This window comes from Desulfovibrio piger, assembly GCF_012843875.1.
Taxonomy (GTDB): domain Bacteria; phylum Desulfobacterota; class Desulfovibrionia; order Desulfovibrionales; family Desulfovibrionaceae; genus Desulfovibrio.
Genome location: NZ_JABAFY010000002.1, coordinates 1 through 115,343, shown reverse-complemented (window position 1 = coordinate 115,343; position 115,343 = coordinate 1). Strand labels below are relative to the sequence as shown.

The 115,343-nt window shown below is 64.8% G+C and carries 69 protein-coding genes and 4 pseudogenes (1 of these 73 running past the window's edge); 25 read left to right on the top strand and 48 right to left on the bottom strand.

All coding sequences use genetic code 11. The annotated features are described in order from the left end of the window. The 24 genes and pseudogenes from HF854_RS12625 to HF854_RS00955 all read right to left on the bottom strand — a co-directional run. Positions 1–871, bottom strand: the start of a protein-coding gene (locus HF854_RS12625) for an acyltransferase domain-containing protein (protein WP_346765643.1). The gene continues 1,154 nt to the left of window position 1, outside the view; only the first 871 of its 2,025 coding nucleotides appear in the window; its start codon is at positions 869–871; its stop codon lies off the left edge, out of view. Beyond that, positions 866–1,914: pseudogene (locus HF854_RS12620) on the bottom strand (beta-ketoacyl synthase N-terminal-like domain-containing protein); the annotation flags it as partial. The gene HF854_RS12625 and the pseudogene HF854_RS12620, both read right to left, overlap by 6 nt. Before the next feature lie 96 nt (positions 1,915–2,010). Further along, positions 2,011–3,117 (bottom strand): non-ribosomal peptide synthetase, encoded by a 1,107-nt coding sequence (locus HF854_RS12820; RefSeq protein ID WP_277347612.1) that lies wholly within the window; start codon positions 3,115–3,117, stop codon positions 2,011–2,013. Positions 3,118–3,187: 70 nt separating this feature from the next. Beyond that, positions 3,188–6,757: pseudogene (locus HF854_RS12610) on the bottom strand (SDR family NAD(P)-dependent oxidoreductase); the annotation flags it as partial. A gap of 56 nt (positions 6,758–6,813) precedes the next feature. Then, positions 6,814–7,281 (bottom strand): annotated as a pseudogene (locus HF854_RS12605) (alcohol dehydrogenase catalytic domain-containing protein); the annotation flags it as partial. Between the two features lie 36 nt (positions 7,282–7,317). After that, positions 7,318–12,138, bottom strand: coding sequence for an amino acid adenylation domain-containing protein (locus HF854_RS01055; RefSeq protein WP_277347611.1), 4,821 nt, complete (start codon positions 12,136–12,138; stop codon positions 7,318–7,320). Positions 12,139–12,458: 320 nt separating this feature from the next. Beyond that, positions 12,459–17,156: pseudogene (locus HF854_RS12600) on the bottom strand (beta-ketoacyl synthase N-terminal-like domain-containing protein); the annotation flags it as partial. Between the two features lie 591 nt (positions 17,157–17,747). Continuing rightward, on the bottom strand, positions 17,748–18,305 hold the full coding sequence (locus HF854_RS01035; protein ID WP_006003923.1) for a hypothetical protein: 558 nt from the start codon (positions 18,303–18,305) through the stop codon (positions 17,748–17,750). A gap of 7 nt (positions 18,306–18,312) precedes the next feature. Continuing rightward, the gene (gene queC / locus HF854_RS01030; RefSeq protein WP_168934618.1) at positions 18,313–19,041 is read right to left on the bottom strand and encodes a 7-cyano-7-deazaguanine synthase QueC; all 729 of its coding nucleotides are present in this window, start codon (positions 19,039–19,041) and stop codon (positions 18,313–18,315) included. A 4-nt stretch (positions 19,042–19,045) separates the two neighbouring features. Continuing rightward, positions 19,046–19,747 carry a thermonuclease family protein gene (locus HF854_RS01025; RefSeq protein WP_168934617.1) on the bottom strand — a complete coding sequence of 234 codons (702 nt, stop codon included), beginning with the start codon at positions 19,745–19,747 and terminating at the stop codon, positions 19,046–19,048. 2 nt (positions 19,748–19,749) lie between these two features. After that, a complete protein-coding gene (gene rpoD, locus HF854_RS01020) occupies positions 19,750–21,519 on the bottom strand; it encodes an RNA polymerase sigma factor RpoD (protein WP_006003927.1) in 1,770 nt (589 codons plus the stop codon). Beyond that, positions 21,506–23,233 (bottom strand): DNA primase, encoded by a 1,728-nt coding sequence (dnaG, locus tag HF854_RS01015; RefSeq protein ID WP_168934616.1) that lies wholly within the window; start codon positions 23,231–23,233, stop codon positions 21,506–21,508. The genes rpoD and dnaG overlap by 14 nt, the downstream gene beginning before the upstream one ends. Before the next feature lie 28 nt (positions 23,234–23,261). Then, a complete protein-coding gene (locus HF854_RS01010) occupies positions 23,262–25,643 on the bottom strand; it encodes an endonuclease MutS2 (protein WP_205905990.1) in 2,382 nt (793 codons plus the stop codon). 8 nt (positions 25,644–25,651) lie between these two features. Further along, complete coding sequence (locus tag HF854_RS01005) at positions 25,652–26,107, bottom strand: GatB/YqeY domain-containing protein (protein ID WP_168934615.1); 456 nt, start codon at positions 26,105–26,107, stop codon at positions 25,652–25,654. Positions 26,108–26,197: 90 nt separating this feature from the next. Further along, on the bottom strand, positions 26,198–26,401 hold the full coding sequence (gene rpsU / locus HF854_RS01000) for a 30S ribosomal protein S21 (RefSeq protein WP_040368982.1): 204 nt from the start codon (positions 26,399–26,401) through the stop codon (positions 26,198–26,200). Positions 26,402–26,595: 194 nt separating this feature from the next. Beyond that, positions 26,596–27,000 carry a YbjN domain-containing protein gene (locus HF854_RS00995; RefSeq protein ID WP_168934614.1) on the bottom strand — a complete coding sequence of 135 codons (405 nt, stop codon included), beginning with the start codon at positions 26,998–27,000 and terminating at the stop codon, positions 26,596–26,598. A 127-nt stretch (positions 27,001–27,127) separates the two neighbouring features. Further along, positions 27,128–27,400, bottom strand: coding sequence for an HU family DNA-binding protein (locus tag HF854_RS00990; protein WP_168934613.1), 273 nt, complete (start codon positions 27,398–27,400; stop codon positions 27,128–27,130). Between the two features lie 96 nt (positions 27,401–27,496). Continuing rightward, a complete protein-coding gene (gene rsmA / locus HF854_RS00985) occupies positions 27,497–28,315 on the bottom strand; it encodes a 16S rRNA (adenine(1518)-N(6)/adenine(1519)-N(6))-dimethyltransferase RsmA (protein ID WP_168934612.1) in 819 nt (272 codons plus the stop codon). Further along, positions 28,315–30,348 carry an elongation factor G gene (gene fusA, locus HF854_RS00980; RefSeq protein WP_168934611.1) on the bottom strand — a complete coding sequence of 678 codons (2,034 nt, stop codon included), beginning with the start codon at positions 30,346–30,348 and terminating at the stop codon, positions 28,315–28,317. Before fusA ends, rsmA begins: the two co-directional genes overlap by 1 nt. A gap of 135 nt (positions 30,349–30,483) precedes the next feature. After that, positions 30,484–31,356 carry a hypothetical protein gene (locus HF854_RS00975; protein WP_168934610.1) on the bottom strand — a complete coding sequence of 291 codons (873 nt, stop codon included), beginning with the start codon at positions 31,354–31,356 and terminating at the stop codon, positions 30,484–30,486. 8 nt (positions 31,357–31,364) lie between these two features. After that, entirely contained in the window at positions 31,365–32,231 is an 867-nt protein-coding gene (locus tag HF854_RS00970) for a Rossmann-fold NAD(P)-binding domain-containing protein (protein WP_168934609.1), read from the bottom strand. 930 nt (positions 32,232–33,161) lie between these two features. Then, positions 33,162–33,659 carry a hypothetical protein gene (locus tag HF854_RS00965; RefSeq protein ID WP_168934608.1) on the bottom strand — a complete coding sequence of 166 codons (498 nt, stop codon included), beginning with the start codon at positions 33,657–33,659 and terminating at the stop codon, positions 33,162–33,164. Then, the gene (argH, locus tag HF854_RS00960; RefSeq protein ID WP_168934607.1) at positions 33,656–35,044 is read right to left on the bottom strand and encodes an argininosuccinate lyase; all 1,389 of its coding nucleotides are present in this window, start codon (positions 35,042–35,044) and stop codon (positions 33,656–33,658) included. The genes HF854_RS00965 and argH overlap by 4 nt, the downstream gene beginning before the upstream one ends. Before the next feature lie 160 nt (positions 35,045–35,204). After that, complete coding sequence (locus HF854_RS00955; RefSeq protein WP_168934606.1) at positions 35,205–36,413, bottom strand: argininosuccinate synthase; 1,209 nt, start codon at positions 36,411–36,413, stop codon at positions 35,205–35,207. A gap of 295 nt (positions 36,414–36,708) precedes the next feature. Here HF854_RS00955 and carB point away from each other — a divergent pair, with 295 nt between their 5' ends. The 5 genes from carB (at position 36,709) to tnpA (ending at position 42,973) form a co-directional block, all read left to right on the top strand. Next, on the top strand, positions 36,709–39,951 hold the full coding sequence (gene carB / locus HF854_RS00950; RefSeq protein WP_168934605.1) for a carbamoyl-phosphate synthase large subunit: 3,243 nt from the start codon (positions 36,709–36,711) through the stop codon (positions 39,949–39,951). Positions 39,952–39,954: 3 nt separating this feature from the next. Further along, complete coding sequence (gene carA, locus HF854_RS00945; RefSeq protein WP_006003958.1) at positions 39,955–41,082, top strand: glutamine-hydrolyzing carbamoyl-phosphate synthase small subunit; 1,128 nt, start codon at positions 39,955–39,957, stop codon at positions 41,080–41,082. A gap of 507 nt (positions 41,083–41,589) precedes the next feature. Beyond that, entirely contained in the window at positions 41,590–42,012 is a 423-nt protein-coding gene (locus HF854_RS00940; protein WP_168934604.1) for a hypothetical protein, read from the top strand. 50 nt (positions 42,013–42,062) lie between these two features. Beyond that, a complete protein-coding gene (locus HF854_RS00935) occupies positions 42,063–42,317 on the top strand; it encodes a YMGG-like glycine zipper-containing protein (protein WP_040368933.1) in 255 nt (84 codons plus the stop codon). A gap of 197 nt (positions 42,318–42,514) precedes the next feature. Continuing rightward, complete coding sequence (gene tnpA, locus HF854_RS00930; RefSeq protein WP_168934603.1) at positions 42,515–42,973, top strand: IS200/IS605 family transposase; 459 nt, start codon at positions 42,515–42,517, stop codon at positions 42,971–42,973. Positions 42,974–43,399: 426 nt separating this feature from the next. Here the strand turns inward: tnpA and HF854_RS00925 are convergent, their stop codons facing one another. The 6 genes from HF854_RS00925 to HF854_RS00900 form a co-directional block, all read right to left on the bottom strand. Further along, positions 43,400–43,978 (bottom strand): UbiX family flavin prenyltransferase, encoded by a 579-nt coding sequence (locus HF854_RS00925; RefSeq protein ID WP_168934602.1) that lies wholly within the window; start codon positions 43,976–43,978, stop codon positions 43,400–43,402. A 188-nt stretch (positions 43,979–44,166) separates the two neighbouring features. After that, positions 44,167–45,660: a NiFeSe hydrogenase large subunit HysA gene (gene hysA / locus HF854_RS00920; RefSeq protein ID WP_168934601.1), complete on the bottom strand. Its 1,494-nt coding sequence runs from the start codon at positions 45,658–45,660 to the stop codon at positions 44,167–44,169. Positions 45,661–45,707: 47 nt separating this feature from the next. Further along, on the bottom strand, positions 45,708–46,658 hold the full coding sequence (gene hysB / locus HF854_RS00915; protein ID WP_168934600.1) for a NiFeSe hydrogenase small subunit: 951 nt from the start codon (positions 46,656–46,658) through the stop codon (positions 45,708–45,710). A gap of 171 nt (positions 46,659–46,829) precedes the next feature. Beyond that, a complete protein-coding gene (gene amrB / locus HF854_RS00910; protein WP_168934599.1) occupies positions 46,830–47,699 on the bottom strand; it encodes an AmmeMemoRadiSam system protein B in 870 nt (289 codons plus the stop codon). A gap of 1,232 nt (positions 47,700–48,931) precedes the next feature. Then, positions 48,932–50,194 (bottom strand): dihydroorotase, encoded by a 1,263-nt coding sequence (locus HF854_RS00905; protein WP_168934598.1) that lies wholly within the window; start codon positions 50,192–50,194, stop codon positions 48,932–48,934. Beyond that, a complete protein-coding gene (locus tag HF854_RS00900; protein ID WP_006003985.1) occupies positions 50,195–51,148 on the bottom strand; it encodes an aspartate carbamoyltransferase catalytic subunit in 954 nt (317 codons plus the stop codon). It lies immediately after the preceding gene. A gap of 359 nt (positions 51,149–51,507) precedes the next feature. Between HF854_RS00900 and HF854_RS00895 the strand changes: the two genes are divergently transcribed. The 9 genes from HF854_RS00895 (at position 51,508) to HF854_RS00855 (ending at position 59,781) form a co-directional block, all read left to right on the top strand. Then, on the top strand, positions 51,508–52,305 hold the full coding sequence (locus tag HF854_RS00895) for a sulfite exporter TauE/SafE family protein (protein WP_168934597.1): 798 nt from the start codon (positions 51,508–51,510) through the stop codon (positions 52,303–52,305). Between the two features lie 171 nt (positions 52,306–52,476). Beyond that, entirely contained in the window at positions 52,477–53,340 is an 864-nt protein-coding gene (locus HF854_RS00890; protein ID WP_168934596.1) for a YitT family protein, read from the top strand. Positions 53,341–53,346: 6 nt separating this feature from the next. Continuing rightward, positions 53,347–54,549: an amidohydrolase family protein gene (locus HF854_RS00885; protein ID WP_168934595.1), complete on the top strand. Its 1,203-nt coding sequence runs from the start codon at positions 53,347–53,349 to the stop codon at positions 54,547–54,549. Between the two features lie 95 nt (positions 54,550–54,644). After that, positions 54,645–54,983, top strand: coding sequence for a histidine kinase (locus HF854_RS00880; RefSeq protein WP_168934594.1), 339 nt, complete (start codon positions 54,645–54,647; stop codon positions 54,981–54,983). 194 nt (positions 54,984–55,177) lie between these two features. Then, positions 55,178–56,293, top strand: coding sequence for a branched-chain amino acid ABC transporter substrate-binding protein (locus HF854_RS00875; protein WP_168934593.1), 1,116 nt, complete (start codon positions 55,178–55,180; stop codon positions 56,291–56,293). Between the two features lie 75 nt (positions 56,294–56,368). Continuing rightward, complete coding sequence (locus tag HF854_RS00870; protein WP_006003995.1) at positions 56,369–57,274, top strand: branched-chain amino acid ABC transporter permease; 906 nt, start codon at positions 56,369–56,371, stop codon at positions 57,272–57,274. Further along, the gene (locus HF854_RS00865) at positions 57,271–58,299 is read left to right on the top strand and encodes a branched-chain amino acid ABC transporter permease (RefSeq protein WP_168934592.1); all 1,029 of its coding nucleotides are present in this window, start codon (positions 57,271–57,273) and stop codon (positions 58,297–58,299) included. The genes HF854_RS00870 and HF854_RS00865 overlap by 4 nt, the downstream gene beginning before the upstream one ends. Beyond that, the gene (locus HF854_RS00860; protein ID WP_168934591.1) at positions 58,296–59,069 is read left to right on the top strand and encodes an ABC transporter ATP-binding protein; all 774 of its coding nucleotides are present in this window, start codon (positions 58,296–58,298) and stop codon (positions 59,067–59,069) included. Before HF854_RS00865 ends, HF854_RS00860 begins: the two co-directional genes overlap by 4 nt. A 1-nt stretch (position 59,070) precedes the next feature. Continuing rightward, positions 59,071–59,781 (top strand): ABC transporter ATP-binding protein, encoded by a 711-nt coding sequence (locus tag HF854_RS00855; protein WP_168934590.1) that lies wholly within the window; start codon positions 59,071–59,073, stop codon positions 59,779–59,781. Positions 59,782–60,075: 294 nt separating this feature from the next. Here the strand turns inward: HF854_RS00855 and HF854_RS00850 are convergent, their stop codons facing one another. After that, positions 60,076–61,218 carry an aldo/keto reductase gene (locus tag HF854_RS00850; protein WP_205905989.1) on the bottom strand — a complete coding sequence of 381 codons (1,143 nt, stop codon included), beginning with the start codon at positions 61,216–61,218 and terminating at the stop codon, positions 60,076–60,078. Positions 61,219–61,480: 262 nt separating this feature from the next. Next, positions 61,481–62,755, bottom strand: a complete 1,275-nt coding sequence (locus HF854_RS00845) for a BaiN/RdsA family NAD(P)/FAD-dependent oxidoreductase (RefSeq protein ID WP_168934589.1) — start codon at positions 62,753–62,755, stop codon at positions 61,481–61,483. A 29-nt stretch (positions 62,756–62,784) separates the two neighbouring features. On the opposite strand from HF854_RS00845, the gene HF854_RS00840 reads away from it, so the two are divergent. Continuing rightward, positions 62,785–63,762: a YheT family hydrolase gene (locus HF854_RS00840; RefSeq protein WP_168934588.1), complete on the top strand. Its 978-nt coding sequence runs from the start codon at positions 62,785–62,787 to the stop codon at positions 63,760–63,762. A gap of 611 nt (positions 63,763–64,373) precedes the next feature. Here the strand turns inward: HF854_RS00840 and hrpB are convergent. Beyond that, complete coding sequence (gene hrpB / locus HF854_RS00835) at positions 64,374–66,959, bottom strand: ATP-dependent helicase HrpB (RefSeq protein ID WP_240937621.1); 2,586 nt, start codon at positions 66,957–66,959, stop codon at positions 64,374–64,376. A 102-nt stretch (positions 66,960–67,061) separates the two neighbouring features. Here hrpB and HF854_RS00830 point away from each other — a divergent pair, with 102 nt between their 5' ends. From HF854_RS00830 to bioA, 5 genes are all read left to right on the top strand, one after another. Further along, entirely contained in the window at positions 67,062–68,132 is a 1,071-nt protein-coding gene (locus HF854_RS00830) for a sigma-54 interaction domain-containing protein (protein WP_168934586.1), read from the top strand. 74 nt (positions 68,133–68,206) lie between these two features. Further along, positions 68,207–68,968: a DUF4851 domain-containing protein gene (locus tag HF854_RS00825; RefSeq protein WP_168934585.1), complete on the top strand. Its 762-nt coding sequence runs from the start codon at positions 68,207–68,209 to the stop codon at positions 68,966–68,968. Between the two features lie 146 nt (positions 68,969–69,114). Next, the gene (locus HF854_RS00820; RefSeq protein WP_040368935.1) at positions 69,115–69,513 is read left to right on the top strand and encodes a Ros/MucR family transcriptional regulator; all 399 of its coding nucleotides are present in this window, start codon (positions 69,115–69,117) and stop codon (positions 69,511–69,513) included. 160 nt (positions 69,514–69,673) lie between these two features. Further along, a complete protein-coding gene (gene bioB / locus HF854_RS00815; RefSeq protein WP_168934584.1) occupies positions 69,674–70,621 on the top strand; it encodes a biotin synthase BioB in 948 nt (315 codons plus the stop codon). After that, the gene (gene bioA, locus HF854_RS00810) at positions 70,618–72,744 is read left to right on the top strand and encodes an adenosylmethionine--8-amino-7-oxononanoate transaminase (protein ID WP_168934583.1); all 2,127 of its coding nucleotides are present in this window, start codon (positions 70,618–70,620) and stop codon (positions 72,742–72,744) included. The genes bioB and bioA overlap by 4 nt, the downstream gene beginning before the upstream one ends. A gap of 243 nt (positions 72,745–72,987) precedes the next feature. Here the strand turns inward: bioA and HF854_RS00805 are convergent, their stop codons facing one another. Beyond that, positions 72,988–73,218: a hypothetical protein gene (locus HF854_RS00805; protein ID WP_168934582.1), complete on the bottom strand. Its 231-nt coding sequence runs from the start codon at positions 73,216–73,218 to the stop codon at positions 72,988–72,990. Next, the gene (gene lpdD, locus HF854_RS00800) at positions 73,196–73,693 is read right to left on the bottom strand and encodes a prenylated flavin chaperone LpdD (protein WP_168934581.1); all 498 of its coding nucleotides are present in this window, start codon (positions 73,691–73,693) and stop codon (positions 73,196–73,198) included. The genes HF854_RS00805 and lpdD overlap by 23 nt, the downstream gene beginning before the upstream one ends. 109 nt (positions 73,694–73,802) lie before the next feature. Between lpdD and HF854_RS00795 the strand changes: the two genes are divergently transcribed. The 3 genes from HF854_RS00795 (at position 73,803) to HF854_RS00785 (ending at position 91,141) form a co-directional block, all read left to right on the top strand. Then, positions 73,803–75,578: a formate--tetrahydrofolate ligase gene (locus tag HF854_RS00795; RefSeq protein WP_006004036.1), complete on the top strand. Its 1,776-nt coding sequence runs from the start codon at positions 73,803–73,805 to the stop codon at positions 75,576–75,578. Positions 75,579–76,015: 437 nt separating this feature from the next. Then, on the top strand, positions 76,016–89,938 hold the full coding sequence (locus tag HF854_RS00790) for a VCBS domain-containing protein (protein WP_168934580.1): 13,923 nt from the start codon (positions 76,016–76,018) through the stop codon (positions 89,936–89,938). Positions 89,939–90,004: 66 nt separating this feature from the next. After that, the gene (locus HF854_RS00785; protein WP_168934579.1) at positions 90,005–91,141 is read left to right on the top strand and encodes a glycosyltransferase family protein; all 1,137 of its coding nucleotides are present in this window, start codon (positions 90,005–90,007) and stop codon (positions 91,139–91,141) included. A 376-nt stretch (positions 91,142–91,517) separates the two neighbouring features. Here the strand turns inward: HF854_RS00785 and HF854_RS00780 are convergent, their stop codons facing one another. The 3 genes from HF854_RS00780 to HF854_RS00770 all read right to left on the bottom strand — a co-directional run bounded on the left by HF854_RS00780 (position 91,518) and on the right by HF854_RS00770 (position 95,510). Continuing rightward, positions 91,518–92,972, bottom strand: a complete 1,455-nt coding sequence (locus tag HF854_RS00780) for a sodium:solute symporter family protein (RefSeq protein ID WP_168934578.1) — start codon at positions 92,970–92,972, stop codon at positions 91,518–91,520. Between the two features lie 340 nt (positions 92,973–93,312). Further along, positions 93,313–94,368, bottom strand: coding sequence for an alcohol dehydrogenase (locus HF854_RS00775; RefSeq protein ID WP_168934577.1), 1,056 nt, complete (start codon positions 94,366–94,368; stop codon positions 93,313–93,315). Between the two features lie 125 nt (positions 94,369–94,493). After that, entirely contained in the window at positions 94,494–95,510 is a 1,017-nt protein-coding gene (locus HF854_RS00770; RefSeq protein WP_168934576.1) for an ADP-ribosylglycohydrolase family protein, read from the bottom strand. A 336-nt stretch (positions 95,511–95,846) separates the two neighbouring features. On the opposite strand from HF854_RS00770, the gene HF854_RS00765 reads away from it, so the two are divergent. After that, entirely contained in the window at positions 95,847–97,211 is a 1,365-nt protein-coding gene (locus tag HF854_RS00765; RefSeq protein ID WP_240937620.1) for a 4Fe-4S dicluster domain-containing protein, read from the top strand. Between the two features lie 112 nt (positions 97,212–97,323). On the opposite strand, the gene HF854_RS00760 is transcribed toward HF854_RS00765, so the two are convergent. Both HF854_RS00760 and HF854_RS00755 read right to left on the bottom strand, forming a co-directional pair. Then, positions 97,324–99,342, bottom strand: coding sequence for an alkyl/aryl-sulfatase (locus HF854_RS00760; protein ID WP_168934575.1), 2,019 nt, complete (start codon positions 99,340–99,342; stop codon positions 97,324–97,326). 243 nt (positions 99,343–99,585) lie between these two features. Next, a complete protein-coding gene (locus HF854_RS00755; RefSeq protein WP_168934574.1) occupies positions 99,586–100,578 on the bottom strand; it encodes an asparaginase in 993 nt (330 codons plus the stop codon). Between the two features lie 254 nt (positions 100,579–100,832). On the opposite strand from HF854_RS00755, the gene HF854_RS00750 reads away from it, so the two are divergent. After that, positions 100,833–102,929, top strand: a complete 2,097-nt coding sequence (locus HF854_RS00750; RefSeq protein WP_168934573.1) for a putative bifunctional diguanylate cyclase/phosphodiesterase — start codon at positions 100,833–100,835, stop codon at positions 102,927–102,929. A 172-nt stretch (positions 102,930–103,101) separates the two neighbouring features. On the opposite strand, the gene HF854_RS00745 is transcribed toward HF854_RS00750, so the two are convergent. The 8 genes from HF854_RS00745 to HF854_RS00710 form a co-directional block, all read right to left on the bottom strand. Beyond that, complete coding sequence (locus tag HF854_RS00745) at positions 103,102–105,723, bottom strand: cobyric acid synthase (protein WP_168934572.1); 2,622 nt, start codon at positions 105,721–105,723, stop codon at positions 103,102–103,104. Next, positions 105,713–107,695: a cobyrinic acid a,c-diamide synthase CobB gene (locus HF854_RS00740; RefSeq protein WP_168934571.1), complete on the bottom strand. Its 1,983-nt coding sequence runs from the start codon at positions 107,693–107,695 to the stop codon at positions 105,713–105,715. Before HF854_RS00740 ends, HF854_RS00745 begins: the two co-directional genes overlap by 11 nt. Further along, complete coding sequence (cobM, locus tag HF854_RS00735; RefSeq protein ID WP_168934570.1) at positions 107,695–109,725, bottom strand: precorrin-4 C(11)-methyltransferase; 2,031 nt, start codon at positions 109,723–109,725, stop codon at positions 107,695–107,697. Before cobM ends, HF854_RS00740 begins: the two co-directional genes overlap by 1 nt. A 45-nt stretch (positions 109,726–109,770) precedes the next feature. Continuing rightward, positions 109,771–111,015, bottom strand: a complete 1,245-nt coding sequence (gene cbiD / locus HF854_RS00730) for a cobalt-precorrin-5B (C(1))-methyltransferase CbiD (protein WP_168934569.1) — start codon at positions 111,013–111,015, stop codon at positions 109,771–109,773. Between the two features lie 6 nt (positions 111,016–111,021). Beyond that, on the bottom strand, positions 111,022–111,666 hold the full coding sequence (locus HF854_RS00725) for a precorrin-8X methylmutase (protein WP_168934568.1): 645 nt from the start codon (positions 111,664–111,666) through the stop codon (positions 111,022–111,024). Between the two features lie 401 nt (positions 111,667–112,067). After that, positions 112,068–112,622, bottom strand: coding sequence for a flavodoxin family protein (locus HF854_RS00720; RefSeq protein ID WP_168934567.1), 555 nt, complete (start codon positions 112,620–112,622; stop codon positions 112,068–112,070). Between the two features lie 336 nt (positions 112,623–112,958). Next, entirely contained in the window at positions 112,959–113,591 is a 633-nt protein-coding gene (locus tag HF854_RS00715) for a TetR/AcrR family transcriptional regulator (protein ID WP_239465067.1), read from the bottom strand. 162 nt (positions 113,592–113,753) lie between these two features. Further along, entirely contained in the window at positions 113,754–114,731 is a 978-nt protein-coding gene (locus HF854_RS00710) for a DUF1848 domain-containing protein (protein ID WP_168934565.1), read from the bottom strand. Positions 114,732–115,343: the final 612 nt, after the last annotated feature.

The window sequence follows — 115,343 nt, the reverse complement described above, 5'->3', positions numbered from 1 at the left end:
CCCGTGCGGCCACAAGACGTGCGGCATCCTCCAGGCTGAACACGCCTGCCAGGGTCGCGGCCACATATTCACCGATGCTGTGCCCGGCAGCGGCCAGAGGCTGGATACCGAAGGACTGCCACATCCGGGCAAGGGCATATTCCAGACTGAACAGGGCCGGCTGGGTGAAGGCGGTGTTGTCGAGCAGCGCGGCCTTGTCGGCGTCCCACATGACGCGCAGCAGGGGCTCGGGCAGCAGAGGGTCGAAAAGGCGGGCGCAGCGGTCGAGCTCCGCACGGAAGCACGGCTGCGCCTGGTAGAGTTCCTTCCCCATGCCCGAACGTTGCGCCCCCTGACCGGTGAAGAGGAAAACGGGCCTGTGTTCGTCGCCCGTGTTCGTGGCGGTCCACTCCCCGTGCGTCATCGCCGCGTCAAGGCCGGAGCGCAGTTCTTCCAGGCTCTCGCCTACCACGGCGAGACGGACGGCGTGATGTTCCCGGCCTTCCTGTGTGGTATGGCAGAAGTCGGCCAGATCGAGACCGTCGGCATCCTGCCCGGCCAGGAATTCCCCATAGCGTCCTGCCAGTTCCTTCAGGGCCTTTTCGCTCCTGGCGGAGACCACCATCAGAGGGTTGGCGACAGCCCCCGCACTGCGGGAGCTTTCCCGCTGCGGCGCTTCCTCGAGGATCAGGTGGGCATTGGTCCCGCCCACACCGAAAGAGCTGACGGCGGCGCGCCGGGGGGAGAAGCCCTGCGGCCAGTCGATGGCCGTCTTGTTGACGAAGAAGGGGGTGGACGCGAAATCGATACGGGGGTTGGGGCTGTTGAAGTGGCAGGTAGGGGCAATCCGGGCGTGTTTGATGGAAAGGATGGCCTTGATGAGGCTGGCCACCCCCGCCGCCACTTCCAGATGGCCGACGTTGCTCTTGACCGATCCCAGAGCGCAATAACCGCGTGCGGGGTTGTTGCGGGAGTAGATGCGGTTCAGGGCCTCGACCTCCAGCGGGTCACCGAGATAGGTGCCGGTACCGTGCCCTTCCACATAGGCGATGGTGGCGGGATCGACGCCGCTGACGCCCAGGGCCTCGGCGATGACTTCGCTCTGGCCTTCGAGGCTGGGCGCGGAATAGGCGACCTTGGAATTGCCGTCGTTGTTGATGGCCGTCCCCAGGATGACCGCGTGGATGTCGTCGCGGTCGCGCAGGGCGTCTTCCAGGCGTTTGAGCAGCACGACGCCCACGCCGTTGCCCGAGACGATGCCTTCCGCCTGGGCGTCATAGGGGCGGCAATGCCCGTCAGGCGAAAAGATCATGCCTTCCTGGTAAAAATGGCCGTGCTCCTGCGGGATGTCGATGCCGCTGGCGCCGGCAAGGGCCATGTCGCACTCGCCGTTGAGCAGGCTCTGGCAGGCCAGATGCACGCTGACGAGGGAAGTGGAGCAGGCGCATTGCAGGTTGAAGGCCGGGCCCCGCAGGTTGAGCTTGTAGGAGACGCGGGTGCACAGATGGTCGCGGTCCGTACCGATATGGCCCTGCATGAAGCGCGCTGTGCCGTAGTCCGCTAGGTCGGCGCACATATAGTTGACGTAGTAGGTGCTCAGGCGCGTGCCGCCGAAGACGGCGACGGCGCCGGGATAGGTATAGGGATTGTAACCGGCATCCTCCAGGGCGTGCCAGAGGTCTGCAGGAACTGGCATTGCTGGGGGTCGATGCAGATGGCTTCTGTCGGGGTGTAGCCGAAGAAGGCGGCATCGAACAGTTCCGCATCTTCCATGATGCCCGCGGCCCTGACATAGGTGGGGTCGGCTATGGTCTCCGGATGGATGCCTGCCCCGCGCAATTCGTCGTCCGTGAAAAAGGTGATGGACTCGGTCCCGCTGACGAGGTTTTTCCAGAATTGCCGGGTATCATTGGCACCGGGGAACCGGCAGTCCATGCCGATGACGGCGATGGCGTTCTCCGGGACCTTGTTCGTTTGTGGATGCATGGCATGCCTCGTGCGCATGGCGCTTTTGAAGGGTTGGTGAAAGGATCAGCGTCCGGTCCGTTGCCTGGAGCGGGTGCGCATGCGCCGTTCGGCCCGGTCCATGCCGCGGTCGAAGGCGGAGGCGCTCCCGCCGCCTTCCGGCGCGGATATCTCTTGCGCGGTCGTGCGCGGCGTCCTGTTGTCCAGCCAGGCTGCCAGTGCACGGATGCTGGTGTGCTCGAGCAGGGTCATGAGCGGGATATCCGTGCCCAGGCGTTCTCCGAGGGCGGCCTGTACGGCGACAAGATCAAGGGAACTCAGGCCCATTTCAAAGAAGCGGCTGTCGATGCTCATGTCGTCGCAGCCCAGGACATGCGCGATGGCTCCGGCCACCAGCCGTTCCGTCTCAGATCCGGGCTGTGCCCCCTTCATCCGGGGGAGTTCCTGGTCGGGGTCGAGTACGAGGCTCTTCCTGTCGACTTTGCCGGAGCTGGTCAGGGGAAGGCTTTCCCGCATCAGGATCATGCCGGGGACCAGGAAGGAGGGCAGACGCTCCGCCAGCCATTGCTGGAGCTCTTCCGGCGCCGGAGACGTGCCGGGCCGGCAGGCCACGAAAGCGGCCAGCACCTGGCCCGCCTGCCTGCCCCTGACCGTCAGGGCGGCGGCCTGTTCCACGAAAGGATGCTCCATGAGGGTGTTCTCCACCTCGCCCAGCTCGACCCGGTAACCGTTGATCTTGACCTGATTGTCCTGACGGCCGAGGAATTCGATATTGCCGTCGGGCATGTAGCAGCCCAGGTCACCGGTGGCGTAGAGGTCTTCCCCTGTGCCGGGGTGGCGTATGAAGCGTTCGGCCGTGCGTTCGGGATCCTTGAGGTACCCGTCGGCAAGACCGTCACCGGCGATGTGCAATTCGCCGGGGACCCAGTCCGGGCAGTCGCTGCCGTGGCGGTCGAGGATGAAGAACCTCTGGTTGGCCAGCGGTTTGCCGTAAGGGATGCTCTTCCATTGCGGCAGGACGTCTTCCACGGGGAAGAAATTGGACCAGATGGAAGCTTCCGTGGCGCCGCCGAGGCTGAAGAGCCGCAGCTCCGGCCAGAAGGCCCTGATGCGTCCGGGCAGGCCCAGGGGGATCCAGTCCCCGCTGAGCAGGGCGCAGCGCAAGGGCGGCAGGGCAGCGGGATGATGCTCCAGATGGGCGGCAAGGATCTGGAGGAAGGGGGGGGACGCTGTTCCAGATGCTCACCTGATGCCGGTGCATCAGCTCCAGCCAGTGGGCCGCTTCCAGACGTCTGGCGGGATCCGGCAGGACCAGGGCCCCGCCCGCGCCGAACAGGCCGAACATGTCCCAGACGGACAGGTCGAAGGTGAAGCGCGAAAGGGCAAGGACCCTGTCCGAAGACCGCAGCCCGGTCAGTTCGTTGACGGCCCTGATGGTGTTGACGGCGCGTTCGTGGCGGATCATGACCCCCTTGGGAGCGCCCGTGGAGCCCGAAGTGTGGATGACGTAGGCCAGCGCGTCAGGACGGCTGACGCATCTTTCGAAATCAAATTCGGAATTCAATTTCAATAAATCCTCATCCATGACCATGACGGGCAGGCCCGCGGGCCAGGGCAGGGACGCATGGCGGCGCTGCACCAGGACGGCCCCGGCCCCGGAATATTCGAGCAGATGCTTGAGGCGGGCAGGGGGGACAGCGGCATCCACGGGCATGTAGGCGTCTCCGGCACTGCTCACGGCCAGGGCCGCGACCGCTTCTTCCCAGCCGCCGTTGCTGACGACGGCCACAAGGCTGCCCTGGCCGCAGCCCCGGGCCATGAGCCTGCCGCAAAGGGCCTCGGCAGCCCTGCCCAGATCCCGGTAGCTCAGGCAAAGATCGCCGTCCGCCAGGGCCAGGGCCCCGGGGGCATCTCGCAGGGAACGGGCAAAAAGGCTGTCCAGCGTCCCGCGGCCCGCATGGGGGAACTCCCGGGTCGTGGCGTTGGCCGTGCGGCGGCGTCCCAGCTGTTCCTGCGGCAGCAGGGGCAACTGGGTCTGGTGCCAGATCCTGTCGTCCCGGGCCAGCATCCGGAGCAGGCGACAATAGGCGGAAAACATGCTGTCCACGAGCCCTTCGGGGAAGAGTTCGTCCACGGCATCCCAGTTGAACTCAAGGCAGTCGTCCACCTCGCGGACCTGATGGTCGATCCAGACCTGCGGCGTCTGCGTGATGTTGTAGACCATGCGCCCGAACGTGCGCAGGGCCGGATGGGTGCCGTGCTCGTCGCCGAAGCCGATGGTACTGGTGAAGACGATGGGGATGATGTCGGCGCTGGAACGGCCCGTGCATCTGCTCCATTCGCGGATGACCTCCACGCCGGAAAAGGTGCTGTGATCCATGTCGGCCCACAGCTGGGCCTGCAGGGCCCGTGCGCGCCGGAGGAAGGATGCCGTGCCGTCGAAAGAGCAGGCAAGCAGGCTCACGGACGTGAAGTCGCCCACGATCTCCCCGACTTCAGGATGCAGGGGCAGCCGGTTGAAAAGCGTGACATTGAGAGTGAACTCGTCCCGGCTGCTCCAGCGGGCCAGCACCTCGGCATAGCAGGCCAGCAGCAGGCCGGAGACCGTCAGCTCGTGCGCGGCGGCCTTTTGGCGCAGGTCCGCCCAGGTCTTCCGGTCGAGCTGCGCCGCATGGCGGACGAAGCGCGGGCGCTCCACCTGCGCGGGCGGGACGGCCAGGGGCAGGTCCGGCGCGGGCGGCAGGGCGGCGACACGCTCCAGCCAGTATTCTTTGTCCTTCCGGTAGCGCGGGCTCTTCCTGAAGGCTTCCAGTGCCAGCACATAGTCCCGGAACGAAAGGTCCAGGGGGGCCGGTTCCCGTTCAGGATACCGGTAGAGGCTTTCGAGCCCGTTCATCATCAGGTTCATGCTGTGCAGGTCGGCTACCAGCAGGTCCAGGCTGATGTGCAGGCGGATGGAACCGCCCGGCATCCGGGTGGCGGCCACACGGAACAGGGGCCATTCCTTCGCGGAGAGCACTTCATGACCCATGCGTTCCCGGCATTCCAGCACCATTTGTTCGGCAGCCCCGGCATCCAGGCCCGTCGCGTCCTGTACCGTGACGGTGAAGGGCGGCACCTCGGGCAGGATGCGTTGCCGTCCGTCCTCCATGATGACGCAGCGCAGCATGTCGTGATGCCGGATCAGCCTGTTCCAGCAGGCCTCCCAGCGGGGAAGGTCCAGATCATCCGTTTCCAGCTCGAGATAGACGTGGCAGGAGACATTGCCCAGCACGAGGGCGCCTGTCCGGCCCACCCAGTAGGCCTGTTGCATGTCCATGAGCGGGAAGGGCTCATGACGGGCGGCGCTGTCGGGAAGGATGACGGGCAGGTCCCCGTCCTGAGCCCTTTTCCCGGCGTCGAGCAGGGAGGCGATCCGGGAGGCCAGGGCATCGATGGTAGGCTCCTTGAACAGCAGGCTGCGATCCACCCGGATGCGGAACTGCTTTTCCAGCGACTGGAACAGGTCCAGGGCCAGCAGGCTGTCCACGCCCAGCTCGATAAGGTTGGCATCGCCGGGCAGGCTCGCGGCGTCGGTCCGCAGGATGGTCGCCACCTTGGCACGGACGGCCCGCATAACGGCATCCCGGCTGTCCCGGCCCGCGCTGTCCGCTTTGGGCGATACGGAGGCTTCGCGGTCGTCCGCTGTGGCGGGGCAGAGCGATCGCAGCAGGGGCGGCAAACGGTCGCTGTCGTAGCCTGCGGCATAGCGGGGCCAGTCCATATGCAGCACGGCGGCCCTGCACTCGTCGCGGGAGAGGAGGCGTTCCATGACGGCAAAGCCTTCCTCGGGCGCAACGGTATGGATGCCTAAACGGGAAAGGGTGCGGAGGTCGGCCTGACGTGCGGCCATGCCGGCATCACGGAAGGCGCCCCAGTTGATGCTGAGGGCGGGCAGGCCCAGATGGCGGCGGTACAGCGCGAGCTCGTCAAGGAAGGCATTGGCCGCCGCGTAGTTGCCCATGCCCATGGGGCCGAGGAAGGAGGCCGTGGAGGAGAACAGGACGAAGGCTTCCAGCTGGTGGTCCAGCGAGATCCGGTGCAGGTTCCAGGCACCCTCCGCCTTGGGGGCGAGGACCCGTTTGAAGCGCGACGCATCGAGGCGGAGGAGCCTGTCGTCATCCAGCGTCCTGGCCAGGTGCCAGATGCGCTTCAGAGGCGGCATGCCTTTCAGGGCGGAGTCCACGGCATGTCGCAGGGCGCTGCTGTCGGACACGTCGGCCAGGGCCAGACGGACAGTGCAGCCCTGTTGCCGCAGGTCTTCCAGCAGGGCCGCTTCCTCCGCCGCAGGCTGGCGGCGGGCCAGCAACAGCAGGTGACGGCAGCCCCGGCGTACGCGGTCGGCGCACAGGCGCAGGGCTATCCCGCCCAGGCCGCCGCTCACCAGTTCCGTGCCGGAGCATGCGGGATGCCCGGTTTGGACGGCGGCGGGCCAGCGCAGGATGATCTTGCCCGTGTGGCGCGCCTGCATCATGTGCCGGAAAGCAGCGTCATGGCGGTCGGCGGCAAAGACCGTGACCGGCAGCAGGGCCAGCTCTCCCCGGGCGCACCCCTGCATGGCACGCCGGAAGATCCCGGCCATCAGGTCGGGCCGGTCGCGTCCCAGCTCCACCAGATCCAAAGGACGGTAGCGCATGAGGCCGCGTTCGGTCCGGTAGTCGCCCGCCTGGCGCAGACCGCTCTTGCCCAGCTCCACGAAGCAGCCATTGTCCGCCACCAGCGTGAAGGAGGCTTCCTGCGTCTCGCCGGCCAGGGAGTTGAGGATGATGTCCACCCCCTGCCGCCGGTGGCGTCCAGGACTTCCTGGGCGAAGGCGGTGGAACGGGAATCCATGACCAGTTCCGCCCCGAGCGATCGGACCAGCTCCCGCTTGGCCGGGGTGCCTGCCGTGGCGAAGATGCGGGCACCGGCCCTGCGGCACACTGCCATGGTGGCGAGTCCCACGCCGCCGGAGGCCGCGTGGATGAGGACGGTCTGTCCGGCGCGGATGCCGGCAAGCTCCTCAAGTCCGTAGCAGGCCGTGATGTAGGCGACGGGCAGCGCGGCGGCCTGTTCGAACGAGATGTCCGCGGGCAGGGGGCAGGTCATGGCGGCAGGCAGGGTGATGTGGGTCCGCAGGCAACCATAGGCGCTGACCGCCACGCGATCCCCTACCTGGATGCCGGAGACGCCGTCACCCACAGCGGTGACGATACCGGCCCCGTCACTGCCCACGGCGGTCTCTTCGCCGGGGTAGATGCCCATGACCATCATGACGTCACGGAAGTTGAGGCTTGAGGCCGCAAGGGCCACTTCCACCTCGCCCGCTTCCGGGGAGCGGCGTTCCAGCGGCTGCTAGCGCAGGTTGTCGAGACCGGGACCTTCCATGACGAGGGCCCGGGGGCCTGTCGCTCCGTCGTCCCGGCCGTCGTCCGCCCTTACAAGGCGGGGCAGGAGGCGGCGGCCGTCACGCAAGGCCTGACGGTCTTCCCCGTCTTCGCAGGCAAGGGCCCGGAACAGGGTATCGTCGGCCTCCGGGTGCTGAAGATCCATGAGGCGCACGCGCAGGGCGGGATGCTCCATGCACACTACCGGGCCGAGGCCCCAGACGAGGGACTGGCCGGGCAACGGCCGTTCATGGGCGCCGGCCGCAATATCGGGGCCGAAAGTCCCGCTTGTGAGGATCACGAGATCGAGGCGGGCCTCCATGTCCCGTGCCCGCGCCTGCCGGACGATCTCCAGCAGGGGCAGCACGCTGCGGTCATAGGTCCCGTCAGGATCAGTCATGCCCGGGACGCCCAGGGGCCAGGCATCCACCACATGCAGGCGGCCCTGTCCGTCAGCAAGGGCATCCAGAGCCGCAGGAAGGCCGTCCCGTTCCGCATGGGAAAGGACGCGGCAGTGGCAGCCGTCAGATTCCAGGCGCGCCGCAAGTGCCTCGGCCAGGGGGCCGGGATCTGCCAGTACGAGCCAGCGCCCGTCCAGCCGGGCCCGGCCGGGGAGCTGTTCCCCCTCGATCCAGCGGACAGCGTAACGGGCGGCCTCCGGGGAACCGGCCTCTTCCTCGACGCTTTCAGGCGGCAGGGCACTCATGCGCAGGCCTTCCATGCGACCGACGGCTTCGCCGTTGCCGTCGAAAAGGCTGACGTCCAGCAGGAACGTGCCCGTATCGCCGGGATCCCCGGCCGGGCTTTCCCGCAGCTCCAGCATGACCTGCACATCAGCGGGGCACTGTTCCGGCAGGTCCAGATGCCGGCAACCCGCCGGGACGAAGATCCTGTCCGTATCCCTGTCCTGCTGGGGGATGCAGGAGAGCACACCCTGCAGGCAGGCGTCCAGCAGGGCGGGATCCCAGCCCCAACCGTCGTTGGAGTTGCCGGAGGAGACACGGGTCCTGGCCCTGCCCCGGCCGCTGCGGATCTCCCGCAACAGGCGGAAAGAAGGCCCGTACGAGACGCCAAGACCCTGCATGGCGGCATAATAGGCCGCTATGTCCTCGGTCATGTCCTCGTCGCTTGCCGGTGCCGCCGCAGGCATGGAGCATACCGGGCCTTCGATGCCGGCTCGCGCGGTCCTGTGCCAGGCCCCGGGCGCTTCGGGGGCGGTAGAGGTGAAGAGCTCCATGACGCCCCGTTCCCTGTCGCCTTCCAGGATGAGCTGGAAAAAGACGTCCCGGTCCCCGTCCAGCGGCAGGGGGTGAAGCAGGGCCACATGACCGAGACCGCAGTCCGCGCCGTATTCCCGGGCGGCGGCCGCGCGCAGGAGCTCGAGGAGCAGGCTGCCCGGGGCGATGCTCCTGCCCGCTACCCGGTGTTCCCGCATGCGTTCCAGTTCCTTGCCGCCAAGGCGGCCCCCGTAAAGGATCTTTCCTTCCGCAGTTGTGAAGCGTTCGCGCCATACGGGATGGGAGACGGCTTCACGGCCGGTGCCATCCGTGCCGGTGCTGTCTTCTTCAGGCCAGAAGCGGCGGCGCTGGAAGGGAGTCAGGGGAAGCCGGACGCGACGGGCGCCCAGGCGCAGGGCTTTTTCCTGGAGGGCGTCCAATGCCTTGTCGTCACCGGCCATGCAGGCCAGGGCCACCCGCTGGAGTCCGTCATCCATGAGGTCGCCGGGCACGTCCTGTGCCTCCGTATGTCCGGAAAGCAGCATCCCCTCGGGCATCCCGCCCCGGGCAAAGGCGTGCAAAGCCTCCCGGAGCGCGCCGGTCGAGGTGGCGCGGACGGCCAGCCGGACCTTGTCCCGGCTGCGTGAGGCCCTGGCCGTGAAGCAGATGTCGGCAAGGGAGGCGGACGGGGCCTCCAGCGCTTGGGCCATGCGTCCGGCAAGGGCACGCAGCATGGTCCCGGTGCGCGACGAAAGGACGAAAAGATCCGGCGTGCCGTCAGGCAGGTGGCGGGAATTCACCGGCTCTTCAGGAGCCTGCATGATGACGGCATGGGCGTTGGACCCGCCGATGCCGAAGGAGCTGATCCCGGCGGCGCGTGGTCTTTCCGCATCCTTCCAGTCCGCAAGGGCCGTGTTGATGTAGAAAGGGCTGGCGTCGAGGTCCAGGGCCGGATTGGCTTCAGGGGCATCGGCCATGCGGACGAGGGCGTTTTCCAGCGGATGATAATAATAGCAGCCGCCATCCAGCTCCCGGATCCTGCCGGGCCTGACCAGGACATAGACCTGTACGGCATAGGTCCAGCCCGCGGAGCCGTAACGGTGCCTGACCACCGGCCACTGGGGGATGTCCAGGCCGCGCAGGCAGCCCAGCAATCTTTCGAACGCTTCCCGTTCCATGGGGGCTTCGGTGAAGCGGCGCGACGAGATGCGGCGGGAGAACAGGGACAGGCTGGTGGCCTCGTCCTCCGTGGCGAGACCGATGCGGGGCAGGCTGTCGAGGTCCTTGCGGAGGTTGTGCCCCGCCTGTTTGTAGGCCAGGCGTTCCACGTCATCCACAAGGGTGATGCCGGCGTCCCTCATGCTCCGGTACCGGGCTTCGCGGGCTTCCGGGCTTTCATCGGACGGTGCCGGCATGACTGCCTGCGGTGCGGGAGACACGAAGCCGGCGAGCCTGTCGCCCTTGTCGCTCCTGAGGGCGATGACGGCGGCATTGCCCACGCCGGGGAGGGCGTTCAGGGCCCGTTCCACCTCGCCCAGCTCGATGCGGAAACCGTTGATCTTGACCTGGCTGTCTTTGCGGCCGAGGAATTCCAAAGTGCCGTCAGGCCAGTAGCGACCCAGGTCTCCCGTGCGGTACAGGGCCTGCCCGCTGCGGGGATGGCGGAAAAAGGCCGCGGCCGTTTTGGAGGGATCGTTGAGGTAGCCGCGGGCCAGGCCCGCCCCGGTGATGTACAGGTCACCGGCCACAAGATCCGGGCAGGGGTACAGGTCCTGGTCGAGGACAAGATATCCCTGGTTGGCCAGCGGACGGCCGTAGGGGATGCTGTGCCATTCTGCCGGGATACGGTCCACGATCTGGATGTTGGACCAGATGGCGGCTTCGGTGGCCCCTCCGAGGGCGGCAACGGTCATGTCCGGCCACAGTGCGTGCACGCGGTCCGGCATGGCAAGGGGGATCCAGTCGCCACTGAGCAGGGCCAGGCGCAGTCGTTCCGGCCTGTCTTCGGGGTGGTCGTCCAGATAGTCGAGCAGCAGCTGCATGAGCGAAGGGGTGCTGTTCCAGACGGTCACGCCCTGTTCCCGCATCAGGCGGCACCAGGCCGCGGGATCCCTCTCCTGTCCGGGAGCGGGGATGACGACGGCGCCGCCCGCTGCCGTGACGCCGAAAAGGTCGAACACGGAAAGGTCGAAGGACAGGCTGGCAAGGGCGATGACGCGGTCACGGGGCCCGAGGCCCAGACGCTGCCCCAGGTCCGCCAGGGTATTGTGGGCTGCGGCATGGCTGACCATCACCCCCTTGGGCAGGCCTGTGGAGCCGGAGGTATAGATGACATAGGCCAAGCCCTCCGGCGATACGTCCGTATCCGGAAGGGGCGCCGCGGCCGGGGCCGCTTGTTCCGGGAAGGCGCGGAGGACGGGGACGGCCTCGCTGCCGCAGGCTTCGGCCCTGGCTTCCAGGCCGGGCTGCACGAAGCAGAAGCGGACACCGGCATCCTTGAACATGTAGGCGATGCGCTTGTCCGGCAGGGAGGGGGACACGGGCAGATAGGCGCCCCCGGCCCGCAGGATGCCCATGACGGCCACGACCTGTTCCCAGCCCTTTTCCATCATGACGGCCACGATCTCGCCGGGACGCAGGCCCCGCGAACGCAGCCCGTTCCCCAGCAGGCGGGAGATGGGTTCGGCCTCGGCCCGGGACAGGCTGACGCCTTCGCCGATGACGGCGGCAGGGGCTCCATCCCGGGAGGCGTGGTCCAGGAAGGGGGCGAACAGCGTACGCGGCGGGATGGCCGCTTCTGTGGCATTGGCCGCATGGCGGACGTCTGCCTGTGATGCGGGCAGACGGTGCAGGGGCACAGGCTGCTGCCAGAGAGCGGCATCCTCGCACAGGGCCGTGAGGAAGTCGCCGTAGACGGTGAACATGGCATCGAGCATCCCCGAGGGGAACAGGTCTTCCACCGCATCCCAGGTATAGACGAGCTGGCCCCGGTATTCGCAGACCTGATGGTCCAGCCATACCTGCGGCGTCTGGGAGACGGCATAGGCCAGCTTCGCTCCCAGGCCGTCGGCCGCGGCGAACGGATCGTCACCGCTGAGGGGCAGGGCGCTGGTGAAGACGACAGCGGAGCGGGAGGACGTCATGTCCTCGCCGTGATCCTTTGCCAGTTCCCGCAGAACGTCCACGGCGGAGAAACGGCTGTGTCCCATGTCCCGGATCAGCTGCCTGCCGAGAGCCGTTGCGTGCTCCAGGAAGGTGGCGCCTTTTTCCCTTTGGACTTCGAGCAGCAGCAGGCGGGTGAAGTCCCCCACCACGGCCCCCATTTCCTCATGCCGGTACCGGCGGTCGAAGGTCGTGAGCATGAGGCAGAAGTGCGGTTGCGCCGTCCAGCGGGAAAGGACGAGGCTGAAGGCCGCCAGCAGCAGGCCGGAGGGCGTGAGCCCCTGTGCGCGCCCCATTTCCTTGAGGCGGGCCCAGCGTGCGGCATCCAGCATCGCCGTGCGACGATGGAAGCGGGGGGTGCCGAGGCTTTGCGGCGTCTGTGCCAGAGGCAGCTCGGGACCTGCGGGCAGGAAGGGCAGGCGCTGCAGCCAGTACTCCCTGTCCGCCTGCCAGGCGTGATGACGCAGCGCAGCATGTCATGCCGCCTGACGAGGGCATCCAGGGCTTTTTCCAGCCGGGGGACGTCCAGTCCCGTGAAGTCCGCTTCCACATAATTGCTGCAACTGACGCCACCCAGCGTCATGCTGCCGTCCCGTCCGATCCAGTAGGCGTGCTGCACGTCCGTCAGGGGGAAGGGCAGGTGCCTGTCTTCGGGACGGGCAACGATGTCCGTCATCTCCTGAGGGGCGGGAGCGGTCTGTCCCTGCAGGCACAGACGTTCCCGCAAGGCGGCCAGGGTGGCAGTTTCCATGAGCAGGGCCGGAGGCAGCGTCATGCCGAGGCGTCTGCTCAGGCGTTGCGCCAGCTCCATGAACAGCAGGGAATCGAAACCGGCCCTGACCAGGGGCGTCTCAGGGGAGAGGGAGACGTTTTCGGGCAGGCGCAGGACGGCGCGGGCCTCATGGGAAAGCAGCGCCAGGAGCTCCGCATCGTCAAGACGGTCCGCACGCGCAGTCTCCTGCATGACGCACGATACGTCGGGGATCTCCAGCGGGGCGGGAGAGCGGCGTGCGGGCAGGGCGGCAGGGGCGCCGGTCATGTCCGTGCCGCCGAACCAGAAGCGCTCGCGTGCAAAAGGATAGGTCGGCAACGGTATGCGCCGGGCAGCACTGCCCGCATGGACGGCAGCCCAGCGCACGTTTGTACCGCGTGTCCAGCAGCAGGCCAGCACCGCGGCCACATGCTGCGGCGTCGCAGCGGCATCGGGAGCGAAGGCGGGGAGCAGCAGCGGCGTGTCTGCGGTATTGCCGTCGGGAAGGTCGCCGGGACGCATGGCCAGGATGTCGGCGGATGGGGCAAGGCGCCGGGCCTGGGCGATGGCATGGGCTTCTTCCGGGGCTCCGGTCGTGGGGGCATATGCCTGCCAGAAGGCGGGATCGCGGGCTTCTGCGGCGGAGATGAGCCTGCTGCGGCCCAGATCGAACAGGGGGATGGAGACGGTCCCGGCTTCCGAGGCGCGGACCTTGAACTGCGGGATGGGGGCTCCATCACCTTCAAGGGCCCGGTACAGGGCAAGGCCGTCTTCCGGGTCGAGATGGCCTGCAAGGCAGGCCGCCACAGATACCGTCGCCGGTGTGCAGAGGATGGCCGCAGGTTCACCGAGCATACGGCGCCAGGCTTCGGCCGTGGCCATAAGAGCCAGGAACGCCCTTGCCTGTCCATCCGTCTCCGTCCCGGAGGGCAGCTGCTCCAGCAGTGCGGTGCGGACGGAGGCCAGCGGCGGGACATCCGGGAGGGAAGCGTCGGGGCAGCCCGCCATGCTGTCGAGGAAGAAGACCACCGGACGGTGCGGCGCGCTGTCCGGCACATGGCCCATGAAGGGAACGGGCATCCCCGAGGCGAGCTGTTCCAGCCCCCGGACGATATCCGGGCCCGCGAGGGCCGCACGGCAGGGCAGGGAGGCCCGGCCGGTGCCGCAGGTCAGGCAGGCATCGGCCATCTCCCGTTCCGGCGCCCGGGCAAGGTGTTCCCTGTAGTCTGCCGCCAGCTCCCGCAGCTGGCCTTCCGATGCGGCCGCCAGCGGCAAGACGGGGAGAGGTCCGGGGAGCGTGCCGGAAGGCGCGTCTGTCAGGGGAGCTTCTTCGAGGATGACATGGACATTGGTCCCGCCAAAGCCGAACGAGCTGACACCGGCCCGGCGGGGACGTCCCGGGGTCCGGGGCCACGGGGTGGTGGCGACGGGGATGGCGGCCGGGATGCCGTCTGTCCTGATTTCGGGATTGAGGCGTTTCAGGTGCAGGTGCGGCGGGATGGCCGCGGCCTGCAGGGCAATGAGGACGCGGCAGACCCCGGCAAGACCGGCGGCAGCCTCAAGGTGGCCGACGTTCGTCTTGATGGAGGAGACCAGCAGGGGGCGATCGGCCTCCCTGCTGCCGCTGTAGACATCGCTGATGGCGCCGAATTCGATGGGGTCGCCCAGGGGCGTGCCGGTGCCGTGGGCTTCGATGCCGTCGATGTCCGCGGCCGTAAGCCCGGCGTTATGGAGAGCTTCGCGCAGCAGGCGGGCCTGGGCCCGGCGGCTGGGGGCCGTAAGGCCGTTGCTCCGGCCGTCCTGGTTGACTGCCGAACCGCGGACGATGCCCAGGATGGGGTCCTGGTCGTTCAGGGCCCTTTCCAGCGTTTTAAGAACGAGCACTACGCAGCCTTCGGCGCGGACATAGCCGTCGGCGTCGGCGGAAAAGGTCTTGCAGCGGCCGTCCGGGGCCATGAGATGGGCGTCGGTGAAGATATCCTGTCCTTCGCTTCCGGCCAGGATATTGACGCCGCAGGCAAGAGCGGTCTCGCATTCGCCGTCCCGCAGGCTGCGGCAGGCCAGGTGCAGGGCCAGCAGCGAGGACGAGCAGGCGCTGTCTACGGCCATGCTCGGGCCTTCGAGCCCGTAGAAATAGGAAAGGCGGTTGGCCGCGATGCTGTGGGCGTTTCCCGTCCCCACATAGGCGTTGAGGCTCTGGCCGCACTGGAGACGGCGGTTCTCGTAATCGGAAGAGCTGATGCCCGTGAAGACGCCTGTGCGGCTGCGGCGCAAGCTGTCCGGCGCGATCCCGGCCCGCTCCAGGGCCTGCCAGGAGACTTCCAGCAGCAGGCGCTGCTGGGGATCGATCTCCACGGCTTCGCGGGGAGAGATACCGAACAGAGCGGCATCGAAAGCGCTGATGTTGTCCAGAAAACCGCCCCAGACAGCCCTGTCCCCGTCTTCAGGAGCGGCCGTACCATCCCGGTGGGCGGGGTCGCGCCGGGTGATGGCATCCTTGCCGCCGAAGAGCAGTGCCTCCAGAGCCTCGGGGCTGTCGGCGCCCGGCAGACGGCAGGCCATGCCGATGATGGCCACCGCCTGTTGTCCGGCGCAGTGCGCGGGCAACGGGGCTTCATCGGAAAGGTCCCCGGCCATGAACGACGCCAGCGAGGCGATGTCGGCATGGTCATAGAACAGGGTCGTGGGCAGAGGACGGCCGCAGGCCTGCTGCAATTCCCCGGTCAGGGCCACGGCCGTGGCCGATCCCATGCCCAGGGAGCTGAACGGCGTGTGCAGGCCCACGCTGTCCGGGGAAAGCCCCAGGCGCGCGGAAAGGCCGTCACGCAACCAGTTTTGCCAGGCCTCGCGGGAGGCGAGGCCATCCTGCTCCTGCGGGGGACGAGTCCAGGCGGGGGCCCCGGCGCGGGGCTCTTCCCGCCATTCCGCCAGTACGGGCAGTTCGCCGTGAAGGTAAAGATGGCGGCACAGGGACTGCTGGATCTTGCCGCTGGTGGTCTTGGGCACGCCATGCCGTTTGCAGAGGACGACGGCGCAGGGGGAGATGTCGAATTCTTCGGAAAGGCTGCGCCGGATGGCCGCCAGCGTCGCCTCGTGGGCTGTCGCGGGCAGGCGGGTCTCGAAGACCATGACCAGCCGTTCGCCGGCATCGCTGTCGATGCCGAAGGCGGCAGCGCCATTCTGCTCCAGCCCCGGCACGTTCTGCAGGACGCATTCCTCAAGGTCCTGCGGGAAAAAATTGCGGCCGTTGAGGATGATCATTTCTTTGCATCTCCCGGAGACGAAAAGATGCCCCCCGGACATGAAGCCCATGTCACCTGTCCGCAGGAAGGGCCCTTCGCCGGATCCGGCCAGCACGGCATGCAGGACGGTCTTCGTGGCTTCGGGCTGTTCCCAGTATCCCGGAGAAACGCACGTCCCCCTGATCCAGATCTCGCCCAGCTCCTTTTCTTCGACCTCCCGGCATGTCTGGGGATCGACGATGCGCACGTCGTTGTTACGCCCGGCCGTGCCGCAGGAAAGCAGCGGCATGGCATCGGCGTGCTGCTCCTGCAGGAAGCGTATGCGGCCTGCGGCATATTCCTGCTTGTCGAGAAAAACGGCAAAATCGCCGTCATTTTTCCAGCAGCCTGTGGTGAACAGCGTGTTCTCCGCAAGGCCGTAGCAAGGATAGAAACTGGCAGGATCGAGACCGGCGGAACTGAAACGCTCCAGGAAACGGCGGATGGTCTTCAGGCGGATGGGCTCGGAGCCGCAGTAGCAGACGGAAAGCGAACTGAGATCCAGCTCCCGGAGCCGATCCTCCGGGATGCGGTCGCAGCAAAGGTCGTAGGCAAAGTTGGGGCCGCCCGTCAGCTGGGCGCGATAGTGGGTGACGGCGCGCAGCCAGCAGAGAGGTTGGCGCAGGAAGGCCATGGGAGGCATGGTGACGCACAGGCAGCCCAGATGGAGCGGCGTCAGGATGCCGCCCACGAGGCCCATGTCGTGGAAGGGGGGCAGCCAGCTGACGGTGGGAATATTTTCCCGGAGCCGCATGTGCCCGGCGATGCTGTCCAGATTGGCCATGATGTTGCCGTGAGTGATGATGACTCCTTTGGGGCTGCTGGTGGAGCCGGAGGTATATTGCAGCCATCCGGGCGTATGCGCAGTCAAAGGAAGTTCCTGCCAGAACCGGGACAGGGTATCGTCGGTCTCATCAAGGCAGATGATCCGTATGCTGTCGGCAAAATGGACGCGTTCGGCCAGTTCTTCCACCGCCTTGCACAGACGTGCGGAAGTGATGAAGACGCGTGAGCCGGAGTCTTCCACAATGCGGGCCAGACGATTGAATGTGCGGGCCATGCGGGCCAGACCTGGAGGTGTCATGGGAACGGCGATGGCCCGCGCGTACAGGCAGCCGAAAAAGGCCGCGATGAATTCCAGGCCCGGCGGCAGCATCAGCAGGACGGGACGGCCGTCGCCCTGACCTGTGGCCTGGATGGCCGCGGCAATGGCACGCGCCCGCATGTCGAGGCGGCTGTACGAGCAGAGCTCGGCATTTTCCGCTTTTCCGTCGGGAAGAAAACTGAGCGCCGGAGAGTCGGGGTGGCTCAGGGCTTTTTTACGGATGCCGTCGATGATGGAGACGAAGGCATCATCTCCGGTCTTGCATGTCGTACCGGGACACTGCGTCGCCATGTTCCCTCCTTTTCTGGGTGGGCCAGAGCAAAGGGCATCCCGTGGGCACGGCGGACAGACCGGTAGCGGATAAGCGCACGAAGGAGCGGGGCCGTTATGCCGGGGGGTGTTTGTTCTGGCAAAGTGCCCTGGAGCGTTCAGCTGGAAGCTGGCACCGGGCATACAGGACAGCAGGGAGTTCCGCAGAAAGGAGCAAAGGAGGATCTTCTGGATATGATGCCGGGGAGAATCATGGAGGCCAGGCCGGTGAGGGACACGGGGAGGCGTTTGCCGCGGGGCAGGCTGGATGCGGCGGAGAGCGAGCGGGAGGCAGGGTAGTGCATGGCAATGGGGTCTGGCTGAGGGTGTGGGAGGTTTCTTGATAAAACATATTGAAAAAGAATTTCAAAGTCAATAAAGAAAACGTAATTCTTCAAAAAAAATTATATTTTCGTAAAAAAGTCGTTCCTCCTCGTGTAAACGAAGGCACGACATGCTGAAAATCATCGGGGGGCTTGCTGGTGGTACGGCGGGATTCGCCGGGAGCAGACAGGGACAAAAAAAGCCTGTCCCCAAGGACAGGCTTTTTTACGTGCAATGTGTGTGTCGCAGCTAATCCGCCGCGATCTCGTACTGGTCCAGTTTGTCCCAGATGGCGGTGATGACCAGGGCCATGACCGCGGCCAGACGGGCCTGGATCTTCTTCAGGATCTCGGGCGTGATGCGGCTGTCCTCGTCATAGCCCAGGCGGCGGCAGAAGAGCACGGGGCACTGGTGTTGCTTTTCCTGCGCCAGCAAGGGCATGTAGGCGGCAAAGGGGCCGTCCACGAAGGCATTGAGGCTGTCCTCGGAGACAGGCACGGCCTGGGTATGCAGGCTGGCGCCTTCGGCTTTGGCCGTGGCGGCCAGCAGTTCGCCGGTGCGGCGCAGATAGCCCACCAGCACGCTATTGGGCGCGTGCTGCATGAGCCCGGCCGTGACCGTGGCGTGGACGAAGGCCCGCCACTCGGCGCAGAAGTCGGGCAGGGCGCCGGGCTCCGTCAGGCAGGCTTCGGGGATCTCCGCACCGAAAGCCAGATTGACGATATGCTCGCGCTTGCTGTTGAGCTCAAAGAGGATGCAGGCGGCATCCATGCCCTGGGCGGCGGTCAGTTGTTTCTTGGCTGCCATGACGGCCTCACTTCTGGTGATAGCGGGAAAGATAGACCTCATAGCCGTGGGCGCGCAGCTTGCAGGCCGGGCACTGGCCGCAGCCGTAGCCCCAGGGATAGCGCTCGCCGCGCGTGCCCTCGTAGCAGGTATGGCTCTGCTCAAGGATGCAGTCCACCAGCGGCATGCCGCCCAGATCTTCGGCCAGGCGCCAGGTATTGGCCTTGTCCAGCCACATGAGCGGCGTATGCAGCACGAAATGGCTGTCCATGCCGGTATTGAGGGCCACCTGCATGGCCTTGATGCTGTCGTCGCGGCAGTCCGGGTAACCGGAGGAGTCGCTCTCGCACACGCCCAGCACCAGATGGCGGATGTTTTTGCCGTAGGCCCAGGCTGCGGCGTGCATGATGAACAGCAGGTTGCGGCCCGGCACGAAAGTGTTGGGGATGCCTTCGCCTTCCTGCTCGATGGGCATGTCCGAGGTCAGGGCCGTGTCGGCCAGCTGGCGGAACAGGCTGATGTCCAGCAGGGTGTCGGGCCCCAGACGGTCCTGCCATTCCGGCTTGAGGGCCGCGATGGCGCTGCGGACCTTGCCGCGGCATTCCAGTTCCACGGAGTGGCGCTGGCCGTAATCGAAGCCCAGCGTATGGACGCGGGCAAAGCGGGAAAGGGCCCAGGCAAGGCAGGTGGCCGAATCCTGGCCGCCGGAAAAGATGACCAGGGCCTGCTGGTCGGAAAGAGGAGGCTGATGGGACATGATCTTATTTTTCCTCCGGCCAGAAGGGGCAGACTCGGGCCGGGGCATAACCGGCCATGAAGGCATCCATGAGGGTGCCGAAATGGATGCGGTTGCGGGGCTTCATCTTCTGGGCGTCAGGGCAGTCGGCAGGGAAGAAGCGCAGGGAATTGCGGTTGCCGGTGTAATTCTTCAGGGCTTCGGGGCGGGAGAGCACCTCGGCCCACATGCCGCGCCGTTCCTTGATGGCTTCGGCCTGCAGGCCCAGCAGCCAGTCCTGGTACTCCTTGTCCAGCCCCTTGTGGGGATAGAAGAAGGCCGCGCCTTCACGCACCATGATGCCGTTGAGCGAGCGACCGTCCTTGAGGCGCACGTCCGCGACGATGCGGCCGTACTTGTCCTTGCCTTCCTTGTCCACGGCAAAGAACCGGACCTCCTGGCCGCGGGCCAGACGGGTGAGCAGTTCCCGCGCTTCGCGGGCGTAGAACTGGGGCTTGCCCTTGCGGGGCTTGAGCTCCGGCGTGTCGATGCCGGCCATGCGCACGCGGCTGCGGTTGGTCAGCTGCATGGTGTCGCCGTCCAGACAGGAGGCCACCGAGGTCTTGCCCCGGACGGCGATCTGTTCCAGATGGGGCAGAGCGTCCGTCTGTGCGCGGCCCGTGCCGGGGAGGGCCCCGGCCACGAGCACGCAGCACAGGAAAAGGATCAGGCAGAGGCTACGCAGCATGACTAGTTTTCGTAGTAGGAACGCAGGGGCTGGCTGCGCACGGGATGACGCAGCTTGCGCAGGGCCTTGGCCTCGATCTGGCGGATGCGTTCACGGGTGACGTTGAAGAGCTTGCCCACTTCTTCCAGGGTATGGTCGCTCTTTTCGGCGATACCGAAACGCTTGCGCAGCACCTGTTCCTCGCGGGGCGTCAGATCGGCCAGCACGGCCGCCAGCTGTTCGGACAGCTTGGTATTGATGACTTCCTCGGCGGGGGCCACGGCCTTCTTGTCCTCGATGAAATCGCCCAGGCTGGAATCTTCCTCGTCGCCGATGGGCGTTTCCAGCGAGATGGGTTCCTTGGCGATCTTGAGCACTTTCTTGACCTTTTCCACCGGGTATTCCATGCGCTCGGCGATCTCTTCGGGCGTGGGATCACGGCCCAGCTCCTGCACCAGGTAACGCGAGGTGCGGATGAGCTTGTTGATGGTCTCGATCATGTGCACCGGGATACGGATGGTGCGGGCCTGGTCCGCGATGGCGCGGGTGATGGCCTGACGGATCCACCAGGTGGCGTAGGTGGAGAACTTGTAACCGCGCTGGTACTCGAACTTGTCCACGGCCTTCATGAGGCCGATGTTGCCTTCCTGGATGAGGTCCAGGAACTGGAGACCGCGGTTGGTGTACTTTTTGGCGATGGAGACCACCAGACGCAGGTTGGAGCGGATGAGCTCCTGCTTGGCGCGCATGGCGGCGGTGTTGCCGCGCTTGATGCGCCACAGCACTTCTTCCAGGTCGTTGACGTTGTGGCAGCACTTTTCCTGCAGACGGCTCAGGATCTCGATCTTGCCGATGATCATTTCCTTGAAGGAGAAGAGCTCGTCCACGCTGAGCTTGAGGTCGCGGGCGGCATCATTGGGATTGATGGTGCGCTGCTCAAGGCCGGTGAACATCTCCTGGATCTCGGCCTGGGTACGCCCGGTGGACAGGATGTAGGCCGAAAGGTCGCGCTGGCAGTTGTGCATCTGGCGCACGTAGTCCTCGACCGTTTCGATGATGCGGTCGATGAGGGTCTTTTCCAGCTTGATGTCGCGCAGGCGGGTGACGATCTCTTCCTTGTAGCTGATGATCTCCTTCTGGATGGCGGTCACCTTGCGGTCAAGGGTGTTGCAGTCGTCCAGCTTCTTGTAGATCTTGCGCTTTTTCTTGAAGATCTGCTTGATCTCGTCCAGCAGCAGGATGACGCGGGAGCGCTGGTTGAGCTCGTCTTCGCTGGGATCGTCTTCTTCGATGGTCTTGACCACGTCCTTGAGCTTGATGCGGTTCTGGCGCAGGTCCTCGCCCACGTTGATGAGCTCTTCCACGGCCACGGGCACTTCCACCAGGGCGTAGAGCACGTCCTGCTCGCCCATCTCGATCTTTTTGGCGATGACCACTTCACCGTCGCGATCCAGCAGGGGCACGGCGCCCATCTCGCGCAGGTACATGCGCACCGGGTCGGTGCTGCGCGAGGAATAGTCGGCGGATTCTTCGTCTTCGGCCAGCTCCAGGGAGCCGTCCATGGCGTCGTCGTCGGTTTCGGTGGGCGTGGCGGAGATTTTTTTGCCGTCCTTTTCGGAATCGACGATGGCGATCTCCAGCTGCTCAAAGATGCCGATGATCTCCTCGAACTGCTCGGGAGTGTTCATCTCCACGGGAAGGGCTTTGTTGACCTCGTCGAAGGTCAGGTAGCCCATGCCCTTGCCCTTGGCGATGAGGCTTTGAATTTGCTGGATATCTTTAAGATTGCTCATGTCCCTGCTCCAAGGTTTCCTGCAGTGCGCGAAGATATTCCAAATCAGCGGCAAAGTCGCCGGTGCCGGTGTTCTGCCGCAGGGCGGCCGTCACGGACTGGCGCTGGGTTGCCGCATAATAGGCATCAAGATCATGGCGCAGGGCTTCCAGCTCCCTGTCGCCGTCATCACGGGGGGCCGCTTCGGCGCCCCGGCAGAAGGACCAGAAATTCTTTTCGCGCTGGTCCAGATGGTAGGGGGCCTCGTCAGAGCCCCATTCTTCGATCTTGTCCCACAACTGACGGGCGATGTCCGACTGCAGGGCCAGGTCAGCGCCCAGATCCCGCAGATCGTCCAGTCGGTCGGGGTAGCGGACCGCATACATCATGATCTGGCGGTCCCGCATGTTCTGTCGCGCCCGGCTGGGGCGCGTGGTCTGTCCGTCAGGGCCGGGACGTCTGCTGTCGGCCAGTCCCTGACGCAATTCCGCCTCGGAAAGCTGCAGGTGGGTGGCCAGCCGTGACACATAGGGGCTGACCAGCTCCGGCACTTCCACATGGCGCAAAAAATTCTTGGCCCATTCCACGGTCTCGCGCGGGGCCAGGGCGCGCAGCACGTCCAGACAAAAACGCAGCCCGTCCGGCGCCTGGGCCTGCAGGGCCTCGAAGGCCTCCACGCCCTGCGTGCGCAGCAGGCTGTCGATGTCCTCGCCTTCGGGCATCAGGACAACGGTGCAGGCCAGACCGCGGGTGAGCAGCATCTCGCAGGAACGCAGGGCGGCCTTGCGGCCGGCGCGGTCCCCGTCGAACAACAGGGTGAGCTGCGAGGTGAAGCCCGAAAGACGTTTGATCTGGTCCGGGGTCAGGGCGGTGCCCAGCACGCCCACGGCATTGTCGTAGCCGAACTGGTGCAGGGTCAGCACGTCCATGTAGCCCTCGGTCAAAAGGGCCCGTCCCTTTACAGTAATGCCTTTTCTGGCCTGGGCAAGACCGTAAAGATGTTCTCCTTTCTTATAGATGGGCGTATCGGAACTGTTGATGTACTTGGCTTCGTCCTCGTCCGCGATGATGCGCCCGCCAAAGGCGATGACTTGGTTGGAAAGGTTTTTGATGGGAAAGATGAGACGGCCCCGAAAGCGGTCATAGACCGAGCCCCGGTCCGAGCGTCCCACCAGTCCGGCCTCGGCGGCCAGGCGCATGTCGTAGCCCGCGCGCTGCAGGGCCAGGTCCAGCGAATGCCAGTCACGCCGCGCCCAGCCCAGACCGAAACGCTCCACGACATCCGGGCTCAGGCCGCGCCGCTGTATGTAGGCCCGGCACTCCTCGGCTTCCGGGCTTTTGAGGGCCGCGGCAAAATGGGCCGCCGCCAGCTCGTACATGCGCAGCATGGTCTGGCGGGAAGAACGCCGCTGCCGGTCTTCTTCCTGCCGTTTTTTGTCAACGGGCCCGCGATCCAGCGTGATGCCGGCCTCGGCGGCCAGCTGCTCCAGGGTCTCGCGGAAATCCAGGCCGTTGATGCGGCCGTAGAAATCGAAGATGTCCCCGGACGCCTGGCAGCCGAAACAGTAGAACAGGCCCTGTTCCTCGTTGACCGAGAAACTGGGCTTGGTCTCCTGATGGAAGGGGCAGGGCGCCACCCAGCGCGGCCCGTTACGCTTGAGATCCACGTAACGGCGCACGATATCCGTGATGTTGAGCCGCTCCTTGATGGCGCGGATGGCATCTCTGGACTGCATGAGGCCCTCGCCGGACTGCCCGGCTGTGCTAGCGCAGGTTGACGATGGTCATGCCATCGCCGCCGCGATCCTCCGGAGCGGTGGCAAAACGGGCCACGGCCGGGAAGGAGCGCAGAAAATCATGGATCTGGCGACGCAGGGCGCCGGTGCCGCGACCGTGCACGATCTCCACTTCACTGAAGCCGGAAAGCAGGGCCTTGTCCAGGAAGCGTTCCACTTCGGCCTGGGCCTGGTCGGCACGCATGCCGCGCAGGTCGAGGCGCAGGGCGGGCGCATCGTCGTTGGCGATGGCGGCCTTGACCGGGGAGACGCGCTGCGGCGCACGGGGGGCCGCAGCCTGGGCGGACTGGCCGCTCTGGCGCACGTCCTTCATGGCGGCCCACAGGCTCACGCCGTTGAGGTCCACGCGCACGCGCTTGCGGCGTTCGTCCACGTCGGTCACCACGCCGCGCTTGTTGAACACGGTATGGAAGACCTGCTGGCCGGGCGCGAAATGTTCGATCTGCGGCAGCACCGAGGTCTCTTCCTGCACCACGGGCGCGGCCAGATCGGCACGCAGGCGCGACATCTCTTTCAGGGCCTGCTTGTGGGTGGCGCGGCCTTCCTTCCAGGCGCGCATGAGCTCGCCGGCCTTGGCGCGCACTTCGTCATGCAGGCGCAGGCGTTCCTTCTCGGTCTTCTCACGCATGATCTGGGTGTCGCGGCGGGCCTTTTCCTGCTCCTGACGCAGGCGGGTGATCTCCTGTTCGCGCTCGGCGGCCAGGGCATTGAGGCGGCCCAGCAGGGCGCTGGTGTCCTGCCCGTCCTGCAGGAGATAATGCTCCGCACGGCGCAGGATGCTTTCCGGCAGGCCATGCTCGCGGGCCACGTCCAGGGCCTGGCTGGCGCCCACCTGGTCGTAGGCCAGCTTGAAAAGGGGCTTCTTGCTCTGCGGGTCGAAGAGCACCGAAGCGGCCCGCGCGCCTTCGCGCGACAGGGCGTAGGTCTTGAGGGCCGGGAAGTGGGTGGCGGCCAGCACGAAGGTCTGCTTGTCCAGCAGGCCGTCCAGCACGCCCTGGGCCAGGGCCGCGCCCTGGGCGGGGTCGGTACCGGCGCCGAATTCGTCCAGCAGCACGAGGCCGGTGCTGTCCAGATGCTTCCAGGCCTTGGCCAGATGCTGGATCTGGGCCGTGAAGGTGGAAACGTTGTCTTCCAGGCTCTGCTCGTCACCGATGAAGGCATCCACACGGCCGAACCAGGGCAGATGCGAACCGGCGGCCGCGGGCACGGGCAGGCCGCTCAGGGTCATGGCCACGCACAGGCCCAGGGTCTTGAGGCAGACGGTCTTGCCGCCGGCGTTGCCGCCGGTGATGATGAGGGCCCGTTCGCCGGGACGCAGCACGATGTCCAGCGGGCGCACCTGCTGCAGGCCGCCGCTCTTGCCGCGTTCGTCCTTGCGCTGGCGCAGGCTGACCAGGGCCAGCAGGGGATGGCGGGTCTCCAGCAGGCAGACGCCTTCCTCCACGGGCGAGAGCGGCACGCAGCGGCCGTCGTATTCGGCGGCCAGGCGGCGCTTGGCCTGCAAAACGTCCAGCTGGGCCAGCAGTTCCAGGGCGGCACGCGCCCCGGGCAGTTCGGCCAGCAGCAGGCTGCGCAGATAGGCCAGCACCTTGTGCTCTTCCTCGCGCTCCTCGCGCTTCAGCTCCTGGAGGCGGTTGTTGATCTCCACCAGGAACATGGGCTCGAAATAGCAAGTCTCGCCGGTCTGGGACCAGTCATGGATGATGCCCTGCATGCGGCCCTTGAAGTTGGCCTTGAGGGGCAGCACATAGCGGTCCGAGGACAGGGTCATGAACTCGTCCTGCAGCCAGGCCAGCATATTGTACTGCATGGCGTAGTCCTTGACCCGGCGCATGCAGTTCTGGTGCAGGCGGCGCAGTTCGCTGCGCACCTGGAAGAGTTCGGGCGAGCTCTCGTCGCGGATCAGGCCGTCATCGGAGATGCAGCGCAGCAGGGCCGCCGTGAGCTGCACGGGCAGCGGCGTTTCCTGGGCCAGGGCCAGCAGGTGCGGCCACTGGTCCTCGGCTTCGGGCAGGGCGATGGAGGCATGGGCGGCCTTGGCCAGCCGCAGCATCTCGCGCAGGGCCCAGAAGGCATCGGTATCGGGCTGCAGGCCGGGCTTTTCGGCCACCCGCAGGAAGGCGCCCACATCGGGGAAGGACCCCAGGGCAAAGCCGCCCTCGCCCATGGGACGGGCGGCCCAGACGGCGGATTCGTCATACAGGCGCGCCGCGTGGGTGACGGCGGCGGCGTCTTCCAGCGGACGCAGCTCAAGAGCACGCTCGCGGCCGGCCGGGGAAAGGCACAGGCTGGCGAGGTGCTCCGTGATCTGCGGGAATTCGAGCGCGTGGAGAGTGCGGCTGTGGATCATGGATGCTCTTAGGCGGTCAGGCGGGCCTTGACGGCGGCGGAAAGGGCCTTGCCGTCCACACGGCCCTTGTGGGTGGCCATGATGGCGGAGATGACCTTGCCCATCTCGCGGGGCGAGGTGGCGCCCACTTCGGCGATGGTGGCATCGATGAGGGCGGTCAGTTCTTCTTCGGTCAGGGGCTTGGGCAGATAGCTCTGGATGACGGCCAGTTCGGCGGCTTCCTTGTCGGCCAGATCCTGACGGCCGGCGGAGGTGTACTGCTCGATGGAGTCCTGACGCTGCTTGCCTTCCTTGATGATGAGGTCGAGCATCTCGGCATCGTCCAGGGTGCCGCCGGGACGGCACAGGTCCACCAGACGGTTCTTGACGGCGGTCTTGAGCAGGCGCAGGACGGTCAGACGCACGGCGTCCTTGGCCTTGTAGGCCTGGACGTAATCTTTTTCGATAGTTTCAAACAGGCTCATGGCGTTGGGATGGGTAGGGGGTGAAAAGAGGAACTGCGGAAGACCACGAGGGCCTTCCGCAGTTCAAAGGTGACGTGCAAGGCCTGAGAACTAGGCCATGTTCATCTTTCTGATTTTCTTCATCAGGCGCTTACGGGCAGCAGCCTTCTTCTTCTTGCGCATCACGCTGGGCTTTTCGTAGTGCTGGCGCTTTTTCATTTCGGACAGCACACCGGCCTTTTCCACCTGCTTCTTGAAGCGGCGCAGCGCGATATCGAAGTTGTAATCGTCTTCGTTCAGAAACACTCCGGGCACGAATATCACCCCCTCCTGCGAGAGCTCCGGCCAGGCCGGGCAATGACGCGGGCGTCATTCGACCTTGTTTGCAAGGTCAAGGACAGTCTTGTAGTCCTGATGCCCAAAAAAGGCAAGCATTTTTTTACAGGACACATAAAGGAGAGGGCAGCGGGCGCGGGCCCCTGCCGGAAGGTGCCGAAAGGACGGAAAGGCTACTCGGCGTCGGAGTCGTCTTCTTCGCAGGCGCCAAAGACGCTTTCCTGCATGTCCAGCAGCAGCTCCACATAGCGGCGCAGGTTGCTGCGGAAGAGTTCCGGCGTGGCCAGGCCTTCCACACAGAAGCGGATCTCGAAGCATTCGTCTTCGATCTCGCCGATGTAGGCCTTGGCGATCCGGTATTCGCGGGAGGCTTCGGAAGCGGCGCTGTAGAAGAGCTCCAGCTGATCCATGTCGTCCACTTCGAAGGCGCAGACCAGAGAGAAGAAGTCCTTGTCTTCCTCGTCGAGGATGAGGGAAAGGGAGATCTCGCCCGCGAGGAAGGAGATGTCGCCGTCTTCGTCGATCTCAGGCTGGAAGCCTTCTTCAGCCAGGGCATCGAAACAGAATTTCTTGTCCATTGGGGGTGATCCTTTTCCCGGCGTGGCCGGGGTCGGGGCTTGGCGGTCCTGGGGACCATGAGGAGGCGGCGGAGAAAAGATAAAACAGGCGGGGCCTGTTTTATCTTTTCCGGAAAATGGGGGTCGGCTAGTCGAGGGCGTCCTTGAGCATCTTGCCGGGACGGAATTTCACCATCTTGCAGGCGGGGATGGTCAGGGTCTCGCCGGTACGGGGGTTGCGGCCCTGGCGTTCCTTGCGGGTCTCCACCACGAAGGTGCCGAAACCGGTCAGGGTCAGCTTGTCGTCCTTGGCCAGGGATTCTTCCACAGAAGCCAGGAAGGCATTGAGCGCGCGTTCAGCAGCGGCTTTGGTCAGATTGGCCTTGGCGGCAATCTTTTCAACCAGGTCAGCCTTGGTCATTGGGATATCCTCCTCATCTCGTCAGTGATACGCCATGTCCGCCGCGGGGCGGATCCCCTCTGGCGTGTTGTTTTTGTAAAACTACCTGTCAGGCAATCAGTTTTTCAAGGGGTTGTCAAGCAAGGAAGCCCCGAAACGGCTGATATGCTGAAAGTCCGCCACAGTGAGCTGTTCCGGCCGCAGGGTGGGCGTGATGCCGGCCTGCTCGATGGCCGCGGACAGCCACGGGGCCAGCGGGCAGCGGCGGGCGATGCTGCCCAGCTGCTTGCGGCGCTGCTGGAAACAGACCTTGATGACCAGGGCCAGCAGATCCGGGCGCTCCGGGCGCTGGTCCAGGGGCAGGGGCTCGAAGGAGAGCACGGCGGAATCCACCTTGGGCGGCGGGCTGAAGGCGCCGGGGCCCACGATGAACTCCATGCGCGGCCGGGCAAAACTCTGCACCCAGACCGACAGGGCCCCGTAATGGCCGTTGCCCGGCCCGGCGGCCAGGCGCTGGCCCACTTCCTTCTGGACCATGAAGGCCGCCCGCACCAGGCCCGTGGCGCGGGAGAACAGGTCCCACATCATGGGCGAGGCCACGTTGTAGGGCAGGTTGCCGATGATCTTCCACGGATTGTCGGGCGTGATGCGGCTCCAGTCGAAGCGCAGGGCGTCCGTCAGCACGGCCTGGGTACGCGCCGCGCCCAGGCGCTGGCGCTCGGCGGCCCAGTGGCTGTCCTTTTCCAGCAGCACCAGCCGGGCATGGGGCTGGGCCTCGATGGCGCGGGTCAGGGCGCCGGGGCCGGGGCCGATCTCGATGACGTTGTCCGTGTCCTTGGGCAGCAGCAGGGAGGCGATGCGGTTGCAGATGCTCTCATGCCGCAAGAAGTGCTGGCCCAGACTTTTTTGGGCCTTGGGTTGGGTGCTTTCGTTCATCAGGGCAGGTCGAAGCGGTCAAAGGTGAGTACGAGCCCGGCCCGGCCCTGGGTGGCCGAGCGCAGGGAGGTCGAAAAACCGAAAAGTTTGCGCAGGGGCGCCAGCCCGCGCACATGCTTGAGCCCGGAGCGGTCCTCCAGGTCTTCCACACGTCCGCCGGCCGTGCCGAACAGGCTGATGGCCGCGCCCAGGAATTCGTCGGGCACGCTGATCTCCACCTTCATGAGCGGTTCCAGCGCCACGGGCGATGCCGCGGCCAGGGCCTCGCGCAGGGCCATGCCCGCGGCCATGTGGCAGCCGGGCACGGTGGTCTGGCCCTCGCGCCGTTCCACGGCGGTCAGGGTCACTTCCACGTCCTCCACGGGATAGCCGGTCAGGGCACCGCTCTGCAAGGCATCGCGCACGCCTTCCAGGGCGGCGTCCAGCAGGGGCTTGGGCAGCAGCTTGCGTGCTTCGGCCTCGTCGGCGGGCAAAAAGTCGCCCACCAATACGCGGTTGCCCGTGCCGCGCGGCAGGGGACGCACATGCAGTTCCACATGGCCGAAGTGGTGCTCCTTGCCCAGCTCGCGGTCGAATTCGCCCTGGCCGTCGGCCTCCTTGCGTACGGTCTCGCGCAGGATGACCTGCGGATGTCCGGCCCGGGGCGAGATGCCGTATTCGCGGGACATGCGTTCCAGCAGCACGTCCAGATGCAGTTCGCCCATGCCGGAGACCATGCGGCAGGCCGTTTCCTCGTCCATGCGCACTTCCAGCGTGGGGTCTTCGGCGGCGTAGCGTTCCAGGGCCTCGTCCAGCACCTTGCCTTCGTCGGCATTGCGCGGCTCCAGGGCCAGGGTGATGACCGGCGCGTAGGAGTCGATGGCTTCCAGGGCCAGCAGGCGGCTCTTGTGGCAATAGGTCTCGCCGGTGTGCGCGCCGCGCAGGCCCACGAGGGTCACGATCTCGCCGGTGGAGGCGCTTTCCAGCTGCTCGCGGCGGTCGGCATGCATGCGGTAGATGCGGCTGATGCGGTCCTCGGTCTTGCCGGCGGTATTGGTCAGGGCGTCGCCCTCGTGCAGGCTGCCTGCGTAGACGCGGGCAAAAGCCAGCTTGCGGCCGTTCTCCATGAGCACCTTGAAGATCAGCACCACGGCGGGCGCGGCGGCATCGGGAGGCACGGGCACCTCGTTGCCCTCGCTGTCGCGGCCCACGGGCGCGGGCACGTCCAGCGGCGAAGGCAGCAGGTCGCAGACGGCATCCAGCACGGGCTGTACGCCGCTGTTGCGCAGGGCGGAGCCGCAGAACACCGGGGTCACGGCCCGGCTCAGGGTGGCCCGGCGCAGGGCGGCGCGCACGTCGTCCAGGCTGTATTCCCCGCCCAGATACAGGTCGAGGAAGGGCTCGTCGGCCTCGGCCAGATGCTCCAGCAGGCTTTCCCGCCAGGGCTCGGCCACGGCGGCTTCCGCATCGCTCCAGGGGCGGCGGGTCACGGTGCGGCCCTGGTCGGCCTGGTCGAAGTCCAGATGCTCGCGGGCCAGCAGGTCCAGCACGCCGTCGAAAGCCTCGCCCTCTCCGTTGGGGATGGTCAGGGGCAGGGGATTGGCGCCCAGACGTTTTTTCATGCCTTCCAGCACATTGGCGAAATCAGCGCCCATCCGGTCCATCTTGTTGATGAAGGCGATCTTGGGCACGCCAAAGCTCTCCGACTGCCGCCAGACCGTCTCGGACTGCGGTTCCACACCGGCCACGCCGCAGAACACGCCCACCGCACCGTCCAGCACGCGCAGGGAGCGCTCCACCTCGATGGTGAAGTCCACATGGCCGGGCGTGTCGATGAGGTTGATGGTGTGCTCGTTCCACTGGCAGGTGGTGCAGGCCGACATGATGGTGATGCCGCGCTCCTGCTCCTCGGGCATGTAGTCCATGGTGGCGGTGCCGTCATGGACTTCCCCCAGGCGGTGGATCTTGCGGCTGTAGTAGAGCATGCGCTCCGAGAGCGTGGTCTTGCCCGCGTCGATGTGGGCGATGATGCCGATATTGCGGATGTTTTTCATGGCAGTCTCGTCAACGTATGGGCCGGGAAGTCCCGGCAGGATGGCGAAAGTATGCGCTTTCCCGCCGTTGCGCGCAAGCGGCGGGGCTGGTGGCGGCGGTGGCGCCGCGGTCATCGTCTGTCCTGCCCGGGTGGTTTACAGCAGGCTGAAGGCCCGGCGACGGCAGCGGAAAAAGTCCGGCGTCAGGCCCGGGTGCAGCCAGAAGGCTTCGCAGCCGGGCGTGAGCAGCAGCTCCACCGGAGCCCCTTCGCCCTCCATGGCCAGGCGGGCGGCCTCGTCCTCCTCCAGCACGGCGGCGGGCAGGCAGGGACCGGGCAAAGGTCCGCCGTCCAGTACGGTTTGGGCGGCCTCGCCATGCAGGGCCTGTGCCGTACAGTCCGGGCCGTGGGCAAAGGCCAGCAGCTCTGCGTCCACGGCAGTGTCCTGCGGCAGCAGGAACAGGGGCAGGGCATCTTCGCGCCAGATGCGTCCCGGCAGGGCGTCCCCGTCCAGACCGTGCAGCAGGACCACGCGGCACTGGGGCAGTTCGCCCGTCAAGCGCGTAAAATCGGCAGCCGGAAGGGCAAAGGCATCTTCCACACCGGCCAGCTCCAGGGTCACCAGCACTTCGGGCGTGGGCTCACCGCCAAGACAGAAAGCCCCTGTCAGCGGGACACCGGCCAGGATGGCGGGCATGAGGGCCGCCGCCAGACGGGCGGGCGAACGCAGCGAGGCCGGGAAGGCCACCAGGGCAAAGGGCGCCGGGCCGTCCGTAGCCGTCCGGCGGAATCCCCGGCGGGGGAAGCGCTCGTCCCGGCAGGTCCGGCTGTCCATCTCTCCGGCGTGGGCCTGATGCAGGGCCAGCGCGGCCTTGATGGCGGCACGCAGATGTGCGGGCGTGTCCTCGTAAGCTGCGGCGCGCGGTTCGTCAGGTACCCGGAAGGCTTCCAGCCACTGGGGCCAGGCCGGGCCGCTGTCCTCTTCCGCGAAGATATCCTCACAACCGGTGGGCATGCAGATGCTGTCCATGAGGGCTCCTACAGGCTGTCACAGGCCAGGGCGTACAGGCGGGCCTCCATGAGGCGGCGGGCCGCCAGCCGTTCCGGCCAGAAGGCCGCGGCACGACGCAGGGCGGTATCCGAAGCCCGGTCGGCAGGCGCAAGGCCGTGCCAGGAGAGCACGGCGGCGTCCTCGGCGGCCAGGGCCAGCAGCTCGTCCGTCAGGGGCCAGCCGCTGGTCAGGGGCGCGGCAGCGCATTGTTCCGGACCGTGGCCCATGTATACGGCGTGGGCGTTCTCCAGCACCAGTTCGGGGTCGCGGCTCAAAAAGATCTTGGCGCCTGCGCGCAGGGCCATATCCAGCAGGGAGTGATCGGGTTCGCCCCATTCGGGCAGGGCCATGAACAGTTCGAAGGGCGCGTAGATGGCGGCCGTGATCAGATCGCAGGCCAGGCCGTACTGGGCACCGCCCAGCCAGGAGATGCGCAGGCTCTCCCAGTCCCCGTGCCGGGCGGCCAGCAGGGCAAGGTCGGCCAGGGCCTGGCCCGGCGCGCCCTTGTCGTTGCCCGCATTGACCACCGCTCCCGGCAGACCGGCGGCCAGACAGTCCAGAGCGCCGCCCTTGAGGCCGGCGGTCAGGCAGAGCCCGGCATGGGCGTAAAGCGGGGCCTGAAGGTCACAGGAGGCCATGTCCTGGGCCCAGAGCGCGGGCGGCAGCATGTCCACGTCCATGCCCAGCTGACGGGCCGCGGCCGTGGCGGCCAGCACGTCCTGCGTGTCGGCGCCGTCAGCGGCCAGCAGCAGGGCCGTCTTGCCGGTCAGGGGGGCGGGCTGGCCCTCCATCTGCATCAGTTGCCAGAAGGTGGACTGTCCCAGGTCACGGATACGCAAGATCTGCCGGGCCATGATAACTCCTTGTGCTGTACTTGAAGGCGGCGAAAGGGTGGGACGAGGGGGAAGAGGGAAACCTTTTGGAAAAGGTTTCCCTCTTCCCCCTCGAGCTCCCCCATCACCCTTGCCAAAACTTTTTATTCAGGTCCATGCGACTGTATCGCAGCGCCCCGGGCAGCCATCCCGCTCCGGTCCCCCGGTGCTGTGGTAGGTGCACGGTGGAAGGGCGTGCGGCCCTGCCGTGTCGTCATGTCCGTGTCGGCTATGCATCGTGTTCCGGCCAAACAGCGCAAAGCTCTTTCCGGAAGGCTGCGGGCAACAGACTCGGAGCGGGCACGGGGCGGCGGAAGCGGGACAAGGGCTCGGGCCAGCCTTTCCGGCTTCCGGGGCATGACGGGCAGCCGCCCGGCACAGCGAACAGTCTGGACAAATCCTGCGCTATGGTCTGCCACAAATCAAGGAAATTTCTTTTTTTCTGGGCAGGGGCCTGTGGGCGGCGCCGGCATCCTTCATGGGCGAAGGGCGGTACGGGCGCATTTCCGCACAGCGGCAAGAACCCGATGGGCTGGTTCGGAGAGCGGGAGAAAAAAAGTCGTGGAGAGGGAAGAGGCCGGGCTGTAACGGTTGGGCGGTATGGATCCGTAGACAGGCAGGGATGCCGCACCGGGCCGTGGCGCAAAAGGCTTCTGTCTTGCCTGACCTGCCCGGAAGGACCATACCGGAAGAGGGAGCCCCGGCCGTGTACAGCACCAACGCTTCACAGCGTCTCGGCATATCCCTGGCCGACGGATCACTGCATGCTTGCAACAATTCAGGACCGTGCCGTCGTTTGCAGAAAAATTTGTCCTGATAAAGCGCGCTGGGAGGGAGAGGGAGTTTGAGGGAGGGGGGACCTTCTCGCGCTGGCAGAAGGTCCCCCTCCCTCAATAAAACAGCCTTTTCTGCTCAGGGCCGGGGGCATTCGCGCCAGCGGGCATTGAGCAGGAAGTGAGCGTCGGTCTGGACGCCGGGATCCTTCATGGCCTTGGCGGCAAAGGCACCCCAGGGCAGGGTGGCGCAGTCTTTGGCGGCGCTGCGGGCGATATGCATGAGCTTGCCCTCGCGCTTGTGCTGGTCGAACAGGAGCACGGCGGCCACACAGGCGGCATCGAAGCGGCCCATGTCCAGCGATTTGTCGATCAGGGCCGCCAGACGGGCGTCCTTGCTGTCATGGGTGGCAAAACCCGTGGAAGCGTTGGTGATGGATTCACGCAGCAACTTGCCTTCGGGGTCGGCTTCCAGGTCGATGTGGTAGGTCTGGGCCACGGCCACGAGACCGGGCTCCAGCGGCGGCACCTCGGGCTTGCCCAGGTTGCGCCACAACCAGGTGCCCAGCACGGCTACGCCCATGACGGCGCAGAAGAGCAGGGGCACCTTCCAGCCGGTGGCTTTTTGCTGGCTCATGCGCGCTCCTGCAGCCAGCTGCGCAGCTGCTCGATCTGGCGGGCCACGGAACGGGGGCCGGTACCGGCGGGCGTCTCGCGGCGGCGCACGGCGGCGGCGTAATCCAGCACCGCATAGACGTCATCGGCGATGCGGGCGTCCAGCTGCTGGAGTTCGGCCAGCGAAAGGTCTTCCAGTCCCTTGCCCTGCTTTTCGGCCAGGGCCACGGCATGGCCCGTGACGTGATGGGCCTCGCGGAAGGGCAGGCCCTTGCCCACCAGATAGTCGGCCAGTTCCGTGGCGTTGAGGAAGCCGCGGGCGCAGGCGGCGCGCATGCGGTCGGTGCGGAAGGTCAGTTCTTCCAGCATGCCGGCCATGAGCATCAGGGAAGCATCCACGGTGCGGTCGGCATCGAGGAAGCCTTCCTTGTCTTCCTGCAGGTCGCGGTTGTAGGTCATGGGCAGGCCCTTCATGATGGTCAGCATGCCCATGAGCGAGCCGTAGACACGGCCGGTCTTGCCGCGCATGAGTTCGGCCACGTCGGGGTTTTTCTTCTGGGGCATGATGGACGAGCCCGTGGAGTAGCCGTCGGAGAGCTGCACGAAGCCGAAGGCCGGGTTGGCCCAGATGATGAGCTCTTCACACAGGCGGGACAGGTGGGCCATGATGCAGGAGCCGGCGAACAGGGCCTCCAGCACGAAATCTCGGTCGGAGACGGCGTCCATGGAGTTGCCGTAGATGCCGTCGAAGCCCACTTCGTCGGCCACGCTCTGCGGATCGAGGGGATAGGTGGTGCCGGCCAGGGCGGCGGAGCCCAGCGGGGAGATGCGCACGCGCTTGAGCACGTCGTCCAGGCGCATGCAGTCGCGGCGGAACATCCAGGCGTAGGCCAGCAGATGGTGGGCCAGGCTCACGGGCTGGGCGGGCTGCATGTGGGTGCAGCCGGGCAGGATGTCGTCCTGATGGCCGTCGGCGCAGGACACCAGGGTGGCGCACAAATGGGCGGCGCGCTGCTGCCAGGCCGTCAGGCGGTCGGCCACGAACAGGCGGAAGGTCAGGCCCACCTGGTCGTTGCGGCTGCGGCCGGTGTGCAGCTTTTTGCCCACGTCGCCGATGATCTCGGTGAGGCGGGCCTCGATGTTCATGTGCACGTCTTCCAGCGCCGGTTTCCAGACAAAGGCGCCGGATTCGATCTCCTGCTTCACGGCATCGAGACCGTTGACGATCTGTTCGGCCTCGTCGGGCGTGATGACGCCCTGACGGCCCAGCATGCGGGCATGGGCCTGGGAACCGCGGATGTCCTGGGCATAGAGGGCGCGGTCATAGGTCTGGGAATCGGTATAGGCGGCCACGGCTTCTCTGGGGCCTTCGGCGAAGCGGCCGCCCCAGCTCTGATTGGTGCTCATGGAAAGATCTCTCTGCCCCGGGAGGGGCCGGTGTATGCGCTGCGGCGCGCGATGACAGGGGGCCGGAAACGGCGGCGCCCCGTGCGGGATGCGGACGGGGCGGCCTTCCGGATGGAAAAAAACGGGGCGGACGGGTCTCCCCGTCCGCCGTGAGGAAGACTTACTTGCCCAGCTTGTTCTGGACCGCGGCGTACATGCCGAGGCGCAGGCAGTTGAGGCGGATGAAGCCGGCAGCGTCCTTGTGGTCGTAGTTGCCGCCTTCGAAGGTGGCCAGGTCTTCGGAGAACAGGGAGAAGGGAGAGGTACGGGCCAGGGGCCACACGCCGCCCTTGTACAGCTTGGCGCGCACGGTACCGGTGACGGTCTCCTGGGACTTGTCCATGAAGGCCTGCATGGCTTCGCGTTCGGGCGAGAACCAGTAGCCGTTGTACACGGCGTGGGAGTAGGGCACGGCCAGCATGTCACGCAGCTGCAGCAGTTCGCGGTCCATGCACAGGCCTTCCAGGTCGCGGTGCAGGGCGTAGAGCAGGGTGCCGGCGGGGTTTTCGTACACGCCGCGGCACTTCATGCCCACGTAGCGGTTCTCCACCATGTCGTCACGGCCGATGCCGTGCTTGCCGGCCAGTTCGGCCAGGGTCTTGATGATGGTGTAGGGCGACATCTTTTCGCCGTTGACGGCCACGGGGTTGCCGTGCTCGAAGCTCACTTCGATGATCTCGGGCTCGTTGGGGGCCTGTTCCACGGGCACGCAGCGCTCGTGGCAGGACTCGTGGGGAGCGTTGCCCGGATCTTCCAGCTCGCTGCCTTCGAAGCTGGTGTGCATCATGTTGGCGTCCATGCTGTAGCGCTTGGCTTCCTTGGAGATCGGGATGCCGTGCTTTTCAGCAAAGGCGTTGAGGGCCGTACGGGACATCAGGTCCCATTCGCGCCAGGGGGCGATGACCTTCAGGTCGGGGGCCAGGGCCTTGGCGGCGAACTCGAAGCGCACCTGGTCGTTGCCCTTGCCGGTGGCGCCGTGGGCGATGGCGTCAGCGCCTTCCTTGCGGGCGATGTCCACCAGGGCCTTGGTGATGATGGGGCGGGCGATGGAGGTGCCCAGCATGTAGCGGTTCTCGTACCGGGCGGCGCCGCGCATCATGGGGAAGACGAAGTCGCGGGCCATTTCTTCACGCAGGTCCACAACGTAGGCCTTGGAAGCGCCGGTCTTGTAAGCCTTGGCTTCCACACCGCTCAGGTCTTCGGGCTGGCCCAGATCGGCAGTGACGGTGATGACTTCGCACTTGTAGGTTTCGATCAGCCACTTGAGGATGACGGAGGTGTCCAGGCCGCCGGAGTAGGCGAGCACAACTTTCTTGATGTCTTTGTTCATCGTAAGGCCTCGTAAAAAAGATTGAGAGGGAAGCAGTATTCTCCAAAAGCCCGTCCTTGGCAAGTGCGAAAGGGGGCAAAAGGCCCGCAGGCGCACGCTTTGGCCCTGGCCGTGCCCTTGGCCGGACATCCTGCCGGGAAGGGCAGGCAGCATCTTGACGAAGGCAGCGCAAGCGGATAGAAAAAAACGTTTTAACCGGATGTCTTCCGTGCAATGCGCCATGGGGCGGCAGGGGAGGCACCCGGAGGGGCAGGGCCGCACCCCTGCGATTTTCCCAACCATACAGGAACATCCAATGCCCAAACGCACGGATCTACACAAAATTCTGGTTATCGGCGCAGGTCCCATCGTCATCGGCCAGGGCTGTGAATTCGACTATTCCGGCTCCCAGGCCGTGAAGGCCCTCAAGGAAGAAGGCTACGAGGTGGTGCTGGTCAATTCCAACCCGGCCACCATCATGACCGACCCCCACATGGCCGACGCCACCTATATCGAACCCATCGAGCAGCAGACCCTGGCGGCCATCATCCGCAAGGAACGCCCCGATGCCCTGCTGCCTACCCTTGGCGGACAGACGGCGCTCAACGCCGCTCTTGGTCTGGCCAAGAGCGGCGTTTTGGCGGAGTGCGGCGTTGAGCTCATCGGTGCGCGTGCCGAAGTCATCGAAAAGGCCGAAAGCCGCGAACTGTTCCGGCAGGCCATGGAGAACATCGGCCTCAAAGTGCCTGCCAGCGGCATTGCCCACAACATGGATGAAGTGCGCGCCCTGGGCGACGTGCTGCCCTTCCCGCTGATCATCCGCCCGGCCTTCACCCTGGGCGGCACCGGCGGCGGCATCGCCTACAACATGGCCGACCTGGAAGAAGTGGCCGGTCACGGCCTTTCCGCCAGCCCCGTGTCCGAAGTCATGATCGAGCAGAGCGTGCTGGGCTGGAAAGAGTTCGAGATGGAAGTCATGCGCGACAAGAATGACAACTGCGTCATCGTCTGCTCCATCGAGAACGTGGACGCCATGGGCGTGCACACCGGCGACTCCATCACCGTGGCCCCGGCCCAGACCCTGACCGACGCCGAATACCAGATGATGCGCGACGCTTCCTTCGCCATCATGCGCGAGATCGGCGTGGAGACCGGCGGCAGTAACGTGCAGTTCGGCATCAATCCCGCCAACGGCGAGATGGTGGTCATCGAGATGAACCCGCGCGTGTCGCGTTCCTCGGCCCTGGCCTCCAAGGCCACGGGCTTCCCCATCGCCAAGCTGGCCGCCAAGCTGGCCATCGGCTACACCCTGGACGAACTGCGCAACGACATCACCCGCGAGACCGCGGCCAGCTTCGAGCCGGCCATCGACTACTGCGTGGTCAAGATCCCGCGCTTCACCTTTGAAAAATTCCCCGGTGCCAAGGACGAGCTGACCACCTCCATGAAGAGCGTGGGCGAAGCCATGAGTATCGGCCGCACCTTCAAGGAAGCCCTGCAGAAAGGCCTGCGCTCCATGGAGATCGGCGCCTCCGGCCTGGGCTTCAACTTCCGTCGCGAGCTGCCGCCCCTGCCCGAGATCATGGCCGGTCTGCGCAAGCCCCATTCGCGCCGCATCTTCACCCTGCGCCAGGCCCTGCTGGCCGGCGTGAGCGTGGAAGACATCCACGAGGCTTCCGGCATCGATCCCTGGTTCATCCGCCAGATGCGCGACATCGTGGACATGGAGACCCGCATCCGCGACTTCGGTCTGGCCAACGACATGACGCCCCTGAATCCCGAGCTGCCGGAGATCCTGCGCGAAGCCAAGGAATACGGCTTCTCCGACCGTCAGCTCTCCGAGATGTGGAAGCGTCCCGAGACCGACATCCGCCGTCTGCGCAAGGAAATGGGCATCGTGCCCACCTTCTACCTGGTGGATACCTGCGCCGCGGAATTCGAAGCCTACACGCCCTATTACTACTCCACCTATGAAAAGGGTGACGAAGTGCAGACCAAGGACTGCCGCAAGGTGCTGATCCTTGGCGGCGGCCCCAACCGTATCGGCCAGGGCATCGAGTTCGACTACTGCTGCTGCCATGCCTCCTTCGCCCTGCGCGACGCGGGCATCATGGCCATCATGGTCAACTCCAACCCCGAGACCGTGTCCACGGACTACGACACCTCCGACCGCCTGTACTTCGAGCCCCTGACCTTTGAAGATGTGATGAACATCGTGGAAAAGGAAAAGCCCGAAGGCGTCATCGTGCAGTTCGGCGGCCAGACCCCGCTGAACCTGGCCGTGCCGCTGATGCGCGCCGGTGTGCCGATCCTGGGCACCTCGCCCGATGCCATCGACCGCGCCGAAGACCGCGAACGCTTCCAGGCCCTCATCGAAAAGCTGGGCCTGCTCCAGCCGCCGAACGGTACCGCCATGGACCTGGATCAGGCGCTGGAAGTGGCCGAGCGCATCACCTATCCCGTGGTGGTGCGTCCCAGCTACGTGCTGGGCGGCCGCGCCATGGCCGTGGTCTATGACAAGGAAGAGCTGGTGGATTACTTCCGCGAACAGGTGCCCGAAAAGCCCGAGCATCCCATCCTCATCGACAAGTTCCTGGAACATGCCGTGGAAGTGGACGTGGACGCCCTGTCCGACGGCAAGGAAGTCTATGTGGCCGGCATCATGGAACACATCGAAGAAGCCGGCATCCACTCCGGTGACTCGGCCTGCGTGCTGCCTTCCTTCTCGCTCTCCTATGACCATGTGGCCCTCATCGCCGCCCAGGCCGAAGCCCTGGCCCGCGAGCTCAAGGTCGTGGGCCTGATGAACATCCAGTTCGCCATCAAGGGCGACGATCTGTACATCCTTGAAGTGAACCCGCGTGCCTCGCGCACCGCGCCCTTCGTCTCCAAGGCCACCGGCGTGCCGCTGCCTTACATGGCCACCCAGGTCATGCTGGGCAAGACCCTGGACGAGCTGGATCCCTGGAGCATGCGCCGCGGCGGCTTCACCTGCGTCAAGGAAGCCGTGCTTCCCTTCCAGCGCTTCCCCGGCGTGGACATCATCCTCGGACCCGAGATGCACTCCACCGGCGAAGTCATGGGCATGGGCAGCGACTTCCCCGAAGCCTACTACAAGAGCCAGCTGGCCTCCGGTCAGGATCTGCCGCAGGGCGGCAATGTCTTCATCTCGGTCAATGACCGCGACAAGCCCATCCTGCCCGAAGTGGCGGCCATGTTCGCCGACCTGGGCTTCCACCTGCTGGCCACGCGCGGCACGGCCCGCTACCTGCGCGAGCGCGGCCTGGAAGTGGAAGAAGTGCTCAAGGTCTACGAAGGCCGTCCCAATATCGTGGACCGCATGATCAACGGCGACGTGGCCCTGGTCATCAATACGGCCTCGGGCAAGAACACGGCCCGCGACTCCAAGTCCATCCGTCACACGGCCGTGAGCTACGGCGTGCCTTACTGCACCACCGTGGCCGGTGCCAAGGCCTCGGCCATCGCCATCGGCAAGCGCCGCGAAGACACGCATGTGGAAAGCCTGCAGGAATACTACGCGCGGGAAGCGCGGGGGTAAGATATGAAAGCATTACTGGTACTTGAAGACGGTTTCTGCCTTCAGGGCAAATCCTTTACCGGCGATTTCGAAACCGGTGGGGAAGTGATTTTCAATACAGGCATGACCGGCTATCAGGAAGTGCTCACCGACCCCTCCTATTACGGGCAGATGGTGTGCATGACCTATCCGCTCATCGGCAACTACGGCATCACCGCCGAAGACATGGAATCCGGCCGCGTGCACATGCGCGCCCTGCTGGTCAAGGAATGCTGCAAGGAGCCCTCCAACTGGCGCTCCAAGGAATCCCTGCCGGACTTCCTCAAGCGCTGGAACGTGCCCGGCATGGAAGGCCTGGACACCCGCGCCCTGACGCGCCACCTGCGCATCAACGGCGCCATGCGCGGCATCATCTCCACCCGTGACCTGGATGTGGAGAGCCTGCGCGCCAAGGCCTGCGCCCTGCCCAGCATGGAAGGCCAGAACCTGGTGCCCTTCGTGGCCGCCCAGAAGCCTTACATCCTCACGGCCGACGGCCCCAAGGACGCCCAGTTCGACGCCAACGGCGCCTATGCCTGGCAGGGCACGGGCATCCCGCTGCTGGTCTATGACTTCGGCGTGAAATGGAACATCCTGCGCCTGCTGGCCGAAGTGGGCTTCGAGCCCCTGGCCGTGCCGCCTTCCTTCACGCCGGACCAGGCCCGCGCCAGCGGCGCCAAGGGCGTGTTCCTGTCCAACGGCCCCGGCGACCCCGCCACCCTGAAGGACGAGATCGCCATCATCCGCGAACTGGTGAAGGAATTCCCCGTGACCGGCATCTGCCTGGGCCATCAGCTCATCGGCCACGCCCTGGGCGGCACCACGGCCAAGCTGAAGTTCGGCCACCACGGCTGCAACCATCCGGTCAAGGATCTGGGCACGGGCCGCATCGAGATCTCGTCCCAGAACCACGGCTTCCATGTGGTGCTGGACGGCCTGGACGATGTGGAAGCCACCCACATCAACCTCAACGACCAGACCCTGGAAGGCCTGCGCCACAAGACCCTGCCCATCATGAGCGTGCAGTATCATCCCGAAGCGGCCGCCGGTCCCCACGACGGGCGTTACCTCTTCGAACGCTTCCATGAGATGATGAAGGCCGCTCTGGCTTAAGATCTGGCGGGATTTTTGAGGGGGGACCCCCTCGCCTAGCGCGAGAGGGGTTCCCCCCTCAAACTCCCCCCTCCCCAGCGCGCTTTATCAGGTATCTGTTTACAGGGCTCTTCCCGTTCGGAAGGGCCCTGTTTTTTTATGCTGCGGAGGAGCAGGGACAGGGCGTTGGCAACACGCAGGGATGCCCTGTGAACAGAAGAGCGAAGACCGGGCGTGCTACAGGAATGCTTTCCCAAAGGGCTATTGATGCAGGGCTGATGTGGGGCCAGCGCTCAGGCCGTACAAGAGGGATGCGTTGCCGTCAAAGGACGGACATCTGGGGAGGGTGAAGGAAAACTACTGCGATACCGGGCACTGACGTTTCGCTCACGCTCTTGGTGCCAAGGTTCCGGCACAGGCTTGCCATCACCTGCGCACTTGGGCTATCGTCGTGATATCGGTCCGAATCTGCTGCAGGCAGGTCGGCCTTCAACTGTCCGCAAGGGCAACAGACCAAAGGAGTCTGGAGTGAAAAAAGCCATCATGAGCCTTTGTCTGGCTGCGGCGCTTGTGTTCGGGGCTGCCGGCGTTCAGGCGGCAGATCAGGACAAGGGCAACAATCCCGTGCTGCAATTCACGGGCAGCGTGTGGCAGAAGAGCAGCCTGGACAACAAGCTGAGTTTCCTGTTCGGCATGGATACCGCCATCGCCACGGAATACTTCGTCAACAGCCGGGAAGCTGAACTGGCCGCCAAGAACGGCAAGATGCCTGTGTCCAACCTGTCCAAGTTCGAAAAGGGCTGGATGAAGGCGTTCAAGGACGTGAAGCGCACCACCATCGTGGAAGAAGTGGATGCCTGGTATGCGGCTCACCCTGACAGACTGGACCGTCCTGTCCTGGGTGTGCTGTGGTTTGAACTCGTCGAGCCGCGTCTTGCGGCCGCTCAATAACGGATCGTCCCTCACGAACTGATACGCTGCTGCGTATTGTGGAGACTTCTATGAAAAAACTGTTTGCGATCATCTTGATGGCCGCCTTTATGGCGACGGGCGTCGCCTGCACCAATATGTCCCCCACCCAGCAGGGCGTGGCCAGCGGTGCCGCGCTGGGTACGCTGGGTGGTGCCGGCGTGGCCGCCATTTCCGGTGGTTCCGTGGGCTGGGGCGCTCTGGCTGGTGCCGGTATGGGTGCTCTGGCCGGTGGTATCGTAGGCAACCAGCAGGAAAAGAGCCGTTACCACCATCGCGGCTGGTAAACCCGCTTTTTTTGCTTTGTGACAGCGACCGCTCCCTTTGGGGAGCGGTTTTTTTGTATAAAAAGAAAACCTCCCGCTAGGCGGGAGGTTCAAAAAAGCTTAAAGCTATGAGTATGTTATAAAGCTCCTTTTGATTTGCTAACATTGGATTGCGGTCTGGCAACTGCATCTATGAAGCAAATCAAAAGGAGGTCATGATGAGTGACATCAAAAGCTTAGCTCATACCAAGTGGAACTGCAAATATCATATAGTATTTGCCCCTAAGTACCGGAGGCAGGTTTTCTATGGTGAGAAAAAACGTGCCATAGGCGAGATTTTACGCAGACTGTGCGAATGGAAAGGAATAAATATTATCGAGGCGGAATGCCGTCCTGACCATATCCATATGCTGGTTGAGATTCCTCCTAAAATGAGTGTCTCAGGATTTATGGGATATTTGAAAGGTAAAAGTAGCCTGATGATATATGATCAATTTGGTGATTTAAAATTCAAGTACCGCAATCGCGAATTTTGGTGCCGTGGATATTATGTGGATACGGCAGGTAAAAATGCGATGAAAATCCGTGATTACATACGAAGACAATTAGATGAGGATAAATTGGGAGCGCAGTTGAGCCTTCCGTGTCCCGGTAGCCCGTTTACGGGCCGCAAGTAACAGAAATGCAAATGTCAGACCGCCATGCGCCTGTTAGGGCGCGGCTGGTAAAAGAGCCTTACAGGCGCATATGAAGAACCACCGGCTTTGCCGGTGGGTCACTTTTTTATGGCCTTTATCCTGTTGCATTCCACGGTGCGAAAGGGAAAACCATCCGCCATGCGGATGGCCTTGATCCCCGGGGCATCATTTTTCTGCATCTCCGGCAGAAGCCCCTCCTGTTCCTCGTGCGTTTCCATACGAAAGATGCCGGATGGACCTTCCCCGTATTTCCGGGGGACAGGGGCGTCGGGCACGGTCTGTCGCGTTACTTCATCCTGCCATAGACCAGGGCAAAAGTTTTGGGGAGGGGATGGGGGAGTTTGAGGGGGAAGGGGAGGGCTTTTTCCAAAAAGTCCTCCCCTTCCCCCTCATCACATATTTGCTTCAGCTCCTCTCATCCGAAGGGCCCTGCCAGCGGCGGCACAACTGGTGGGACAGCCCCAGCTGATCGAAGATGCGGCCGCAGAACTGGCCCATGAGCCCTTCGAGGGTATCCTCCCCGCTGTAGAAGGCGGGCATGAAGGGCATGATGACGGCTCCGGCCTCACTGGCCCAGAGCATGTTGCGCAGATGGATGCGGCTCAGGGGGCTTTCCCGGGGGACGAGGATCAGGGGGCGGCGTTCTTTGAGGGTCACGTCGGCGGCGCGGTGCAGCAGGTTGGTTCCGGCACCGGTGGCGATGCTGGCCAGGCTGCTCATGGAGCAGGGGCAGACCACCATGCCGTCGTGCTGCCAGGAGCCGCTGGCCGGGGCGGCTCCCAGACAGGCCGCATCATGGCTGACGTCGGCCAGGGCATGCAGGGTGGACGGGGCAAGGCCGCATTCCGCTTCCAGCACGGCATGGGCTCCGGGCGAAAGGATGAGGTGGCTTTCCACGTCGGGCAGGGCAGCCAGATGGCGCAGCAGACACAGGGCCAGGGGCATGCCGCTGGCACCGCTGACGCCTACGATGATTCGTTTCATAAAAGCTCCTTGGCCGTACCCTCCCCGGAGGAGGGCCTCTGCCGCCGGCAGCGGAAGGGGTGCCCTTTGGCAGGATGGCATGAAAGCGGGAGCGGGGACGGAAAACTGAGGATACGGTGGGAGAGAGGAAAAGAAAAGTCCCCCCTGCCACACGGACAGGGGGGACAAAGCGACAAATCGCGCGGAACCTAGCCCAGGTTCACGATGGATTCTTCGCCGGTCTCAGCGTGCAGCACGTGCACGGCACAGCCCAGTCACGGGTCGAAGGCGCGGATGGTGCGCCCAACATTGACGGGGTTGTTGATGTCCGGGACCTGCACACCGATGAGGGCTTCTTCCAGAGGACCACGGCGGCCCTTGTCGTCGCGGGGCGAGCAGTTCCACAGAGTGGCGGAGATGATCTGGTAGCTGTCGATCTTCTGGTCCTTCACACGGATGTAGTGGACCAGAGAACCACGGGGCGCTTCGGTGCAGCCGTAGCCTTCGGCGCTCTGCGGGATCTCGAAGGGGGTGAAGGTCTCGCCGTCGGGCTTGACTTCCTTCAGCCAGCCTTCCACAGCATTGGCGATGAGCAGGGCTTCTTCGGCGCGGGCCACGTGACGGCCCATGATGGAGAAGACCTTGTCCCAGCCCAGGTCGCGGATGGTGCGGGCTTCGATGCCGAACTTTTCCTTCAGCATCTTCACGCCCACTTCGGACAGCGGCGCGTTGGCCACCCACATGCGGGCGGCGGGGCCCACTTCGATGACTTCGCCGTCGTAGCGGGGAGCCTTGACGAAGGAGTAGGCGTCCTTCTTGTCCAGGTTGGGGTTGGTCTCGGCGCCGGCAGCACCCTTGCCGGTGGTGGCGTCGTCGTACCAGGCGTACTTGAGGTCTTCGGTGATCTTCTTGGGATCGAATTCCACGTCACGGCCATTGAGGAAGATACCGGCCTTGAGCAGGTGGGTCTTGCCGTCGTCGGTCATGGGGAACACGCCGAAGCAGGAGCAGCCGTGCACGCCCTGGCCCTGTTCGAACAGGTCCTTGTACACGGAGCCCACGATGTAGGTGATGGGCAGGTATTTTTCGACGATGAACTGGCGCACCTTCTTGAAGCGGGCCGCGTATTCCAGCAGGGCTTCCTTGGTGGGCATTTCAGTGGCACCGCCAGGCACGATGCCCTGCACATGGGGCATGCGGCCGCCGAAGAGGGCGACCATCTCGTGGGCGATGCGACGCACTTCCAGGGCTTCCAGGTACTGGTCCACGCCCACCTTGTTGGCTTCGGGGGGCAGGCGCAGGTCGGGCTGGGCGAAACGCGGCACGAAGGGCGCGGTATCGGGGCCGGCCACGAAGTCCAGAGCGGCCAGATGGTAGAAGTGCAGGATGTGCGACTGCAGGTAGTTGGCGCCCAGGATCAGGTTACGGGTGATGCGGCCGTTGCCGGTCACCTTGATGTTGAAGGCGCTTTCCTGCGCCAGGGCGGAAGCCATGGCATGGGAGGTGGGGCACACGCCGCAGATGCGCTGCACGATCTGGGTGGAGTCACGCGGGTCGCGTCCTTTCAAAATCTGTTCAAAACCGCGGAACATCCCACCGGTGAGGTGGGCGTCCACAACCTTGCCGTTCTCCACCACCACTTGGGCCTTGAGATGGCCCTCGATTCTGGTGACGGGATCGATGGCGATAGTGGCCTTGGCCATAAAGCTCTCCTTTGAACGTCAGAAAAAATGGAAAAGCCGGGCCGCTTCTAGTTGCTGTAGAAGGGGCTCTGTCCGTCGGGGAACGAGGGCTCGGTGCAGCCGATGCAGATGGCGTTGGCCACGCACCAGTTGACGCCGTTCCATTTACGTTCAAACGAGTCGCAGTACGCACCGGGGCCCTTGCAGCCCAGGTCGTAGCGGCAGCCGTCCTTCTCGGTGAAGGTGGCGGAGAACTTGCCTTCGTCGTACTTGCCCAGATAGGGGCAGTTCTCGTGCACGTTGCGACCGTAGAAAGGCAGCGGGCGGCCTTCGCTGTCCAGCAGGGAGACCACTTCGGCCAGACCGGCTTCCAGGCCCTTTTCCTTGATCTTCTGGAGGGCCAGGGCGATGGTGCCCACGATCCAGTCAGGCTGGGGCGGGCAGCCGGGGATGTTGACCACGGGGGTCTTGATGCCGGCCTGCTTGAGCATGGCACCGGTACCCATGGCTTCGGTCACGGAACCCTTGGCAGCGGGGATGCCGCCGTAGGCAGCGCAGGTACCCAGGGCCAGCACGGCGGCGGCATCGGGAGCCAGCTTTTTGACCAGGTCGGCCATGGTGATCTCGGTGTGGCCCTCTTCGGCCACCACGCAGTAGCGACCATCCTTGGCCAGCGGGATGGAACCTTCGATGGCCAGGAAGAACTTGCCCTTGAAGTTCTTGGCAATGTTCAGCATGTGGGTGTAGGCGTCGTGGCCTTCACCGCCCATGACGGTAGGATGGTACTCGAGGCTGATGATCTTCAGCAGCACATCAGCGATGGAGGGGTTGACGTTGTTCAGCAGCGACACTGAACAACCGGTACAGCCCTGTCCCTGCAGCCAGATGACAGGGGGGCGCTCGCCAGTCAACGTGCCGGCCAGGGCTTCGCGAACCGCAGGATGGAACATCTGCGCAACGCCGAAACCCGCCACTGTGCCGGTGCACAGTTTGACGAAATCACGCCTGTTGAGACTCATGCATGCCTCCTCATGTTGGCGTAGTGAAAAAAAACGGCAGTCGGGTTATGCCAAACGACATAAGTAATATGGATGTACCAAGGCCGGAAGATTGTGTCAACGTAACAATCCGAAGAAACAGGCTTAGGACAAGGGATTCCGAGCTTTTTGCTTGTTTTTTTGACGGGTCTTTCAGCAGCTGAAGATACGCAGTCCGGCGTAGCCCACGACGTGTCCCGTATCGTGCGAAACAGCGGCGGACGTTTCGTGCATGACCAGGGTTGCGCGCACTGCCGCATCGGGCGCCCAGGCGTGCAGGGCATAGAATGCCAGAGCCAGCGGCGCGGCCCCGCACATGCTGATGCCCTCCCGGGCCACGGTGGCCAGCAGGGCGTCGGCATCGCCTTTGAGGGCGGCGTCCAGGGCCAGGTCGTCCTTGCGCAGGGTGGTCCGCTGGTCTTCGTAGTGGTTCATGTCCGAGCTGACCAGCAGCAGGGGGCGCCGGCCGTCGCGGCTCCGGCAGCGCTCCAGGACCCGGGCCAGGCGCTGTCCGGCCGTGCGCAGTACAGGGGCCTGGCCGGTGCCCACACAAACAGGCACCACATGCAGGGGCGCATCGCCCGCGCAGACCTGGAGGAAGGGCAGCAGGACCTCGATGCTGTGTTCCCGCACATGTCCCATGACATCAGCGCTGAAATCCTCGTCGGCCTCGCAGAGCAGGCGGGCCATCTCACCGTCCACGGGCACGGGGCCCAGCGGGGTCTGCCAGGCACCGGCGGGCCAGACGGACAGAGGCGTGCCCAGGCCGGTATGATTGGGGCAAAGCAGGAAGACCGTGCGCGGCAGGCGCACATGGGCCAGAGTGGCGCCGATGACCCGGCCGCTGTAGACGTGCCCGGCATGGGGGAGCATGAGGCCCGCCAGATGGGCCGCATCCCCGGCGGCAAGGGCCGAAGCGGGCAGGGCCGCCCCCTGTTTCAGGAACGACTCCACTTCGGCGCGCAGGTCGGCCGGGACATCAGTATAAAAACGGCCTGCGACAGCGGGCTGACGAAGATGCATGGCGGTATCCTCCCGAAAAAGATCTTGAACTGGAAGGAGCATAGCGCCGGCGGCGGACAAAGACCAGCAAGACCGGAGCAGCTTTCCCGGCGGAAAAGGGCAGGGGAGGGAAGATGGCGGCGAAGGCAGGGGAGGGCCTGCAAGGCTGTGTCAGCTGCTTTCCCCAAAAGGACTTTTCGCCTCAGGAATGTAGGCGCGCCTCGTCCATCAGGCTTTGGCGATGCAGGCATTGAGCGGGCATAAGAAAGGCACCTTTGCATCTCAAAGGTGCCTTTCCGCATCATTTGTATTGCATGGAAGTTTTCGTTTCCCTGCGACTTGTTCCTGAAAAGGGAATCACAGGCCCATCAGACAGGCCATTGGCATGGCATCAATAAGGGTATCCCCATATGTCCTGGCAATAGGGCGCAGGATAAAAGAGAGGTGAGCAAGGTCCGGAGCAACATTCCTTTGGCAAGCCTGGTCGGCAGCGTCAGCAGTTTGTTATAAGAGCAGCCGTGAGCCACAACATGCTCAGACAAACATGCGCAAGCAGCAATGCACGTTTGAGAGAGCATCGGCACACACAAAGCCATATTCCAGACAAGAACCAAACGATCAGACAGGCAAGGTGAAGCAAGTAAAGACTTTCCGAGGCATAGTACCACAGTCGAGCCACGGGCCCTTCACCGCCCCACAAGCAAGCGTATTTCTCCGGTGCGGTTTTGACGTCCCAGACTTCACTCACCCATACTATGGTCATGAAGCCACAAAACAGCAGCCATATAAATTCCCATGAAAAAATCTTTATGGATGCTAACTTATTGTTCATTGTGATTTTTTAAGGAGATATATGTTCACGATATGTAGTTTTACGATGGTCTTTAAAAGGCTTGCCGGCTGCTTTCATGGCATAGGTGGGAACGATACACGCACAAGCTCCAGGGATATCTTCGCTCATGATAAGCCCGGGAACAGGAGGCATACGATAACCGACGTTTGGGGGATTAGTTTCGTCCTGTCCTGAGTCCTGAGCAGGGGACAGCCCTGTGCGTCATCGGGGAGGGGATGGGCCACGCCTCGTGCTGCCCGAAAGCAGGAGCAGGCCGTGACCGTTGCGACAGGGCATCTGCGGGCATCGACAGCAGCGCTACGGGGAGCCCTTCCTCCGATCCGAAAAAAAAAGTGCCATGCCCGTCGGCACGGACACCGTTCGGGCATGGCACAAAGTTACAAGGGCTTTTCCCTGTTTTTTAGAACAGCTGCACGCCGCCCAGCCAGTGATGGCGGACGCGGCCCTGCATCTCCCGGCCCAGGAAGGGAGTGTTGTAGCTCTTGGAGTACAGGGTCTCGCGGCTGACGGTCCACTTTTCTTCGGGATCGAAGAGGAAGAAGTCGGCCGGATCGCCGGGCTCGAAGCGGTTGAGGGGCAGATTGAAGATCTCGGCCGGGCGCACGCTCCAGAGGCGGTGCAGGTCGGCCTCGCTGATGACACCCTCGCGCACCAGCTGCCATGTCAGGGTCAGGGCCAGATCCATGCCGGTGAAGCCGCAGGGGGCCTCGTCCAGGGTACGCTCCTTTTCATGGGCGGCGTGGGGGGCGTGGTCGGTGGCCAGGATGTCGATGGTGCCGTCCTTGATGGCCCGGCGCAGGGCCTCGCGGTCTTCGGGGCGGCGCAGCGGCGGGCTGACCTTGGCGTTGGTGTTGTAGCCGTCCAGCGCGGATTCATCCAGCGTCAGGTAGTGGGGGCAGGTCTCGGCCGTGACCTTGACGCCGCGGGCCTTGCCCCAGGCGATGATGTCCACGGTCAGGGCGCTGGAGACGTGGGCGATGTGCACGGGCAGGTTCAGGTATTCGGCCAGCATGATGTCGCGGGCGGCCTGCACGGCCTCGCCCACCGGGGGCTGGCCCTTGACGCCCAGGCTGCCGCTGAGGGGACCTTCGTTCATGACCCAGCCGCGGGCCAGGGTGCTGTCCTCGCAGTGATCGATGAAGGTCAGGCCCAGGTCGGCGCCGTATTCCATGACGCGGCGCAGCAGTTCGGTGCCGGGCATGGGACGGCCGTCGTTGGAGATGGCCACGCAACCGGCGTCCTTGAGCTCCTGCAGGGGGGCCATCTCTTCACCGGCCAGGCCCACGGTGGCGGCGGCGATGGGGCAGAGGCGCGGACCGTGGGGATGGGTCTGGGCGGCGCGGTCCAGCATGAAACGGGTGACGCTGGCGTTGTCGTTGACGGGCTTGGTGTTGGCCATGCACATGACCGAACCGAAACCGCCGCGGGCGGCGGCCTCCAGGCCGGTGTTGATGTCTTCCTTGTATTCGAAGCCGGGCTCGCGCAGGTGGACGTGGGCGTCCACCATGCTGGGCATGAGGATCAGGCCGCGGGCGTCCACGATCTGGCTGCCTTCGGGCGCGGCGTGATGGCCGGCGGGGGTCATGGTCACGATCTTGCCGTCCCGCACCAGCAGGTCAACGGGGGCGTCCAGGTGACGGGCGTTCTTGATGCACAGGGTCATTTAGCAACCTCCATCGTTACGGGTGGCCAGCAGGTAGAGGACGGCCATGCGGGTGGCCACACCGGACGCCACCTGATCGAGGACCAGGCTGCGCGGGTCGTCGGCCACGTCGTTGGAAATCTCCAGCCCGCGGTTCATGGGGCCGGGATGCAGGACCTTCACGCCGGGGTGGGTGAGTTCCAGATGACGTTCGGTCAGGCAGAAGCGGCGGGAATATTCGGCCAGGTCGGGCAGCAGGCCTGCCTGCTGGCGTTCCAGCTGCAGGCGCAGGCACATGACGGCGTCGGTGTCGCGCACGGCCTGGTTGAGGTCGCCGTACACGTCCACGGGCCAGGATTCCACACCGGCGGGCAGCAGGGTGCGCGGCGCGCACAGGCGCACCTTGGCGCCCAGCATGGTGAGCAGGTGCACGTTGGAGCGGGCCACGCGGCTGTGGGCGATGTCGCCCAGGATGAGCACCTGTTTACCGGCAAAGGCATCGCCCCAGACCTGCCGCAGGGCGAAGCTGTCCAGCAGGGCCTGGGTGGGATGGGCATGCCAGCCGTCACCGCCGTTGACGATGCCGCAGGAGACACGCTCGGCCAGGAACTGGGCCGCGCCGCTGCTGGGATGACGGATGACGATGACGTCAGGCCCCATGGCCTGCAGGGTCAGGGCCGTGTCCTTGAGGCTCTCGCCCTTGTTGAGGCTGGAACCGGACTTGGCCAGGGAGTAGGTGTCGGCGGAAAGGCGCTTGCCGGCCACATCGAAAGACGTCTTGGTGCGGGTGCTGTTCTCCACGAAGAAGAGCACCACGGTCTTGCCCTTGAGGGTAGGCACCTTTTTGACGGGTCTCAGGTTGATTTCCTGGAAACTGGCGGCCACGTTCAGCAGGTGACGCACGTCCTGTGCGTCGAGCTGGGTGACGTCCAGCAGGTCTTTGTGCGGCCAGCGGTACGTAGTATCTGTAGTCATGGCGTCGTGGGGTTGCAGGATTAAAAAAAAGCCCGCTCAACGGCGGGACAAAAGAAAAACCGGGCAGAACCCCTGCGAACGGCGTTCACAGGGCGCAGATCACCGCGGTACGTTGCCAGACATTTCATGGGGGCAAACCTAGACGCTGCCGGGCGCTTTGTAAAGCAAAAAGTCAGTTGACGCTTTGGGGTGCTTTGTCTACTTTCTTGAGGTATTGCGCCGGACCAGCGGCAGGTGTCCGGTGCCTGTCCCGGGGGCGTGACGGGGCCCGTGGCCCCACGCCTTTTTGTTTTTTCTGCCGTTTCGTACCGCGATCGCGCCTCCGGGCACGACCTGCGCTGCCATGGAGGAAGGTCGTCATGCTCGTTTCAATCCTTGTCTATTTGTGCTGCGGCGCCGTGGCCGGTGTGCTTGCCGGTCTGCTGGGCGTGGGCGGCGGTATCGTCATCGTGCCCATGATGGTGGCGGTCTTTCCCAGTCAGGGCATCCCGGCCGAATATGTGCAGCAGATAGCCCTGGGCACCTCGCTGGCCAGCATCATGATCACGTCCATCTCCAGCAGCCGGGCCCATCACAAACGCGGTGCCGTCCACTGGGACATCTTTCGCAACATCACGCCCGGCATCCTGCTGGGCACCTTCCTGGGCGGTCTGGTGGCCACCCACATGCCGACCCTGTTCCTGAAGGTCTTCTTCATCTGCTTCCTGGGCTTCGTGTCCCTGCAGATGCTGTCCAACTACCGTCCCCCGGCCAGTCGTGAGATGCCCGGCGCCCTGGGCACCGCCGGTGTGGGCGGCGTCATCGGCCTCATCTCCAGTTTCGTGGGCATCGGCGGCGGGACGCTCTCCGTGCCGTTCATGAGCTTCTGCAACGTGCCCCTGCATCACGCCGTGGGCACCTCGGCCGCCATCGGCTTCCCCATCGCCGTGGCCGGTACGCTGGGCTATATCGTGGGCGGCTGGAATGCCCCCGGCCTGCCCGCCGGCTGTGTGGGCTTCGTGAACCTGATGGCCTTTTTCGGCATCGCTGCCGCCAGCTTCATGACGGCCCCCATCGGTGCCAGGCTTTCCCACTCCCTGCCCACGGCCAAGCTCAAGAAGGGCTTTGCCGTCTTCCTCATCATCGTGGCCCTGCGCATGCTGGTGGGCCTGTTCTAGGATCATCCCCGGGCGGACCGGGACCGTCACCGTTTCGGGGCCTCGCGTCCCTGCCGAGGCCGTCGTGCTCTTTTGCGGAGCGCGGCGGCCTTGGACGGAACGGGCCTGTCCGTCCCTGTTTCAAGGCTGGCACGCGGCCTTCCACCGTAACCATTTCGAATCGGGAGACCCATGAAGCTGAAAACATACAATAACAGGCTCGCTGAGTCCGTCTGGTGGAACCTGCTCTGGCTGACCATCGGCGCCTTTTTCGTCACCGTATGCGTCAAGAGCGTCGTGGCTTCGCACGCCATGCTGGCTGGCGGTGTCCTGGGCATGGCCCTGCTGGTGTTCTACAATACCGGCCTGCTGACGCCCCTGATCTGGTATCTGGTGCTCTCCATCCCCATCTGGGTCTGGGGCTGGTTCTTCGTGGGGCGCCGCTTCTTGCTCTATACGGCCTACGGCACCATCTGTACTACCATCTTCGGCATGTTCGTGGACTTCCAGATCCCCATCAACAACGAGGTCTACGCCGCCGTGGTGGCCGGGGTGCTGCACGGCACCGGCGTGGGCATGATGCTGCGCACCCTCGGCAGCGGCGGCGGTACGGACATCATCGCCGTGGCCCTGAAACAGCGCTGGAACATCCCCATCGGGCAGTTCAGCTTTGCGGTCAACATCTGCATCTTCCTGGTGGGCGCGTTCAGCCTGTCGCTGGACATCATCATCGCGTCCACCATCATGATGTTCATCTCGGCCAATACGCTGGAGTATGTGGTGGGTCTGTTCAACCACCGCAAGCTGGTGATGATCATTTCCGAGAAGGGCGAGGAGGTCAGCGAGGCCATCCTGGCCAGCGAGCGCTTCGGCGTGACCCTGATCCGGGGCAAGGGCGCCTATTCCGGCGGCGACAGGGAGATCCTGCTCACCGTCACCAACAACGTGGCCCTCAAGCGTCTGGAGAACCTGGTCTTCATGGTGGACCCCAAGGCTCTGTTCGTGGTGGAGAACACCTTTTACGTGTCCGGCGGACAATTCTCGCGCCGGAATTGATGCCCTATGCTGCAAGAACATGACGACCGGCTCCGCATCATCCGCGCCCGGACCATCCTGGATATGCTCGGGGAGCGCCCCGCCACGGGCCGCGACCTTTTCCGCCCCCTCAAGGGCCTGGACAATGCGGCGCTGCTGGTACGCGGCGGCCGCGTCCTGGACGTGCTGCCCTGGAAGAGCGTGCGCGTGCCTGTCGGGACCCCGGTGACGGACATGGGCGACGTGACCCTGATGCCCGGCAGCATCAACGCCCACTGCCATCTGCAATTGTCGCATACGGCGGGCCGGACGTTGTTCGGCGCGGGCTTCACGGCCTGGCTGCGCAGCCTCATCGCCCTCTTGCGCGAAGAGCATGACGGCACGGCCCTGATCGGGGCCTGCCGGGACATGGCCGCGGCGGGCACGGCCCATGTGGGCGATTATGCCGGGGACGGCCTGCTGGCGGTGGATGCCGCCGTGCGGGCGGAAGGCATGGGCGTGACCCATTTTTGCGAGTGGTTCGGCGGTCAGGCCCCCTTCATCGACGACGGGCGTCCCTGGCCGCCGCGCTGCCGTGCCCTGCTGGAAGGCCGGCCGGAAATGGCCGGGCGCTGTGCTCCGGCCGGGCACGCCCTGTATTCCACGGATGCCCGCGTGTTGCAGGATGCGCGGCAGTGGTGTCGGCTGAAGGGGCGTCCCTTCGCCCTGCATCTGGCGGAATCCGAGGAGGAGACGCGCCTGCTGCTTGACGGCGAGGGCCCCCTGTGGGACTGCTACCGGGGCATGGTGCTGCCGGAAGACTGGGCCGTGCCGCATCTGCGGCCTGTGGCCTATGCCCGGCGTCTCGATCTGCTGGGTCCGGGCACGCTGGCCGTGCACGGCGTGCAGCTGGAGCCCGCCGAAGTGACGGCCCTGGCCGCTAGCGGCAGCGCCCTGTGCCTGTGCCCCCGTTCCAACGAATATCTGGCCGTGGGCACGGCGCCCGTGGCCGCGCTGCTGGAGTCCGGCCTGCTGTGCTGTCTGGGCACGGACGGCCTCAGCTCCAACACGGATCTGGATGTGCGTCAGGAAGCTGTTTTTTTGCGCGAAAGGCTGGACGTTGTCCCGCAGGCCCTGATACGGTGCCTCACTGTGAACGGGGCCGCCGCACTGGGCCTTGCCGGATACGGGCGTCTCGAACCCGGGAGCAGGGCCGTTTTCAGTGTGCTGCCTGAAAGCCTCTCCATCTGATCCCATGCTATTTCGGCCGGTATGTCTCCGGCCTTCCACGACAGTTGTCCTTCATATTCACCGAATCATCAGAACGAGCAATAACGGGAAAGGTTATGAGCGAAGCAATCCTTGACTGGAAGGAAGCCATGGCGCGCGTGGATACCACGCGCGGGCTCTATGTGAAGCTGCTGCGAAACTTCATCGAGACGGAACGGGACACCCCCGTCAGGGTCTCGGTAGCGCTGAAGAACGGTCAGCAGGAAGAAGCCCGCGCCATGGTCCATGCCACGCGTGAAGCTGCCGCCGAACTGGGCGGCAAGGCGCTGGCGGCGGTCGCGCTGGAGCTTGAGATGGCCATCAAGGCCGGTGCGGACACCACGGTGGCCCTGCACCGTTTCGACAGCATCACCACGGATACCCTGGTGGCCATGGCCACGGTGGCCGCACAATAAACAGATGTTTTTCCGCCCGTCCCCCGCATCCCTGATGCCGGGAAGGGCAAAAAAGTCCTTTTTTTTCCATCGTTGCAACTGTCGTGGAAGGCCCTTTCCGCCCCGGACGGGGAAAGAGGAAAGGGCTTTTTCTTTTGTACGTTTTGGGATATGCTGTCCGCTTGCAACAACTCGTACCTTTGGGAGAGTACCTTATGAAAAAGCTCGGGCTTTTGCTGGGAGTGGTAGCCTTGCTTGTGCCTTCGCTGGTTCTGGCGGGCGACATCAAGATCGGTCTGATGTGTCCGTTGACGGGCAAATGGGCCTCCGAAGGGCAGGACATGAAAAATATCGTGAGCCTGCTCGTGGATGAAACCAATGCCAAGGGCGGCATCAACGGCAGCAAGATGGAACTGGTGGTGGAAGACGACGCCGGTGACCCGCGCACCGCTGCCCTGGCGGCCCAGAAGCTGGCTTCCGCCGGTGTGGTGGCCGTCATCGGCACCTACGGCTCCGCCGTGACCGAAGCCACCCAGAACATCCTGGCCGAATCCGAGCTGGTGCAGATCGGTACCGGCTCCACCAGCGTGCGCCTGACCGAAAAGGGCCTGCCGCTCTTCTTCCGCACCTGTCCGCGTGACGACGCCCAGGGCAAGGCCGCTGCCGCCGCCATCATCAAGGCCGGTTACAAGAAGGTGGCCCTGCTGCACGACAACTCCTCCTATGCCAAGGGCCTGGCCGAAGAAAGCCAGGCGGCCCTGGAAAAAGCCGGTGTGAAGATCATCTTCTACGATGCCCTGACCCCCGGCGAACGTGACTACACCGCCATCCTGACCAAGCTGAAGGCCGCCAACCCCGACCTGATCTTCTTCACCGGCTACTACCCCGAAACGGGCATGCTGCTGCGCCAGAAGAAGGAAATGGGCTGGGATGTGCCCATGATGGGCGGTGACGCCGCCAACCATCAGGACCTGGTCAAGATCGCCGGTCCCGAAGCCGCTGCCGGTTACGTCTTCGTGAGCCCGCCGCTGCCGCAGGACATGGATACCGACGAGGCCAAGAACTTCCTGAAGGCCTTCAAGGACCGTTACAAGACCGTGCCCGTCTCCGTGTGGGCCGTGCTGGCCGGTGACGCCTACAAGGTGCTCGAGGCCGCCATCGCCAAGGGCAACGACGATCCCGAAAAGATCGCCGAATGGCTCAAGCAGCTCAAGGAGCTGCCCACCCTGTCCGGCAAGATGGGCTTTGACGAAAAGGGCGACCGTGTGGGTGATTTCTACCGCATCTACAAGGTGAACAACGCAGGCAAGTTCGAGCTCCAGGCTCGATAGAAAAGTCATCCGAAGCGGGGCGGCGGGCAGTGAACGCCGCCCCGCAAACTGCGCCGTGGGGCGCATGACCGAGACATGGAACAGTTTTTTCAACAACTTTTGAACGGCCTTGCCGTGGGCGGCATCTACGCGCTGGTGGCCCTGGGCTACACCATGGTCTATGGCGTGCTCAAGCTCATCAACTTCGCGCATGGCGACCTGTTCACCATCGGCGCCTATCTGGGCCTGACCCTGCTGGTGAGCTGCAACCTGGCGGGCGTGCTGCCGCCGGTGGTGGCCGTGCTGGCGGTCTTCATCATGGTGGGCATCATGGTGGCCATCATCGGCTGCCTGCTGGAGCGCGCCGCCTATCGCCCCCTGCGCAAGGCCGGGCGCCTTTCGGCCGTGGTGTCCGCCCTGGGCGCTTCCATCTTTTTCCAGAACGCCGTCATGCTGGTCTACGGCGCGCGCTTCTACGTTTATCCCGACTGGCTGCGACCGGACTTCACCGTTGACCTCTTCGGCATCGCCGTCCCCGGCGTGCGCCTGATGGTCATCGCGGCCAGCGTTATCCTGATGCTGGCCCTGTGGGCCTTCATCCAGCGCACCCGTATCGGCGCGGCCGTGCGTGCCGTGGCCATCGACCAGGGCGCTGCCCGCCTCATGGGCATCAACGTGGACCGCATCATCTCCCTGGTCTTCTTCATCGGTCCCGGCCTGGGCGGCGCAGCCGGCCTCATGGTGGGCATCTACTACGGCCAGATCGACTTCACCATGGGCTGGTCCTACGGCCTCAAGGCCTTCACCGCCGCCATCCTGGGCGGTATCGGCAACATCCCCGGCGCCATGATCGGCGGCCTGCTGCTGGGCGTCATCGAAGCCCTGGCCGCCGGCTACATCGCCATCGCCTGGAAGGATGCCATCGCCTTCACGGTGCTGATCCTCATCCTGATCATCCGTCCCACGGGCATCCTGGGCGAAAGGACGGCCGACAAGCTATGAACCGCACCATCGTCATCGTCGCGCTGGCGGCGGCCCTGCTGGTCCTGCCGCTGTTCACCAATCCCTACTGGACGGACGTGTGCGTCAGCATCGGCCTGTATGCCCTGCTGGCCCTTTCGCTCAACGTCATCCTGGGACAGGCCGGCATCTTCCACATGGGGCATGCCGCCTTCTTCGCCGTAGGGGCGTACAGCACGGCCATCCTGAACACCATGTACCACTGGCCCATCTTCCTGACCATGCCGGTGGCAGGCTGTGCGGCGGCCCTGTTCGCCCTGGTGGTGGCGCGGCCCATCATCCACCTGCGTGGTGACTATCTGCTCATCGTGACCATCGGTATCGTGGAGATCGTGCGCATCGCGCTCATCAATGACGTGGGCGGTCTGACCGGCGGTTCCAACGGCATCTTCGGCATCAGCCGTCCCGTGTTCTTCGGTTTCCGCATCTTCAAGCCCCTGCATTTCTATTATCTGGTCTGGGGCATGGTGGGCGTCAGCCTGCTGCTGTTCTACGGCCTGTGGCGTTCGCGCATCGGCCGCGCCCTCAACTGCATCAAGGAAGATGACGTGGCCGCCGAAGGCTGCGGCATCAACGTGACCCACTACAAGCTCATGGCCTTCGTGCTGGGCGCGTTCTGGGCCGGTATGGCCGGCACCCTCTATGCCGCCAAGATGACCACCATCGCGCCGGAATCCTTCAACTTCATGGAATCCGTCATCATCTTCGCCGTGGTCATCCTTTCGGGCGGCAGCCAGCTGGGCGTGCTGGTGAGCGCCTTCCTGTTCATCGGCCTGCCCGAGCTGCTGCGCGAGTTCTCCGGTGCGCGCATGCTCATCTTCGGCCTGGCCATGATGCTGATGATGATCTGGCGTCCCCAGGGCCTCATGCCGCCCAGGAGCCGCCGTTACGGCGTGGCGGCGCTGCTGGAGGCCATCAAGGCCCGTGCCTGTGCCGCCGCTGAGGGCAACGCGGTCCGCCTGGCGGACGATGCCCGCACTGCCGAGAAGGAAGGGGGCCGCGCATGAGCCTGCTGCAACTGCATGAGATCAGCAAGATCTTCGGTGGCCTGATCGCCATCAACGAGCTGTCCTTCTCGGTGGAGCAGGGCAGCGTGGTGGGCCTCATCGGTCCCAACGGGGCGGGCAAGACCACGGTCTTCAACTGCATCACGGGCAACTACAAGCCCGAACACGGCCGCATCACCTTCGGCGGCCAGGACATCACCGGCAAGCGCCCGCACAATATCGTGGAGATGGGCATTGCCCGCACCTTCCAGAGCATCCGTCTGTTCGGCAAGCTGCCCGCGCTGGAGAACGTGCTGGCGGGCCGTCACTGCCGCCTGAAGTCCGGCTTTTTGTCCTCCATGCTGCACACGCCCTGGCAGCGCCGCGAGGAAAAGGCCGCTGTGGAACGCTGCATGGAAGAACTGGAGTTCGTGGGCCTGGCCGATCATTACGCCGAGGCCGCCAGCAGTCTTTCCTACGGCAACCAGCGCCTGCTGGAGATCGCCCGCGCCCTGGCCTCCGACCCCCGGCTGCTGATCCTGGACGAGCCCGCCGGCGGCATGAACGACCAGGAGACCGTGGCCCTGGTGGATACCATCGCGGCCATCCGTGACCGTGGCATCACCGTGCTGCTCATCGAGCACGACATGCGCCTGGTCATGCAGATCTGTGAACACCTTGTGGTGCTGGAAAACGGCACCCTCATCGCCCAGGGCACGCCCGACCATGTCCGCAACCATCCTGCGGTCATCGAGGCCTATCTGGGTTCCGACGATTCCGAGACGTGGTAATATGGCACTGCTGACGCTATCCAACATACATGTCCGTTACGGCAGCGTGGAAGTGCTGCACGGTATCGACCTGCACGTGGACGAAGGGGAGATCGTGACCATCCTGGGCGCCAACGGCGCGGGCAAGAGCACGACCCTGCTGTCCATCAGCGGTCTTGTGCGGCCCTGCGAAGGGGAGATCATCTTTGACGGCAAGCCCCTGCTCAAATACCCCAGCCACGAAGTGGTGAACCTGGGCATCGCCCAGTCGCCCGAAGGCCGCCGGGTCTTCGGCACCATGAGCGTGCTGGAGAATCTGCGCCTGGGGGCCTTCTGCATCCGCGACAAGGAACGCAGCGAGCGGACCCTGGAGTGGATCTTCGAGCTGTTCCCGCGTCTGTTCGAGCGCAAGCAGCAGCTGGCGGGCACGCTTTCGGGCGGCGAGCAGCAGATGCTGGCCATCGGTCGCGCCCTCATGGCCGAGCCGCGCCTGCTCCTGCTGGACGAACCCTCGCTGGGCCTGGCGCCGCTTTTGGTGCGTTCCATCTTCGAGACCGTGCGCGCCATCAACCAGAAGGGCGTCACCGTGCTGCTGGTGGAGCAGAACGCCCGCGCGGCCCTCAAGCTGGCCTCGCGCGGCTATGTGCTGGAAGTGGGCAACGTGGCCATGGAGGACACGGCCGCCAATCTGCTGGCCGACGCCAGCGTGCGCGAAGCCTATCTGGGCGGCTAACCGTCTGCCCGACACATGCGATAAAAAAGAGCCCCTGCCTGATGCGGGGGCTCTTTTGCGTTATGGGCTCAGCGGTGGCGGAAGCCGTACAGCAGGAGCAGGAAAGAACATGCTCCTGGCGGTTCAGTTGGCGGACAGTTGGGTGCCAGGATGACAGCGGCCGTGCGGCAGAAGGGCGTCCCGCACGGTACCAATGATCCGCGCGCTGGACGAGCCTGCCTGCCCCGTGTGCTTGCTTATTGTTCCTCCCGCTCTGCCATGCAGGTCCGCCGCAACGGGAACATCCCTCCGGCTTTACTTGTCGATCTGGCTTTCCGTAAAGGCGTCCGCACGATGCCCCATGAGGGTGATCCCGCCGTATTCCCGTTCGAATTCTTCCAGCTCCTCAGGCGTCAGGCTCACGGCGGCACCGCCGAGAAAGTCGTCGAGATGGGCCGGATTGGTCGTGCCGGGGATGGGAGCGATCCAGGGGGCCTGGGCCAGGAGCCAGGCGATGGCGAACTGGGACATGGTGCACTGCTTGCGCTCGGCCCAGCTACGGATCAGGCGGGGCAGGGGCATGTTGTGCTTCAGGGCTTCCGGGGTGAACTGCGGCAGGGTGGACAGGCGCCCTGTGGTAAAGCGGCTGTTCTCGTCGATGGCGCCGGTCAGGAAGCCCCGTCCCAGAGGGCAGTAAGGGACAAGGCCGATGCCCAGTTCCCGCAGGGTGGGGAAGATCTTGGTCTCCGGTTCGCGCCACAGAAGGGAGTATTCGCTCTGCACGGCGCTGACGGTCTGGACGGCATGGGCCCGCCGGATGGAGGCCGCGCTGGCCTCGGACAGACCGAAGTGAAGGACCTTGCCTTCCCGGATGAGGTCTTTCACCGTTCCGGCCACGTCTTCCATGGGGACCTTGGGGTCCACACGATGCTGGTAGAGCAGGTCGATGCGGTCGGTGCGCAGGCGCCGCAGGGAACCTTCCACGGCCCGCCGGATGTGGTCGGGACGGCTGTTGAGGGCCGTAGGCCGGCCTTCTTCGACGCCAAAGCCGAATTTGGTGGCGATGATGACCTTGTCGCGCACCGGGGCCAGGGCTTCGCCGACCCATTCCTCACTGGTGTAGGGGCCGTAGACCTCGGCCGTATCGAAAAAGGTCACGCCGCTGTCGTATGCCCGCCGGATCAGGGCGATCATGTCCTTTTTGGCATAGGTGCCGCCATAGTAGCCTACCATGGGCAGACAGCCGAGGCCGATGGCAGAGACCTGCAAGGAGCCGAGACGGCGTTGCGGCAGGGAGCGGGGCTGCTGCCTGTTTTTTGTGGCGGATGGGGAGGACAGTGCCGCGGCATGGGCCATGCCGTGCAGGGAGGAGGACAGAAGGGCGGCCGCTCCGACGGCCAGGCCACCGGCAAGGAAGCGGCGGCGGGCAAGCTGGTTTTCTCTCGTGATCGTATTCATGATGTACCTCCGTCAGCATCTGGCTGTGATCCCTGTATAGGCAGGGCACACGAAGGAAGAAAGAAACGATCTTTGCAATTAGTTGCCTGTTTTTGGCGATGCCGGCAGATCCGGCCGGATGCGGCAAGATGCTGTCATTCCACCATCTCCGTTCGTCGGCGATAAGGAGCCCATCCCGCCAAAGAAAGGTTTTACGGCATGGGGCGCAGAAAAAGGGGCGCTTTTTCCAAAGCGCCCCTTCCCCCATAAAAATGGAAGATGCCTATTTGCCCGCGAACAGGGCCAGCGCCCGCCCGGCGGCCATGCCGCTGGCCCAGGCCCAGTGCAGGTTGTAGCCGCCCAGCAGGCCGGTGACATCCAGCAGCTCGCCCACGATCCAGAGGTTTTCCCGCACCGTGCTTTGCAGGCTGTAGGGATCCACCTGCCGGGTGTCCACACCGCCGCGGCAGGCCTCGGCTTTTTTCAGCCCGGCCAGACCGGCGGGGACGGTGCGGAAATCATGGATGCGGGCACAGATCTGCTGCCGGGCGGCGCGGGAAAGTTCGGCTATCTTGCGGCCCGCAGTCTCCGGCGACAGCAGGGCGTCCACCAGACGCTGGGGCAGCAGGCGGCGCAGCAGTCCGCGCGGGGTCTGCTTGCCCTGGCCGGGGCCGTCCAGCAGGGCGGCCAGATCGCTGCCGGGCAAAAAGTCCAGGGCAACCTCCTGTCCCGGCCGCCAGAACAGGGAGGCCTTGAGGCTGGCCGGGCCGCTGATGCCGTCGTGGGTGAAGAGCAGGTCGTCCTGCCAGACGGGATCCGCGGCCAGCGAAGGGGAAAGCCCGGCCTGCGGCAGGCCGATGCGCACCGGCAGGCTGATGCCCGCCAGATTGTCGTCCAGCCAGCCGGGGGCCATGCGGAAAGGGGCCAGCGCCGGAGCATGCTCCACAAGGCGGTGCCCCAGTGCCTGGGCCAGCCGGAACCCGCTGCCCGTGGCTCCGCACTGCGGCCAGGCGGGACTGCCCAGGGCCAGCACCAGACGGCGGCAGCGCCAGAGGCCCTGCGAGCTGCCGACCTCGAAGCCCGCACCATCGGGCAGGGGCACCACGTCATGCACGTCGGTCTGGCAGTGGAGGGCACAGCCCTGACGGCGGCAATCCTGCACCAGGGCATCCAGCAAACGTTTGGCCGGGACAGTCAGGAACAGCTGGCCGTGGGCGCGTTCTTCCACGGGCAGGCCCCAGCCGTGCACCAGGCGCTCCATGTCCTGCGGGGTGAAGGCATCCAGTGCGGGCTCGCAGAAGGCGGGATCGGCGCAGGCATAGTGATGGGCCGCCAGACGGCGGTTGGTGAAGTTGGCCTTGCCGCCGCCGCTGATGCACAGCTTGCGGCCGGGGGAGGGGGCACGTTCCAGCAGGACCACGTCCAGGCCGTGGGCCGAGGCTTCGCGGGCGCACATAAGGCCCGCCGCACCTGCCCCCAGGATGAGGACGTCCGTTTTCCGGGGAGCGGCGTTTGACAGGGCCTTTCTGACAGGTCTAGGATGAAAGTTTGCTTGCATCCCACCGTTCTTACACGAGGCCTGCCGTCATGCCAATACTGCCCAGCCGCTACCGCGCGCCGCTCTGGCTGCGCAATGCCCATGTCAACACCATCTGGTCCGCCAAATGCCGCCGTCTGGACTTTCCCGATGCGGCACAGGCCGCCCGCTGCCGAAGGGTACGTCTGGATACGCCGGACGGGGATTTTCTGGATGTGGATGTCTACACGCCCCCGCCGGGCCTGCCGGAACGCGGGGTGGCCATTCTGTCGCACGGTCTGGAAGGCCATAGCCGCCGCCGGTACATCCTGGGACTGGCGCGCGTGCTGCTGGAAGAAGGTTTCCGGGTGCTGGCCTGGAACATGCGCGGCTGCTCCGGCGAACCCAACCGGACCGACCGCCTGTACCATATGGGCGTGACGGTCGATCTGGCCACGGTAGTGCGTTACGCCGAGCAGTGGGATATGCCCATCCTGCTGGCCGGGTTCAGCATGGGCGGCAACCAGACCTGCATGTATCTGGCCAGGGAGCAGGTCTCGCCGCTGGTGCGTGCGGCGGCGGTCGTCTCCGTGCCCTGCGATCTGGTGGGCGCGGCCAAAGTCATGGACGGGCCCGGCTGCCGCATCTATTTGCGCTATTTCCTGCGGACCATGTGTCCCAAGGTTCGTGAAAAAGCGGCCCGGTTCCCCAATTACCCTTCGGTGGAGGGTATCGAGAAGTTCCGTACCTTCGCGGAATTCGACGGCCGCTTCACCGCGCCCCTCTACGGCTATGCCAGCGCCCAGGATTACTGGCGCGAGAACAGCTCGCTGCCCTGGCTGCCGTCCATCCAGACACCGCTCTATATGCTGCTGGCCAAGGACGACCCCTTCTGCTCGCCCTCCTGCTATCCCGTGGCCATGGCGGCCAAAAGCGGGACCCTGCATCTGGAAGTGGCCCCGCACGGCGGGCATGTGGGCTTTGCCCAGCCCGGCAGGGACTATTACAGCGAAGAACGCATACGCGATTTCGTACGCTCACTGTGGTGAGTCGAGGGAGTGGATAGATGGTTTTGAGGGGGAAGGGCCCTTTTTCTGGCGGAAAAAAGGGCCCTTCCCCCTCAAACTCCCCCATCCCCCAAAAACCGCTCGTATGGTCTTTTGACAGTGACGCGTGATGCGGCGGGCAGCCTTTGCTGCCGGTCCCCCGATGTATGGGGAGATGGACGCGGGGAGATCCTTTGAAAGGATGCTTGCGTCAGAGGCGGTGTAGCCGGAGTATGGCCGGGGGAAAGCTGGAAGTTGCCCGGGAAGAGTGGATGAGCTGGGCTCTTTGTATTTTGCCGTACTTTTGGCGGAGCCTTCGTTTTTTCCCTGCAGTGGGGCAGGACGCGTTTTCAAGTAAATATTTTACCGGACGCGCGGAGGCGTGCTCGAGGCCATACGATCAGCCGTTTTTTTGCACCGTAGGCGGCTTGCGGCCCTAGCTTTTTTATTGTCGTTTTTGTGGTGTGCCGGGGGACTGTGAGCGAAGGGAGACCGTTGCTCATCCGCAGCCTCCATCTTCCTGAACAAAGCGCGTTTGGGGAAGGGGTGGGGCTTGGGGAGGGGGAACCCCTTTGTGCGCCAGCCAAAGGGGTTCCCCCTCCCCAAAAAACGACCTATTTGCCTCGGGCCAGCTGGCGGTTGGTGCGGGCCGTGGCCTGGGCGGCCAGCGGGTCATCGGGCCAGGGATGGCGCGGATAGCGGCCGCGCATCTCGGCACGCACCTGCGGGTAGCCGTTGCGCCAGAAGTGGCCGAGGTCACGCGTGATCTGCAGGGGGCGCCCGGCGGGCGAGAGCAGATACAGGGTCAGCGGCACGCGCCCGTCGGCGATATGGGGCGTATCCTCGCAGCCGAAGAATTCCTGCAGCTTGGCGGCCACGAAGGGCCCGCCTTCGACATCATACACGATGGGATGGGATCTGCCGGAAGGGGCCTGCCATTGTGCGGGGGCCAGCTGTTCGAGTCGTCGCGGCAGTGGGTAGGGCAGCAGACAGCGCAGGGCATCGGCCAGCCGGGCAGCGGAGAGCTGGCGCAGGTCGGTGCAGGTGCCCAGATGGGGCGCCAGCCAGTTTTCCAGCTCGTCCAGCAGCCAGGTATCGGAGAGGTCGGGCCAGGGATCGCCCCATGTCTGGTGCAGCAGGCGCACACGGGCCAGCCATTGGCGCGCGGGCTCGTCCCAGGGCAGAACACGCAGCCCCTGGTCGCGGATGAAGGCACACAGGGCCAGGGCGCAGGCGTCGCCATCGGGACGGGGCAGCGGGGCATCGTCCAGCAGCAGGGCCCCCAGACGGCGACGGCGGCGGGCACTGACCTGGCCTTCCGGACTGACGTTCAGGTCTTCGCTTTCGGTGATCTCTGACCGGAAAAGTTTTTCCAGCACGTCCTGCTCCAGCGCTGCGGCCAGACGGATGCGGCCGCGCGTGCCTGCATCCACGGCAGCCACGGCCAGCATGTCCTGCCGGGCCAGACTGTCCGTCAGGGGCAGGACGGCAGCCTTGCCGTTGCGCATGAGGTACTGGGCCATGCCGTTGTTCTCGCCGCTGCGCAGGGCCACCCGCTCGGGATAGGCCAGGGCCACGACCTCGCCCAGATGGGGCAGCTGTTGCCGTGCCGTGCGCAGCAGGGAAGCCCCGGAGGCATCGGAACCGTTGCCGGTGGGGATGTCCGCCAGTCGTGCCATACGTTCCGCCCACTGGCGCAGACGGCGGAAAGTTCCGTGCTCGTCGCCGGGCGCGCAGAAGCGGTCCAGGCGCAGCGCCAGCGAGGCGTCCGCTAGCGGCAGGGGATCGCGCTCATCCAGCAGGGAAGCCACACAGGCGGCCAGAGCGCCGTATCCGTGTTCCCGGGCGCGTAGCAGCAGGCAGGCCAGCCGGGGCGGCAGGGGCAGCTTTACCAGCTGCCGGCCCAAGGGCGTAGGCAGCAGTTCTTCCGTGCCGGGCTCGATGGCTCCCAGTCCGGCCAGCTGTTCCCGGGCCACGGCCAGATGGGCCTTGGGAGGCAAGTCCAGCCAGAGCAGGTCTTCGGGCCTGCGTGTGCCCCAGACGGCCAGTTGCAGGCAGAACGGCGCAAGGTCCGCATCCAGGATCTCCGGCCGCTGTTGGGGGCGGAAGCCGTGCTCTTCGGCCTGCTGCCACAGGCGGCAGCAGATGCCGGGCTCCAGACGCCCGGCGCGACCGGCCCGCTGCCGGGCCCCGGCCAGCGAGACGCGCACGGTCTCCAGGCGGGAAAGGCCGCTGGCCGGATCGAAACGGCTCTCGCGGGAAAGGCCCGCATCCACCACCAGACGGATGCCTTCGATGGTCAGGGAGGTCTCGGCGATGGCCGTGGCCAGGACGACCTTGCGCTCGCCTGCGGCCGCCGGGGCGATGGCCGCATCCTGTTCCTGCGGACTCAGCATCCCGTAAAGAGGGTAGAGGCGGGTATCGGCGGGCAGGCGTCCTTCCAGCAGCTCGGCCACACGGCGGATCTCGCCCGTTCCGGGCAGGAAGGCCAGCAGGCTGCCGGATTCCTGACGCATGAGGGCCGCGATGACATCGGCCATGTACGGCCACAGGGCCTGGGGGCCGCTGTGGGCCGCGGCGGGCGGCAGCGGCAGATAGCGCTCCTCCACGGGGAACTGGCGGCCCTCGCAGGCGATGACCGGCGCATCCTCCAGCAGGGCGGCCACCTTGTGGCTGTCCAGCGTGGCGGACATGACCAGCAGGCGCAGGTCGGGCCGGAGCACGGCCCGGCTCTCCAGACAGAGGGCCAGCCCCATGTCGGCATGCAGGGAACGCTCGTGGAATTCGTCGAAGATGACGCAGCCTACGCCGGAGAGCTCGGGATCGGCCAGGAGGCGGCGGGTCAGCACCCCTTCGGTGATGATCTCCAGCCGGGTCCGGGCCGAGACGGCGCTTTCCTGCCGCATGCGGTAGCCCACGGTCTGGCCCACGTCCTCGCCCAGCAGGCGGGCGGCGTAACGCGCCAGGGCCCGGGCAGCCACCCGGCGCGGCTCCAGCAGCAGGATCTTTCTGCCCTCCAGCCAGGGGGCCTCCAGCAGCCACAGGGGCACGCGGCTGCTTTTCCCGGCGCCGGGAGGGGCGCTCAGGACGGCATTGCCGTGTTCCAGGGCGCCGGCAAGTTCCGCACGGACGGCATCCACAGGAGCGGAAGGAAGATCGGGGCAACGGTAAGGCCGGGCAGCGGCGGAGGAATCTTTCATGACGGTCGCGCGGAAGGGAAGATGCATCCCTGTTTTTTTACTGGAAATTGATGGCCTGTCAGTGTATTGACAGTGTAAAGGCCATGAACGTGGAGAATATGCATGGAGCTCAAGAGCAACGGAATCATCGGGCAAAGCGCCAGCCTGGCCGGTGTGTTCAAGATCCTGGGCAAAGTGGCGCCCACGGACAGCACTGTGCTTGTAACCGGGGAATCGGGAACAGGCAAGGAATTGCTGGTGCGGGCCCTGCATGCTGCCAGCCCCAGGGCTGACAGACCCTTCGTGCCCGTCAACTGCGGCGCCATCCCCCGTGATCTTCTGGAAAGCGAACTTTTCGGCCATGAAAAGGGAGCCTTCACGCACGCCCTGCGTTCCCGCCCCGGCCGTTTCGAACTGGCGGACGGGGGCACCATCTTCCTGGACGAGATAGGCGAGATGGAGCCCGGCCTGCAGGTCAAGATCCTGCGCGTGCTGCAGGAAAAGGAAATAGAACGCGTGGGCGGCACGGGCTGCCGCAAGGTGGACGTGCGCATCGTGGCGGCCACCAACCGGGATTTGGAAGCCGCCGTGGCCGCGGGCACCTTCCGCGAAGATCTTTATTACCGTCTCAACGTCATCCCCATCCATCTGCCGCCCCTGCGCGAACGGGGGCAGGACGTCCTGCTGCTGGCCCGGCATTTCCTGGGCCGCTTCTGCCGCAAGAAGGAAAGGCCCCCGCTGGAGCTTTCGCCCGTCGTGCAGCGCGTCCTTCTGGCCTATGCCTGGCCTGGCAATGTCCGTGAACTGGAAAACGTCATGGAGCGCCTGAGCGTGCTGGTCGACGGGCATGTCGTGGCCCCGGAGGATCTGCCGGCGCGTCTGCTCCAGAGCGTGGGGGATATTGCCTTGTTGCCGGAAGTGGAGGAATATGCCCCTGAGGCTGACGTCCTTTCCGGTGCCGGGAACGGGGAGCCCGCTGCGGCTGCCTCCAGCCCTTCCTCTGGTTTCGTCTGGCCGGATCTCCAGACTCTGGAGGCCCGGGGGATGGGACTGAAAGAATTCCTGGATGCCGTGGAGATGCACCTGATCGAAGAGGCCCTGCAGCGGACCGACGGAGTGAAGAACCAGGCTGCGGAGCTTTTGGGCATCAAGCGGACGACCCTCATCGAAAAGTTGAAGAAAAAAGGCCTGTAGCCGGAACGCCCGGCGGCTTTTGACTGCGGGCATGCCCGCAGGTTTGCCTGCCCTTGCGGCAGGAGGAGGCTATCATGAACATGAAAATGGCAAGTATCCTTTGTCTGGTCATCATGCTGGCCGGCTGTGTGGCCGGGCAGCAGCGCGGTCTGGTGGGCGATACCTATGTTTCGTTTTCCCAGCCCGCCCTTGCTCTCAAAGCCCGTGACCTGCCCCTGATGGGCAGCATGACGGGTGCCTCGCGCCTGACCAGTTCCGGCGCCATGGGCGGGCTTTTGGTGGATAGCTGGGTCACGGTCTACGGCAAGGGCGACGGCGCGTCGCCTCTGGCCATCGTGGCTCACGGCGAAGTCCCCAACGGCTGGTACTGGGACGGCATCATGCGCCATCCGTTCAGCATCAATGAAGGGGTGGAGACCATCGGCGGCGTGGGCTTCCAGGCCTGCACCTATGTCACCAGCGAAAAGCGTGACGCCTTCCTGCCCCTGGAAGACCCCGAGGGGGCCCGCATCCTCGCGCAGGACGGCCAGCCGCCCCGTCGCTGGCTGGCGCGCATGTTCGCCAACCGCTTCAATTTCGACAGTGACAAGATCGTACTGGAATACCGTGAGCCCCTGCCCGAGGACATCACCTCCATCACGGCCCTGCCTCTGGGGCGCGCCGACTATATCGCCGCATTCGAGCAGCGTGCCCGTGAAACCTTCATGGTCGAGACCGCGGCTGTCCCTGCTGCAGGCATCATGCCGCAGCGCAACATCGGCGCATTGCAGTGGCGTTACATGGATGAAACGTTCTGGGGAACGGTCTCTCCCTATGACCGTATGGACTGGCGTTAACCCATCCTGGCGAAAAATATACGATTTTGCGTTTCGTCTTTGTTGACGAAACGCTGTCGTCTATTGTACCCAGTAAAAGTTGTTGAAATTGGCGCAACGAGGGGAATGCAATTCCACTGTTGCAGGCTATACGCATGAGGTACACCATGGATGATTATTTGAAAGAAGCACTGGAAATTGCCAGGGCGCAGGCCAGCGTGCGCGTCATGTCGGAAGAAGAAATCACTTCGTTTATCCAGAAAGTGGCTGCCGGTATCCGTACCGTCGCCGAGGGCGAAATGCCTGTGGAGCTGGATTCCGCCGACATGCAGCAGGATGCCCGCAAGTCCATCAAGGAAAAGTCTGTAACGTGTCTTGAATGCGGCAAGACTTTCAAGATCCTCACCAAGCGCCATCTGGCCATGCACGGCATGGATGCCGCGGCCTATCGCGAAAAGTGGGGCTTCAAGAAAGATACGCCTCTGGTGTGCAAGGCGCTGCAGCGCGAGCGTCGCCGCAAAATGAAAGACATGAAGCTGTGGGAAAAGCGTCGCAAGGCCCAATAGCACAAACACCCGCCGCCCGGCGGGTTTTTTCTTTTACCGGAAGGGCATATGCTGCCTTGGTACAGCATATGCCTTCCGGGGGAGCATGACGCTCCCACCTCTCCGGACAGGCATCGACTCTGTCCCCTTCGTCCCAAGCATTCCCCCAAGGATCCATCGCATGAACCATCCTGTTTTTCCCGTACCCGCCACACCCGCTGAAGCGGTCCGTCTTCTTGATGCGCCGCTGGAGGCCCTGCTGGACAGCGCCGCTGCCCTGCGCGAGCGGCATCACGGCAAGCGCATCAGTCTGTGCGCCATCATCAACGCCCGCAGCGGCGATTGCGGCATGGACTGCCGTTTCTGTTCCCAGAGCAGCCACAACCACACGCCCATCGCCCATTTCCCCTTTCTGGAGGCCGCCGAACTGCGTGAACGCATCCTACGGCTGGCTGCCTGGCCCGTGCGCCGTATCGGCATCGTGACCAGCGGAGGGGCCCTGGAAGAGCAGGAACTGCATTGCCTGCTGGCTGTGGTGCGTGACCTGCCGGAAGACGTGCGTCGCCGGGTCTGCACCTCGCTGGGGAGGTTGCCGGAAAAACATCTGCGCGAACTGGAACAGGCCGGTGTGCGCCGCTACCATCATAATCTGGAGACATCGCGTGCCTATTATCCCCGCATCTGTTCCACACAGCTCTGGGACCAGCGTCGGGATACGGTGCTGCGTGCGCAGGCAACGGGCCTTTCGGTCTGCGCCGGCGGGCTGTTCGGCCTGGGCGAGAGCTGGGAGGACAGGATGGACTTTGCCTTCAGCCTCCGGGAGCTGGGCGTGCGCCATGTGCCCATGAATTTCCTGCATCCCCATCCGCAGACGCCGCTGGCCGCACAGCCCCTGCTGGAACCGGAGGAGGCCCTGCGCATCATCGCCCTGTTCCGGCACATCCTGCCCGAAGCCAGCCTGCGCATCTGCGGCGGGCGGCCCGAGACCTTGCGGGAGCGCCAGGGCGACATGTTCCGGGCCGGGGCCGATGCTCTGATGACCGGTGACTACCTGACCACGCAGGGCATGGGCGTGGAAGAGGACATCCGCATGATCGAAGCCGCGGGGCTGGAGGTGGCACGTCCATGAGTGCTGGAAAGATGACAGCGGGTCGCCCCGGCGACAGGGGCCCCGTACAGGGATTTTTCGTGACCGGCACCGGGACGGACGTGGGCAAGACCGCGTTCACGGCGGCCTTGCTGCGGGCCCTGCGTGGCCGGGGCGTGGCGGCCCAGGCCCTCAAGCCCGTCCAGACCGGTGTGCGGCCGGAGCAGCTGGCGACCTCCGCTCTGGCCGACGGCGTGGCCTACGCGCGTGCCGTGGCCGACCTGCCGCCCTTGCCCCCGGCGCCTGCGGCGACCCTGCACTGTTTCCGTCTGCCCGCCTCGCCGCATTTGGCGGCAGGGGAAGAAGGGCAGCGCCTGACGGTGGCCGGGCTGGCCGAGGATGTCCGGGCCCACTGGCAGGAGACGGAGACCTCCCTGCTGCTGGTGGAAGGTGCGGGCGGCATGGCTGTCCCCATCAATGAGGAAGAAGACACGCTGGATTTCATGGCGGCCCTGGATTTGCCTGTCCTGCTGGTGGGCAGTAACTGCCTGGGCGCGCTCAACCATGTGTTGCTCTCCCTGCAGGTCCTGCGCCTGAAGGGACTGCGCCCGGCGGCGGTGGTCCTGATGGCGCCGGAAGAGCCGGAAGGACTGAGCGTCGGGGAACGGCATGACCGGGAACGGGTGCTGGCCGACAATCCTGAATTCTTGCGTCGCCGTCTGGCGGCCTGGGGCGAGGATGCGCCGGTGGTCGTCCTGCCCCGTGTGGCCCGGCTGGATGCGGCGGGCTGGCAGGAGCTGGCCGATGCCTGCGCCGTGCTGCTGCCTGCGCTGTCCCGGCATGTGCCCTCCCTGACAGGGCGGCAGGCACCAGCGGGCGAGGAAGAGCCCCTGCCGCTGCGGGACAGGCGCATCCTCTGGCATCCGTACACGTCCGTGGTGGATCCTTTGCCGGTCTTCGCGGCCGCGCGCAGCCACCACAACCGCATCGTGCTGGACGACGGCCGGGAGCTGGTGGACGGCATGTCCTCGTGGTGGACGGCCATCCACGGCTACAACCATCCGCGTCTGGTGGCTGCGGCCCAGCGGCAGGCCGGGAGGATGCCGCATGTGATGTTCGGCGGTCTGACCCATGCGCCTGCCGTGGAGCTGGGCGAACGCCTTCTGACCATGCTGCCGCAGGGCCTGGCGCGTGTCTTTCTGGCGGATTCCGGCTCCGTGTCGGTGGAAGTGGCCTTGAAGATGGCCCTGCAATACCAGCAGGGCATCGGCCAGAAGCAGCGCACCTGCTTCCTCACGCCCCGGGGCGGTTATCACGGCGATACCACCGGCGCCATGTCGGTGTGCGATCCCGTGACCGGAATGCATTGCCTGTTCACGCATATGCTGCCGCGCCAGATCTTCATGGAACGGCCTTCCTGCCGTTTCGACCAGCCTTTCGATCCGGCCAGCCTGGATGACGCCCGCCGCATTTTCGCGGAGCAGGGCGAGCGCATCGCGGCGGTCATCCTTGAGCCGCTGGTGCAGGGCGCGGGCGGCATGTGGTTCTATCATCCCGACTATCTGCGCGGCATGGCCCGCCTGTGCCGTGAGCACGGGGCCCTGCTGGTCTTCGACGAGATCGCCACGGGCTTTGGCCGTACCGGGACGCTGTTCGCCGCGGAGAGGGCCGGTGTCTGCCCGGACATCCTGTGCTGCGGCAAGGCCCTGACCGGCGGCGTCATGACGCTGGCCGCCACGGCCTGCACGGAAGAAGTGGCCCAGGGCATCTGCCGGGACGGCATGGTCTTCATGCACGGGCCCACGTTCATGGGCAACGCCCTGGCCTGTGCCGTGGCCTGCGCCAGCCTGGACATCCTGGCTGAAGGGCGTTGGCAGGAGCAGGTGGCCATGCTGGAAACGGCCCTGACAGCGGGCCTGGCTCCCTGCCGGGAACTGCCGCAGGTGGAAGACGTGCGTGTGCTGGGCAGCATCGGCGTGGTGGAGACCACCCGGCCGGTGAACATGGCCGCCATGCAGGACTTTTTCGTGCGGCGGGGCGTCTGGATACGGCCCTTCAACCGTTTGGTCTATGTGATGCCGCCCTATGTGAGCCCCCGCGAGGACGTGGAGCGCCTCTGCGCGGCCATGCACGATGTGCTGTCCCTGCCCGGCATGCTGGCGTAGGGCAGGGGAGTTCTTGCGAAAACATATCCTGATGATGGCAAAGGCCCCGTCTGCCGATGGCAGGCGGGGCCTTTGCGGAATGACGCGTGGGGAAAGGGCCTGAGGGACGAGGGCCCCATCTCGTGTGCCGGCAATAGGCTCAAGGGGCCGTAGGGGCCGGGCCGTTGCGCCACAGGGAACTGCGGGCATCAAGAGCCGCGCGCCCGAGGAAGGCTCTCCTTCCCTCAAAAAATATTTTTCCCGTTACTTTTTTTCACCTTCGGGGGCGGCCCCCGCACCGGCCAGCAGGCCTATCTGGCCGCGGAAGATGACCTTGGTGGCCGTCTCGTCGGCCAGTTCGGCCACGTCCATGAATTTTTCCAGCAGCTCCAGCAGATAGTAGCGGTCGTTTTCGCAGCCGTCCTTGAAATCGGTCTCCAGCTCGCCGGAGCGCATATAGTTCTCGAATTCTTCAAGATCTTTCACTGTCAGCATGGTCGTTCTCCTGTAGCCTCCGGAGACGGCGCAGGCCGCAGGCTCCCAGCATGCGGGCCAGGGCCAGTACCGTGTCGATCTCCTCGCGGCTGATATGGTCATAGTGGATGCCCGCGCTGACACATACCGTGGCCTTCAGCGCACGGCAATAGTCCCGCGCCAGCGGCAGGGCGGCCTTGTCGTCGTGGTGCCCTGTACGGCGCAGGACATGCAGGCGCACGCCATCTTCCGTCCCGGAAGAGGCGGTGTCGGACATGACGCCCGGTCGTGACCTGCCCCCGGCGGTGTGGGCGGACATGGCTTCCGGGACCTCCGGGGGCAGGGCGTTTGCGGGTTCGGCCAGGATCACGGCACCGATATGGGCATCACCGCCGGTCAGCAGCAATTGCCAGTCCTGCCCGGCGGGCAACAGGCGCAGTTCCAGGGCCAGCCGGCCGTGCGTGCAGCGCAAAAGAAAGGGCTGGGATCTTTCCATCCGCAAAGCATGCTGCAGATGGCATGCAAAGGCAAGCCGGAGGCAGGCATTTGCTTGACCCAAAGCCCTGTAAAAGGATAAGTAACAGGCAAACAAAAAAGGAGAAGCCATGGCTCTTGATCCCACCAAGCACCCTGACTGGCAGATCGCCCAGGATGCCGAAAAATCTATGAAAACTGTGGAAACCCTGGCTGCCGAGCTGGGGCTTGAGAAGGACGAGCTGCTGCCTTACGGCCACTACATGGGCAAGATCGAGCAACAGGCGGTGCTGCGCCGTCTGGCTGACAGGCCCAATGGCAAATATGTGGACGTGACCGCCATCACGCCGACCCCGCTGGGCGAAGGCAAGTCCACCACTACCATCGGTCTGGTGCAGGGCCTCTCCAAGCGTGGTGTCAAAACCACGGCGGCCATCCGCCAGCCTTCGGGCGGCCCCACCATGGGCATGAAGGGCTCCGCTGCGGGCGGCGGTCTGGCCCAGTGCATCCCGCTGACCCCGTATTCCCTGAATTTCACCGGCGACATCCACGCCATCACCTCGGCCCACAACCTGGCCATGGTGGCCCTGACCTCGCGCATGCAGCACGAGCGCAACTATGACGACGAAAAGCTGGAACGCCTGTCCGGCATGCGCCGCCTCAACATCGACCCCACCCGCGTGGGCATGGGCTGGGCTATGGACTTCTGCTGTCAGGCCCTGCGCAACGTCATCATCGGCATCGAAGGCGACGGCCGCCGCAACGACGGTTTCATGATGCGTTCGCGCTTCGACATCACGGCCGCCTCGGAGATCATGTCCATCATGTCCCTTGCCCGCGACCTGCCCGACCTGCGCAAGCGTCTGTCGCGCGTGGTGCTGGCTTTTGACCGCGCCGGCAATCCCGTGACCACCGCCGACCTGGAAGTGGACGGCGCCATGATGGCCTGGCTGCTGGAAGCCAGCAAACCCAACCTGATCCAGACCATCGAAGGCCAGCCCGTGCTGGTGCACGCCGGTCCCTTCGGCAACATCGCCCTGGGCCAGAGCTCCATCATCGCCGACCGCGTGGCCCTCAAGCTCAGCGACATCCATGTGACGGAATCCGGCTTCGGTTCCGAGATCGGTTACGAAAAGTTCTGGAACGTCAAGTGTCACATGAGTGGCCTCAAGCCCGATGCCGCCGTCATCGTGGCCACGGTGCGCGCCCTCAAGAACCACGGCGGCGCCCAGCCGCCCATGCCCGGCCGTCCGCTGCCCGAACCCTACACCCGCGAAGACGTGGGCCTGGTGGAAGCCGGCTGCGTGAACCTGCTGCGCCACATCGGCATCGTGCGCCGTTCCGGCGTGTCGCCCGTGGTCTGCATCAACGCCTTTGCCACCGACAGCAAGAACGAGATCGCCGCCATCCGCCGCATCTGTGAAGAAGCCGGTGCGCGCGTGGCCCTGTCCGAGCATTGGCTCAAGGGCGGCGACGGTGCCCTGGAACTGGCCGATGCCGTCATGGACGCCTGCAACGAGCCCAACAACTTCGCTCCCCTGTACGACTGGTCCATGCCCTTCGAGCAGCGCATCGAGACCATCGCCAAGGAAGTCTACGGCGCCGACGGCGTGGAATTCTCCTCGCTGGCCAAGCAGCGCATCAAGGAACTGCAGGCCCGTCCCGACGCCGAAGAACTGGGCATCTGCATGGTCAAGACCCAGTACTCCCTGTCCGACAATCCCGCCCTCAAGGGTGCGCCCACGGGCTGGCGCCTGCATGTGCGCGACTGCCTGTTCTACGGCGGTGCGGGCCTGGTGGTGCCGGTGGCCGGCGACATCAGCCTCATGCCCGGTACGGGTTCGCGTCCTGCCTTCCGCAATGTGGACGTGGATCTGGAATCCGGCCAGGTGACCGGCCTGTTCTAGGCCTTTTCTGACGGCATAACGCTGTGATACGGGGAGACCTTCCTGCCCTCGGGGCCGGGAGGTCTCCTTTTTCATGCCATGCACCGGCGGAGGGGCGGGAGCCGACAGCCCTGCGGACGATCCGTGCCGTCAGGCGGCGGATATTGACATCTTTATCGGAAAAATAGTATTTATTTCATCTGGCCGTCATTGATGGATGGCCGCAGCGTTCCTGCCTGATTCCAGGGATTTGCGTCACCGTGTTCCTTACCGGGGCAACGTATGTGCAATCATCTGGCGTGGCAGGATTTTTTTATGCCTTCCCCCTGTCTGACGCCGGACGCTCCCCGAGCGTGCCTTGCAAAGCCGAGCCCTGTTCCGAGCCCTTTCGGTACGGGGCTTTTGACGTTTTCATATTTTTTTGACAGATCACACGATTTTTTATCCGGGGGTCCCTCATGGCTGATATCCGTCTTGCCAAGCCTGCTGCTGGTACCACACAGACCGTCCCCAGCGCTCCTGACGGGCGCTTCATCTTCGATTTTCCTGCGGATGCGGCGACGCTGACCCGCAATGGCGACGATCTTGTCCTGAGCTTTGAAGATGGGTCTTCCATCCAGTTGCAGGGCTTCTACACCACGTACTCCAAGGAAGAGATGCCCTCCTTCCAGGTGGATGGTGTGGAGATCAGCGGGCAGGATTTCTTCGCGGCCCTTGGCGAAGACCTGATGCCCGCCGCCGGTCCTGCCGCCAGCAGCAGCGCCTCGCGCGGCGGCCGCTATAACGAATACGGCGGCAGCGACCTGCTGGACGGCATCGATCATCTGGGACGCCTGGACATCGGTTTTGACGATGGCGTGGAGTGGGCCGATGACAAGGTCGGCGGCTGGACGCACCAGAACCTCGATCCCGAGATCAGCGGCATCATCGCTGTGGACGGTAACGACATGACCCTGGTGGAATCCGGTGTGGAGACCGACGGGAGCCAGGAGATCCAGGGCAATCTCTTCACCCCCGGTGTGCCTGTCGTCGTGGGGCAGGTGATGGCCAGCGATCCTGACGGTGGGCGGCTGTCCTACAGCTTTGCCGACGGCAGCAACCGCATCGTCACCGAGTATGGCGTCATCACCATCAATGCCGGCACCGGTGTCATCACCTATACCCTGAACAACGATGACCCCGATGCCGACAGCCTAGCCCTGGGCGAGACCGTGCGGCAGGACTTCACCGTGCGTGTGGAGGACGGGCAGGGCGACAAGGCCGAGGCCTCGTTCTCCGTGACCATCAAGGGGACCAACGACCAGCCTGAGGTCACGCTGGATGCGGATTCCGAGCTGGGGCTCATCGAGGGCGGCGTGGGGCGTACCGATGACGGTCTGGTGGTGACTGCTCCGGGTACGGAGGAAGAGAACCAGGCCTACGACGGCTCGCACGCTGATGACAAGGGCACGCAGCAGCTGGAAGGCAAGGTGACCGGCGCGGACGTGGACGCCGGGCACAAGCTGTGGTTCGGTGCCGTGGCCGGTGACAAGAGCCAGGACGGCAGCTGGGAAGGGGCGCAGAGCCCTGACGCAGACATCTTTCTGGGCAAGGATGCCACGGATGGCGACGTGGAGAGCAGCAAGCCCGTGGAAGGGAGCTTCGGCCATCTGCAGCTGAACAGCGACGGTACCTGGACCTATACCCTGAAGGGCGAGGGAGAAGCCGTGCAGGGGACGGCCAGCCTAGACGGCGAGACCTTCGACATCGATTCCATCGATGCCCTGCCGGAAGGCGCCACCATCACGGATACCTTCACCATCTATGTGAAGGACGAGCACGGTGCCTGGAACCTGGAGACCGTGACCATCACCATCACCGGCAGCAATGACAAGCCGTCGCTGACCGTGGGCGCCCCGGAGGGCCTTTTGTATGAGTCCGGTGTGGGCCGGGATACGACGACGTCCGATCACAGCCCCGTCGACAAGCCCGGGCAGCCTGAAGAGAACAGCCCCTACGACAATGCTGCCGAAAGGACCGCTTCGGTCACGGGCAGCATCAACGCTGCGGACGTGGATCATGGCGACATCCTGCATTTTGCCGTGGCGGACGGTAGCGGCGTGACGACGCCTGAAGGACTGGGGCTGACCACGGGCAGCCAGACCAGCGTCACGGCCCAGGGCCATTACGGTCAGCTGGTCGTGACGGAAACGGCCAACGGCACGGCCTCCTATACCTACACGCTGAACGGGAACAGCGACGGCACGCCGCTGACCTTCCCCGTCACGGTGAACGGGAAGACCTACGCCAGTCTGGAAGAGCTCAAGCAGGGCCTGGACTGGGACTTCGACGGCCAGCCGACGCTGGACAACCTGCCGGAAGGCGCCACGGTCTCGGAAAGCTTCACCATCTTCGTACAGGACGACAAGGGCACCTGGCAGCAGCAGGAGGTCTCGTTCACCATCACCGGCACCAATGACCAGCCTGAGGTCACGCTGGATGCGGATTCCGAGCTGAAGCTGACCGAGAGCGGCGTGGGCCGCATAGACAGCGACACGGTCGTGGATGCCCCCGGTACCGAAGAGGAGAACAGGGAGTACAACGGCTCCCATTATGATCCCGGCAGGAACGAGCAGCATCTGGAAGGCAAAGTCACCGGCGCGGACGTGGATGCCGGGCACAAGCTGTGGTTCGGCGTCGTGGCCGGTGACAAGAGCCAGGACGGCGGCTGGGAAGGGGCGCAGAGCCCTGACGCGGGCATCTTTCTGGGCAAGGATGCCACGGACGGTGACGTGGAGAGCAGCGCTCCCGTGGAGGGGGACTTCGGCCATTTGGTCCTGAACAACGACGGCAGCTGGATCTATACCCTGAAGGGCGAAGGCGAAGCTGTGCAGGGGACGGCCAGCCTAGACGGCGAGACCTTCGACATCGATTCCATCGATGCCCTGCCGGAAGGCGCCACCATCACGGATACCTTCACCATCTATGTGAAGGACGAGCACGGTGCCTGGAACCTGGAGACCGTGACCATCACCATCACCGGCAGCAATGACAAGCCGTCGCTGACCGTGGGCGCCCCGGAGGGCCTTTTGTATGAGTCCGGTGTGGGCCGGGATACGACGACGTCCGATCACAGCCCCGTCGACAAGCCCGGGCAGCCTGAAGAGAACAGCCCCTACGACAATGCTGCCGAAAGGACCGCTTCGGTCACGGGCAGCATCGACGCCGCGGACGTGGATCATGGCGACATCCTGCATTTTGCCGTGGCGGACGGTAGCGGCGTGACGACGCCTGAAGGACTGGGGCTGACCACGGGCAGCCAGACCAGCGTCACGGCCCAGGGCCATTACGGTCAGCTGGTCGTGACGGAAACGGCCAACGGCACGGCCTCCTATACCTACACGCTGAACGGGAACAGCGACGGCACGCCGCTGACCTTCCCCGTCACGGTGAACGGGAAGACCTACGCCAGTCTGGAAGAGCTCAAGCAGGGCCTGGACTGGGACTTCGACGGCCAGCCGACGCTGGACAACCTGCCGGAAGGCGCCACGGTCTCGGAAAGCTTCACCATCTTCGTACAGGACGACAAGGGCGCCTGGCAGCAGCAGGAGGTCTCGTTCACCATCACCGGCACCAATGACCAGCCTGAGGTCACGCTGGATGCGGATTCCGAGCTGAAGCTGACCGAGAGCGGCGTGGGCCGCATAGACAGCGACACGGTCGTGGATGCCCCCGGTACCGAAGAGGAGAACAGGGAGTACAACGGCTCCCATTATGATCCCGGCAGGAACGAGCAGCATCTGGAAGGCAAAGTCACCGGCGCGGACGTGGATGCCGGGCACAAGCTGTGGTTCGGCGCCGTGGCCGGTGACAAGAGCCAGGACGGCGGCTGGGAAGGGGCGCAGAGCCCTGACGCGGGCATCTTTCTGGGCAAGGATGCCACGGACGATGACGTGGAGAGCAGCGCTCCCGTGGAAGGGAGCTTCGGCCATCTGGTCCTGAACAGCGACGGCACCTGGACCTATACCCTGAAGGGCGAGAGCGAAGCCGTGCAGGGGACGGCCAGCCTTGACGGCGAGACCTTCGACATCTCCTCCATCAATGCCCTGCCGGAAGGGGCCACCATCACGGATACCTTCACCATCTATGTGAAGGATGAGCACGGCGCCTGGAATCTGGAGACCGTGACCATCACCATTACGGGCAGCAATGACAAGCCGTCGTTGGAGATCCGGGATGGCAACGGACAGATCCTCATGGACGGTGCGGTGCTCGAGACCATAGAGAGCGACCCCGCTGATGCCGATGACGCCACGAGCTGGCCCCAGCTTTCCGGATCGTTCGATATCCGGGACGTCGATGCCGATGCGGGCAGTGACCAGACCATTCTTATTGCCGGCGGTACTCATACGGATGGAGACGTGGAGCATGCGACCTCTCCTGCCGCAGGGCATGAGCCGCAGCCGGGGCATATCGGCTCTGAAGGCGGCACCCAGGCCATTTTCACGACCGACTACGGTACTCTGACCGTCAATCCTGACGGCAGCTGGACCTATGTGGTCAACAGCGGGAGCGAGCTCGTCCAGCAGCTCGATCCCGAGCACCCCCATTTCGAGACCTTTGAGATCACCGTGGTGGATGAGCATGGTGCTTACGACACCAGGGAGATCGTCATCAAGGTGGAAGGCTCGAGCGCGTTCCCTGTCATCACGGACAAGGATGATCTCGTCTTCAAGGAAGAAGGCGTCTACCATGACGGCAGTGACGGCAATACGCCGACAGAGGCGGGGGATGTCGTCGACGGGCAGGGCAATGTCATCCCCGGCCATCACCAGACAGAGAGCCTTTCTGGCCGGGTCGATGCCACGGACATTGACCTTGGCGACCAGGGGAATCTCTCCTTCCGTGTGGATGCCGCGGATGCCCAGCTGAAAACGGGCGGTACGCCTGCCGTGACCCAGCCGGAGGCGCCCAAGCTGGTCTCCACTTCGCCGAACGGCGATACCGTCTATGAATCCGGCTACGGTACGCTGACCTTCCATGCAGACGGTACCTATACCTATAAGCTCAAGTCCGGCGCTTTTGATGCGGACGGCAATGCCGTCAACAAGCTGGCCCAGGGCGAGGTGCTGACCGAGACCTTTACCGTCACGGTCAAGGATACCTTCGGCAAGGAAGTTTCCACCGACATCACCATCACCATCCACGGGACCAACGACAAGCCCCGTCTGGAGCTGGGTGACGGTTCTGATGGCGGCGCGCTGCACGTCACGGAAAGCGGCGTGGGCCGTCATGATGACGGTGCCGTGGTCGATGGGCCGGATGACGAGCTCGTTGACGCGCCCAGCAAGGACGGGACGGCTGCTGACGAGATCGGCAGGTATGACGGTGCGCTCACGGACAGCGACAAGGCCACGGGCAAGGATGCCGACCACGGCGCGGAACTCGTCTACGGTGTGGAGGCCGGCAAGGCCGAATCCCCTGATGGCGTCGACTTCACCACTGACGGCGGCGATGTCTCCGTCCGGGGGCAGTACGGCAGCCTGACCATCGGAGCGGACGGCAGCTATTCCTACACGCTGGACGAGAGCAGCGATTTTACGGCCGGTGACGGGACGCAGTACGACAGGCTCGACTACCTCAATGAAGGCGAGACGCTGACGGAGACCTTCACCATCTTCGTCAGGGACGAGCATGGCGCCTGGGCCAGCAAGGAAGTGACGGTCACGGTGACCGGCACCAATGACCGGCCGACGCTGGACGTCCTTGACGGCAAAAAGTTCTTCGATGCCTCCGGCAAGGAAATAGCGGTGGCGGACGACCGCCTGCATGCCTACGGCACGGCCGATAGTGCGGCCGATGCCGTGGTCAGGCTCTCCGGCCGTGTGCAGGCCTCGGATGACGACCGGGAAAACGGCGCGGGGCAGGAAACCACGGACGGAGACAACCACGGATTGCAGTTCTCCTTGCAGGGTACGGGCTATGATCCGGCGCTGACCTCCTCCTCGGTGTGGAAGGACTCCAGCGGCCATGATCCGAGGACCGGCCCTGTGGAGGTCTCCCGGAGTGGTGACGGCGGGTACGTTGCCACCACGGAGTACGGGACCCTGACCCTGGACCAGTACGGGAACTATACCTATGAGCTCCACAAGGGCGATGATGACGTCACGGCACTGGGCAAGGGCGAGAGCGTGACCGAGACCTTTGTGGTCCGCGTCGTGGACGACAGGGGGGCCTGGTCGGAAAAGACCATCACCATCACCATCGAAGGCACGGACGACAAGCCTGTGCTCTCGGACGATACGGAATCTGTGCTGGATGTATACGAAATGGGCGTCTGGGGTGACCAGTCGGGGGCGCACAGGCCGGACGATAATTTCACAGGCGGTCCTACCGGTTCCCAGACCGTGACGGTCTCCTTCGAGAAGCAGGATGCCAATGATAGGCACAGCCTGGTCATTGCCGGCAGCGGCCTGCCTGCCAATGCTTCACTGACAGTAACGGATGGTGGGATGCCCGTGGAGGGCGCCATATACAGCATCGTCGCCGGTGCCAATGGCATCTACACGCTGACGGCCATCATCCCCGGAGTCAATGAAGGCAAGTCCATCATGCTGGGCACGCTCAGGCTGGAACAGAACGGGACGGATAGCGACCTGACCTATACTTTCGTACCGACCCCGTCGGGGCTGAACGGTCTGCCGCAGGACATGGATCTGAGCATCAATATCCCGCTCAAGGTCAAGGACCAGAACGGCAACCTTTCCGAGGGTGAACATACGGCCACCATCAATATCCACGGTACCAACGACCGTCCGACCATCAAGGTCACGGGACGGGCGCCCGAGGACGTCTATGCTGACGGTGTGGGCCGCGAGGAAAACGGGATCGCGGTCGCGACGCCAGACAAGACGGAGCTCAATCCCGAAGAAAATGTGCCCTATAAGTCCAGGCCCGTGGAAGGGCAGCTTACGGCCAGCGATGTCGATGCCGGGGATACGACTTTCTCCTATTTCGTGGACAAGGTGGGCGGGATAAGCAATCCGGCACTGACGGCCACGGTGGGGGATGGCAGAACTACGGTGACCCTTTCCCTCAACGGGGTGGCCGTAGCCGAACTGACGCTCGATCCTGCGACGGGAAAGTATTCCTTGAGCCGGCTGGATACGGATGAAGCCCGGGCGGCACTGGCGCCGTATGGCGAGGATGTGAAGTTCGACTTTACGGTCTACTTCAATGTCCGTGACGAGCATGGCTCCACGGCGCAGACGTCGGCTTCGCAGAAGTTTTCCATCCACGGTACCAATGATGCGCCGGAGATCAAGGACGCCTCGGACCTGGGCCTGGATGAGGGCATGGTTTCTGTTGCCGGGCAGGTCAGCGCCGAAGATACCGACGCGGGGCACAAGCTCACCTACGGCCTGCTGTCGGATCCTGATTTTGGGAGCCTGAACGGGGCTGATCCCGAAAGCGTCTACATGACGACGTCGCTCAGCAATGAGTTCGGCACCCTCAAGATCGATCCCGCCACCGGCAAGTATACCTTCTATCTGGATGCGGAAAGCGAAGCGGTCATCAGCCTGCCGGAAGGAGAGGAAAAAGAGCTGACCTTCCATGTGGCCGTGCGTGACGACAAGGGCGCCTGGGACGTGAAGGATATCACCGTCACCATCACCGGCAAGGACACGGCCACGGTCTTCACCGGTGACGCGGCGGCCGTGGTCTCTGTGGTGGAAGCTGGCGTCGTGCCCGACATGCATCCCGGGACGGAGAACCAATCCGAGGACGGGAGTCCTGTCGCGTCTGGCAAGCTGGAAGCCAAGGAATATGACACGGATGCGGACGGTACGCCGCATAAGGTAGAATTCTCCATCAACAAGACGGAGAGTGGGCAGGAATCCGAACTCTCTGACTTTAGTAGTCTAGGGCCCAAGATCCAGGATGCCATCAGCCAGCAGTTCCCGGGTGAACCCTGGGGCGATGATGCTGATATCCAGATCATGCATGGACAGTACGGCACGCTCTACCTCAACACGGCGACCGGTCAGTATTTCTACCAGCTGAGCAACAACAGTGACGCGACCAATGCCCTGAAGCAGGGAGAGATCCGGTATGACGATTTCTCCATCCATGCCCAGGGGACAGGAAAGGGCGATGCTCAGGGGGCAGACCAGCCGCTGAAGGTCGCCGTCAAGGGCAGCAACGATGCCCCGAAAGTGACGGGCGTCACGCTGGATGAGGGGCAGACAGGGCTGGAAGTCTCAGATGACGGTTTCACAGTCACAGGCATCGTGGAGGACGGTGGCATCAAGACCGTCACGGGCCAGATAGGCGCTACGGACGTGGACAGCCCTGACGGCAGTGCGGCAGACGAGGGAAGCGTCCTCAAGTACCTGATCAAGGTCACGGGTGAAGATGGCTCCGTGCGCTACGTGGGCGCGCAATCCGCCGAATCCCCTGATGGCGGCGAATACGGCTATCTGAAGCTGAACGAGAAGACCGGTGAATACACCTTTGTCTTCAACAACAAGGCCGCGCAGCATCTGGGGGCGGGCGATATCGGTGAAGCCTCGTTCACCGTGGTGGTGCTTGATGAATACAATGCCATCTCGGAAGAAAAGGAACTGACCTTCGAGATCACGGGGAAGGATGATGTTCCCCGTATCTCCGGCAGCGCAGCGTCCATCACGGAGGATACCGGAATCTCCGTCAACATCCAGCCGGTCACGATCACGGACCCTGATGCCGGGGAGGAACAGCATATCACGAGCATCGTTTCCCCGGGCGGGGAGTCTGTTGACCTGACAACAGGCGACGGTCCTTGGAAGATCGAGGGTGGGTACGGGACCCTGACCGTCACACGCAATGAAGACGGCAGCCTGTCCTACACCTATCAGCTGACCGAAGAAGGCCGTAACGAGCTGCAGTCTCTGAACGAGGACGGCGCCCATACGTCCGTGAAGGAGAACTTTACGGTCATGGGAAATTCCGGCGGACAGAGCGTCACAGGTGGCATCACCGTCACCATTAACGGGATGAACGATGCGCCGACGCTGGAGCTGAAGGGGCCTGACGGGCAGATCGTTTCGGAAGAAGATCCTGTCGAGGTCAAGGACTGGAACCCTGTGAAGGGCACGGCCGTCGGTCATGACGTGGACGATGTCGAGGGGGATCTGCGCTACAGCGTGGATGATGCTGATTCGGCTACTGCGGCCCAGGACGGTCTGCAGACCATCAAGGGAAAATTCGGCTACCTGACCATCGATGCCGAGACCGGCGAGTACACCTATGTGGTGGACCCGTTCAGTGAGGAATACAAAAAGCTTCCGATCGGGAAGCAGGGCAACGAATCCTTCACCATCACGGTGACGGACCCGTATGGCGCGACCGGCACGAAGGAGATCGTCTTTGATGTGACTAAGGTGGAAGGCGGCACGGGCCCCGGCTCGATAGAGCTCCAGCTCCAGAAACCGGGAGATTCGACGGATGTCACAGAAGACGGTGGCAGCCACGAGGTCATCCTGCCGCCGTCCGTGGCAAGTGGCTTCACGGAGCTGAAGGATAGCGATGGCAAGCCCGTGAAGGTCGATGCCGATGACATCTGGCTGGTGGACAACAAGGGGCAGTCCGGCATCGTGGACGGCGACATGACCCATGTGGTCCAGACCGAATACGGCTCGCTGATCCTGGAAAAGGGCGACGATGGCCAGTGGGGCTACCGTTTCGTGCTCAACAACAGCAGCGATATCGTCCAGAGCCTGGACAAAGGCGATAGCATCGAGAAGACCTTCTATGTTTCGGTGGGCACGAACCCGGTCCCCATCCATGTGACCATCACAGGCATCAATGACCAGCCGGTCATCGAGTCGGTCGGGCATCTGAGCATCGAAGATACGGGCGGGATCGTGACCGGCAGGGTCACGACCACGGACCCCGATGCCGGCGATGTGGGCAGCCAGGAAGCCGGGGAAGGCAGCGGGCAGACCCTTTTCTATGCGGTCTCGGCCGTGGAGGGATCAGGCATCACCCTGACTCCCACGGGTGGTCAGGCACAGGGTGCCCCCGGCACCTATACGCTCATCAAGGATGGTACCGACTGGGGCGAGTTCATGCTGAACAAGGACGGCAGCTACTCCTTCAAGCCCAATGCCGAAGCTGAAAAGCTGCTGGCCGGAGAGAATGCGAACTTTAACCTGACCATTACTGTGGACGACGGCAGTGATGCTCCCAACAGCAGCACGAAGGAAAATCTCCACATCACCATCACGGGTACCAACGAAGCCCCTGTGATCAGTGGCGGTGAGCTCACGCTTGAGGCCACGGAAGATACCGCCATCACGGTCGGGGACAAGCTCGGCGTTTCGGACGACCGCGTAAATGAAGGCAATCTGAGTTATTCCGTGGCTGCCGGTGGGGGCGCAGCAAGCAGCAACGCTAGCAATATGGCTGCCGGACAGTACGGTACCCTCTTCATCAATGCGGACGGTACCTACAGCTATCAGCTCAACAACCAGTTGAAGGAGGTACAGCAGCTGGGAGGAGGAGACGATGAGGAGCCGTTAACGGAGACCTTCACCATCTTCGTCAAGGACCAGGATGGTGCGGAAGTGGCAAAGACCATTACCGTCACCATCAACGGTACCAACGACGCTCCTGTGCTGTCGCTGGACAAGCCGGTGCTGACCATCAAGGAAGGTACGGACGCGCCTGTCACGGGCAACGCCTCGGCCACGGATGTGGATAAGGACGATACGCTGAGCTATGGCCTGAAGGAGGGGACGCTTTCGGAAGAAACGGGCGAATATGCCTACGAGACCGACTACGGCACCTTCTATATCAACAAAGAAACCGGTGCCTACCGTTTCAAGCTGAATAATACTCTCGACGCGGTAAAGAACCTGCGTCCTACGGATGTGGTTGATGCCAAGGTCACCGTGGTGGTGGATGACGGCCACGGCGGCGTCACCGAAAAGGAACTCACGGTCCACATCAAGGGCAGCGACAGCGTGCCGGAGATAACCGACGAGGGGAGCCTGGCGATCGATGTGGCGGAAGAGCCGGGCTCCGAGAGTGAGGGCAAAATTCAGGCCGACGGCTGGGATCGCGGCCCGGACGGGACTCATGACGATCCTCTGCATTATGCGGCACAAGGCGCCCAGCCTGTGACCATCGACGGCCAGGTCTGGCAGATGGTCACAGGAAAGTACGGTACCCTGTACCTTGATCCCAAGACCGGCAAGTACAGGTATGAGCTGACAGAGGACATGAACTATCTGGCGGATGGTGAGACCGTGACCGAGAGCTTCGGCAAGATCACCATTGCCGACAGTACCGGCAACAAGATCACCGAAACCATCACCGTCACCATCAAGGGCAGCAATGATGCCCCCGAGATCGCGGTCTCGCAGCCTTCCGGTGCCCTGGCCGGGACCGTGACCATCACGGACGTGGATACCACGGATACCCACGACGTGACCTTCACCGGGCTGTATGGCAGTGAGGAAGGTGCGGGCGCTGAGGGCGGCGGTCTTCTGAAGGTGGATCTGGAGACGCTGAAGGATACGCCGGATGGCACAAAGACGCTGGATGTCTTTAACGCGGCAGGTGAAAAGATCGGCGAGCTGACTCTGACTTACAGCAAGGGTGGAGGCGCAGAGGATCAGCTCAAGTACGAGTTCAAGCCTGCCCCGGACTACGTGAACGGCTTGGAGGTCGGTAAACCGGAGGACATCAGCTTCGGCATCACGGTGTCGGACAATAACGGCGGCACGGTCACGACCGGGGACTTGCAGTTCACCGTCACCAACGAGAACGACGCGCCGGTCATCATGGAGGCGACGGATCCGTCAGCAGCGGGAAATAACAACAGTGGCAAACTGAAGTTCTCGGACGCCGACGAACTGGATACCCAGCACAGCGTGACCTTCACCGGGCTGCAGGATGCGGGCGGTAATGCCCTGGCGGTGGAGAGCGTGGAAGGCCTGACGGAAGACAAGGTTGTTGACGTCTACAAGGACGGCCTGCAGATCGGCACGCTGACCCTGCGCTATGAGGACGGCGAACTGACCTACACGCTTTCGACCGAAAACTTTGAAAACAACCTGCCCGTGGGTGACAGTACGATCGACTTCACCATCACGGTGTCGGACAAGAGCGGCGACACGGACACGACCGACGGGAATTTGCAGTTCACCGTCACCAACGATAACGACGCGCCTGTCATCGACGAGGATCTGTCACAGGACCCGGCGGCAGGCAACACGGGCACGCTGGTGTTCACGGACGCCGACGTCAAGGATACGCACAGCGTGAGCTTTGAGGGGCTGTCTGTGGATGAGGACGGTACTCCTCTGACGGTGGATCTGGACAGCCTGCCGGAAGAGCCCATTACCGTCTATCAGGATGGCCAGAAGGTCGGCGAGCTGATCCTGACCTACAGCAAGGAAGAAGACGGAACCGGTACGTTCACGTACGCCTTCGATCCTGATAAAAATTACCTGAACAGCTTGCCCGTGGGCGAAAACAAGCTCGACTTCGGCATCACGGTGTCGGACAAGAACGGTAGGGAGGACACGACCGGAGACTTGCAGTTCACCGTCACCAACGAGAACGATGCACCGGCCATCACGGAAGAACCGTCAAGTGGCAGCAACACGGGTACTCTGGTGTTCTCGGATGCGGACGTCCGGGATACGCACAGCGTGACCTTTGAGGGGCTGTATGCCAGCGAATCCGGCAAGGAAGGCGACTCCCTGAAGGTGGACAACGTGGAAGGCCTGACGGACGGCGCGACGACGCTGGACGTCTACAACGAGAGCGGCCAGAAGATCGGTACCCTGAAACTGGCCTATACCGAGGGAGACGGTGCCGGTACGGAACACACGCTGACCTATACCTTCACGCCTGATACGGAGTACAGCAACTCGCTGGATCGTGACTCGTCCGTCTCGCTGGATTTCGACCTGAAGATCCACGACGATACGGAAGACAGCAATACGGTCAAGGGCAGCGTCACCATCGAGAGTACCAATCAGGCTCCTGTCATTGGTGCGCCTGTAGATGGTGGGAGCAACACCGGCACCGTGGCCATCACGGACAGCGATCCCGACGACAGCCTGACCGTGTACATCAAGGATGCTGAGGGCACTCCCGTCATTATCGCGGCGGGCGAGGAGCCTGTGACGGTCGATGACGTCAGCTACACCTACACCGACGGTACGCTGCGCTATGAGGTGCTGCCGGAGCGGACCGATGACCTGGCCCCCGGTAAGGAGAGCACGGTTGAAATCACCGTGTTCGTGGATGACGGTCACGGGAAGGTGGAACAGACGGTCAGTCTGCCGGTCACCAGCACGGCCCCGACGGAGGGCGGTGAAGGTGAGGGCCCAACGGAGGGCGAGACCGTCATCGTGCCGGATGACGGGGATCAGGCAAGCCTGAAGGCCTATGGCCAACGCCAGCGCCTGGCTGCGGAAGAAGCCGGTCTTTTGACGGCGGCGGCCTCCTTCGTTGCCGGCATCACGCCGGAATCGGCCGATCCGGAGACATTCCTTCAGGACACTGTCCCGGCACAGGAGAACGGCCCCGAAGCTCTTGTGGCGGAAGAGGTCCCGCTGCCGCAGGACGAGACCGTGCTGCAGGAGGAAATGACGGATCTGCCGGATGCGGATGTGCCGGTATCGGAGACGCCGCTTGCCGATGACCTGCTTGCGGAGCCCCTGCTGTTCGCCGGGCTGGAAAACGCGGATGAAATGCCGGAGTCCGTGGAGATGCTGCGGTTCGAAACGACCGAGGATATGCTCCCGGCAGAGGATGCCGATCCTGCTACGGCTGCGACGCCTCCCGCCTTCAGCGGAGAGGATGCCGGGGACGGTGGGCTGCTCCTGCCCGAAGGTGTGGAAGGCCTTTTCGGCACGGACGGGAACGACTACCTGCGCGGCGGCGAGGGCAGTGATGCCATCTTCGGCGGTGCCGGAAACGACATCATCGTCTACGACCAGCAGGATTATCTGGTCAGCGGCGGCAGCGGCATCGACTTCATGGTCTCTGACGATACGAGCCTGACGCTGGACGGGCTGCTGAGCAATACCAGCAGCGACAAGCCTCTCGTCAGCGGCATCGAGGTGCTGCTGAAGGGCGAGGATGCCCTGAGCCTGACCAGCATCAATGATCTGGCCGACAGGTACGGCATCACGCTGGGGGTCAACGAGGCCGGAGAAGAGACACTCCAGCTGGATGACCGCTGGACGAAGCAGGATGATGGCAGCTATGATTTCAACGGCGGGGCCGAAGCCGATGGCGGCCTGACGCTGGAAACCAGTCTGACACCGGTGGAGACCGGCGATCCGGCCAGCGAGGCCGTACAGCAGCAGGTCTTTACCCTGGAACACAGCAACGGTTAACCTTGCATACACGGCGGGGCGGTCTGAAGGCCGTCCCGCCTTTTGGCAGCATCCGCGGGAGCTTCCATGCGCATCCTGTTCGTCAACCACACCTTCCCGGGGGATCTGGGCCCGTTGCTGGCAGCTTTTGCCGCGCAGCCGGGGCATGAGATCCTTTTTGCCTCCTGCCGGGGCAGACGGGATTTCAGTGTGCCCGGGGTGCGGCATGTGGTCCTTTCCCCCTCCCGCTCCCGGCGTCTTGCGGGGGACGGGGCGGGCACGTCTCTGGACAGGGCCGTGGAGATGGGACGACAGGCCCTGCAGGCCTTCCGTCTGCTGCGGCAAAGCGGTTTTGTGCCGGATATGGTGCTGCTTTCTTCCGCACTGGAGCAGGGGCTGTTCCTCAGGGATGCCTTTCCTGATGCCTTTGTGGCCTGCTTTGCGGAAAGCTTGCCGTCCGACGGGCTTGCCGGGGACGGTAAAGGGCTTGTCCGCCACTTGCTGCAATGCCGCCAGATGCAGCAGAGCAATCTGGTCATCAGGCTGACGGCAGAAGCGGAAAACCGCGATCAGGAACAGCGGGGCGTCGTGAGCTTGCCGTATCCTGTAGATACGGACTATTTTTCTCCCCTCACTCCAAACGGGGCATCCGGCCCGCAAGCCGGGACCCGGATTCTGTGCGCTGCCCGGGATGCGGCGGATGTCTGGCAGATGCTGCGCCTGGCGGAAGTCCTGCTGGCCCAGTGCCCGGGTTGTCGTCTGGTGCTGCTGTGTGAAAGCGCGACAGGGCGGGAATCACTGGCGGAGCTTGGCCTTTCCCTGCCGACCGGGATCGAGATCCCGGAGCGCCTCTCCCTGCAGGCCTATCGGGATCTGCTCCGCACGGCGGCCGTCATCACGGCCCCGGCGGCAGCGTGCCTTTCCGCGCCGGTGCTGCTGGAAGCCATGAGCTGCGGCGTGGTGCCGGTACTGGCGGGCGATGCGCCGCACTGGCCCCTGTTGCAGGAGGGCGGGGGAGGCCTCTGGTGCGGGGCGGCGGATCTGGTCCCCACACTGGCGGGCATACTGGCGCAACCGCACCAGCTGGCGGAGTTGTCCCTTGCCGCCCGCCGGACCGTGGAGCGGCATTTCCGGCGGCAGGATGTCATCCCCGGGCAGCTGGCCTTGCTGCATCAGGCACGGGCCGCGTGGCTGCGAAAAAAGCAGGGCGGTACGACGGCCTGAGGCGGCGACGCGCAAGGCTGACGGCCGGCAGGAGACAGTCATTTTTTTGCCCGCTCTCCCGGAAGGGATACGACGACCGCAGAGACGATCATCACGGATCGTGACAGATATAAAAAGACCGGCGCCCATGCTGCGGGCCACCGGTCTTTTTTGTGTTTTCAGGGGCAGGCCATCATGCGGAGGGCCTGCCTTTTATGGGCGTTTTTTTAAGGGGCTGTCCGTACCCCATGCCTTTTGGGAGGCGATCCCGGAAAAGATTCTTGCTGGTGCCTGTCCGGCAGGAGGCTTGCCCGCCCCCGTCATATCCGTTCCGGCGACTTCTTGCCAAAGGCCCGCTTCAGCGGACGCCGTGGGCCCTCCCCCGTGTTTCAAAAAGCTACATCCCGGGCTTCATGCCCGCGGGCCAGAACGAGGAATTCCGGCGGCCTTCGCCGTCCAGGGCCCAACCGAGCCCCCAGCCGGCCAGCGAGAAGGCAAAGCCCACGAAGAAGGGCGGCAGCGCGGCCAGCGAAGGCCAGGGCATGGGCAGGATGGCGAACTGCGGGTGCGTCATGAGGTACCAGAGCATGCAGCTCACGAAGCCCGCAGCGCAGCTGCACCAGGCGGCCAGGCTGCTGCGCTTGCCGAAGCGCACCAGGGCCACATAGGCCACCAGTACCGTGGAGCCGACGATGCTCCAGCTGGTGGTGCAGAGCATGGCGATGATCTGTCCCTTGATCTGGGCACAGCCGCCGCTGAGCAGCACACAGAAGACGATGCCCGCGAACCACATGCCGCGCGAGGTCTTGCGGCCCGGCAGGTCTTCGGCGATGGCCGCCACGGCGATGTGGAAGATGGCCGTGGCCGTGGACAGGGAAGCCGAGACGATGGCCAGCACGAAGAGCTGCAGGCCGATGTCGGGCAGCAGCATCTTGACCAGGGCGGGCATGACGTCATCGGGCGAGGCCACTTCGGGCATGAACAGGCGGGCCAGGCTGGCCACATAGTAGGCGCCGCCCACCAGCACGGTCAGCACCAGCATGGCCAGCGGCGTGATGCGGTTGACCTGCCGGGCGGAGTTGAGGGCAAAATGGCGCTGGATCATCTGGGGCTGCGCCCAGACCGCCACGGACGTGACGATGACCAGCGAGATGATGAACCAGCCCTGTCCGCCGTCGGCCAGCGAGACGAAGCCGGTATTGGCCGTGGCGGTGGGCGCCAGTTCCGCCAGCCGGGCCATGCCTTCCACCGGGCCGCCCACCTTGTCGAACACGGCCACGGTGAGCATACAGATGCCCACCAGCATGACGAAGCCCTGCATGGCTTCGGTATAGAGCACGCCGCGCAGGCCGCCCATATAGATGGCCGCCGCCACCAGCAGGGCCACGATCCAGACCAGCAGCCAGACGGGCACGGGCATGATCTGGGCCAGGAGCAGGGCCGCCCCCTTGATGACGGCCGAGGCATAGACGCCCAGGAACACGGCGAAGATCAGGGCCAGACAGCGGCCCAGCAGGGGGCTGCGGTGGCCGTTGGCCAGCAGCTGCACCGGGGTGCGGGCCTGCAGGTTGCGTTGGCACAGGCGGGTGGGCCAGGCCAGATAACGATAGACGATCCAGGTCCCCAGCCAGACGTTACCGGCGGCCACCAGCAGCATCTGCATGCCGTAGGCATAGGCCAGACCGCCAAAGCCCACCAGGGCCACGGCGGAGATATAGGTAGCCACATAGGCAAAGGCCTGGATGCCGAAACCCACGCGGCCCGAAACCATGACATCATGCCCGCTGCCCTTGCGGGACAGCCAGATGAACAGGGCGATGTAGCCGCCCCAGATGAGGACATCGGCCAGCATCTAGCGCCCCCTTCCCTGACGGATCAGGCTGAAGAGGGAAAGCACCAGCGCGGCCAGCAGCGAAAGCACCGCCAGCAGCACCGGGGCGTCCGCCAGCCCCAGAACGGAAAACAGTTCCATACGCAACTCCGGTTACGGTCTGACGGGAACGGCAGGGAGCCGCCTCCCGAATATAGACAGTGTAGACAGAAGTGCTGTCCCGAGGCAAGTCCATTTTCCGTTTTTCGGCGGAAAGGCGATACTCTCCGGCCCCGGACCGGAAGGCGGAAAGGGGAGCTAAGCAGCCGGGGTCCATAAAAAAGGGCCCCGCAGGGCCCTTGGGTACGGAAGTCGGATGCGATCAGCGCTTCCAGGGCGTGATGGCGCACTTGATGCAGTCGTCCTGTCGCTGTTCGAAGATACGGTAGCCCTCCAGGATCTTGTTCAGGGGCAGGCTGTGGGTGATGAGCGGGTTGGTGTCGATGCGGCCGCGCTCGATAAGGCGGATCAGCTCCGCGCTGTGGGTGGCGTCCACACCGCCGGTACGGAAGGTCAGGTTCTTGCCGTACATCAGGTGCAGGGGCAGGTTCTGCGCTTCTTCATACATGGCCACCACAGCCACGGTGGCATTGGGGCGGGCCACTTTCCAGGCGGTCTGGAAGGTATCGTGCCCGCCCGCGCATTCGATGACCGCATCGGCGCCCAGACCGCCGGTGGCGTCGAGGATGCGCGCTTCCACGTCATCCGCGGCGGCGTCGATGGTCAAATCGGCATAACCGCGTTCCTGCGCCAGCTGCAGGCGGCTGGGCAGGATATCCACGGCGATGACCTGCGCGGGGCCGAACAGGCGTGCGCACTGCATGGCGCACAGGCCCACAGGTCCGGCCCCCAGCACGGCCACGCTGTCGCCGGGGCGGATAGCGGCCAGTTCCGTACCAAAGTAACCGCTGGCCAGCACGTCGCCCACCAGCAGCACGTCCTGATAGGACAGGGAATCGGGGATGGGGTCGAGGCCGTTGTCCGCAAAAGGCACGCGCACATACTCGGTCTGGCAGCCGTCGATGCGGCAGCCCAGCTCCCAGCCGCCGTGACGGCAGTTGTTGACGTAGCCCTGGCGGCAGAACCAGCAGGTACCGCAAAACGTTTCCACATTGGCGGCCACACGCTGGCCGGGGCGCACTTTGCGCACCTCGCTGCCCGTTGCCACCACTTCGCCCACGAATTCGTGCCCCAGCACCGTGCCGGGCAGGGCACGCGGTACCGCGCCGTTGCGGATATGCAGGTCACTGGCGCAGATGCTGGAAAGTTCCACTTTGACGATGGCGTCGCGCGGATCCTGTATCTGCGGCAGGGGACGTTCCTCCAGCCGCAGGTCGTTGGTACCGTGATAGACCAGTGCATGCATGGTTTCAGCCATAAGCCCCTCCTTGTGCGGACATGCAGCCGTCATATCCGTCCACTATGGCGGGCTTTGGGCAGTGTGTAAAGCGTTCCCGCCCGGCCTGTCCGGCCGGGCTTCATGGGACGGGCCGTCCCGCGGCATCAGGACTTGCGGATGAGCGTGGGCAGGTCGTCTTCCGTGGAGCAGAAGCGTTCCCAGCGGAAATCGCGGCGGTCTTCCAGCAGGCGGGGGACAAGGTCCGGCACATCGACGGGCCAGAAGCAGTCAGGGCGGGGGTGGTGCACGCCCGGTCGTCCGGCCTGCGGGCGGCAGGCAAGGATGGCTTGTCGCCATTGCGCCGGGATGGCCTCCAGACCGTACACGGCCCCCAGCAGGGCCCCGCAGATGGCGGCGTTGGTGTCCGTATCACCGCCGCGCCGCACGGTATCCACCACGCCTTCCTCCAGCGTGGGCGCGTGCAGCAGCTGCCACAGGGCATTGTGCAGGGCGATGCGGGCCCAGCCCATTTTGTGTACATAATCCGCAGGCGCTTCGTGCGGCGCCAGCTCCAGGATCTCGTACAGGCAGGGCTCAAGCCGCTGCCGCCGGGCAAGCCTGAGCAGCCAGGCGTACAGGTCCTGGGGAGAATCGCCGCTGCGGATGGCCTGCGCGATGAGGCAGGCATACAGGGCATTGGCCTGCTGGCAGACCGGGTGGGCATGGGTCAGGGCCGCATCCTGCTGCGCCCAGCGTGCCACGTCGTGCCAGTGGCGGGTGGCGCCGAAGATGCCCAGCGGGCTCACACGCATGAGAGCGCCGTTGGCCTGGCTGTCCGGGTCGGGATGCCCGCGCAGGCCCAGGGCGATGGTCCGGCCCATGTCGAAGGGGCCGCTCTCCAGCCAGAAAAGATAACGGCGGCGGGCTTCTTCGGCATCATATTCCACGGCTTCGGCCAGCAGACGAGCCAGCATGAGGGCCATTTCCGAGTCGTCCGTGGGTTGCCCGGCCAGGATGTTCCAGGTGCCGCCGTCTTCCAGCAGGCGGGGGCCGTCGGGATAGCGTTCGCGGATGGTGGCCGGGGAACAGAACTCCACCAGACCGCCCAGGGAATCCCCGGCGATCTGGCCCATGAGACAACCGGCGGCACGGTCGAACAGGGGATCGGTATGGCTGGGCATGGAACCTCCTTTTTTCAGCTCACAGATGGTGGGGAAAGGCCTGCGGGAGAGCATGTCCTTCCCCATTTCGAATGGAGATACCAGACCACCGTTCCATTTTGCGGAATGGAGCATGCCGCCCGCAGCTGTGCGAGGGATTTTGTCATCATCCCGTCACCCACATATTTTTTCTGAAAAGCAGATCGTACGCGTTCGTGTGGCTGCGGGCACAGCCCGGAGGCGGGCGCTGTGGCAAGATTGGCCTGCTCACGCTGATGCGGCCATTGGGGACGTGACAGCGGGGGACAACAGGCAGGCCGTCCTCGTGGAAGGCGGCCAAACAGGCAGGAGGGCAGGATGGACGGCAGCATGCAGATGGAGGCCACGCCCCGGGCGTGTCCCCAGCCGGGGAGATGGAAAGGCCGCACGGCTCTGGCGGGGGCCTCGCTGGCCTTTGTGCTGGGGGCAGCCCATTTTTTTCGCAGCGGGCAGCATGGCCTTGCTTGTGTTTGTCTGGTCTGGGCCGGGCTGCTCTGGCGGCCGGTGGCCTGGCTGCGGCGCAGTGCCGCGGTCTTTTTGCTGGGGCTGGCCGCGGAGTGGGGCATGACAACGCTGGCCCTGGCCCGCTGGCGTCTGCAACTGGGCCAGGACTGGCTGAGGATGGTCTGCATACTGGGTGCGGTGGCCGCGCTTACCCTGCTGGCGGCCGCAGCCCGGCGCAGTCGCGCCTGCCGCAGGGACGAGGTCTCCGGTCCCCGTGCCCAGGCGCTCGCCTGTCTGCTGGTCTCGGCCCTGCTGTTGCTGCTGGACGGGCTGCGGCCTGATCTTTTGCTGCTGCACCGGCTCGTACCGGGCTGGGGAGCGGTGCAGGCCCTGCTGGCCGGTTTGTGGGCGGGCCTCGTCTATGGCTGGCTTGCGGACAGGCGTCGGGCCCCCGTATGGCGGCGGCGCATCTGGCTGCTGTTTTCCTGCGTGTTTTTCGGGCAGCTGCTGGCGGGGCTTTTCCTGCACAGCCTGTTCCTTTTGCAGGGCGTGCCGCACCTGCCCGTGCCGGGACTCATCCTGTCCGGTCCGCTGTACCGGGGCGGGGGCTCGCTCTTCATGCCCGGCCTGTTCGCGGTCTCGCTGCTGCTGGCGGGCAGTGCCTGGTGCAGCCATTTGTGCTATCTGGGCGTCTGGGATGCCCGGGCGGCGGATGCCGGGCCCCGTAGCGGCCGGGGCGTGCCCGCGTTCTGGCGCAAGATGCGCTGGGGCCTGCTGGCCGTGAGCCTGCTCCTGCCTTTGGGGCTGCGCCTTGCCGGGCTGCCGTGGCCCTGGGCCCTGGTCCTTGCGCTGGCGCTGGGGCTGGCCCTGTTGCCCTGTGCCCTCTGGCTGAGCCGGAAGCTGGGCATCCCGGTGTATTGTTGCGGCATCTGCCCACTGGGGATGACGGCCAACCTGCTGGCGCATCTCTCCCCGTGGCGTCTGCGCCGGAACGGGCACTGCACGGGATGCGGGGCCTGTGCGCGGGTCTGTCGATACGGCGCCCTGCGCCTGGACGGGGACGGCAGGGTCGCCGGCCCGGACTGGCGCTGCACCCTGTGCCGGGACTGCATGTCCGTCTGCCGTCATAGGGCCCTGGAGATCCGTTGCTGCGGACAGGGCGGGGCGTGGGTGGAGCAGGCACTGCTCTGTTCGCTGAGCGTCCTGCATACGCTCTTTCTCTTCATGGGACGTGTCTGATGCCCTGAGGGCCCGGCAGCTCCCGTGACGTTCCCTGTGGCCGTTCCACGCGCAGAAAAAAAGGAGGACGACCGCTGTGGCCGTCCTCCCGTTTTGCGTCAGCAGGGATGGTTTACGGCAGCACCAGCTGAAAATCGGGACGGAAGCTGTCCAGCAGGGAGAGCAGTTCCTTCACCGGTGCGGCGTTCTGGAGCAGGCCCTGCTGCACGGCCTGTTCAGGCGTCAGGCGGCCTTCGAACAGGGCCATCATCTGAAGGCGGGTGCAGGTGAGCAGGGGGGCACGACGGTCACGATCCGCCCTGTGCGCCGTGAGCACGCTGTTGGCCAGATGCAGTTCCCAGCCTTCCTGCGTGTCTGTCAGGCGGATGAGCAGATCCAGCGTCTTGCCCTGGGCCCGGATTCCATCCAGACGCACGCCCAGATAGTCGAAGTACAGGGCCGCGGGCATGGCCCTGGCCTGCGTGTTGACGGGGCTGGCGGCATTGGCGGGCACGGCGGGCGGCAGGCCCCGCAGGTCGCGGGCGCCGCTCAGGTAAAAGTTGCGCCAGGGGGCGCTCTCGGCCTGATAGCCCAGCTGTTCCAGGGCATCGGCGGCCAGCTCGCGGGCGGCCTTGTTGTCCGGCTCGGCAAAGATCACGTGGTCGAGCACCTGGGCCACCCAGCGGTACTGACCGGCCTCAAAGTCCTTGCGGGCCCGCTTCAGGACGGCATCGGCACCGCCCATGTATTCCACATATTTGCGGGCGGCCTCCACCGGGGCCAGCATGTGCAGGTGCGCGGGGTTGCCGTCGAACCAGCCCAGATAATAGTTGTACACGGCCTTGGCATTGTGGTTGAGGCTGCCGTAATAGCCGCGCAGGCTGAAGACCCGCTGCAGTTCGGGAGGCAGACGCAGGGTCTCCGCGATCTCCAGCATGGTCTGGCCTTTATTGGCCAGATGCAGGGTCTGGTCATTGATGTAGCGGTACAGGTCCCGCATCAGGCCCAGCTCGGTACGCACCCGTTCCGCTCCCCAGACGGGCCAGTGGTGCATGCCGTACAGGACCTCCGCCTCGCCGCCCCAGCGCTGCAGGCTCTCGTCCAGGGCACGGCTCCAGCACAGGGGATCGCGCGCCTTGGCCCCGCGCAGGGTGTAGAGGTTGTGCATGGTGTGGGTGCAGTTCTCGGCGGCGGTCAGGGCCTTGAGCTCAGGGATGTACCAGTGCATCTCCGCCGGGGCCTCGGTGTTGGGTGCCAACTGGAAGATGAAGGTCAGGCCGTCCAGCTGCAGGGTCTCGCCATCCTTTTCGATGAGGTGGGTGGGCTCCAGCAGGCCCGACGTGCCGCGGGAGGTGGCCAGCCCCAGCCCGGCGCCCACATGCCCGCGCGGCGAGGGCGGCAGCAGGGAGCCGTACATGTACTGGGCCCGGCGGCTCATGGCATTGCCGGCCAGCACGTTCTCGGCCACGGCCGCTTCCATGAAGCCCCCGGGCGCGATGATCCGCACCTTGCCGGCGGCCACGTCCTTTTCATCTACCACGCCGTGCACGCCGCCGTAATGGTCCACATGGCTGTGGGAATAGATGACGGCCACCACCGGCTTGTGCGGCCGGTGGGCGTAATAGAGCTTGAGGGCCGCCGCGGCGTTCTCGGCGGAGATAAGCGGATCGACCACGATGATGCCGCTGTCGCCCTCGATGATGGTCATGTTGGAAAGGTCGGCATTGCGGATCTGGTAGAGGCGGTCCACGACCTTGTAGAGGCCGTCGCGCAGCACCAGCTGGCTTTGCCGCCACAGGGAAGGATTGACCGTATCCGGCGCCTGGGTGGGCATGATGACCGACGGCGGAAAATCGCGGCTCATGGCCGGGGCCAGAAAATCATAGGGGGCCAGGTTCCAGGTCTCGCGGCCGTTGGCTTCGAGGATGCGGCCCCTGTCCGGCAGGGGAGCCAGAAAGCCGCGCTGGGCATCCTGAAAATCCTGCCGGTCGGCAAAGTCCACTTCTTTGCTCATGGCCGCGTGGGCGGCGCGTGTGTGCTCCGTGGCCGGTTTGCTCATGTCCGCGGCATCTGGGGCAGGAGCCGCCCAGGCAACGCCGGGGCCGCAGGACAGCAGGGCGGCGCACAGGGCCGAAGTCAGCAAGGTACGCATGGGTTCCCTCCATCGGGGTATGCTCGGGAAAAGGCCGGCCACAGGAAGGCGGACCTTTGGAGAGATCCCGGCACGGGACGGGTCCGCTGCCGGATCTTTTGCCAGTATCGCGTCCGTCCCGGTCGAAGGCAAGCGGATTCCGGACTAGGGCATGCGGCCGGGACAGGCCGGGAACGGATAAAAAAGGCCGGAGAGGCTCCGGCCTTTGGGCATGCTTTGGGGGCGGGGCCACCCGCCGCAGGATCACATGCTGTGCTCGAAGTAGCGGGCCACTTCCGCGGGATCGGGACGACCGTCGGGGCCGTACTGGCTGAGGATGAGCATGAGCTTGAGGCGGGCCTTGGCGGCGCTCAGTTCTCCGGCCATGATGACGCCCATCTTGTGCTGTTGCAGCATGCCGCCCTCGTAGCCGTATTCGTCCAGCACGCGGCCGCCCGTGCGGGTGGCGTTGACCACGATGATCCCTTTCTCCAGGGCGCGCGAGATACCGGGGATCACATAGGGCGGCACGTTGCCGCGGCCGAAGCTTTCCACCACGATGCCGTCCACACCGCGCGAGACGGCAAAGTCCAGATAGGCGGCATCGGAACCGGTGACCAGCTTGATGAGGTCGACCTTTTTGCACAGGCTGTGGGGCAAAAAGGTCTGGCGGCCCAGCTGGGCCCTGCGGAAGATGACCCTGTCGCCGTCCACCACACCCAGGGGGCCCCACCAGGGGGACTGGAAGGTGGCCACGTTGGCGGCGTGGGTCTTGGTGACTTCGCGGGCGGCGTGGATCTGCTCGTTCATGACCACAAGGCTGCCCATGTTGCGGGCCGAGCGTGAGGCCGCCACGCGCACGGCCGCCAGGATGTTGCGCGGCCCGTCGGGGCTGAGCTCGTCACCGGAGCGCATGGCTGCCGTGAAACAGACAGGCTTGTGGCCTTCCAGGGAAAGATCGAGGAAATAGGCGCTTTCTTCCAGACTGTCCGTGCCGTGGGTGATGACGCCGCCGCTGACGTCGTCCATGGCCAGATACTGCCGGACCATGGCCGCCAGGCGGAACATGTGGTCAGGCGTGATGGCCGGGCTCGGCAGGTTGTCGAACTCGCGTACTTCCAGATCGCAGACGCTGCCCAGGCCGGGGATGGCCCGGACAAGGTCCGCACCGCTGACAGCGGGCACGGCCGCACCGGTCACGCTGTCATGCTGCATGGCGATGGTGCCGCCGGTAGTGATGATGACGACTTTTGACATGGGTGGTTCCGTATGTCTTGCATAAAAAAAGGGAAAAACAGCCGGCGTGCCGCCCCGGACGGCGGCAACGGGAGACTTGTACCCGACTTGCGAAGATTGCTCAAGGATATGGCGGGGAAAGGATATTTTTGTCCGGTGGCGGCTTTTGGGGTGTTTCCTTCCTTTACGCTGCATCTGTCCCGTGCCATTGGAACTCATTTACATGGTTTCGCCGCCGATTCCGCATTTTTTCAGTCCTTCTTTCGGGTAGCATCATGAACATGCATGAAAAGATCCTGGATAACCTGCAGGAGCTGGTCTACATCGCCGACATGGAGACCTACGAGCTGCTCTACTACAACAGGGCCCTGGCAGAAGAATTCCACATCCCCCAGAGATTGCATGGCAAATGTTACGAGATCCTGCAGGGACGGCGGGATCCCTGTCCTTTTTGTACCAACGGCAAGCTTTCCCAGGACGGCTGCTATGTATGGAAGTTCTACAACCAGCTTGTCGGACGCCATTTTTTGCTGAGCGACAGCATTTGCGAGTTCAACGGCAGGCAGGTCAGGACGGAGATCGCCTCGGACATCACGGAGCATGTGCTCCTGCAGGAACAGCTGGACAAGAATCTTTCCCTGCAGAACTTCATCAACCACTGCGCCCGCAAGCTGTACCGGCAGGATGCCGACCTGCCTTTCCTGATCGACGACGTGCTGGCCGCCATCGGCGAATATTTGCAGGCGGACAGGGCCTATATCTTTGAGTTCTCTGACGATGTCGTCCGCAATACATTTGAATGGTGTCGTGAGGGCGTCGTGCCGCAAAAGGAATTCCTGGCCAATGTCCCTGTGGGGGGCATTGCCCGCTGGATGCCCAACTTCTACGCCCACCAGCCCATTTTGACCACGGATGTGGAAAGCCTGCGTGAAAGCAGTCCTGAAGAATACGCCGTGCTCAAACGCCAGGACATCCACTCCCTGCTGGTGTTCCCGCTTTGGAACGGCAAGAGCCTGCGCGGTTTTGTGGGCGTGGACAACCTGGATCCCGAGCGTATCGATTCTTCCCGGGTGCTGCTGTCGTCCATGAAGTTTTTCCTCAGCTCCTCCCTGTGGCGGCGGGATTCGCTGAACGAGCTGCATTTCCTCAGCTACCACGACCAGCTGACCGGGGTGTTCAACCGCAATGCTTTCCAGCGCGACGTGCAGAAGCGGGATGCCGACATCGGCGTCATCTTCCTGGACATCAACGGCCTCAAGGACATCAATGACGGCGACGGCTACAGCGGCGGGGACGCCGTCCTGGCGGCGGTGAGCCGTTCGGTCCATGAGCTCCTGCCGGATACGGCCGTATACCGCATGGGCGGTGACGAATTTGTCCTGCTGTGGCAGGGAGGGGACGAATGGGAGTTCCGCAGGGATGTGGAGCGGGTGCGTTCCCTGTTTGCCGGGACGCTGGGCTTTACCGCCTCTGTAGGCTGCGCCTGGGTGCGCCGCGAAGACGATATAGGCGAAGGCCTGATCGCCGCCGATGCCCGGATGTTTGCCGCCAAGCGGGATTTTTACCGTTCGTCGCCCCAGAGCGGTCGTTACCGGAGCGGGCTGGACGACGTCCTCGACCTGGCCCGGCCCGGCCGTCTGGAAGAGCTGCTGGCCTCGGACAGCTTTACCCTGTATTGCCAGCCCCAGTTCCGGGTGGCGGATGGCGCGGTGGTCGGCGGCGAGATCCTGCTGCGCCTGATAAGCGAGGGCAAGGTCATCCCGCCCACGCAATTCATCCCCCTGCTGGAATCCCTGTACGCCATGCTGCAGGTGGACCTGCATGTGTTCGGCAAGGTCTGCGCCTGCCTGAAACGCTGGCGGGACGAGGGGCGGCCGCTGGTGCCCATGGCCGTGAATTTTTCCCGTACGACGCTGGCCTTTCCTGAAGTGGCCGACAGGCTGGAGGAGATCAGGCAAAAGTTCGACATCCCGGCCGAGCTGTTGCAGGTGGAGATCACGGAAACGGCCAGTACGGAGGATTACCGTACGTTCCAGAAGGTCGTGGACAGCATCCGGGCCAAAGGCTTCCGGGTGGCCATCGACGATTTCGGTGTGGCCTATGCCAATCTCATGACCCTGGCGCGTCTGGGCTTCGATGAGCTCAAGCTGGACAAGAGCCTGATGGATGACCTGTGCGGCAGCGACAAACGGCAGCGTCTGCTGCGTCTGGTCATCGAGGCTGCGGAGGATATGGGCATCCGTACCGTTGCCGAGGGCGTGGAGACCGAGGAACAGCTGGCTGTCCTGCGCAAACTGGGCTGTCCCAGGGCCCAGGGCTATCTGCTCAGCCAGCCGCTCCCGGTGGAACAGTTCGCCGCCCTGCTGTCCTGACAGGGAGCGCAAAAAAGCCGCCCGCAAAGGGTGGCTTTTTTATGGTCTTCAGCCAGTTGAACGCCCGGGGCGCGCAACGGCAAAACATCCTCGCAGCGGGGCGCTGTTGCGGGGATGACGGCAGCTGCATCTGCCGGGCCGTCGTCCCGTATTACGGCTGGGCCGTAGTTCCTCACAGGCCCAGACGCTTGCAAATGGCCTTCATGTCCACATTCTGGCGCACCACGTCGGCCAGGCGGTCCAGCGAGGCTTCCAGATCGCAGCGCACCAGCTGGCGGCCCTGCGGCTCCAGGCCCACGTCCTGCCGCACATGGTCGAGCCAGGCACGGCGGAAGGCGTCGTCATCGAACAGACCGTGCAGATAAGTGGCCCAGCGACGGCCGCTCACATAGCCGCAGATGCGTTCTTCCGGAGCGCCTTGGCCCTCGCGCACGAAAAGGGGCAGGGCCGACGGGCCGTGGCTGGTATGGCCGTGATGGATCTCGTAACCGCCGGTCATGACCGGCAGCGGCGTGGCGGCCCGGCGCACGCTGACCAGCGTCTTGTCCGCAGCAAAGGTGGATTCCAGATCCATGAGCCCGAGGCCGGGCACGGAAGGCGCGGCGGATTCCAGCCCCAGCGGATCGAGGATGGCGCGCCCCAGCATCTGGAGCCCGCCGCAGATGCCCAGCAGCCAGCCGTCCCGGGCGGCATGGCGGCAGATGAGCTCGGCCAGACCGTCGGCCCGCAGCGCGGCCAGGTCGGCGGCCACGCTCTTGGTACCGGGCAGGATGACCACATGAGGCTGCCCCCAGTCTTCGGCCCGGCGCACGGCCCGCAGGCGCACGTCCGGTTCGGCGGCCAGAGGCGTCATATCGGTGAAGTTGGACACATGCCGGGGCATGACCACGGCGATGTCGAGGATGCCGGGCGGGGGCGGTGTGGTGTCCGCCGCCTGCGACCAGGGGAAGCCCGCCATGTCTTCATCCGGGATGTTGATATTGCGCAGCCAGGGGATGACGCCCAGCACCGGGATGCCGGTGGCCTGCCGCACATAGGCATGGGCCGGTTCCAGAAAGGAAGCGTCGCCCCGGAACTTGTTGACGAGCCAGCCCGCCAGCAGGGAGCGCTCCTGCTGTTCCAGGGTCATCCAGGTGCCCAGCAGCGAGGCATAGACCCCGCCGCGGTCGATGTCGCCCACCAGCAGCACCGAGGCCTGCGCGTGGGCGGCCATGCGCATGTTGACGATGTCGTGCTGCTTGAGGTTCACCTCGCCTGGGCTGCCTGCCCCTTCCAGGACCATGACCTCGTGCCGGTCGGCCAGCGTGTCGTAGGCGTCGCGCACGGTCTGCCAGAGCCCGGCCTTGTAGCGGAAATATTCGCGGGCCTGCATGTGCCCCACGGGTTTGCCCAGGACGATGACCTGTGACCCGGTCTCCGAATGCGGTTTGAGCAGCACGGGATTCATGAGGGCTTCGGGATCGATGCGGGCCGCCTGGGCCTGGACGATCTGGGCGCGCCCCATCTCTTCGCCAAGGGCGGTCACCCCGGAGTTGAGGGACATGTTCTGGGCCTTGAACGGAGCCACGTCATAGCCGTCCTGACGCAGGATGCGGCAGAAGGCGGCGGCCAGGATGCTTTTGCCCGCATCGGAGGACGTGCCCTGCAGCATGAGGGCGGGACGCCGGGAGCGCGGGCGCGGCGGCACGGGCACGGACGGGTGCAGGATGCCGCGCAGGGCGTCGGCCAGCCGCTGATGGTCTTCTTCCAGCCGCACGGCGGCACGGAACCAGCTGCCGTCTTCCATGCCGCGATAATTGGAGCAGTCGCGCACGGCGATGCCGTATTCCCGCAGCAGGCGGGCATACAGGTCCGCCGGGGCCTGTTCACAGCGGAACAGCACATAGTTGGCCAGCGAGGGGAAGGCCGTGATGCCGGGTACGTCGCGCAGGCAGGCGCACAGATGTTCGCGGCGGCGGCGGTTCTCGTCCCGTGTCCGGTCGGCAAAGTCCGACGTATCCGCCAGCACGGCCTGTGCGGCGGCCAGGGCAAAGGCATTGACGCTCCAGGCGGGCAGCTGTCTGCGCCATCGCCGTGCCCGTTCCGCCCGTGTGACCATATAGCCCAGGCGCACGCCGGGCACGGCATGGAACTTGGTCAGGGAGCGCAGCAGCACGGCATTGTCCGGCAGCTGCGTGATGAGGGAAGAGACGTCGTCGGGGCCCGCATAGGCGGCAAAGGCTTCGTCGATGATCCAGAGCAGGTCGGGGCGGGCCTCCAGCAGACGGCGGCAGGAAGTGGGCGGCAGGAAAGATCCGGAAGGGTTGCCCGGATTGGCAAGCCAGACGGCTGCCCGGGCCGGGACGTCCGCCAGCAGGGAGAGCAGCTGCCGGAGCATGTCCTCGTCGCTGTCCCCGTCGCGGCGCACGCCGCAGTCCGGATGGCGTACCTTCAGCCCGGCCAGTCCGCAGGCTAGGGCGTATTCGCTGAAGGCCGGTTCGATCACGGCCGCGCAGGGAGTGCCGTCTTCCTTGAGGACACGGGCCAGCAGGTGGATGAGCTCGTTGGTGCCGTTACCGAACACGAAGCAGTCCGCAGGCAGGCCGTAGACGCGGGCGGCGGCCTCCATGGCCTCTTCCGCATGGGGGGAAGGATAGGCCGAGATATGGTCCAGGGCGCGACAAAGCGCCAGACGCAGGAATTCCGGTGCGCCTTCGGGACGGACGTTGACGCTGAAATCCAGCAGGCTGTTAGGGGCGCGCCCGGCCAGTGCGGCCATGCGCAGCCGGTCGCCGCCGTGTGCCTCAGGCTTCATGGGAGTCCTCCTCAAGGGTCGGTGACGGCATGGCCTTGCCGTGAAGGCCAAGAGCGGAAAGGATGCGGGCCGCGCAGTGCTCGGGACTGGTGCAACTGGTATCGATACGCAGCTCGCCGGGCAGGGGCGCGTGGATGTCCCGCGCCTGCCGGGCGGCATGGGGCCAATCCGGCGTGCGGTCGGTACGGCCCTTTTCCCGGCGTTCCAGTTCGCCCAGTTCGCAGCAGACCTGCACGGGCAGGACGGGGATACCCCGCAGGCGCCGCCACAGGTCGTCTATCCAGTCCGGGCGCTCACCCAGCACATGGTCCACGATGACCCATGCCCCGGCGTGCGCGGCTTCGGCCGTGGCCGCGTGCAGGATGGCGGTCAGGGGCAGGCCCGTGGCGGCCATGCCCTGCAGCAGGGCCCCCGGACGGCCGGGACAGGCCCGCAGCAGATCGTCCATGGACAGGATGATGCTGTGGCGGCCGTGGTCGGCCAGCAGCTTTTCTTGCAGGGCGCGGGCCAGGGTGCTCTTGCCCGCACTGGAGGGGCCGTTGAGCAGGATCACCTGTCCGGCAGGACTGTGGGGGGCAGGAGCGGCAGGGGCCGTTTCCATATCCATATTCCCGCCAGCGGCGGCATCGGCCAGACCGCCCCAGTAAAGATGCACATAGCCCGCCCGTACATTGCCGTGATGCACGCCCTCGGGACGGGTGCCCGTACGGTCCGTGACGTCGTAGAGGGGCGCATAAGGCCGGTGCAGCTCGATGTGCGACCAGTGGAACTCGTGGCCCCGGCAGGTCTCCAGAGGCAGGCCCAGGGGCGCGCCTCCCGTGAAGCGGACATCGCGGTAACCCAGCGAGCGCAGGCCCTGCCCCATGCGGGCCGTGGCCTCCAGCACGCCGCACATGGGCCAGACGCGGCACTCCCCATCCAGACCGTGCCCCTCGGCGGCGGCTTCCAGTCCGGCACACAGATACATGTAACCGCCGCACTCGGCGTAGATCTCGCCGCCCGCGGCGGCGAAGTTCCTGATGGCGCTACGCATGGCCGTATTGGCGGACAGTTGGGCGGCGAAGGCTTCCGGGTAGCCGCCGCCCAGATACAGGGCATCCGGCTGCGGCGGCAGGGCCGTATCCCGCAGGGGCGAGAAGGGGACGATCTCCCAGCCGCGGGCGCGCAGGGCGTCCTCGTTGGCGCGGTAATAAAAGCAAAACGCCTCGTCCCGGGCCACAGCCAGCCGCCGCTGCCGCTGTCTGGGGGCGGGCAGGGGCGGCCCCAGCGGCCGGGGCCGGCGCGTCAGAGCCAGCAGGCGGTCCAGATCCACATGATTTTCCGCCAGTTCCGCCAGACGGTCCGTCCACACCGTATCGCAGTCGCTTTCAGCCGCGGGCAGCAGGCCCAGCTGCCGTTCGGGGATGCGGCAAGCCTCGTGGCGGGGCAGGGCGCCCAGCAGGGGCGGCAGCCCGGCCTTTTCCAGCGCCTGACGCAGAATATCCGCATGGCGCGGGCTGCCGGCATTGTTGGCGATGACGCCCGCCAGCCGGACGCCATGACGTGCCGCCTGTTGCTGGAACCCCTCCACCAGCGCCGTCAGCGAGGCGGCCATGCCCCGCACGTTGACCACCAGCAGCACGGGCAGGTGCAACACACGGGCACAATCCAGCGTGCTGCCGGAAAGGTCGTCCGGGGAGCGGCCGTCCAGCAGGCCCATGACACCCTCGCAGACAGCGGCGTCGGCTCCCTGCACGGCGGCCCGCCACTGGGCGCGCACACCGGCCTCGCCCATCATCCAGGTATCCAGATTGCAGGCCGGGCGACCGGTAGCCAGCGCATGGAATGTGGGGTCGATGTAATCCGGCCCGCATTTGCAGCCCTGCACGGCAAGGCCCCGGCGGACAAGTGCCCGCATCAGGGCCACGGCCACGGCGGTCTTGCCCTCGCCGGAGCGGGGAGCGGCCAGACAAAAAGCGTGGAAGTCCCGCATCAGCGACCGTCCGCGGTGGACGCGGGGGCGTCCTTGTCCAGATATTTTTCCGCATAGCCGCGGGCTTCGAACAGCGCGCCCCGATCCGTGACCGTGCGTGCGCTGCCGATGAGCACCAGCGTGGACATATCCACGTCATCGGCGGGCAGGTCGGCCAGACGGCCGATCCAGCGCGTCTCTTCCGGGCGGCCGGCATGACGCACGAAGGCGCAGAGGATGTCACCGCCGCGGGCCTCGCGGAAGATGTCCAGGGCCTCGGCCAGCAGCCGGCGGCGCTTGCGCCCGGCAGGATTGTACAGGGTCACGGGCAGGGCCGACTGCGCCACGGCCCGCAGGTTGCGGCGCACTTCGTCAGCGGGCACCAGCAGGTCGGAGAGGCTGACCAGCGAAAAACCGTTCTGCAGGGGGGCCCCCAGCGCCGCAGCGGCCGTGCTGGCAGCCGTGATGCCGGGCAGCACCCGGATGGGCAGGTCGCGGAAGGCCTGTTCGCGGGCGCGCAGCTCGAACAGCAGCCCGGCCATGGCCAAAATGCCCGGGTCACCGGAGCAGACCATGCAGACCGTGGCCCCGGCAGCGGCAGCGGCCAGGGCGTCGCGGCAGCGTTCCACCTCGCCCTTCATGCCGGTCTCGATGAGGCGCTTGCCGTGGATGCGGTCGCGGATGAAATCCACATATTTGCTGTACCCGGCCACAGTATCGCAGCGGCGCAGGGCCGCATCCACTTCGGGCGTGAGCTGGGCAGGGTCGCCGGAGCCCAGGCCCACCACCAGCACCTCGCCGTGCGGGGACGAGGGGACCGCGGATGCCGTGGTAGCTGCCGGAGAGACCGCAGCAGGCGTGTCGTTTTCTTTCTCCGCTTCAGTCGGGCCGGTGATGGCCAGCCCGCCGGTGATGCGGGCCACGCGCCGGGTCAGACGGTCACCGGCATGATCCGGGCCGTCCAGCAGGCAGACGGCATGGCGGCCGCTCTCGGCGCAGCAGATGACGGCAGCGTCCCCGGTGGCGGCGGGCAGCAGGGGCAAGACCTGACGGGGCGTGCCCAGGATGATGTGGGCATCGAAGCGGGGCAGGGCATCAGCCAGAGCAGCGGCCATGTCGGCCACGGGCTGCGGGGCAGGCTGCTGGTCATCGGCCGGGCAGGCGGCGAAGATCACGGGAGCGGGGGCGTCGCCCTGCGCCAGTGCGGCGGCCAGCGTACGCGCCTGGGCCAGTCCCGCCGGGCTGGCGGCATAGAGGGCGCAGGTGCCGAGGAAGGCCTCGTCGGGCAGGCTGTTGCGGTAGCCGTGGGAAAAAGAGCCGTCGTACAGGCGCGAGACCGTCGCGGAAGCAGCCAGGGCACGGCCCACCAAAATAAGGGACTGCCGCCGGAAGCCAGCTTCTTCCACCTTGCGGGCCAGATCGGCCACCGTGCCGCGCACGACCTGCTCGTCAGGCCAGGAGGCGCGGTAGACGGCCGCGGCGGGCGTATCCGGCGCAAGACCGCCCGCATCCTGCAGTTCCGCCATCAGATCGGCCACCTTGCCCGTGCTGAGGAAAAAGGCCAGCGTGGCCCCCGTGCGGGCAAAAGCGGCGGCCTGCTCGCCAGCAGGCATGGGCGTGCGGCCGGGCGTGCGGGTCAGGATGACGCTCTGGGCCGTTTCCGGGCCGGTCAGCTCGCAGCCCAGGGCCGCGGCGGCGGCAAACACGCTGCTCACGCCGGGGGTGATGCGCACGGTGATGCCCCGTTTGGCCAGCCCCCGGATCTGTTCGTCGATGGCACCATAAAGGGCGGGATCACCGGTGTGCAGGCGCACCACGCGCTTGCCCGCCAGCGCGGCCTCGCTCATGACGGCCACCTGTTCCGCCAGATCCATGGAGGCACTGTCCCGGCAAAGGCAGTCCGGGCGGCAGTGGCGCAGCAGGGCAGGAGCCACCAGCGAACCGGCATAGACCACCAGATCGGCTTGCTGCAGGGCCCGCAGGCCGCGCACGGTGATAAGGTCTTCCGCACCGGGACCGGCGCCGACGATTTCCACAAAGGGCATGTTCATGGGCAAACTCACAGGGAGAGGTAAGGGGCTCCGGCCGCAGGGCGGTCAGGGCCTGTCGATGAAATAGCGCAGGCCGATGTCCGGGGCCTGTCCGTCAGAAGAAGTGTCTTCCGGGCTGTCGGTCGTGCCGTCGTCCGGGGGCGGCAGAGGGGCCGCCACCGTGCCGGGAGCGTGCCGCAGGCTTTCCTTGAACAGGAAGGTGCCGTCAAAGTCGAAGACCAGCAGATGCAGGGACGGCACGTCGGGAGCCCGGCGGGAAAAGTGTTCCAGGGTCGCCCGGGCCAGCCCATGCAGCACGGGCTGGCGCCCGGCTTCGGGGATGGAGAGCAGGGCCTCGCGCACGGACGCACTGTGATGCAGGGCCTCGTGCAGGGCGGTCTCTCCGGGCAGGCAGGCCTGCACCTGACGGCGCAGCAGGGCCATGTCCTGTTCCACCTGATGGGCGTGGGTGTTGGCGAAGCCCGCGGCATACTTGCAGAGCTTGCCCGCCATGCAGGCCACGACCACCTCCTGCATCCGGTGACGGGCGGCGATGCCCAGACTGTCGGCGATGAAATCCCCGATGCAGACGAAGGCGCTTTCCGGCCAGTGGGGCAGCTGGCGGCGGGCTCCCGCCTGGGTGCGGCCGCCGGTACAGAAGACCATCTCGCGGCCGCCGCTGCGTTGCCGGGCCCGTACGCACAGGCGCACGGTCTCCACATAGGCGGCGTGGCTGTAAGGCCGCACCAGACCCGTGCTGCCCAGGATGGAGATGCCGCCTTCCACGCCCAGCCGGGGATTGAGGGTGTGGCGGGCCAGCTCCGCGCCGTTCTCCACGCCCAGTTCCAGCAGCCAGCAGCCGTCGGTCATGCCCGCGCGGGCCAGGTTCTCGGCCAGCAGGCGACGCGGGCCGCCGGTGACGGCCCATTTGCCGGGCGGGCAGTCCAGGCCCTGCCGGGTGCAGCGGCCGATACCTTCCACGGCACGCAGGATGAGCACTGCTGCGCCTGCGTCGAGGCGATGGTCCTCCGGCCGGGCATCATCGGGCGCGCAGGCGGAAAGGCGGGCAAAGAGCACCGCACCATGCGTGCAGTCGGGGTCGTCGCCGCCGTCCTTGACCATCTCGGCCATGCGGCCCGGAGCGGGCGGCCGCATGGGCAGGAGGCGCTCCTTGCCGTCGCCGAACAGCACGGGCACCACGGCCGGTGGCGTGCCCGTCCGCAGGGACTGCCAGCAGGCCACGGCCAGCGCGGCCGCGCAGGCGCCGGTGGAATAGCCCCAGCGCAGGGACGTGTGGTCTTTGCGGCCCATGGCGGTCTAGGCGCTCTCCATGACGGCGTGCAGGGTGGTGACGGCCAGGGCGCTGCCGCCGCGACGGCCTTCCAGCACGATCTGGGGCACAGGGCAGCGGGCCAGGAGATCCTTGGATTCCACTACGTTGACGAAGCCCACGGGCATGCCCACCACCAGGGCCGGGCGGACGCCTTCTTCAAGGATATAGCGGGCGATGCGGGCCAGGGCCAAGGGTGCATTGCCGATGAGCACGATGCCGCCATCCAGCAGGGGACGGGCTTTTTCGGCGCTGCACAGGGCGCGGGTATGGCCTTCGGCGCGGGCCCGCTCCACCACATCGGGATCCGTGATGTAGCAGTGCAGGTCTTCAGGCCCGTAGCCCGGATGGAGCGTGCGCAGTTTGGGCAGGGACAGGCCGGAGCGCAGCATCTGGGAATCACAGAAGATGGGGGCCTTGCGGCGCAGGGCGGCCAGTCCGGCGGCCACCGGATCATGGCGGAAGACAAGGGTATCCGCGATGTGCATGTCCGCCGTGGTGTGGATAAGGCGGCGTGCCACGCGCCAGTGCGGGGCGGACAGGGTACGGTGCAGGTCGCATTCGGCTTCGATGCGGCGGAAGCTCTCCTGCTCGATCTCTGCGGGGCTCATGTTCCAGCGAATCGTTTCCATGGGATATCCTGCTGAACAGCAGTCAGAAAGGTCGGGAAAATCGCGACAAGAATGCAGAAAATCGGCGTGCTGTGCAAGAGGGGAAGTGGCGGGTCGGGGCGGCGCCGCCAGTCGTACAAGAAATGTTCGGGAAGGAAAGGCCTGTCTGATGGGGGACAGGCAGGCGTGCTGGCGCCGGCCTTTGGCAGACGGGCAAGAAGATATACGGCAGTGTGTCGTTATTCTTATGGAAGAGGGCGGGAAAGCTCTGCGATGATGCTTCCAGATTGGTGTACCGGATGGCCATCATGGTTCGGGATGGTGTAGCGGGGCAGGAGCGGGATAGCGCATGTGTCGTAAAACGGCCGTGACGCCGCAGCGGGTACGGCGTCACGGGGAAAACGGATGTACCTGGCTCCTATCTACAGCGAAGCCCCAAAGCGGAACGCCTGATCCAGAACAGGCTGCCCGGCCACGGCTCCGGCTTCGAACACACCGCCGGCCAGGACCTGTCCGCGATCTTGCCAGCCAAGGAAGCCCAGGAGCGCGTGGTAGTAATCCAGCACCGGTTTCCAGTTGTCAGCGCTATTGCCTTCGGCCGCCATGATGAGCGCGCACTCTTTGTGCGGATTGGCATAGCCGGGGAAGCATTCGGCCACGGCAAAAAGGCGGTCAAAAGCCGTTTTCAGCTGGCCGGAAAAGCCCCAGTAATACATGGGCGATGCCAGCACGACGATATCGGCTTCCCGGTAGGCGGGGTAGATGAGCCCCATATCGTCCTTTTGCACGCAGGGGCTTGCGGGGTCCTTACCGCCCTTCACACAGCCCAGACAGCCGTGGATATCCAGCTTGTGGAGGTCGAACCGGGTCACCTGATGGCCCGCGCTCCGGGCACCGGCGCTCAAAGCATCACACAGCATGGCCGTATTGCCCTTGCTGCGGGGACTTCCGTTGAGAATAAGGATTTTCTTGCTCATGGTGTTCCCTCCTGTACCGCATAGGCGGCACTGTGGTTGTATTGATGGTGGGCATGGCTCTACGCGTATCCTGTCGGGGCAGGCCGGACCGTGCCTTTGGCGTCTGCCGTGGCTGAAGTCGCTGTCCGGGCTCGCTGGCGAGGAAGGGCGGTCATGCCTTTGTTTTCTTTCGGCGGACGGATGATCGCTGTCGTGTCCGTATGCATATTTTTGTAATGATCACTAATAAAATGTCAATACCCTTGTCGCACCTGCTGCCCAGGGACAGCCGGCAGGAAAAGTGGCAACAGGACTAAGACGTACGGACAGCGGGAAGAAGGAGCAGGTCTGGCGGGCCTATGGGAGGCGCGGCGGCAGCATGCGGACGGCGTGGGCCGCGATGGCTTTGAGCTCGGACTGGAAGAGCCCGTCCCGGGCCTGCAGGGACAGGCCTTCGAGCAGGGTGTTCAGCGCACCGGCCAGAGCCGGGACATCGGTATCCGGGGGGATTTGCTTGTCGCGTATGGCCCGGCGGAGCCTTTCGGCAAACATCTGCTTGGTGGCCAGGCGGAGCTGGCGGACGGTCTCGATGATCTCTTTCTCGTCCGCCGCGATGTTCACGGCCGCCAGGACCACCATGCAGCCGCAGGGCGTTTCCGGCGAAAGCAGGATTTGTGCGGCTTCCTGGAAAAAATCCTCGACCGCCGCATAGATGTCGGGAGCGGCCAGAAAGCGTTGGGCCGGGGCCTCCCAGTAGGTCTGCTCGTAATGGCGCAGGGCTTCCAGAAAGAGCGTGGCCTTGTTGCCGAACGTGGCGTAGAGGCTGGGGGGATTGATCTTCATGGCCTTGCACAGGGATGCCACAGAGGCCGGGGCGTAGCCCTGCTGCCAAAAGACCTCCAGCGCACGGTGCAGGGCCAGGCCCCGATCGAAGGCACGCGGGCGGCCTTTGCCGCGCGCTGCGGCATCAGAGGTACGGTTCGTCGGCATGGGCATTCCTTTGCTTGGTTGTCTGGGATGATGTGTAGGCCAGGGGGCAAAAAAATTCAAATGCTCTTTGCGGACAAGGCAAGTGCGGGGAAATTTTTTATAGTCTGCGCTAAATAAATACCCCGCAAAATCGTTCATGACAGATGGACGCCCCACACCACTCTACGGCAGCAGACATTCCCGCATTTCGGGCTGCTGCTGGCGGCAGCGCAGAAGATTGGCGCGCACCGCCTGCTCCGAACGGTTGGCGTAGCAATAGACGCAGAAGTGCGGGCAGCTGTCATAGGCGCCGATGTCCTTGCTGGGGATGCAGCCGCAGGCCGTGCGCTGGCCCGTATCCTTGGACGCGCTGGCGGCCGTCTCCATGCCGGGCAGGAGGGAGAGCTGCCGGCGGGGTGCCAGCTCGGCCTGCACCAGCGCATCCTGCGGGCACAGGCGGCGGATGAGGACATCATCGATACATTTGTTTTTATGGATGCCCAGGGCACTCAGGTCGATGCCTTCGGCGCAGGTGGCCAGCTCCAGCCGGTGCGGCCAGCCGGCGTTCAGGGTCGCGATGCCCCGGGCCAGCTCCCGCATCTCGTCCACCGTGGGCGCGCGGTAGGCCGGATCGAGCCTTTGCAGGGCAGCGGCGGTCTTGCGGTACATGTCCACGAAGCTGAAGACGAGCTTTTCCGTATAGGGGGAAAGCTCACGCCCCAGCCGGTCGATACGTTCCAGCAGGGCATCCGTACTCAGGCGGCCGCCCACGATGAGGGGATCGCAACGCCAGATGACCCGCTGCGGGCCGATGGTGTCCGCCAGCCGCTTGAATGTCTCCAGACGGCGGCACAGGGAGGGCAGGCCGGGCTCCAGCCCCTCGGCCTCGTAGGCATTGAGGGTGTATTGGAAGTAGAATTGCCGCCCTGTGGCCGCGATCTCCGCCAGATGCGGCAGGAAGGGCGCGGGATGCTTGCTCCAGAAGACGAAAACACGCGTGCGCGCAAAGGAGATGAGGCTCTCCTGACGGCTATTGAAGGGATTGCGCCGACGGCAAAAGCCCGCCCGCAGCCGGGCCATGAACCACTCCCCGTGGAAGGCGGGGATGTCCGTGGCCCGGCTGGCGGAGATGACGAGGGGGGAGTGGAGGGGGAGGAGCATAAAAAACGGAAAAGGAGTGCGTCTTGGACTGCTTTTGTTTGTGTTTTGAGTGAAAACGGGGACTTTTGAAAGTCAGGCTGCTCGACAGGCAGGCGTGCGGCAGCGTGGCCATTTGCTGGTGGCCACGCCGCCGGTACTGAGCCATAAGTATATCGAGGTCCTTCTGACGTTAGTACGAAAGCCGCTCTTCGGTCATCTTCTGAGCTGTTCGGTTTTTGCCCGGGTTGTATATGCTCAGTCTATCTGCTCTTCAGAATTGGCCAAAACGTCGTTTCCCGCGGACAACGGTGGTTCTCGCTATTTGTGAAACCGCTTGAACATGCCGGTGAGTTTGGCGTCTATGGCCTGAATGGGGGGAGAAAGGAGTACGAAGGAAAACTTTGGCGAGCAGTAAATGCAGATTATTTTATGAGTGAAGCATAAAGGCTGAGCAAAGCCATGGCAAGAGAAATAAGAAAGATGAAATGATTTTGATCATCACAGGTTACATCTCGAAAATAAGAGGATGTCCGGCATGTTTTTTGATTTTAAAAGGTGTGGTAATCTCGTCCCATGAAACAAACAGATTTTCGTGATGTGCCTGATGAGCTGTGGGAACGTATCGAGCCTCTC

Coding starts and splice junctions, on each gene's coding strand:
- HF854_RS00825 (WP_168934585.1), top strand. CDS start 68,207: ATGAACATGAAAATGGCAAGTATCCTTTGTCTGGTCATCATGCTGGCC.
- HF854_RS00710 (WP_168934565.1), bottom strand. CDS start 114,731: ATGCTCCTCCCCCTCCACTCCCCCCTCGTCATCTCCGCCAGCCGGGCC.
- lpdD (WP_168934581.1), bottom strand. CDS start 73,693: ATGGAAAGATCCCAGCCCTTTCTTTTGCGCTGCACGCACGGCCGGCTG.
- carA (WP_006003958.1), top strand. CDS start 39,955: ATGAAAGCATTACTGGTACTTGAAGACGGTTTCTGCCTTCAGGGCAAA.
- HF854_RS00830 (WP_168934586.1), top strand. CDS start 67,062: ATGGAGCTCAAGAGCAACGGAATCATCGGGCAAAGCGCCAGCCTGGCC.
- HF854_RS00880 (WP_168934594.1), top strand. CDS start 54,645: ATGAGCGAAGCAATCCTTGACTGGAAGGAAGCCATGGCGCGCGTGGAT.
- HF854_RS00845 (WP_168934589.1), bottom strand. CDS start 62,755: ATGCAAGCAAACTTTCATCCTAGACCTGTCAGAAAGGCCCTGTCAAAC.
- HF854_RS00780 (WP_168934578.1), bottom strand. CDS start 92,972: ATGCTGGCCGATGTCCTCATCTGGGGCGGCTACATCGCCCTGTTCATC.
- HF854_RS00745 (WP_168934572.1), bottom strand. CDS start 105,723: ATGAAGCCTGAGGCACACGGCGGCGACCGGCTGCGCATGGCCGCACTG.
- HF854_RS00995 (WP_168934614.1), bottom strand. CDS start 27,000: ATGGACAAGAAATTCTGTTTCGATGCCCTGGCTGAAGAAGGCTTCCAG.
- dnaG (WP_168934616.1), bottom strand. CDS start 23,233: ATGCAGTCCAGAGATGCCATCCGCGCCATCAAGGAGCGGCTCAACATC.
- HF854_RS01010 (WP_205905990.1), bottom strand. CDS start 25,643: ATGATCCACAGCCGCACTCTCCACGCGCTCGAATTCCCGCAGATCACG.
- HF854_RS00895 (WP_168934597.1), top strand. CDS start 51,508: ATGCTCGTTTCAATCCTTGTCTATTTGTGCTGCGGCGCCGTGGCCGGT.
- bioB (WP_168934584.1), top strand. CDS start 69,674: ATGAACCATCCTGTTTTTCCCGTACCCGCCACACCCGCTGAAGCGGTC.
- HF854_RS00740 (WP_168934571.1), bottom strand. CDS start 107,695: ATGCGGGACTTCCACGCTTTTTGTCTGGCCGCTCCCCGCTCCGGCGAG.
- hrpB (WP_240937621.1), bottom strand. CDS start 66,959: ATGAAAGATTCCTCCGCCGCTGCCCGGCCTTACCGTTGCCCCGATCTT.
- HF854_RS00715 (WP_239465067.1), bottom strand. CDS start 113,591: ATGCCGACGAACCGTACCTCTGATGCCGCAGCGCGCGGCAAAGGCCGC.
- HF854_RS00750 (WP_168934573.1), top strand. CDS start 100,833: ATGAACATGCATGAAAAGATCCTGGATAACCTGCAGGAGCTGGTCTAC.
- carB (WP_168934605.1), top strand. CDS start 36,709: ATGCCCAAACGCACGGATCTACACAAAATTCTGGTTATCGGCGCAGGT.
- HF854_RS00965 (WP_168934608.1), bottom strand. CDS start 33,659: ATGAGCCAGCAAAAAGCCACCGGCTGGAAGGTGCCCCTGCTCTTCTGC.
- HF854_RS00890 (WP_168934596.1), top strand. CDS start 52,477: ATGAAGCTGAAAACATACAATAACAGGCTCGCTGAGTCCGTCTGGTGG.
- cbiD (WP_168934569.1), bottom strand. CDS start 111,015: ATGGGCCGCAAAGACCACACGTCCCTGCGCTGGGGCTATTCCACCGGC.
- HF854_RS00935 (WP_040368933.1), top strand. CDS start 42,063: ATGAAAAAACTGTTTGCGATCATCTTGATGGCCGCCTTTATGGCGACG.
- HF854_RS00720 (WP_168934567.1), bottom strand. CDS start 112,622: ATGAGCAAGAAAATCCTTATTCTCAACGGAAGTCCCCGCAGCAAGGGC.
- HF854_RS00785 (WP_168934579.1), top strand. CDS start 90,005: ATGCGCATCCTGTTCGTCAACCACACCTTCCCGGGGGATCTGGGCCCG.
- HF854_RS00865 (WP_168934592.1), top strand. CDS start 57,271: ATGAACCGCACCATCGTCATCGTCGCGCTGGCGGCGGCCCTGCTGGTC.
- HF854_RS00900 (WP_006003985.1), bottom strand. CDS start 51,148: ATGACTACAGATACTACGTACCGCTGGCCGCACAAAGACCTGCTGGAC.
- queC (WP_168934618.1), bottom strand. CDS start 19,041: ATGTCCCATCAGCCTCCTCTTTCCGACCAGCAGGCCCTGGTCATCTTT.
- HF854_RS00860 (WP_168934591.1), top strand. CDS start 58,296: ATGAGCCTGCTGCAACTGCATGAGATCAGCAAGATCTTCGGTGGCCTG.
- HF854_RS01025 (WP_168934617.1), bottom strand. CDS start 19,747: ATGCTGCGTAGCCTCTGCCTGATCCTTTTCCTGTGCTGCGTGCTCGTG.
- HF854_RS00955 (WP_168934606.1), bottom strand. CDS start 36,413: ATGAACAAAGACATCAAGAAAGTTGTGCTCGCCTACTCCGGCGGCCTG.
- HF854_RS01005 (WP_168934615.1), bottom strand. CDS start 26,107: ATGAGCCTGTTTGAAACTATCGAAAAAGATTACGTCCAGGCCTACAAG.
- hysB (WP_168934600.1), bottom strand. CDS start 46,658: ATGAGTCTCAACAGGCGTGATTTCGTCAAACTGTGCACCGGCACAGTG.
- rpoD (WP_006003927.1), bottom strand. CDS start 21,519: ATGAGCAATCTTAAAGATATCCAGCAAATTCAAAGCCTCATCGCCAAG.
- HF854_RS00755 (WP_168934574.1), bottom strand. CDS start 100,578: ATGTCAAAAGTCGTCATCATCACTACCGGCGGCACCATCGCCATGCAG.
- HF854_RS00765 (WP_240937620.1), top strand. CDS start 95,847: ATGGACGGCAGCATGCAGATGGAGGCCACGCCCCGGGCGTGTCCCCAG.
- HF854_RS00820 (WP_040368935.1), top strand. CDS start 69,115: ATGGATGATTATTTGAAAGAAGCACTGGAAATTGCCAGGGCGCAGGCC.
- argH (WP_168934607.1), bottom strand. CDS start 35,044: ATGAGCACCAATCAGAGCTGGGGCGGCCGCTTCGCCGAAGGCCCCAGA.
- HF854_RS00870 (WP_006003995.1), top strand. CDS start 56,369: ATGGAACAGTTTTTTCAACAACTTTTGAACGGCCTTGCCGTGGGCGGC.
- HF854_RS00970 (WP_168934609.1), bottom strand. CDS start 32,231: ATGGCCCGGCAGATCTTGCGTATCCGTGACCTGGGACAGTCCACCTTC.
- HF854_RS00990 (WP_168934613.1), bottom strand. CDS start 27,400: ATGACCAAGGCTGACCTGGTTGAAAAGATTGCCGCCAAGGCCAATCTG.
- cobM (WP_168934570.1), bottom strand. CDS start 109,725: ATGAACATGCCCTTTGTGGAAATCGTCGGCGCCGGTCCCGGTGCGGAA.
- HF854_RS00760 (WP_168934575.1), bottom strand. CDS start 99,342: ATGCGTACCTTGCTGACTTCGGCCCTGTGCGCCGCCCTGCTGTCCTGC.
- HF854_RS00725 (WP_168934568.1), bottom strand. CDS start 111,666: ATGGAAACGATTCGCTGGAACATGAGCCCCGCAGAGATCGAGCAGGAG.
- bioA (WP_168934583.1), top strand. CDS start 70,618: ATGAGTGCTGGAAAGATGACAGCGGGTCGCCCCGGCGACAGGGGCCCC.
- HF854_RS00850 (WP_205905989.1), bottom strand. CDS start 61,218: ATGAATACGATCACGAGAGAAAACCAGCTTGCCCGCCGCCGCTTCCTT.
- HF854_RS00790 (WP_168934580.1), top strand. CDS start 76,016: ATGGCTGATATCCGTCTTGCCAAGCCTGCTGCTGGTACCACACAGACC.
- amrB (WP_168934599.1), bottom strand. CDS start 47,699: ATGCATCTTCGTCAGCCCGCTGTCGCAGGCCGTTTTTATACTGATGTC.
- rsmA (WP_168934612.1), bottom strand. CDS start 28,315: ATGAACGAAAGCACCCAACCCAAGGCCCAAAAAAGTCTGGGCCAGCAC.
- HF854_RS00975 (WP_168934610.1), bottom strand. CDS start 31,356: ATGGACAGCATCTGCATGCCCACCGGTTGTGAGGATATCTTCGCGGAA.
- HF854_RS00775 (WP_168934577.1), bottom strand. CDS start 94,368: ATGGCTGAAACCATGCATGCACTGGTCTATCACGGTACCAACGACCTG.
- HF854_RS00875 (WP_168934593.1), top strand. CDS start 55,178: ATGAAAAAGCTCGGGCTTTTGCTGGGAGTGGTAGCCTTGCTTGTGCCT.
- HF854_RS00805 (WP_168934582.1), bottom strand. CDS start 73,218: ATGCTGACAGTGAAAGATCTTGAAGAATTCGAGAACTATATGCGCTCC.
- HF854_RS00925 (WP_168934602.1), bottom strand. CDS start 43,978: ATGAAACGAATCATCGTAGGCGTCAGCGGTGCCAGCGGCATGCCCCTG.
- tnpA (WP_168934603.1), top strand. CDS start 42,515: ATGAGTGACATCAAAAGCTTAGCTCATACCAAGTGGAACTGCAAATAT.
- HF854_RS00905 (WP_168934598.1), bottom strand. CDS start 50,194: ATGACCCTGTGCATCAAGAACGCCCGTCACCTGGACGCCCCCGTTGAC.
- HF854_RS00795 (WP_006004036.1), top strand. CDS start 73,803: ATGGCTCTTGATCCCACCAAGCACCCTGACTGGCAGATCGCCCAGGAT.
- HF854_RS00840 (WP_168934588.1), top strand. CDS start 62,785: ATGCCAATACTGCCCAGCCGCTACCGCGCGCCGCTCTGGCTGCGCAAT.
- HF854_RS01035 (WP_006003923.1), bottom strand. CDS start 18,305: ATGGCAGCCAAGAAACAACTGACCGCCGCCCAGGGCATGGATGCCGCC.
- HF854_RS00770 (WP_168934576.1), bottom strand. CDS start 95,510: ATGCCCAGCCATACCGATCCCCTGTTCGACCGTGCCGCCGGTTGTCTC.
- fusA (WP_168934611.1), bottom strand. CDS start 30,348: ATGAAAAACATCCGCAATATCGGCATCATCGCCCACATCGACGCGGGC.
- HF854_RS00855 (WP_168934590.1), top strand. CDS start 59,071: ATGGCACTGCTGACGCTATCCAACATACATGTCCGTTACGGCAGCGTG.
- HF854_RS00885 (WP_168934595.1), top strand. CDS start 53,347: ATGCTGCAAGAACATGACGACCGGCTCCGCATCATCCGCGCCCGGACC.